Annotated in this window: 88 protein-coding genes, 2 tRNA genes and 1 pseudogene; 34 read left to right on the top strand and 57 right to left on the bottom strand. The window is 64.5% G+C overall.

Translation table 11 applies throughout. The annotated features are described in order from the left end of the window. Positions 1 to 336 precede the first annotated feature (336 nt). From LB520_RS26745 to LB520_RS26730, 4 genes are all read right to left on the bottom strand, one after another. On the bottom strand, positions 337 to 1,503 hold the full coding sequence (locus tag LB520_RS26745; protein ID WP_224639936.1) for a trans-sulfuration enzyme family protein: 1,167 nt from the start codon (positions 1,501 to 1,503) through the stop codon (positions 337 to 339). Next, positions 1,500 to 2,936 carry a pyridoxal-phosphate dependent enzyme gene (locus tag LB520_RS26740; protein ID WP_224639935.1) on the bottom strand — a complete coding sequence of 479 codons (1,437 nt, stop codon included), beginning with the start codon at positions 2,934 to 2,936 and terminating at the stop codon, positions 1,500 to 1,502. Before LB520_RS26740 ends, LB520_RS26745 begins: the two co-directional genes overlap by 4 nt. A gap of 419 nt (positions 2,937 to 3,355) precedes the next feature. Further along, positions 3,356 to 4,696: an FAD/NAD(P)-binding protein gene (locus LB520_RS26735; RefSeq protein WP_224639934.1), complete on the bottom strand. Its 1,341-nt coding sequence runs from the start codon at positions 4,694 to 4,696 to the stop codon at positions 3,356 to 3,358. 370 nt (positions 4,697 to 5,066) lie between these two features. Then, entirely contained in the window at positions 5,067 to 5,252 is a 186-nt protein-coding gene (locus LB520_RS26730; protein ID WP_224639933.1) for a hypothetical protein, read from the bottom strand. Between the two features lie 310 nt (positions 5,253 to 5,562). Here LB520_RS26730 and LB520_RS26725 point away from each other — a divergent pair, with 310 nt between their 5' ends. From LB520_RS26725 to LB520_RS26710, 4 genes are all read left to right on the top strand, one after another. Next, entirely contained in the window at positions 5,563 to 5,925 is a 363-nt protein-coding gene (locus LB520_RS26725) for a septal ring lytic transglycosylase RlpA family protein (protein ID WP_095767965.1), read from the top strand. Positions 5,926 to 6,219: 294 nt separating this feature from the next. Next, positions 6,220 to 7,497, top strand: coding sequence for a polyhydroxyalkanoate depolymerase (locus LB520_RS26720; protein ID WP_224639932.1), 1,278 nt, complete (start codon positions 6,220 to 6,222; stop codon positions 7,495 to 7,497). Between the two features lie 186 nt (positions 7,498 to 7,683). Continuing rightward, positions 7,684 to 8,301 carry a transglutaminase-like cysteine peptidase gene (locus LB520_RS26715; RefSeq protein WP_095767963.1) on the top strand — a complete coding sequence of 206 codons (618 nt, stop codon included), beginning with the start codon at positions 7,684 to 7,686 and terminating at the stop codon, positions 8,299 to 8,301. Between the two features lie 194 nt (positions 8,302 to 8,495). Beyond that, entirely contained in the window at positions 8,496 to 8,729 is a 234-nt protein-coding gene (locus LB520_RS26710; RefSeq protein ID WP_095767962.1) for a hypothetical protein, read from the top strand. 206 nt (positions 8,730 to 8,935) lie between these two features. On the opposite strand, the gene LB520_RS26705 is transcribed toward LB520_RS26710, so the two are convergent. The 4 genes from LB520_RS26705 to LB520_RS26690 are packed head-to-tail and all read right to left on the bottom strand — an operon-like array spanning position 8,936 to position 11,678. Further along, a complete protein-coding gene (locus LB520_RS26705; RefSeq protein WP_224633791.1) occupies positions 8,936 to 9,298 on the bottom strand; it encodes a helix-turn-helix domain-containing protein in 363 nt (120 codons plus the stop codon). Between the two features lie 24 nt (positions 9,299 to 9,322). Continuing rightward, positions 9,323 to 9,847 carry a Smr/MutS family protein gene (locus tag LB520_RS26700; protein ID WP_140847517.1) on the bottom strand — a complete coding sequence of 175 codons (525 nt, stop codon included), beginning with the start codon at positions 9,845 to 9,847 and terminating at the stop codon, positions 9,323 to 9,325. Beyond that, positions 9,844 to 10,947 (bottom strand): murein transglycosylase A, encoded by a 1,104-nt coding sequence (locus tag LB520_RS26695; RefSeq protein WP_224639931.1) that lies wholly within the window; start codon positions 10,945 to 10,947, stop codon positions 9,844 to 9,846. The genes LB520_RS26700 and LB520_RS26695 overlap by 4 nt, the downstream gene beginning before the upstream one ends. A 23-nt stretch (positions 10,948 to 10,970) precedes the next feature. After that, positions 10,971 to 11,678, bottom strand: a complete 708-nt coding sequence (locus LB520_RS26690; protein WP_224639930.1) for a Tim44/TimA family putative adaptor protein — start codon at positions 11,676 to 11,678, stop codon at positions 10,971 to 10,973. Between the two features lie 201 nt (positions 11,679 to 11,879). On the opposite strand from LB520_RS26690, the gene LB520_RS26685 reads away from it, so the two are divergent. After that, complete coding sequence (locus LB520_RS26685) at positions 11,880 to 12,374, top strand: FxsA family protein (RefSeq protein ID WP_140847526.1); 495 nt, start codon at positions 11,880 to 11,882, stop codon at positions 12,372 to 12,374. A gap of 351 nt (positions 12,375 to 12,725) precedes the next feature. Then, positions 12,726 to 13,229: a protein-export chaperone SecB gene (secB, locus tag LB520_RS26680; RefSeq protein WP_095767956.1), complete on the top strand. Its 504-nt coding sequence runs from the start codon at positions 12,726 to 12,728 to the stop codon at positions 13,227 to 13,229. A 198-nt stretch (positions 13,230 to 13,427) separates the two neighbouring features. On the opposite strand, the gene yidC is transcribed toward secB, so the two are convergent. The 3 genes from yidC to rpmH are packed head-to-tail and all read right to left on the bottom strand — an operon-like array spanning position 13,428 to position 15,775. Beyond that, a complete protein-coding gene (yidC, locus tag LB520_RS26675) occupies positions 13,428 to 15,257 on the bottom strand; it encodes a membrane protein insertase YidC (RefSeq protein WP_224549563.1) in 1,830 nt (609 codons plus the stop codon). A 13-nt stretch (positions 15,258 to 15,270) separates the two neighbouring features. Beyond that, entirely contained in the window at positions 15,271 to 15,624 is a 354-nt protein-coding gene (gene rnpA, locus LB520_RS26670; RefSeq protein ID WP_095767954.1) for a ribonuclease P protein component, read from the bottom strand. Positions 15,625 to 15,640: 16 nt separating this feature from the next. Beyond that, positions 15,641 to 15,775, bottom strand: a complete 135-nt coding sequence (gene rpmH / locus LB520_RS26665; protein ID WP_008833937.1) for a 50S ribosomal protein L34 — start codon at positions 15,773 to 15,775, stop codon at positions 15,641 to 15,643. Positions 15,776 to 16,029: 254 nt separating this feature from the next. Here rpmH and LB520_RS26660 point away from each other — a divergent pair, with 254 nt between their 5' ends. The 3 genes from LB520_RS26660 (at position 16,030) to LB520_RS26650 (ending at position 18,649) form a co-directional block, all read left to right on the top strand. After that, entirely contained in the window at positions 16,030 to 17,523 is a 1,494-nt protein-coding gene (locus LB520_RS26660; RefSeq protein ID WP_095767953.1) for a sensor histidine kinase, read from the top strand. Positions 17,524 to 17,804: 281 nt separating this feature from the next. Next, positions 17,805 to 17,881, top strand: a tRNA-Arg gene (locus LB520_RS26655). Between the two features lie 240 nt (positions 17,882 to 18,121). After that, positions 18,122 to 18,649, top strand: coding sequence for a dihydrofolate reductase family protein (locus LB520_RS26650; RefSeq protein ID WP_224639929.1), 528 nt, complete (start codon positions 18,122 to 18,124; stop codon positions 18,647 to 18,649). 120 nt (positions 18,650 to 18,769) lie between these two features. On the opposite strand, the gene LB520_RS26645 is transcribed toward LB520_RS26650, so the two are convergent. The 7 genes from LB520_RS26645 to LB520_RS26615 form a co-directional block, all read right to left on the bottom strand. Beyond that, on the bottom strand, positions 18,770 to 19,420 hold the full coding sequence (locus LB520_RS26645; protein WP_224639928.1) for a 4'-phosphopantetheinyl transferase: 651 nt from the start codon (positions 19,418 to 19,420) through the stop codon (positions 18,770 to 18,772). After that, positions 19,417 to 19,896: a GNAT family N-acetyltransferase gene (locus tag LB520_RS26640; protein WP_224639927.1), complete on the bottom strand. Its 480-nt coding sequence runs from the start codon at positions 19,894 to 19,896 to the stop codon at positions 19,417 to 19,419. Before LB520_RS26640 ends, LB520_RS26645 begins: the two co-directional genes overlap by 4 nt. Beyond that, entirely contained in the window at positions 19,893 to 23,906 is a 4,014-nt protein-coding gene (locus tag LB520_RS26635) for a Pls/PosA family non-ribosomal peptide synthetase (protein WP_224639926.1), read from the bottom strand. Before LB520_RS26635 ends, LB520_RS26640 begins: the two co-directional genes overlap by 4 nt. Positions 23,907 to 24,276: 370 nt before the next feature. Continuing rightward, positions 24,277 to 25,164 carry an RNA polymerase sigma factor gene (locus LB520_RS26630; protein ID WP_224639925.1) on the bottom strand — a complete coding sequence of 296 codons (888 nt, stop codon included), beginning with the start codon at positions 25,162 to 25,164 and terminating at the stop codon, positions 24,277 to 24,279. Between the two features lie 35 nt (positions 25,165 to 25,199). Beyond that, positions 25,200 to 25,520 carry a hypothetical protein gene (locus LB520_RS26625; protein ID WP_224639924.1) on the bottom strand — a complete coding sequence of 107 codons (321 nt, stop codon included), beginning with the start codon at positions 25,518 to 25,520 and terminating at the stop codon, positions 25,200 to 25,202. Between the two features lie 105 nt (positions 25,521 to 25,625). After that, positions 25,626 to 27,281: an FAD-binding dehydrogenase gene (locus LB520_RS26620; RefSeq protein ID WP_224639923.1), complete on the bottom strand. Its 1,656-nt coding sequence runs from the start codon at positions 27,279 to 27,281 to the stop codon at positions 25,626 to 25,628. Positions 27,282 to 27,321: 40 nt separating this feature from the next. Beyond that, positions 27,322 to 28,308 (bottom strand): Gfo/Idh/MocA family protein, encoded by a 987-nt coding sequence (locus LB520_RS26615; protein WP_224639922.1) that lies wholly within the window; start codon positions 28,306 to 28,308, stop codon positions 27,322 to 27,324. A 569-nt stretch (positions 28,309 to 28,877) separates the two neighbouring features. Between LB520_RS26615 and LB520_RS26610 the strand changes: the two genes are divergently transcribed. Then, entirely contained in the window at positions 28,878 to 29,057 is a 180-nt protein-coding gene (locus LB520_RS26610) for a hypothetical protein (RefSeq protein ID WP_224611264.1), read from the top strand. 33 nt (positions 29,058 to 29,090) lie between these two features. On the opposite strand, the gene LB520_RS26605 is transcribed toward LB520_RS26610, so the two are convergent. Both LB520_RS26605 and LB520_RS26600 read right to left on the bottom strand, forming a co-directional pair. After that, positions 29,091 to 29,399, bottom strand: coding sequence for a UBP-type zinc finger domain-containing protein (locus LB520_RS26605; RefSeq protein WP_224639920.1), 309 nt, complete (start codon positions 29,397 to 29,399; stop codon positions 29,091 to 29,093). A 123-nt stretch (positions 29,400 to 29,522) separates the two neighbouring features. Then, positions 29,523 to 31,190, bottom strand: coding sequence for an FAD-dependent oxidoreductase (locus tag LB520_RS26600; RefSeq protein ID WP_224639919.1), 1,668 nt, complete (start codon positions 31,188 to 31,190; stop codon positions 29,523 to 29,525). Between the two features lie 335 nt (positions 31,191 to 31,525). Here LB520_RS26600 and LB520_RS26595 point away from each other — a divergent pair, with 335 nt between their 5' ends. Then, complete coding sequence (locus LB520_RS26595) at positions 31,526 to 33,238, top strand: ATP-dependent nuclease (RefSeq protein WP_224639918.1); 1,713 nt, start codon at positions 31,526 to 31,528, stop codon at positions 33,236 to 33,238. 153 nt (positions 33,239 to 33,391) lie between these two features. On the opposite strand, the gene LB520_RS26590 is transcribed toward LB520_RS26595, so the two are convergent. The 9 genes from LB520_RS26590 to LB520_RS26550 form a co-directional block, all read right to left on the bottom strand. Continuing rightward, positions 33,392 to 33,476, bottom strand: a tRNA-Leu gene (locus LB520_RS26590). 177 nt (positions 33,477 to 33,653) lie between these two features. Next, positions 33,654 to 34,274: a 2,3-bisphosphoglycerate-dependent phosphoglycerate mutase gene (locus LB520_RS26585; protein WP_224639917.1), complete on the bottom strand. Its 621-nt coding sequence runs from the start codon at positions 34,272 to 34,274 to the stop codon at positions 33,654 to 33,656. A 36-nt stretch (positions 34,275 to 34,310) separates the two neighbouring features. Then, positions 34,311 to 35,132, bottom strand: a complete 822-nt coding sequence (gene dapB / locus LB520_RS26580; RefSeq protein WP_224639916.1) for a 4-hydroxy-tetrahydrodipicolinate reductase — start codon at positions 35,130 to 35,132, stop codon at positions 34,311 to 34,313. Further along, a complete protein-coding gene (locus tag LB520_RS26575; RefSeq protein ID WP_224639915.1) occupies positions 35,129 to 37,000 on the bottom strand; it encodes an ABC transporter ATP-binding protein in 1,872 nt (623 codons plus the stop codon). The genes dapB and LB520_RS26575 overlap by 4 nt, the downstream gene beginning before the upstream one ends. 119 nt (positions 37,001 to 37,119) lie before the next feature. Further along, the gene (locus tag LB520_RS26570; RefSeq protein WP_224639914.1) at positions 37,120 to 38,139 is read right to left on the bottom strand and encodes a glucokinase; all 1,020 of its coding nucleotides are present in this window, start codon (positions 38,137 to 38,139) and stop codon (positions 37,120 to 37,122) included. Between the two features lie 213 nt (positions 38,140 to 38,352). Beyond that, positions 38,353 to 39,435 (bottom strand): penicillin-insensitive murein endopeptidase, encoded by a 1,083-nt coding sequence (mepA, locus tag LB520_RS26565; RefSeq protein WP_224639913.1) that lies wholly within the window; start codon positions 39,433 to 39,435, stop codon positions 38,353 to 38,355. A 126-nt stretch (positions 39,436 to 39,561) separates the two neighbouring features. Then, complete coding sequence (locus LB520_RS26560; protein ID WP_224639912.1) at positions 39,562 to 40,464, bottom strand: SDR family oxidoreductase; 903 nt, start codon at positions 40,462 to 40,464, stop codon at positions 39,562 to 39,564. A gap of 12 nt (positions 40,465 to 40,476) precedes the next feature. Further along, on the bottom strand, positions 40,477 to 41,628 hold the full coding sequence (queG, locus tag LB520_RS26555) for a tRNA epoxyqueuosine(34) reductase QueG (protein ID WP_224639911.1): 1,152 nt from the start codon (positions 41,626 to 41,628) through the stop codon (positions 40,477 to 40,479). Continuing rightward, complete coding sequence (locus LB520_RS26550; protein WP_040986376.1) at positions 41,609 to 42,301, bottom strand: glutathione S-transferase family protein; 693 nt, start codon at positions 42,299 to 42,301, stop codon at positions 41,609 to 41,611. The genes queG and LB520_RS26550 overlap by 20 nt, the downstream gene beginning before the upstream one ends. 161 nt (positions 42,302 to 42,462) lie before the next feature. On the opposite strand from LB520_RS26550, the gene LB520_RS26545 reads away from it, so the two are divergent. Next, complete coding sequence (locus LB520_RS26545) at positions 42,463 to 43,263, top strand: undecaprenyl-diphosphate phosphatase (RefSeq protein WP_224639910.1); 801 nt, start codon at positions 42,463 to 42,465, stop codon at positions 43,261 to 43,263. 251 nt (positions 43,264 to 43,514) lie between these two features. Here the strand turns inward: LB520_RS26545 and LB520_RS26540 are convergent, their stop codons facing one another. The 7 genes from LB520_RS26540 to rph form a co-directional block, all read right to left on the bottom strand. Then, the gene (locus tag LB520_RS26540; protein ID WP_095767933.1) at positions 43,515 to 43,892 is read right to left on the bottom strand and encodes a YraN family protein; all 378 of its coding nucleotides are present in this window, start codon (positions 43,890 to 43,892) and stop codon (positions 43,515 to 43,517) included. Beyond that, entirely contained in the window at positions 43,885 to 44,781 is an 897-nt protein-coding gene (gene rsmI / locus LB520_RS26535) for a 16S rRNA (cytidine(1402)-2'-O)-methyltransferase (protein WP_224639909.1), read from the bottom strand. Before rsmI ends, LB520_RS26540 begins: the two co-directional genes overlap by 8 nt. 115 nt (positions 44,782 to 44,896) lie before the next feature. Further along, a complete protein-coding gene (locus tag LB520_RS26530) occupies positions 44,897 to 45,205 on the bottom strand; it encodes a hypothetical protein (protein ID WP_224639908.1) in 309 nt (102 codons plus the stop codon). Between the two features lie 635 nt (positions 45,206 to 45,840). Continuing rightward, the gene (gene hemW / locus LB520_RS26525) at positions 45,841 to 47,013 is read right to left on the bottom strand and encodes a radical SAM family heme chaperone HemW (RefSeq protein ID WP_224639907.1); all 1,173 of its coding nucleotides are present in this window, start codon (positions 47,011 to 47,013) and stop codon (positions 45,841 to 45,843) included. Further along, positions 47,010 to 47,702 (bottom strand): RdgB/HAM1 family non-canonical purine NTP pyrophosphatase, encoded by a 693-nt coding sequence (gene rdgB / locus LB520_RS26520; RefSeq protein ID WP_224607249.1) that lies wholly within the window; start codon positions 47,700 to 47,702, stop codon positions 47,010 to 47,012. Before rdgB ends, hemW begins: the two co-directional genes overlap by 4 nt. Beyond that, complete coding sequence (locus LB520_RS26515; RefSeq protein WP_095767929.1) at positions 47,702 to 48,112, bottom strand: VOC family protein; 411 nt, start codon at positions 48,110 to 48,112, stop codon at positions 47,702 to 47,704. The genes rdgB and LB520_RS26515 overlap by 1 nt, the downstream gene beginning before the upstream one ends. Before the next feature lie 184 nt (positions 48,113 to 48,296). After that, complete coding sequence (rph, locus tag LB520_RS26510) at positions 48,297 to 49,013, bottom strand: ribonuclease PH (RefSeq protein WP_027169620.1); 717 nt, start codon at positions 49,011 to 49,013, stop codon at positions 48,297 to 48,299. Between the two features lie 219 nt (positions 49,014 to 49,232). On the opposite strand from rph, the gene hrcA reads away from it, so the two are divergent. The 6 genes from hrcA (at position 49,233) to LB520_RS26480 (ending at position 54,923) form a co-directional block, all read left to right on the top strand. Then, the gene (gene hrcA, locus LB520_RS26505; protein ID WP_095767927.1) at positions 49,233 to 50,315 is read left to right on the top strand and encodes a heat-inducible transcriptional repressor HrcA; all 1,083 of its coding nucleotides are present in this window, start codon (positions 49,233 to 49,235) and stop codon (positions 50,313 to 50,315) included. A 71-nt stretch (positions 50,316 to 50,386) separates the two neighbouring features. After that, on the top strand, positions 50,387 to 50,584 hold the full coding sequence (locus tag LB520_RS26500) for a hypothetical protein (protein WP_095767926.1): 198 nt from the start codon (positions 50,387 to 50,389) through the stop codon (positions 50,582 to 50,584). 121 nt (positions 50,585 to 50,705) lie between these two features. Further along, a complete protein-coding gene (locus tag LB520_RS26495) occupies positions 50,706 to 52,046 on the top strand; it encodes a PQQ-dependent sugar dehydrogenase (RefSeq protein WP_224639906.1) in 1,341 nt (446 codons plus the stop codon). 351 nt (positions 52,047 to 52,397) lie between these two features. Further along, positions 52,398 to 53,015, top strand: coding sequence for a LysE family translocator (locus tag LB520_RS26490; RefSeq protein WP_140645935.1), 618 nt, complete (start codon positions 52,398 to 52,400; stop codon positions 53,013 to 53,015). A gap of 188 nt (positions 53,016 to 53,203) precedes the next feature. Beyond that, positions 53,204 to 54,184, top strand: coding sequence for a cysteine synthase A (cysK, locus tag LB520_RS26485; RefSeq protein WP_224639905.1), 981 nt, complete (start codon positions 53,204 to 53,206; stop codon positions 54,182 to 54,184). 109 nt (positions 54,185 to 54,293) lie between these two features. After that, positions 54,294 to 54,923, top strand: coding sequence for a glutathione S-transferase family protein (locus LB520_RS26480; protein ID WP_224639904.1), 630 nt, complete (start codon positions 54,294 to 54,296; stop codon positions 54,921 to 54,923). On the opposite strand, the gene LB520_RS26475 is transcribed toward LB520_RS26480, so the two are convergent. Together LB520_RS26475 and LB520_RS26470 are read right to left on the bottom strand one after the other, a co-directional pair. After that, the gene (locus tag LB520_RS26475) at positions 54,920 to 56,167 is read right to left on the bottom strand and encodes an RNA polymerase sigma factor (RefSeq protein WP_224611242.1); all 1,248 of its coding nucleotides are present in this window, start codon (positions 56,165 to 56,167) and stop codon (positions 54,920 to 54,922) included. The two genes, LB520_RS26480 and LB520_RS26475, sit on opposite strands and share 4 nt — an antisense overlap. A 10-nt stretch (positions 56,168 to 56,177) precedes the next feature. After that, entirely contained in the window at positions 56,178 to 56,546 is a 369-nt protein-coding gene (locus LB520_RS26470; protein WP_095770177.1) for a YciI family protein, read from the bottom strand. 262 nt (positions 56,547 to 56,808) lie between these two features. Between LB520_RS26470 and LB520_RS26465 the strand changes: the two genes are divergently transcribed. The 3 genes from LB520_RS26465 to LB520_RS26455 all read left to right on the top strand — a co-directional run bounded on the left by LB520_RS26465 (position 56,809) and on the right by LB520_RS26455 (position 60,496). Continuing rightward, complete coding sequence (locus tag LB520_RS26465) at positions 56,809 to 57,768, top strand: TAXI family TRAP transporter solute-binding subunit (protein ID WP_224639903.1); 960 nt, start codon at positions 56,809 to 56,811, stop codon at positions 57,766 to 57,768. A 227-nt stretch (positions 57,769 to 57,995) separates the two neighbouring features. Further along, positions 57,996 to 60,122, top strand: a complete 2,127-nt coding sequence (locus tag LB520_RS26460) for a TRAP transporter permease (RefSeq protein WP_224639902.1) — start codon at positions 57,996 to 57,998, stop codon at positions 60,120 to 60,122. Further along, the gene (locus LB520_RS26455; protein WP_224526172.1) at positions 60,119 to 60,496 is read left to right on the top strand and encodes a DUF1850 domain-containing protein; all 378 of its coding nucleotides are present in this window, start codon (positions 60,119 to 60,121) and stop codon (positions 60,494 to 60,496) included. The genes LB520_RS26460 and LB520_RS26455 overlap by 4 nt, the downstream gene beginning before the upstream one ends. Positions 60,497 to 60,540: 44 nt before the next feature. Here LB520_RS26455 and LB520_RS26450 read toward each other — a convergent pair. The 4 genes and pseudogenes from LB520_RS26450 to LB520_RS26440 form a co-directional block, all read right to left on the bottom strand. Further along, positions 60,541 to 62,133: pseudogene (locus tag LB520_RS26450) on the bottom strand (DUF4166 domain-containing protein); the annotation flags it as partial. Positions 62,134 to 62,162: 29 nt separating this feature from the next. Next, positions 62,163 to 62,609, bottom strand: a complete 447-nt coding sequence (locus LB520_RS26445) for a thiol-disulfide oxidoreductase DCC family protein (protein WP_224526174.1) — start codon at positions 62,607 to 62,609, stop codon at positions 62,163 to 62,165. A 68-nt stretch (positions 62,610 to 62,677) separates the two neighbouring features. Then, complete coding sequence (locus tag LB520_RS29225; protein ID WP_263483834.1) at positions 62,678 to 62,803, bottom strand: hypothetical protein; 126 nt, start codon at positions 62,801 to 62,803, stop codon at positions 62,678 to 62,680. A 2-nt stretch (positions 62,804 to 62,805) separates the two neighbouring features. Next, positions 62,806 to 62,952: a hypothetical protein gene (locus tag LB520_RS26440; protein WP_095770181.1), complete on the bottom strand. Its 147-nt coding sequence runs from the start codon at positions 62,950 to 62,952 to the stop codon at positions 62,806 to 62,808. Positions 62,953 to 63,349: 397 nt separating this feature from the next. Between LB520_RS26440 and LB520_RS26435 the strand changes: the two genes are divergently transcribed. The 3 genes from LB520_RS26435 to ligD all read left to right on the top strand — a co-directional run bounded on the left by LB520_RS26435 (position 63,350) and on the right by ligD (position 67,315). Beyond that, positions 63,350 to 63,856 (top strand): ferritin-like domain-containing protein, encoded by a 507-nt coding sequence (locus tag LB520_RS26435; protein ID WP_095770182.1) that lies wholly within the window; start codon positions 63,350 to 63,352, stop codon positions 63,854 to 63,856. Between the two features lie 81 nt (positions 63,857 to 63,937). Further along, positions 63,938 to 64,801: a Ku protein gene (locus LB520_RS26430; RefSeq protein ID WP_224526179.1), complete on the top strand. Its 864-nt coding sequence runs from the start codon at positions 63,938 to 63,940 to the stop codon at positions 64,799 to 64,801. 12 nt (positions 64,802 to 64,813) lie between these two features. Further along, positions 64,814 to 67,315, top strand: a complete 2,502-nt coding sequence (gene ligD / locus LB520_RS26425; RefSeq protein ID WP_224639901.1) for a DNA ligase D — start codon at positions 64,814 to 64,816, stop codon at positions 67,313 to 67,315. Positions 67,316 to 67,552: 237 nt separating this feature from the next. Here the strand turns inward: ligD and LB520_RS26420 are convergent, their stop codons facing one another. Further along, positions 67,553 to 68,227, bottom strand: coding sequence for an ArsR/SmtB family transcription factor (locus tag LB520_RS26420; protein ID WP_224639900.1), 675 nt, complete (start codon positions 68,225 to 68,227; stop codon positions 67,553 to 67,555). A 168-nt stretch (positions 68,228 to 68,395) separates the two neighbouring features. Between LB520_RS26420 and LB520_RS26415 the strand changes: the two genes are divergently transcribed. Continuing rightward, on the top strand, positions 68,396 to 68,764 hold the full coding sequence (locus tag LB520_RS26415) for an NIPSNAP family protein (protein WP_224526185.1): 369 nt from the start codon (positions 68,396 to 68,398) through the stop codon (positions 68,762 to 68,764). Continuing rightward, positions 68,761 to 69,105: an antibiotic biosynthesis monooxygenase family protein gene (locus LB520_RS26410; protein ID WP_140847106.1), complete on the top strand. Its 345-nt coding sequence runs from the start codon at positions 68,761 to 68,763 to the stop codon at positions 69,103 to 69,105. Before LB520_RS26415 ends, LB520_RS26410 begins: the two co-directional genes overlap by 4 nt. A gap of 174 nt (positions 69,106 to 69,279) precedes the next feature. On the opposite strand, the gene mbfA is transcribed toward LB520_RS26410, so the two are convergent. Further along, on the bottom strand, positions 69,280 to 70,263 hold the full coding sequence (mbfA, locus tag LB520_RS26405) for an iron exporter MbfA (RefSeq protein WP_224549729.1): 984 nt from the start codon (positions 70,261 to 70,263) through the stop codon (positions 69,280 to 69,282). Between the two features lie 177 nt (positions 70,264 to 70,440). On the opposite strand from mbfA, the gene LB520_RS26400 reads away from it, so the two are divergent. Both LB520_RS26400 and LB520_RS26395 read left to right on the top strand, forming a co-directional pair. Next, the gene (locus tag LB520_RS26400) at positions 70,441 to 70,764 is read left to right on the top strand and encodes a hypothetical protein (RefSeq protein ID WP_095770189.1); all 324 of its coding nucleotides are present in this window, start codon (positions 70,441 to 70,443) and stop codon (positions 70,762 to 70,764) included. A gap of 318 nt (positions 70,765 to 71,082) precedes the next feature. Beyond that, entirely contained in the window at positions 71,083 to 72,060 is a 978-nt protein-coding gene (locus tag LB520_RS26395) for a threonine/serine dehydratase (RefSeq protein ID WP_224639899.1), read from the top strand. Positions 72,061 to 72,152: 92 nt separating this feature from the next. On the opposite strand, the gene LB520_RS26390 is transcribed toward LB520_RS26395, so the two are convergent. The 4 genes from LB520_RS26390 to LB520_RS26375 are packed head-to-tail and all read right to left on the bottom strand — an operon-like array spanning position 72,153 to position 75,857. Then, the gene (locus tag LB520_RS26390) at positions 72,153 to 73,289 is read right to left on the bottom strand and encodes an ABC transporter permease (protein ID WP_224639898.1); all 1,137 of its coding nucleotides are present in this window, start codon (positions 73,287 to 73,289) and stop codon (positions 72,153 to 72,155) included. Beyond that, complete coding sequence (locus tag LB520_RS26385; RefSeq protein ID WP_095770115.1) at positions 73,286 to 74,206, bottom strand: ABC transporter ATP-binding protein; 921 nt, start codon at positions 74,204 to 74,206, stop codon at positions 73,286 to 73,288. The genes LB520_RS26390 and LB520_RS26385 overlap by 4 nt, the downstream gene beginning before the upstream one ends. Next, a complete protein-coding gene (locus tag LB520_RS26380) occupies positions 74,203 to 75,156 on the bottom strand; it encodes an HlyD family secretion protein (protein WP_224526199.1) in 954 nt (317 codons plus the stop codon). The genes LB520_RS26385 and LB520_RS26380 overlap by 4 nt, the downstream gene beginning before the upstream one ends. Beyond that, entirely contained in the window at positions 75,153 to 75,857 is a 705-nt protein-coding gene (locus tag LB520_RS26375) for a CerR family C-terminal domain-containing protein (RefSeq protein ID WP_224639897.1), read from the bottom strand. The genes LB520_RS26380 and LB520_RS26375 overlap by 4 nt, the downstream gene beginning before the upstream one ends. Positions 75,858 to 75,947: 90 nt before the next feature. Between LB520_RS26375 and LB520_RS26370 the strand changes: the two genes are divergently transcribed. Together LB520_RS26370 and LB520_RS26365 are read left to right on the top strand one after the other, a co-directional pair. Next, a complete protein-coding gene (locus LB520_RS26370; RefSeq protein ID WP_224606543.1) occupies positions 75,948 to 76,421 on the top strand; it encodes a CYTH domain-containing protein in 474 nt (157 codons plus the stop codon). After that, positions 76,418 to 77,350: a CHAD domain-containing protein gene (locus LB520_RS26365; protein ID WP_224639896.1), complete on the top strand. Its 933-nt coding sequence runs from the start codon at positions 76,418 to 76,420 to the stop codon at positions 77,348 to 77,350. Before LB520_RS26370 ends, LB520_RS26365 begins: the two co-directional genes overlap by 4 nt. Before the next feature lie 181 nt (positions 77,351 to 77,531). On the opposite strand, the gene LB520_RS26360 is transcribed toward LB520_RS26365, so the two are convergent. After that, entirely contained in the window at positions 77,532 to 78,317 is a 786-nt protein-coding gene (locus tag LB520_RS26360; RefSeq protein WP_224639895.1) for a helix-turn-helix domain-containing protein, read from the bottom strand. A gap of 113 nt (positions 78,318 to 78,430) precedes the next feature. Between LB520_RS26360 and LB520_RS26355 the strand changes: the two genes are divergently transcribed. Both LB520_RS26355 and LB520_RS26350 read left to right on the top strand, forming a co-directional pair. Further along, on the top strand, positions 78,431 to 79,288 hold the full coding sequence (locus LB520_RS26355) for an ATP/GTP-binding protein (RefSeq protein WP_224639894.1): 858 nt from the start codon (positions 78,431 to 78,433) through the stop codon (positions 79,286 to 79,288). Between the two features lie 161 nt (positions 79,289 to 79,449). Beyond that, positions 79,450 to 80,376, top strand: a complete 927-nt coding sequence (locus LB520_RS26350) for a DMT family transporter (RefSeq protein WP_224639938.1) — start codon at positions 79,450 to 79,452, stop codon at positions 80,374 to 80,376. A gap of 9 nt (positions 80,377 to 80,385) precedes the next feature. Here LB520_RS26350 and LB520_RS26345 read toward each other — a convergent pair whose 3' ends face one another. The 4 genes from LB520_RS26345 to LB520_RS26330 all read right to left on the bottom strand — a co-directional run bounded on the left by LB520_RS26345 (position 80,386) and on the right by LB520_RS26330 (position 83,659). After that, positions 80,386 to 82,107 (bottom strand): SulP family inorganic anion transporter, encoded by a 1,722-nt coding sequence (locus LB520_RS26345; RefSeq protein ID WP_224639893.1) that lies wholly within the window; start codon positions 82,105 to 82,107, stop codon positions 80,386 to 80,388. Positions 82,108 to 82,239: 132 nt separating this feature from the next. Then, positions 82,240 to 82,509 (bottom strand): helix-turn-helix domain-containing protein, encoded by a 270-nt coding sequence (locus LB520_RS26340; RefSeq protein WP_095770123.1) that lies wholly within the window; start codon positions 82,507 to 82,509, stop codon positions 82,240 to 82,242. Positions 82,510 to 82,600: 91 nt separating this feature from the next. Beyond that, entirely contained in the window at positions 82,601 to 83,302 is a 702-nt protein-coding gene (locus LB520_RS26335; RefSeq protein WP_224639892.1) for a phosphatase PAP2 family protein, read from the bottom strand. Positions 83,303 to 83,320: 18 nt separating this feature from the next. Continuing rightward, positions 83,321 to 83,659: a hypothetical protein gene (locus tag LB520_RS26330; RefSeq protein ID WP_224639891.1), complete on the bottom strand. Its 339-nt coding sequence runs from the start codon at positions 83,657 to 83,659 to the stop codon at positions 83,321 to 83,323. A 252-nt stretch (positions 83,660 to 83,911) separates the two neighbouring features. Between LB520_RS26330 and LB520_RS26325 the strand changes: the two genes are divergently transcribed. Beyond that, positions 83,912 to 85,909, top strand: a complete 1,998-nt coding sequence (locus LB520_RS26325; RefSeq protein WP_224639890.1) for a PhoX family protein — start codon at positions 83,912 to 83,914, stop codon at positions 85,907 to 85,909. A 54-nt stretch (positions 85,910 to 85,963) separates the two neighbouring features. Here LB520_RS26325 and LB520_RS26320 read toward each other — a convergent pair whose 3' ends face one another. Both LB520_RS26320 and LB520_RS26315 read right to left on the bottom strand, forming a co-directional pair. Beyond that, a complete protein-coding gene (locus LB520_RS26320; protein ID WP_224639889.1) occupies positions 85,964 to 86,644 on the bottom strand; it encodes a GNAT family N-acetyltransferase in 681 nt (226 codons plus the stop codon). Beyond that, positions 86,641 to 87,132, bottom strand: a complete 492-nt coding sequence (locus LB520_RS26315; RefSeq protein ID WP_224639937.1) for a MarR family winged helix-turn-helix transcriptional regulator — start codon at positions 87,130 to 87,132, stop codon at positions 86,641 to 86,643. The genes LB520_RS26320 and LB520_RS26315 overlap by 4 nt, the downstream gene beginning before the upstream one ends. 234 nt (positions 87,133 to 87,366) lie before the next feature. Between LB520_RS26315 and LB520_RS26310 the strand changes: the two genes are divergently transcribed. Then, positions 87,367 to 88,404, top strand: coding sequence for a phosphatidylglycerol lysyltransferase domain-containing protein (locus LB520_RS26310; RefSeq protein WP_224639888.1), 1,038 nt, complete (start codon positions 87,367 to 87,369; stop codon positions 88,402 to 88,404). Between the two features lie 355 nt (positions 88,405 to 88,759). On the opposite strand, the gene LB520_RS26305 is transcribed toward LB520_RS26310, so the two are convergent. Both LB520_RS26305 and LB520_RS26300 read right to left on the bottom strand, forming a co-directional pair. Beyond that, on the bottom strand, positions 88,760 to 89,521 hold the full coding sequence (locus LB520_RS26305; RefSeq protein WP_224611717.1) for an ABC transporter permease: 762 nt from the start codon (positions 89,519 to 89,521) through the stop codon (positions 88,760 to 88,762). Continuing rightward, the gene (locus LB520_RS26300; protein WP_095770129.1) at positions 89,518 to 90,444 is read right to left on the bottom strand and encodes an ABC transporter ATP-binding protein; all 927 of its coding nucleotides are present in this window, start codon (positions 90,442 to 90,444) and stop codon (positions 89,518 to 89,520) included. The genes LB520_RS26305 and LB520_RS26300 overlap by 4 nt, the downstream gene beginning before the upstream one ends. Positions 90,445 to 90,786: the final 342 nt, after the last annotated feature.

Raw genomic sequence — 90,786 nt, 5'->3', positions numbered from 1 at the left:
GTCCGAAAGGACGACCAGGATTCATTCGGTCTCCTTCCCACTTCAACCATACACCAGAACCAACACACAGGATTCTAGGGTCTGCGCGCGTCGCTTCGCTCCTTGCTCCGCCCTAGAATGACGAAGGACAGGTTGGCGGGACAACACCTCCCTCTGCCCTGCCGGGCATCTCCCCCGCAAGGGGGGAGATTAGCAGCTCCGCCGGCGGCGCCTTTCCTGCAACGTCGATGATTCGCGAAAGCGGTCGCGACATCCAATCTCCCCCCTTGCGGGGGAGATGGCCGGCAGGCCAGAGGGGGTGTGACGGAACTCGACGACTGCCCCCAAGACCCTCACCTACCCCAGCGCCTGCTCCAGATCCGCGATCAGATCGTCCCCATCCTCGATCCCACACGACAGCCGCACCAGCGAATCCGAGATGCCGATCGCACCGCGCTTTTCGGCCGGGATCGAGCCATGCGTCATCAGCGCCGGGTGCTCGATCAGGCTTTCGACGCCGCCGAGGCTCTCGGCCAAAGTGAAGAGCTGCGTGCGTTCGAGGAAGCGTTTTGTTCCCGCCAGGTCGCGGTCGAGATCGACCGAGATCATGCCGCCGAAGGCGTGCATCTGCTGGACGGCGATGGAATGCTGCGGGTGGCTGGCGAGGCCGGGATAGATGACCCGGCGGACGTCTTTTCGCGTTTCCAGCCATTGCGCTATTTTCAGGCCGTTGGCCGAATGACGCTCCATCCTGAGCGCCAGGGTTTTTATACCGCGCAGCGCTAGAAAACTGTCGAACGGGCCGGAAATGGCGCCGACGGCGTTCTGCAGGAATTTCAGCTGGGCGGCGAGGTCCTTGTTGTCGCCGACGACCGCCACGCCGCCGACCATGTCGGAATGGCCGTTGAGATATTTCGTCGTCGAATGGACGACGATGTCGATGCCGAGCTCCAGCGGGCGCTGGATATAGGGGCTGCAGAAGGTGTTGTCGGCGACGGTGAGCAGCCCCTTGCGTTTGGCCAGGGCGGCGACCGCTTCCAGATCGACGATGCGCAGCAGCGGGTTGGTCGGCGTCTCGACCCAGAGCAGTTTAGTCTCCGGCCGGATCGCGGCCTCGACCGCGGCGAGGTCGGTGAAGTCGGCGAAGCTCACCTGCAGCCCGGCGGAGCGCTTGCGCACCCGCTCCATCAGGCGGAACGAGCCGGCATAGATGTCGTCGGTGGCGACGATATGGGCGCCGGAATCGAGCAGCTCGAGCACCGTGCCGATCGCCGCCAGGCCGGAAGCGAAGGCGAAAGCCGCCGAGCCGCTTTCGAGGTCGGCCACGGCGCGCTCGAAGGCAAAACGCGTCGGGTTCTGGCTGCGGGCGTACTCAAAGCCCTTGTGCACGCCGGGCGACTGCTGGCCGTAGGTGGAGGTGGCGTAGATCGGCACCATCACGGCGCCGGTCAGCGGATCGTGGCTCTGGCCGCCATGGATGGCGCGGGTGGAAAAGGCCAGGCGGTTCTTGCCGTTCGAAGTCATTTGGCGCGGCGCCTCAGATGGTTGATCAGGTCGATACGAGTTATCAGGCCGATGAACTCTTCGCCATCGAAGATGATGGCGACCTCGTTGCGGTCGAAGACAGGCAGCAGCGCGTCCAGCGTCTGATTGGCCTGCAGCGTGTGCAGGTTCGACGTCATGGCCGTGCGCACCGGCGCGTTGAAACGGTCCCAGCGGCCGTCATAGGGCCCGTCGACCTTGGCTAAAATATCGCTCTCGTCGACGATGCCGACCAGCCTGCCTTGGTCCAGCACCGGCAGCTGCGAAACGTCGGAGCGGCGCATGCGGCCATAGGCGTTGAGCAAGGTTTCCTCCGGGCCAACGGTCACAATGTCGCCGGTGCGGGGCGAGCGCATGACCAGGTCGCGCAAATCGCCATGCTGTTCCTGGTCGGCAAGGCCCTGCTCGGCCAGCCAGATGTCATCGAAGACTTTCGACAAATACTTGTTGCCGCTGTCGCAGACCAAGGTGACGACGCGTTTTGGCGTCGTCTGCTCGCGGCAATAGCGAAGCGCTGCCGACAGCAGCGTGCCGGAGGACGAGCCGGCCAGGATGCCTTCCCTGGACAACAGATCGCGCACCGCCAGCATGCTCTGCTTGTCGGGAATGGAATAGGCCTTTTTCACCAGCGACAGATCGGCATTGGGCGGCACGAAATCCTCGCCGATGCCTTCGACCGTCCAGCTGCCGGCCTCCTCCATCTTGCCGGTCTTGATCAGCGGCGCCAGCACCGAGCCGACCGGGTCGGCGAGCACCATCTCGGTCTTCGGCGAGTGTTTCGTAAAAAAGCGGCCGAGGCCGGTGAGCGTGCCGCCGGAGCCGACGCCGACCACTACAGCGTCGACATCGCCTTCAAGCTGCGAAAAGATCTCCGGGCCGGTCGTCGTCTCATGCGCCAACGGGTTGGCCGGGTTGGCGAACTGGTTGGCATAGAAGGCGCCGGGCAGCTCGGCGGCGATCTTCTCGGCCATGTCCTGGTAATATTCGGGATGGCCCTTGCCGACATCGGAGCGGGTCATGCGCACCTCGGCGCCCAGCGCGCGCAGATGCTGGATCTTCTCGCGCGACATCTTGTCGGGCACGACGAGGACGATGCGGTAGCCTTTCGGGATGCCGACCTGGGCGAGGCCGAGGCCGGTGTTGCCGGCGGTGGCCTCGACAATCGTGCCGCCGCGCTTCAGGCGCCCCTCATTCTCCGCCGCCGCGATCATCGACAGCGCGATGCGGTCCTTGATCGAGCCGCCCGGATTCTGGCTTTCAAGCTTGATGAACAGGCGGCATTTGCCGGTGTCGAATTTGGTCAGCTCGACGATCGGCGTCTGGCCGATCAGGTCGAGCACCGAAGCGTAAGGCGGACGAAGTCTCGACAGGCTGATGTGCGCGCCCTTCGGCGCCGCTTTTGTCTGCTCGCTCATCTTCATTGCTCCATCGAAGCAGTTCGAGGCGGATGTCGGCAATCTCGCGCGGGAAGCCGCGGGAATCCATTCCGGTTTCGCGGATCGCGCGCCCCGTCTTTTCCAGCCCTTTTCATCAGGAAAGAAGATAGATCGTGCCAATCCGGCGGCGAGTGGAGGAATGGAATTCTAGCGGATTGCTTCGCAGTCTCTCATTGTTGAAGCCAGCGCGAGGCACCCCCCTCTGTCCTGCCGGACATCTCCCCCGCAAGGGGGGAGATTGACAGTTCCGTCGCCGGCGCTTCCCCTTCGACGTTGGCGATTGGCGAAAGCGGTGATGAAGTCCGATCTCCCCCCTTGCGGGGGAGATGCCCGGCAGGGCGGAGGGGGGTGCTGTCCCGCCAGCATGTCAGAATTCCTGTTGCCAGCGAGAAGCCCTGCTATCCCAACAACTGCTTGCCCAGCTTCGCGCATTGCACGCGGATGTCGGGAATGGCGTCGATCTCGAAGAAGGTGCCGCGCGTCAGCGGTCCGACGGCGAGCAGCTTCGACGACACCGTGCCGTCGGCCGCGATCAGCTCGCATTTCGCCGTGACATCGAGACCGAGGCGCAGCGGATCGGGACGCGCCAGCCCGCGCTCGACCAGCGAACGCACGACACCGTTCGACGTCCGCGATATGTCGCGGGCGATGCCCATGCAATCATAGAGACGGGCGACGTCCAGGGTCTCGACGTCCTGCGTGCCGCGCGGCTGGATTTTCACCACGAAGCCGCCGTTCGGTTCTATGGCCACCACCCTGCCGGCGACGAGACGGATGCGGCCTGAGGCGACCGCCTCGGTGACGCGCGCATAGACTTCCGGCGCCATGCGGTGGCGGTGGATGTCCCACCAGGCCTTGGTGTGCTCGACGAAGCGGCGCTTGGCCGAGGACGGCCAATTCTGCCAGATCGCCTGGTTGAAGGGTCTGAGACCATCGACGACGTCGCGCCAGTCGCCGCCGGCTTTCTGGGTCTCGCGGATCAGGTTGCGGAACCAGCCGACGAAATAGGAAAGCTGGGTGCCGAGCGGAATATCGGCGATATCGAGCTTGATCGGATTGCCCTTGCGGTGCGGCGACGGCAGCAGGCCGCGACGCGACACCGCGACGATGGCGCCGCGATGGCCGCGCTGCTCCAGCGACAGGAAAGCGTCGACCATGCTCAGGCCGGTACCGAGCAGCAGCACCTGGGCTTCAGCATCGAGCGCAGTGTCGGCCTCCGTCCCCATGCGGACGGCGTGACCCTGAAAGGCGCCGGGCTGCTCGTCGTGACCGGTGGCCAGGACGGCGAGATGCGCGACGACGCTGGTGCCGTTGGCGAGTGCGACTTCGACGCCCGACGAGGTCGGCGCGATCGACAGGCTCTCCTCGCGGATCAACCTGAGACGCCCGGTCTCGCGCTCGCGCTCCTCGAGGCCCTCGAGCACATCCTGCAGATAACGGGCATAGAGGCTGCGCGGCGCGTAGAACGGTCCCTGGTCCGGCCTGGCGAGGCCGCGTTCCAGCACCCAGCGCGCGAAATGCGTCGGGTCGTCGGCATAGGCGCTCATGCCGGAGGCGTTGACGTTGAGCACATGCGCCGAGAGCAGCGTCGAATAGGCCATGCCCTGGCCGAAATGCGGCCGCTTCTCGATCAGCGTGACGCGCAGGTCCGGATTGGGCGACTTCAACAGGTGCGCGGCCAGCACGACGCCGCTTGCGCCGCCGCCGACAATGATGATGGAGTTGCCGCGTCCAACCATGACTGCTAGCCGAACGTGACTCGAGCGATCAGCGCTGGGCGAGCGCCGCGGACGGCCTCAGCCGCAAGCCACGAACGATCGCCGGAACGGTTTTTTGAAGGTCGCGCATCGTTCTCTCACTCCCAATGTTGATAAGATTACTATACTAACCGTGCCAAGCACGAAATCGCAGTCCCAATGCCACCCCCTTTGAAGCATGGATTTGCCGAGAAGGGATGACAGGCGGATTTTTCGTTCGCTGGGGTGTTTTGTGGGAGGGCGGCGGCCATCTTCCTTCGTCATTCTGGGGCGGAGCGACGCGCGCAACGATGCTGCTTGCCGGCGAATGCGACCGCCTGACCGCCAGCCGTCTCCGCCCCGACCGGCAAGGTCATATGCGCGAGCGGGTCGCCCAGCGCAGGCCGACCACGCCGACCAGCATGGTGACGAGGCCGATATAGAGCCATTGCGTCTGCCCGGTCATGAAACTGTCCTTGACGAGACCGAGGCCTTGCAGCGACCAAAGCGCACCCAGCCCCAGCACAATCAGCGCCAGCACAAATCTGATCAATCGCATCGGCTGGACCCTCTCCGGAAGTCGATCCTGAACGGCAATGGGGACGCAACAAAAGACGTCGAGGAATCGAAGCAGTTCCGTCCCTCAGTACTTCAAATCTTGTGGGCCGATCTTGCCCCGAATGTCCCGTATGCAGGCCCGATATTCAGTGAGAATACGCCTTAACGGGGCTGTGAATATCATGACAAACTGTTTCGCGGCGACTCCAAACGTGTGCTGTCGCCATGGAACCGCCAGATCAATGCCGCATTTCTCGCCTCATTCGGCACATATCGGCGGGGCATATCTCTAACGGAGCCATCCCCAAAGCATGAAGAAAACTAACCAGACTGCGCTTGTCGCGGTAACGATCGCGGCTGGCCTGATGGCCGGCGCCTCATCCGCCTCCTCCGCCGCCGCGCAGTGCGGCCGCGCTTCCTGGTATGCGCTGCATTCCAGAACCGCCTCAGGGGAGCGCATGAACCCCTCGGCACTGACTGCAGCCCATCGCTCCTTGCCCTTCGGCACCAAGCTTCGGGTCACCAACAAGAACAACGGCCGCAGCGTCGTCGTGCGCATCAACGATCGCGGTCCGTTCGTGAAGGGACGCATGCTCGATCTCTCCCGCGGCGCCGCCGGCCAGCTGGGCTTCATCGGTTCGGGCCATACCGCCGTCTGCATGGCGCGCGTCTGAGCCGCCTTAGTTTTCATGCATGTCGTCATCCAAAGGGCTGCCCACTTCGGGGCGACATGCATTGGTCGTGTCCGGCATGAAGGGGCCGGACACATATCCTTCACATTTCGGCAGCGCACATTGAGCCGGCTCGCCCGCTTAAGTCCGGTTTTCAACAGGTTGAACGAAAGATGCATTCGTCAGACAAAATGACGTATTGCATCGCAACAATATCTTGCTAACCTCGCCGGGAGACATTCAAGGCTCGGCGCAGTTCGTCGTCCTTTTGGTCGTCGGACGGCAGCGGGGTTCGCGATGTTCTACCAGCTCTACGAAATGAACCATGCGGCGCTGCAGCCGGCCCGCTTCTATGCCGACGCGGTGCGGCTCTTCTACTCCAACCCGCTCAATCCGGTTTCCCACACCCCCTTCGGCCGCTCGGTCGCGGCGACCGCGGAGCTCTTCGAGCGAACCACCCGTCGCTACGGCAAGCCGCAGTTCGGCCTGGACAAGGCCGTGGTCGACTGGAAAAGCGTCGACGTCGCCGAAAAGACGGTCTGGTCGAAGCCCTTCTGCGACCTGATCCGCTTCGAGCGCGCGCTGCCCGCCGGCCGCAAGCCCGATCCGAAGCTTTTGATCGTGGCGCCGATGTCGGGCCATTACGCGACGCTGCTGCGCGGCACGGTCGAGGCGATGCTGCCTCATGCCGACGTGCACATCACCGACTGGGTCGATGCCCGCATGGTGCCGGCGGCGCTAGGAAGCTTCGATCTCGACGACTATGTCGACTACATCATCGAGATGTTCCACGCGCTCGGCCCCGACACGCATGTGATGGCCGTATGCCAGCCCTCCGTGCCGGTGCTGGCGGCGGTGGCACTGATGGAAAAGCGCGGCGATCCCTTCGTGCCCTCCACCATGACGCTGATGGGCGGACCGGTCGACACGCGCCGCAACCCGACCGCGGTCAATCTTCTGGCCAAGGAAAAGGGCATCGACTGGTTCCGCGATAATGTCATCATGCCGGCGCCGTGGCCGGTGCCGGGCTTCGGCCGCCCGGTCTATCCCGGCTTCCTGCAGCTCTCGGGTTTCATGAGCATGAACCTCGACCGCCACATCATCGCGCACAAGGACTTCTTCATGCACCTTGTGAAGCATGACGGCGACAGCGCCGAAAAGCACCGCGACTTCTATGACGAGTATCTGGCGGTGATGGACCTGACGGCGGAATTCTACCTGCAGACGGTCGACACCGTGTTCGTGCGCCACGCTCTGCCGAAGGGCGAGATGACGCATCGCGGCGAGCCGGTCGATCCGAAGGCGATCCGCAACGTTGCGCTTTTGACCATCGAGGGCGAGAACGACGATATTTCCGGCCTCGGCCAGACCCAGGCCGCGCATGATTTGTGCGTCAACATCCCGGCCGACAGGCAGGCGCACTACATGCAGCCGGCCGTCGGCCATTACGGCGTCTTCAACGGCTCGCGCTTCCGCTCCGAGATCGTGCCGCGCATCGTCGACTTCATTTCCAGCTATGGCCGCCAGCACCGCGTGGCGGCGAAGCCTAAACTGGTCCGTTCCGCCAAAAGCTGAACTCCGGAGCACATCATCAGCCTTGCCGCCACCTGGCGGCCAGCGGTTTGCACCCGCGCTTCTGTTGCGAAAGTGCCGCTACGGGATCGCGCAGGTAACCATGCCGCCAAACTGACCGTCGTCTCCAATTGACACGGACTGTAAATCGCCCTTAACGTTTCGTTAATAAAGAACAGGGCGGGGGCAATGACTTCCTCAGCGATGACGCGGATTCTGCGCTTATGTGCAGCCGCAGGACTGGCGATCTCTGCGCATTGGGCGGTGCCGGCCTGGGCGGCTGGCGCGATGGCCACGGGCGGCCTGACCTCGCAACCGATCGGCCACTATGATTTCTGCAAATCGCATCCGAGCGAATGCAACATCCGCCCGGTCAATCTCGGGCCGGCCACCATGACGGACGGCCTGTGGCGCAGGCTGGTCAGCGTCAGCGCCAAGGTCAATGCCGCCGTCAAGCCGCTGAGCGATCTCGATCACTACGGCAAGGACGAAGTCTGGGCCTATCCGGACGACGGCTATGGCGACTGCGAGGACTATGTGCTGGAAAAGCGCCGCCAGCTCTACCGCCTGGGCATGTCGCTGGCCGACCTTTTGATCACCGTCGTGCGCAAGCCGGACGGCGAAGGCCATTCGGTGCTGACGGTGCGCACCGACAAGGGCGACTATGTGCTCGACAACCTGACCGACAAGGTCAAAGCCTGGGACGCGACCGGCTACCGCTTCCTCAAGCGGCAGGCGATCGACAACACCGGGCGCTGGGTCTCGATCCGCGACGGCCAGCCTGTGCTTGTGGGCTCGGTGCAGTAGGCAGAGCTGAGGGCGCTAACCTCGGTTTCGTCATTCGAGCAAAGCAAGGAGCGCAGCGACGCAGCGCAGGCCCTAGATGACGAAGAGAGGGTTTCGCTCTCTCGGACACATTATTTCGCATCTCTCCATGAACCTTTTGCGTCCGGTCAGCGACACATAGCCGTGGACGACAAACCCAACCATGGAGAATTTCAATGACTGCTTTCCTGCGAAACACCCTGCTTGCCGCCATCGCGGTGTCGGCCTTGACCGGATCGGCCCTGGCGGACGAGACCACCAAAAGCTGCGCCAAGACCAATCTCAACGATCTGTGGAGCGGCCGTTGCTGCGGCGTCGACTCCTCGGCTTGTCTGGGCGGTGGTAATGGCGGCCGCGATCACAACAACAATGGCGGACGCGGTAGCACGAACGGCGCCGGCAAGCAGTGATTTCAGGAATAAGGGCTGTTCGCGGCCTAGCACACGGAAGCCGTGGCCCTCGCTGAACGTCACCGCGGCGCAGAACGATCTTTGTTCTGCGCCGCCTTGCCCTTCGCGCGAGTCACGGAATGATCCTCGGGCCTGCGCGTCCGCTTCGCCCGTGGATGACGAAGTTCGGGCGGCTTCGGCTAGCCGCCCCGTTTCATCAGGGCAAGCTATCCGCGCAGCGCAGCGCGGACAGCCGCCGTGATTTTCCTCAGCTCCGCCTCATCCAACTTCTCGATGCTCTCGGCCAAAAGGTTGGCCAGCTCGGTTGCCGCCGGCGACAGGCCGGATGTGTCGATCCTGACCCTCGGATGCGAGCTCTCGGCGAGGCGGGCAAGATCCTCGGCGTCGTCCCAGATGATGTTGAAGTAGCCGATGATCTTCTGGATCAGTGTCCAGGTCGGCGCGCCGCGGCGGCCGTGCTCGAGCGCCGAAAGATAGGCGGCGCTGACGCCGATGGCCTTGGCCATCGCCTTCTGGCTGACGCCGCGCTCGGCGCGCAGCGTCCTGAGCTTCTCGCCGAACGGGGTCATGTCGGCCCGCTCATTGCCGAATCCTCATGACCGTATCCGCCGCAGCCGCACATAGAGCGCGCCCGAGCCGCCATGATTGCGGGCGGCATGGTCGTGGCTGGAGACGAGGTGCCGGAAGGCGGGCGTCGACAGCCAGGCCGGCACGGCGCGGCGCAGTATGCCGTCGCCGCCCGAGGACGACCCCTTTCCGGTGATGATCAGCACGTAACGGATGCCGCCGGCATGCGCGCGGTTGAGGAAGGTGAGCAGCAGCGAATAGGCCTCGTCCTGCGTCATGCCGTGCAGGTCGACGCGGCCTTCGATCGGCAGCCGGCCTTTTTTCAGCTTGTGCAGCGTCTGGTCGTCGAGCGAATGCGCCACATGCGGCGCCTTCGGCTTGGCGGCCACGGCCGCTACGCCATTGGCGGCAGGCCGGGGCGTCTCAGGCTTGGGCTCGACGATGTCGGGGATCTCGACGGCCGTTTTGCCCTTCAGCGGCCGCGCCGAACGCGCCACCAGGTTCCACAGGATACGGTCGTCGTCGCTGAGATGATCGTCGCGGCGGCTCACCGGGTCGCTCCATGCAGAAGCGCACGCGGCACCAGCGCATAGAAATCGGCCGCGTTGCGGACCACGCCGGCGATCTCGCCGGCAGCGTCGCCCGAGCCGGCGAAGAGATCGCCGCGCGCCGGACCGGTGATAGCCGAGCCGGTGTCCTGCGCGATCATCAGCCGCCGGAACGGTTTTTCATCGAAGGCGGTAAGCGTCGGCGCATCGATGTAGAAGGGCGTGCCGAATGTGTGCAGCAGGCGGTCGACCGCGACCGAGCGGCCCGGCGTCAGCGGCACCTTGGCGGCGGCGATCGGGCCGAGCGAAGCATCGTCGACCGCGGCTTCGCGGAAGAAAATGTAGGAGCGGTTCCGCCACAGGATCTCGTCGACCCGGTCGGGATGTGCCTTGAACCAGGCTCGGATCGATTGCATCGTTACCTTTGCCAGCGGAATCTCGCCGAGATCGCTCAAGATCTTGCCGGGGCCGGTGAAGCGCTGGCCGGACTTGGCGGCGTAGGTGACGCGGCAGAGCTTGCCGTCTGTCATCTTCAGCCTGGCTGCGCCCTGCACGTGGATGAAGAAGGCGTCGACCTTTTCGGCGAGCCAGGCGATCTCGAGGTTCCGGCCGGCGAGCGCGCCGCGCTCGATTTCGCCGCGATCGAAATATTCGACCGGAACACCATCGGTCCGGCGGGCGAAGGCCAGATAGGCATCCATGCCGGCCGGCCGGTTGCCGTCGTCGATTTCGATCAGGTCGGCGGGGCGCGACAGCAGCGGCACGGTGAATCGCCCGGTCCTGACCGGCGAGGCTTCGACCTCGGGCTCGTAGAAGCCGGTGACGAGACCCGCGCCGTTTTCGGCCTTGACCAGCATCGGCACGAAATGCCGTTCGAAGAAGGATCGCGCCTCGGACCTGCTCGGCGCCGAAACGGCACGCGCCTCGGCATAGGCATCGGCAAAAGCATTGAAATCGACGCCGAGCGATCCGGTGCGGTAAGATTTTATCGGCGCGTGGAAGGCCGAGCGGCGAAACGCGGCGAAGGCCGCAGCATGGTCATCTTCGCCCCAGCCCGGAAGGTCGCTGAAGGATTTTATGCCGAATGCGGAAGAGAGCGGCACGACTGGGGCCCCGCCGCTTGATCTCAATCTTCTTCTTCGGTGGCGACAAGCTTCCAATTCGGGTCGCGCGAGCGGGTGTCGCGGGCGAAGGTCCAGACATCCTTGACCTCGGCCACCGTTTCAGGGTCGCCGTCGATGACGGCGCCGGCCTTGTCGCGGGTCGCCGAGATCAGCTCGGAGACGACGCGCAGCGTGATATGCGCTTCCGAGCCCTTCATTTCGGCGGCGACGATGTCGGCCTTGTCGATGCCGACGAAGGAGGATTGGATCTTCTCCGATTTGGCCTCGCGGTCGCCGATCGCGGCGACGAAACCATCATAGACTTCGCGCGACAAAAGGTTCTTCAGCGTCTTACGGTCGCCGTCGGCATAGGCCATGACGATCATCTCATAGGCCATCTTGGCGCCGTCGACGAAGGTCTTGGGATCGAAGGACGGATCGTTGTCCTTGATGGAGCGCAGGCCCTTGTTGAGATCGGTGTCGGGTTTGGCGAAGGCGTCGATATCGGCATAGATCTCTGGCGCGGTTTCGCCCGGCGCGCGCTTGCGCGGCAGCGACACCACATTTTCAGGCTTTTGCGCCGCGTCGGCCTCGCGCGTGCGGCTCGCCGAATAAGGATCGAAGGGCGGGCGCTCGTTTCCGGTGCGACGTCCAAGCACGTTGCGCAGCTGGAAAAAGATCACAACCGCCGCAATCAGAAAGAAAATCGTGCCGAAGTCGAAGAAACCCATATTTTCCGCCAACTCGATCCCTGTCCGTGCCGGACCGGCGTAACCCCTGGGGACCGCGGTCGCATAGCGTTCAACACCCAAAGCATATAGAACGGCAGGCGCAATCATTCAAATCAAAGGCAGCCATACCTATCTAAAGGCGCCAAGGCCAGCGGCGATTGTCCGTCAGCGCCGCAAAAGAAGAAAGCGATCGGTCAAGACTTGCGCATCTCGTTCATCCCGCTGTTCCTGCTCCTGCTGCCGCTTCTGGAGATCGCCGGCTTCGTCGTCGTCGGCCGCGAGATCGGGGCTTTGGCTACGGTCGGGCTGGTCATCCTTTCCAGCGTCGCGGGCAGCCTGCTGCTGAGGCTTCAGGGTTTTGGCGTCATGGCGCGGGTGCGGGCGGAGATGGATGCCGGGCGCGATCCCAGCCGCCAGCTCGCGCATGGGGCGATGATCGTGCTGGCGGCGATCCTTTTGATCATTCCGGGCTTCATCACCGATTTCTTCGCCATTCTTCTCTTGTTGCCGCCGGTGCGCGACTTCGCCTGGCGCCTGCTGAAGAACCGCATCGTCATGGCGACCAGCTTCAGCCGCGGCTTTTCGGCGCGCCGCCGCAACAATGTCATCGACCTCGACGACAGCGACTATTCGCGCGACGATTATCCGGACCGGCCGGACCACAATTCGCCCTGGCGGCGGCTGAAGAACGATTAAGGGCCAAAACGCCTACCGGTTCGTCCTTGGGCGGAGCGGGAAGCGAGCGTACCGCGCAGCCCACAGGATCCGGTAACTTCCGAGTGTTGCCGCGGTGCAAAATTCTGCTCCGCCGCATTGCACGGCTCGGGTCACGGAATGGATTCCAGGGTCTCCGCGACGCCGCTTCGCGGCTGCTCCGCCCTGGAATGACGAGTTTGGGAGGCTCCTGCCAATCCCCGCCGTTCGCGCTGTCCTGTTCCTTCCGCCGATGAGGGCGGCAAAACTTGTTTTGTCCGGCCGAGCATGGTAGCGAACCCGCGATTTCAATCCGGTCAGCAATGCTGCCCAGGCAAAAGGACTTAAAGACTCATGGCCAGCAACGATGACGCCGCGACCGGCGCCGCCAACGGCAACGGCACCCAAAACCAGCCCTCGCTCAATGTGCTTGCGCAATATGTGAAGGACCTATCCTTCGAAAGCCCCGGCGCCCCGAATTCGCTGCGCGGCCGCGACAAGGCTCCGGGCATCGCAATCAATGTCAATGTCAACGCCAACCCGCTCTCGGACAAGCAGTTCGACGTCAATTTGACGCTGAACGCCAAGGCCTCCTTCGACCAGGAAGTGCTGTTCAATGTTGAGCTGGTCTATGGCGGCGTCTTCGCCATCAGCGGCTTCCCGCAGGAGCACATGCTGCCGCTGCTGTTCATCGAATGCCCGCGGCTTCTGTTCCCCTTCGCCCGCCAGATCGTCGCCGACGCCACCCGCAATGGCGGCTTCCCGCCGCTGATGCTCGATCCGATCGATTTCGCGCAGATGTTCCAGCAGCGCATCGCCGAGGACCAGGCTGCAGCTGGCAAGGTCCAGGTGAGCTGAGGCTAACCGGCGCTACACCCTATCGAAAGCCCGGCTTAGCGCCGGGCTTTTTTTTCGCTGCTTGCTCCGCCCTGGAATGAAGCCGGGAACATGGCCATGCCCAATTTCGAAGGTTGACGGCTGATCGCTGGGCCTGATCAACAAAAACCCCCGACAAAACGTTGCCGGGGTTTTTTCGTCTTAGCAGTTCAGGAGCCTCTATTCCGCCGGCGATGGTTTCTTGCGGAAAATCGATGCCAGATTGTCCCACAACTCGATCTTGGCGCCCTGGCGCTTCATGATCACGCCCTGCTGCAGGATCGACAGCGTGTTGTTCCAGGCCCAGTAGATGACGAGGCCGGCCGGGAAGCTGCCCATCATGAAGGTGAAGATCACCGGCATCCAGGTGAAGATCGCCGCCTGCGTCGGGTCCGGCGGCGCCGGGTTCATGCGCATCTGCAGGAACATGGTGATGCCCATGACCACCGCCCAGGCGCCCATATGCGGCAGGAAGGCCGGCGCCGCGAACGGCAGCAGGCCGAACAGGTTGAAGATCGAGGTCGGATCCGGCGCCGCGAGGTCGTGGATCCAGCCGAAGAACGGCGCATGCCGCATCTCGATGGTGATGTAGAGCACCTTGTAGAGCGAGAAGAAGACCGGGATCTGCAGCGCCACCGGCCAGCAGCCGGCCAGCGGATTGATCTTCTCGGTCTTGTAGAGCTCCATCATCGCCTGCTGCTGCTTCATCTTGTCGTCCGCGTATTTCTCGCGGATCTCGACCATCTTCGGCTGCACCTTCTTCATGTTCGCCATCGAGGCATAGGACTTGTTGGCGAGGGGGAAGAAGATGGCCTTGACGACGACGGTGGTGGCGAGGATCGCCAGCCCGAAATTGCCGAAGAATTTGTAGAGCGTGTCGATGAGCCAGAACATCGGCTTGGTGATGAAATAGAACCAGCCCCAGTCGATCAAAAGGTCGAACTGGCGGATCTGCCGGTCCTTGGCATAGGCGTTGATGGTCGAGACTTCCTTGGCGCCGGCAAAGATCTCGGATTCGACCGTCGTCGACTGGCCGGGCGCGACGCTGATCGCGTCGGACAGATAGTCGGACTGGTAGCTGTGGCTGTGCGGCCCGTCCTTGAACTCGAAATAGGAGAATTTCGGCTGGAAGGGCTGCTTCTCCGTCGGGATGAGCGTCACGGCCCAGTATTTGTCGGTGATGCCGAGCCAGCCATTGGTCGACTTGCTGGGCGTGTATTCCTTGTCCTTCTCGATCTTGGCGTATTTGTATTCCTGCAGCCCCTCGCTGCCGGTCACGCCGATCAGGCCCTCATGCAGCACATAGGTGCTGGCGACGGCCGGCTTGTCGAAACGGGTGACGCGCCCGTAATTGTAGAGCGAGACGGCGGCCGTTCCCGAATTCTGCACCGTGTCGGAAACGGTGAACATGTATTCGTTGTCGATCGAGATGGTGCGCTTGAACGTCAGGCCCTTGTCGTTGGTGAAGGTCAGCGTCACCGGCGTCGAGGGCGTCAGCGTCGGATTGCCGTCGACGCTCCACACCGTATCCGCGCCGGGCACAGTGCCGGTGGTGTCGTTGCCGACGAAGCCGATCTCGGCGAAATAGCCATTGGGCAGCGACGACGGGTTGAGCAGCTCGATCTCGGGCGAGTTCTTGTCGACCGTCTCGGTGTAGTGCTTGAGCCTCAGGTCGTCGAGGCGCGCGCCGGTCAGGTTGATCGAGCCCTCGAGGCTGGGCGTGTCGATCTTGACGCGCTTGGTGGCGGCAATCGCCTGGTCGCGGCTGGCCGCGGTCACGCTGTCGCTGCCGGGCGCGCTGGGGATGGCGCCGGCGGTCGGGGCCGGCGTTCCGGCCGCGCCTGGATTGGTGCCCTGCGCTTCCTTCTTCTGCGCCTCGACGCGCTGTTGCTCGACGCGTGCCTGCTCGCGCTGCTGTTCCATGCGCGGGTTCATGTAGAACACCTGCCAGAGCGTCAGGATCAGCACCGACAGCGCGATGGTGATGAAGAAATTGCGGTTGTTTTCCATCGAAGCCCTTGGCCTATCGTGTTCCGCGCAGCCGGCGGGAGAGCTCGGCCTTCAACTGGCCGAAGGGAATGGCAAGCACGTCTTCACGCCCGACGATGACATAGTCATTGCCGGGCGCCATGTCATCGGCGGCATGAACGCGCACGGCTTCCCTCAGCCGCCGCCGGACGCGGTTGCGCACCACGGCGTTGCCGACCTTCTTGGTGACTGTGTAGCCGACGCGCGGCGCAAGGTCATCGCCGCGGTCGAGAACTTCAACGAGAAAAAGCCGCCCGCGGCGTTTCTCGCCGCCGCGCACAGCCAAGAAATCCGCGCGTTTCAGAAGCCGCCCGGGAGTTTTCCCCTGTGGCTTGCCGGGTGCGGGCAACGATCTCGTCTTTCGTTCAGGCGCTGAGCCGCTTGCGGCCGCGGTTGCGACGGGCGGCAACGACGCCACGGCCACCCTTGGTGGCCATGCGGGCACGGAAACCATGCCGGCGCTTACGGACGAGCTTGGACGGTTGGTAGGTACGCTTCATTTGTTTTAATACCGCGGGGTGCGGCCCTTCTTGATTCTGTCACTGTGTAACAGGAGCTTTGCCGGGCCGGCCTAGGCGCGATCGAAACCGCGCCGGGACGAATGGCCCGAGCGTGAGCGGGCTTATAGAAAGAAGGTCTTTGGAAGTCAATGCGCCCCGCCGCGAGGCATTTTTCGCGCAGCCGACGATGAAATTGGCAAAAAGACCGCAAATCGCATAATCTTGGCCGATCAAGCCTTTGTGAATGCGCGTCAATGACGAGTGAAACTCTGCCCACGAACGAGAAGGCACAGCCGGCGGCGGCGAATTCGTCGCGCCGGGTGCCGTTGTCGCGCGGTCTGTCGACCAAGCTGCTTTTACTTACCATCGCCTTCGTGCTGCTGGCTGAAATCCTGATCTTCCTGCCCTGGATCGCCAGCTACCGGGTGAACTGGCTGAAGGAGCGCCTGAGCACAGCCGCCGCGGTGTCGATCGTGCTGTTGCAGGGCGAGCCCAACTCGCTGTCGCACAACGCCCAGAACGATGTGCTGATGGCGATCGGCGCCAAGGCGATCGCCGTGCGTGACGGCGGCGTCTCACGGCTTCTGGTGGTCGCCGACATGCCGCCACAGGTCGACGCGCACATCGATATCGCCAATGTCGGCCTGATCAACGGCATGACCGGCGCGCTCGACACGCTGTTCTTCGGCGGCAAGCGCATGCTGCGCGTCTTCGGCCCGGTCGGCGACAGCGACAAGGAATTCGAGCTGATCATGCCGGACTACCGTTTGCGCGACGCTATGCTCCGATACTCGCGCAACGTCGCCGTCGTCTCGCTGCTCATCTCGCTGTTCACCGCCATGCTGGTCTATGCGGCGATCGACCTGATCATGATCGGGCCGATTCGCACCATGACGCGCTCGATCCTGGCCTTCTCCGAGGCGCCCGACGATCCAGGCCGCGTCATCCGCCCCGCCGACCGCGCCGACGAGATCGGGGTCGCCGAACGCGAGCTGTCGCAGATGCAGGACCGGCTGCAGAAGATGCTGTCGGAGCAGAAGCATCTCGCGGATCTCGGCCTGGCCGTCTCCAAGATCAACCACGACATGCGCAACATCCTGGCGTCCGCGCAGCTGATGTCGGATCGCCTGCGCCAGGTGAAGGACCCGACCGTGCAGGCCTTCGCGCCGAAGCTTCTGCGCGCCCTCGACCGCGCCGTCTCCTACTCCGAAGGTGTGCTTCACTATGGCCGTACGCAGGAGCCGGCGCCGTCGCGCCGCCGCGTGCGACTGCGCCAGTTGGTCGACGACGTGCACGGCCTGCTCGACATCGAGGAGGGCATCGAGTTCATCAACGCCATCGAGCACGCCTTCGAGGTCGATGCCGATTCCGACCAGCTGTTCCGGGTGCTCACCAATCTCTGCCGCAACTCCGTGCAGGCGATGGCCGCCGACACCGAAAGCGCGGTGGTGCGCCGGCTGGCGGTCGCGGCCGAGCGCCAGGGCAGCGTCAGCCGCATCACCGTCACCGACACCGGACCCGGCCTGCCGCCCAAGGCGCGCGAGAACCTGTTCGCCGCCTTCCGCGGCTCGGCGCGCAGCGGCGGCACGGGGCTTGGCCTAGCGATCGCGCACGAGCTGATCCGCGCTCATGGCGGCACGGTCGAGCTGGTCGAATCGATCGGCGGCCGCACCGTCTTCGCCGTCACCATTCCCGATCAGCCGGTGCGGCTCGATCAGGCGCGCAACGGCCTGCGCCGCCCGGCTTGAGGTATGCCGATATTCAGGTGAGGCCGGCCTGCAAATGGCGGCTTCCTCCGCTTCCGGTGCTCACGTACTTTAAGTACGCTCCGCTCCGGTTCTCAGAAACCACCATTTTCGACTCGGCCTGACCTGAATCTCGATACACCTCAGGCGCGGCAAAACCACCTGCGACAAAACTTTTGCCGGATCGGCTTGCTTTTCGCAAATTCAGTCGTTAGGGAACACTCCACATCGCGGCCGGCATTCTCGACCGGATCGCGGGGCCTGTTTCATGCACGGCCTGTTGCGCGCCCGTAGCTCAGCTGGATAGAGCACCAGACTACGAATCTGGGGGTCAGGAGTTCGAATCTCTTCGGGCGCGCCAACAATTTCAGATATTTAGCTGAATCCCACCGTTTTCAAATGGCCGTTTTGAAACGGCTCTGCATCGTCGGATGGATTTGCGCGGTTGGGAGAACTGCAGCAAAGGATCGGGCGATCATCCGGCCCGAGCCGTGTTGCGTTCTTATATGGGCCAAAACTAATTGCAAAATGAAATCAGTCGATCTAATCTGAACCGATTGCACAACGCAATCAGATTACGCGGATGCGTATGGGGAAGGCAATGGCCAAGCTCGTGTTCGGAATGAACCAGTCGCTGGACGGCTACGTCGATCACACGGCCTTCGGGCCGAGCCCCACGCTCTTTCGCCACTTCGTCGAGGAGGCCGAGCGCCAGGCGGGCAGCATTTACGGTCGCCGCATGTATGAGGTCATGCGCTACTGGGACGACGAGCATCCCGAATGGAATGCGGACGAGCGGGCCTTTGCCGCAGCGTGGCGGAACCAGCCGAAATGGGTCGTCTCGCGCTCGTTGAAGTCCGTCGGGCCCAATGCCAGTCTTGTCGAGGGTGATCTCGAAGGCGCTATCCGCAAGCTGAAAGCCGAGCGCGCCGGCGAGATCGAAGTCGCCGGCCCGGATTTGGCGCGAAGCCTCACTGAACTGGGCCTGATCGATGAGTATCGGATCTACCTGCACCCCGTGGTGCTTGGTCACGGCAAGCCGTATTTCGCCGGGCCCCGGCCGCCGCTGCGCCTGATGGCTCATGATCGGATCGAGAATGTGATCAGGTTAGCCTACGCTCCCGCCTGATCTCCGTCGTCCGACGCGCCCTCCGCCAGACCGCTTATTCGAGGCCCGCAGTTCGAATCTTCGGACGCTATTCGTCGTTCAAACGCCCACCCTGAAATGTCAGGGCAGGGCCCGGCGCGCCTATGCCGGGTAAGCTAGCGCCAGGATTCTGGGCGAGATGGTGAAGCGCACGGTCAACCGATTGCCGGATGAAGTGACCGCCTCGCCCGAGGCGAGATCGACGGCGATGTCCTCAAAGCCCAGCACCCGGGCGTCGAGCGGAAATGAGGCCTTGTAGACCGCCTCCTTGATCGCAAACAGAATGCGGCTGCCTATACCGGAATCAAGATCGCCCAGGCGGTCCTGCGGCGTTGCCACCATGCCTTGGAGGTCGTGCGGCAGGGGCAGGGCAGGCTCGATGTCGACGCCCACGCTTCTCATCGCGTCGGATCGCGCGGCGACCGCCACGGCAAGTTCGTCGTCATGCGCAATTGAACCGACGATACCTGCAGGCCAGATCGGGTTTCCCAATTGGCTCCGCAAGACGGCGAGATCCGCACAGCTCAGGCGCCGCAGCAATTCATGCGCGACCTGACGGCCTGCTCCAGTGGCGGCGCGCGCCCTCTGTTCGCGCGTGGCGATGGAAGCGCCTTCCGCCGGCAGGATGTATTGCTCGTCGCCGGCACGAATAAGACGGCAGCCGGTGACGAGGCCGGGCTGCGCGAGGCCGGCCAGCGCCTGCTCGACGGCGCTCTCGATGTCCGGTCGCGCGTCGTCCGGCCGTGTGATCACTTGCTGCTCAATTGGAGCACGGCAATCATCTCGCCATCCTCGTCCAGTTCCGTCTCGACGAAACCGAAGCCGGCATAGAGCCGGCGCGCCGCCTCGTTGTCCGGTTCATAACAGATCGAGACGCGGCGTATGTGGCCGAGCTGCGCGATCTCCTCCAGCGCCCGGGCAACCGCGGCACGGCCAAGGCCCTTGCCCTGTTCGCGGCGGTCGATCATGAAACGGTAGATAATCGCCTCGTCATCGTCGTCTGGAGCGCTGTACATCAGGAATCCGACGACGCGCCCGGCCGCAACGACAGCGCGGGCGAGGGCCTCGTCGTCTTCCCCGGCCTCTTCCAGCGAGTCGGCATTCGAGGCGACGAAGCCTTGCTGCTCGGGCATCAGCTCGAGCGCCAGGATCGCCGCCCGGTTGTCCTCGCCGACAGGCCGCAGGACAACCTGGCGGTCGCCCGTCCGCGCTTCGGCCGAACGCGTCACTGTTTCTGCCCGATCTCGATCGCGCTCGCGTCGATCGGCGTCACCACGCCATAGAGCTTGGCCGGGTTGCCGCGCCACACGGTGTTGGGCTCCAGCACTTCGCCCTTCATGACGAAGCAATCGAGGTCCGCCACTGATCCCTCGCCCATTACCACCGCGTAGTGGATGAAAGCGGCCGAGGCGAGCGTGCAGCCATTACCGATGCGGATATAGTCGGATTTGAACGCGCCTTCCTCCAGCGAATGCGCCTGGATGACGCAGCCCTCGTTGAGCGTCACGTCGTCGCCGATCTCCACCAGCGACCGCTCGGTGATGATGCTTCCCCCGTCATAGACGCGCCGCCCGACCTTCACGCCCACCAGACGCAGGATCAGCGGCCTGAACGGGGTGCCGGTGAACAGGCCCATGATCGGCGAATCGGACAGCTTCCAATGGCGTTCGTGGCGCCAGAAGACCGGGTCGTAGATAGTGGCCATCCTGGGCTTCAGCCGGCGGAAACCGAGGCTGGCCCGTTCGAGGAAGATGTAGAACGGAATGCCGATCGCCGTGGTCAGCACCACCGCCACGAACAGCGCCGTCTGCTCCCACTCGTTGTAGTAGTTGAGCGCCCTGTCCCAGATGGCGAGCGTCAGGAACAGGATCAGCCACTGCGCGGCCAAGAACAGCAGCGCGGTGACCAGATTGTGGAGGTTCTTCAGCGGCAGCCGGCGGTGGCGCTCCTGGTCGGAGATCAATCCGAGAAGCTCCTTGTCGCGATTGACCATGCGCGGGATTTCAAAGGGCGGCGACCCCAGCAGCCCGACATTCTCGCGCACGGGACCATCGACCGGTACATGCACCTTGGTCCCGAGCAGGCAATTGTCGCCGGTGCGGGAATCCGGCGAATAGATGATGTTGTTGCCGAAGAAGTTGCGCTCGCCGACCCGCGTATGCTCGAGACGGAAGGAGTTGGCGGACTTCTGCATGTTGACCATGAACAGGCCGTCGGAGACCATCGTTTCCGAGCCGATCTCGCTGAGCTGCGGGTTTTCATGCCGCTGGTTGGTGCCAAAATTCGACCCGGTCTGGTTCACCTTGTTCAGCCGCCAGCCGATGGCGCGCAAATAGTAGACGACGGCCGAGCTGTCGCCGAACAGCACGTTCAGCAGTCGCACGTTGCTGACCAGCTCCAGCATCGATTGCAGCCAGTAGTGGAAGCCGTAGAGCGAATAGTCTCGACCGGGCTTCAGCATGAGGTTGAACAGCCGCGGCACGATGGCCGCCAGCAGCACGCCGCCGATGATGAAGCCCGCCAGCGTCACCGTGGTGCCGATCGCCACGATGCCGATGGTCTCCTGATAGTCGTCGCCGACATTCTCCCAGTAGGTGTGGAACAGAAGCGGGAACGGCGTGACGATGGCGAAGAGGATGAAGAGCTGGATCGCCTCGTAGATGATCCGGCGCGCTCGCGACAGCGGCACGTTGGGAACCGTGCAATAGTCCGCCTCGGTCGCAATCGCCGGCGATCCGTGCCAGCGCTCGCCGGCAGGGATCGCCTGTCCGCGATGCAGCGACGAAGCGTGGCCCAGCTGGGCGCCGTCGCCGATGCGGGTGTCGATGTCCAGCGTCGAGCCGACGCCGACGAAAGCGTTGTGGCCGATGTCGAGCGGGCCGGTGTGGATGTAGCCCGCCTGGGCGCGGAAGCCCAGGATCATGGAATCCTTGCGCAGGATCGAATTGTCGCCGATGCTGATCAGGTCGGTGCAGACCGGAACGGACCGGCACTCGATAACGGTGCGGTTGCCGAGCCGGGCGCCGAGCAGGCGCAAATAGAGGCTGTATAGCGGGCTGCCGCGGAACAGCACCACCGGCGCGCTGCGAACCAACGTCTTGACGACCCAGAAGCGGTAATAACGCCAGCCCCAGATCGGGAACGTCTCGGCCTTCCAGCGGCCGACCAGCAGCCATTTGGCGACGATGGCAAAACCGCTGAGCCCGAAGAAGACGCTGGCGGACAACAGAACGCAGCGCAGATAGAGCTGCACCGGGTCGTCCAGCGCGTCATAGACCCAGTTGAGCCCGTCATTGATCGCCCAGAGCGAGCCGTAGCTGTAGAGCGCGTAGAACATGAGCTGCCCAAAGCCCGTGCTCCAATAGGCAAAGCTGGAAGCCCGATGCGTCAGCATCGGCTCGCTCGCAGCAACCGCGGCCATCTGCGGCGCGCGCAGGTGCTCGGCGAGCTTCGCGACCGTGGGATGCAGGTAGACGTCGCGCATCGAGGTCGTCGACCAGGCCTTGCGGGAGCGGATGCGCGCGCAGAACCTCGCCATCAACAGCGAGTTCGCGCCGAGGTCGTCGAAGAAGTGGTCTTCGATGGAGATGTCCTCGAATTTCAGCACATCCTGCAGCGTGTCGACCAGAAACCTCTCGACCTCGTTGCGCGGGTCGATCATCGCATGGCCGGCCGCGACGCGCGCGCTGGTCGGCTTTGGCAGCTTTCTCAGGTCGACCTTGTTGGAGACGGTCATCGGGATCGCGGGCAGCTGCTCCAGATAGGCCGGAACCATGTAGTCGGGCAGCCGCTGCTTGAGTTCCCGCACGAGCGTGGTGCGATCCACACTGTCGCCGCCGCTCCTGGGGGCGTAATAGGCGACCAGTTCCGTGCGCTCGGGCTCGATCTCCCACGTCGTGACCGCCGCCTGCGCGATACCCGGCTGTTCCAGCAGCACGGCCTCGATCTCGCCCAGCTCGATGCGGTAGCCGCGGATTTTCACCTGCGTGTCGATGCGGCCGTGATATTCGATCTCGCCCTTGCCGTTGATGCGGCCGAGATCGCCCGTCCGGTAGAGGCGGCCGCTGGGATTGTTCGGCAGGCCGATGAAATCCTTGATGAATCGCTGCTCGGTGAGTTCCGGCCGATTGAGGTAGCCTACCGCAACGCCCATGCCACCGATGCAGATCTCGCCCAGTGCGTCGTCGGTCAGCACCTTCGGCTTTTCGGGGTCGAGAATGGCTATCGAATAGGTGGGCAGCGGCCTGCCGATGGTCACCGCTTCGTCCGGCGTCAGCAAGCCCATGGTGGCGGTGACCGTCGCCTCGGTCGGGCCATAGGTGTTCAGGATCTGGCGGCCGGGCTTCGCCCAGCGCACCACGAGCTTTTGCGAGCAGGCTTCGCCGCCGACCAGGATCGTGCGCAGGCTGGGCGCGTCGCTCTCGATCGACGACAAAAGCGTCGGGCTGCAGGCCATGCAGGTGATGTGATGCTCGCGCAGGAAGCTGGCAAGCTCCTCGCCAACGAGGGGCTGCTGGCCAGGGGCCGGCACGACCGTGGCGCCGGCGGCAAAGGGCACCCAGATCTCCTCCGAGGAGAAGTCGAAGGCGATGGTCATACCCTGGTACACGCGGTCGCCCGGCTGGTAACCGTAGGATGCTGCGGCGACGCGGATGAAGTTGCAGAAGCTCTGATGCGTGATGACCACGCCTTTCGGCTTGCCCGTGGTGCCGGAGGTGTAGAGAATGTAGCAGGTCTGGTCGTGGCTGCCCTCCGGCAGGGGCGCCGTTTCCGGCTTGAGGGCGATTTCGGATTCCGCCGAGTCGATCGAGATATGCGGAACCGGCAGGCGCGCCACGCGCGCGGCATAACCGGAGACGCTGATTACCATCGTGACATTGGCGTCCTCGATGATCATCACCATGCGATCTTCGGGGAAGGCGGTGGCTAAAGGGACGAAGGCCGCCCCTGCCTTCATCACGGCAAGGATAGCGATATAGGTTTCGGCCGAGCGATCCAGCAAAAGGCCTATCCTGTCGCCCGGCTTCACGCCGCGCTCGATCAGCAGATGCGCGAACTGGTTGGCGCGGCTGTTCAGCTCGCGATATGACCAGGGCCGGCCGCCGGAAATCACCGCCGGTGCTGCGTCGAAGCGGCTCGCCAGATCGCCGAAGAAGCGGTCAAGCCTCTCATGCGGCTCGCCCTTATGGATGAAATCGGGGCCGATCAGGATCTGATCGCGCGGTGGCGATTCCGTCACTAGTTTGGCTTTGGGCGCGTTTTTCTTGGCGGGCTTGCTTGCTTCATTCAGAGACATTGGAGGACCCGCGAGCTCGTGATGGCTCGCACTATGCCGTGATTGGCGAAAAGACAATTGGCTGGCGATGACGGGCCAGTTGATTTGCCTTTGCGGCGGATTTGAGATGGCGTTCCGATCGGCAATTCATGCCACGTGACGTTCACGATGATGTGACGGAGCGCCGTCCCAGCGACGACACCTGATCGCCTCTATTCAGCCCTTGCCGGCATTGGCCTTTCCGTTCGCTCCGTCGAGCAGGGCGATCAAGGCGGTGGCTAACGCCAGCAAAGAAACGCGCTCGGTTCTATTCGAACCGTGATCGCTTCGCAGCTCAATTGGTAAGCAAGCAGATATCCGCCTCGGCGACGCAGTACGGCACGTAGCGGAAATCGCGGATGCGCACGACCTCATCGCCGCGCCAGTCGATCAGCATGAAGCCGCGCACCGCATCGTGCGCCTGCGGGTTGCGGATCAGGATCGCCGGCCGGCCATCGACGAAGCCGAGCGACAGCGCCCAGTCGCCGAGGCGGTCGTAATTGCCGAAATAAGTCGAGGCTTCCTTCTTGCCGTTGAGGCGGGCGCGATTGAGGACGTCGACCTGGACGTCCTCGGCGATCAGCGTCCTGACCCCGTCGAAGTCGCGCGCGTTGAACAGGTCGACATAGCGGCGCAGCCGGCGCTCCTCCTCCCGGTCGAGCTTCGGCATGGCCACTTGGTCCGTTCGGGCGGCCAGCGCCTTCAGCTCTGCCCGGCCGCGATGCAGCGCCGCCTTGGTTGCAGCCAAAGTCGCTCCCGTCACCTCGCAGGTTTCGGAAAGGCTGAGACCGAGCACGTCGATCAGGACCACGGCGCTGCGCTGCGCCGGCGTGAGTTGCATGAACGTGCGCAGGCTTGCTGCCGCCGCAAGCCTCGCCTCGGCGCTGGCCGAGAGATCCTCAATCGTCGTCATGTCGGTTTCGGTGATACGTGAGCGCTCCCGCTGGCGGCGGCGCAGATGATCCTGCGCCGCATTGTGGGCGATGCGGAACAGCCACTGCTCGAGGCGCTCGACGCGGGCGCCGCCATCATACGCGGCAAGCGCCTTTACAACCGTCTCCTGCACGATGTCCTCGCCCTCGATCGACGAGCCGGCCATGCGGGCGGCGTAGCGGTGAAGTTTCGGCCGCAGGCCGACGAGCATGGCGTCAAGTTCCGCACGGCCGAACCCTGCTGAGCTCATCGTCCTCTTTCTCGCCTTGCCGAGGCCGTGCCGGATCAGGCGGGCACGGCTTCATAGGCCTTGGCCAGCATACGATAATTCCCGACGATCTTCGCCGGCGCCCTCACAAGAGGCGTCGCACGCCGCGCGGCATGATCGGCGCCGAACGCCTTGAAAGCGTCGAGTTCGGTCAACGCCGAGCTGTCCTTGTCGTAGCCGACGAGGTGGACGAATTCGCCATTCTCCAGTTCGAGCACCAGATAGCGCACCGATTGCGGCTGCGTTTCATCCAGCGCCTCGAACACTTTAGCCACCAGCGCCCGGTTCTCGGCGATGCTGGTGTCCTTCACGCCGTAGCGGATCAGATTGTAGGTCATTGTCGTCTCCTTCGGTTGGTATGAGGAAGACGTTTCGTGCGGGTCAAAGGATTCGCGTGGACACAAAAAATTTCCCCCTAAACCGCCTCAAGGGGGGATAACCGCTCAGGCGACCGCCTTCGCCGCCGCCCGCCCGGCGCTGCGCCCCGAAAAAATGCAGCCGCCGAGGAAGGTGCCTTCCAGCGCCGCATAGCCATGCACGCCGCCGCCGCCGAAGCCGGCGACCTCGCCCACCGCATAAAGCCCCGGCACCGGCTGGCCGGCGGCATTGAGCACGCGGCTATCGAGGTCGGTCTGCAGCCCGCCCAGCGTCTTGCGGGTCAGGATGTTGAGGCGCACCGCGATCAGCGGGCCGTTCGCCGGATCGAGCATCTTGTGCGGCTTGGCGGTGCGGATCAGCCTGTCACCGAGATAGGCGCGCGCACCGCGCAGCGCGGTGATCTGCGCATCCTTGGAGAACGGATTGTCGAGCTGCATGTCGCGGGCGCGGATCTCGCGCTCGATTTGGGCGACCTCCAGCAGCGGCTCGCCGCCGGCCAGCGCGTTCATCCGCGCCACCAGTTTCGCAAGATCGGCCTCGACGATGAAATCCTCGCCCTTTTCCATGAACGCCTTCACCGGGGCGGGAATTCCCGATGTCGCGCGGCCCAGCACCTGCCGCCAGCTTTTGCCGGTGAGGTCCGGGTTCTGCTCGGAGCCCGACAGCGCGAACTCCTTCTGGATGATCTTCCTGGTCAGGATGAACCAGGAATAGTCGAAGCCGGTGCTCATGATGTGGCTGAGCGTGCCCAGCGTGTCGAAGCCCGGATAGAGCGGCGCCGGCAGCCTTTTGCCGCGCGCGTCGAGCCAGAGCGAGGACGGGCCGGGCAGGATGCGGATCGCATGCTCGGTCCAGATCGGCGCCCAGTTCCTGATGCCCTCGACATAGTGCCACATGCGGTCGCGGTTGATGAGCCTGCCGCCGGCCGCTTCGGTGATCGCCAGCATGCGGCCGTCGACATGATCCGGCACGCCGGTGATCATCCGCTTCGGCGGCGCGCCAAGGCGTTGCGGCCAGTTCTGGCGCACCAGCTCGTGATTGCCGCCGATGCCGCCGGAGGCGACGATCACCGCTTGCGCATGGAGCTCGAAATCGCCGGTCGCGGCGCGCGCGCTCTTGCGGCCGCGCTCGACGCTGCTCGGTTCCAGCACATCGCCGCGCACGCCCGTCACTGTATCGCCGGTGCGGATGATCTCGTTGACCCGGTGGCGGAACTTGAACTGGACGAGCCCGCGCTTCTGCGCTTCGCGCACGCGCAGCACGAAAGGTTCGAGCACGCCGGGCCCGGTGCCCCAGGTGATGTGGAAGCGCGGCACCGAATTGCCGTGGCCGGTCGCATTGCCGCCGCCGCGCTCGGCCCAGCCGACCACGGGGAAGAATTTCAAGCCGCGCTCGATCAGCCAGGAGCGCTTCTCGCCTGCGGCGAAGCCGACATAGGCCTCCGCCCATTTGCGCGGCCAGAAATCCTCCGGCCTGTCGAAGGCGGCCGTGCCCATCCAGTCCTCGAGCGCGAGGTCGTGCGAATCGCGGATGCGCATGCGCCGCTGCTCCGGCGAATCGACCAGGAACAACCCGCCGAACGACCAGAAGGCCTGGCCGCCGAGCGACTGTTCCGGCTCCTGGTCGACGATGATGATTTTCTTGCCGGCCTCCGCCAACTCCGTCGCGGCGACGAGGCCGGCCAGCCCCGCGCCGACAATGATCACGTCCGCGTCAGCCATTTTTCCTCCCAGAACTAGCCGGCAAACTTATCGCGACGTCTCAGACGGGCTCCCAGCCGTCTTTGTCGCCGGCGCGGAAGATGGCGTCGATGACTTTCTGGTTGAGCACCGATTCCTCCAGCGTGAAGACGCGGTCCTTGCCGCCCTGCGCGGCGCGCACGAAGGCTTCGCATTCCAGCCGGTATTGCTGCGTGCCCGGAAAGCGGAATACCTGCGCCTCGCTGTGGTTCTGGTTGTGCAGCTCGATGCGGTGGTGGTCGTAAAGGCCAGCGTTAAACGGGGCGAAAACCTCGATGAAGCCCTTCTCGCCGTGGAACACCATCACCTGCCGCGCCGCCATCTGCGTCGACAGGTAGAAGGACAGCTCAAAATCGCCGAAGTCGGCTCGGATCGAGGAATAGATGTCGGTGCCGAAAGTCTTGTCGCGCTCGATCGTCGCCTGCACCCGCAGCGGCTCCTTGCCGGTCGAAAAGCGCGTCGACACGGTCGGATAGACGCCGATGTCGGGCAGCGCGCCGCCGCCGAGATCGAGCTGGTTGCGCATGTTCTTGGGGTCGACATTGTAATAGGAGAACGCGCCCTGCACATGGCGCAGCCGGCCGATGGCGCCGCTTGCGATCAGGTCGCGCACCTTGATCCATTGCGGGTGATAGACGACCATGAAGGCCTCGCAGACCAGCACCTTCTTCTCGTCGCGCAGCCTGATCAGCGGCGGAATGTCCTTGGCGTCGAGCGCCAGCGGCTTCTCGACCAGCACATGTTTTCCGGCCTCGATCGCTTTCGCCGTCCATTCGACATGCTGGGAGGTGGGCAGCGGGATGTAGACGCCGTCGACCTCCTCGGAGGCGAGCAGTTCCTCATAGGAGCCGAAGGCATGACGGGCGCCGAAACGCTCGCCCAGTGCCTTGGCTTTCGACAAGTCGCGGCTGGCGATCGCCGAGAGGACGCCGTTCTCCGACTCCACGATTGCCGGCAAAAGCTGCTCGCGGCCGATCTTCGCCGTCGACAGAACACCCCATCGGAACATCACGCTTCTCCGTGTCGGTTTACAGGCGACGAGGTTTGCCTGAAATCGGCGGAAAAGCCAATGCGTGAGGCGGCGCGCCCTTCCTCGCCCCGCGCAGTGGGCTACGGCATGCATCAATTTCCAAGCGGCTGGTCTTGGCGACGGCGTGCATGGCAGCTTGGCGCATGTATTGTCTTATGCTGCGCTGGTCGACCCCCACTCCGTCTCGGCTTCGCCGAGCCACCTCTCCCCCGATCGACTGGGTAGAGGAAAGGCGCCAAGCTTTTTGCCGTCAACGCCCGTCCAGCAAGGCTCCCTTCCTTTCCCTCCGGAGGGGGGAAAGGTGGCGCTGCGAAGCAGCGACGGATTGGGGGAACCACATGGCAATCAAGCCTCGGCCTCACCAGTCACTCACAGAAGATGTGTGCATAGCGTAGACGAAGTGGGGAGAGTTGACCGCACAGCGGACGAGAGGGGCAGCGCTGCCCTTTGCGATGCAGCAGATCGTCGTCCGTTAACCGAATCGGAAGGAGATGTTTAACGCTTCGTCTCTATGTCCCCTCCCCGGGAGGCACAACAGAGCGAGCATGATGAACGATAGCCCCGAAAAGCGAAACGAATGGCGCGCCATCTTCTATGTGCAGGCGCGCGTCGCCATCCTGTTTGTGCCGGTTGTGCTCAGCCTTCTCCTCATCGGCATCTTCGCCGGCAATGAGCGCAAATCCGTGCCCGATGCCGTTGATCCGACCGTGACGGGTTCGGTGCGCTGAACAAGGCGTCGCCCGGCCGGCTGCCGTGCACCGTCAAACAAATTTCGGGATCGGGCCATTCTGCGGCGTCGTATCGCCTTCGAGATCGATGAACACCTCGTCGACGAAGCACCAGCCCCAGCCTTCCGGCGGGTCGTAGCCCTCGATGATCGGATGCTGCGTGGCATGAAAATGCTTCGTCGCGTGGCGGTTGGGCGAGTCGTCGCAGCAGCCGACATGGCCGCAGGTCCGGCAGAGCCTCAGATGCACCCACCAGGAGCCGCTCTTCAGGCATTCCTCGCAGCCGAGCGCGCTCGGCGTGACCTTTTTGATGTCCTTCGTATGCCTGCATTCATCCATCATGGTCTCCTGGCCGGTTTGGCCTATTGGTTCTAGAGCATCATCCCGAAAAGTGGGACCGGTTTTCGGAGAAAGATCTTGCTCCAACAAAGAGTTGGACCGTGATGGCGATTCAACGAACCGCCATCACGGTCTAGCGGCGCCGTCCCGCGCCAGATAGGCATGCAGCGCCGCAACCACCTGCGCGCCTTCGCCGACGGCGGCAGCGACGCGCTTGGTCGAGCCGCAGCGCACGTCGCCGATGGCGAACACGCCGCTGCGGCTGGTCTCCATCAGCCCGTGCCCCGGTGTCGTGTCCGGCCCGGTGCGCACAAAACCCTTGGCATCCAGCGCCACGTTGCAGTTCGCAAGCCAATCGGTGTTCGGGTCGGCGCCGATGAACAGGAAGAGGTGGCGGATGGCGCGCGTCGTCTTTTCGCCGGTCGCCCGGTTGCGCCAGTGCAGCCGCTCGAGATTGCCGTCGTGCCCCTCCAGCGCCGCGACCTCGGTCTCGGTCAGCACCTCGATGTTGGGCTGTGCCTTGATGCGCTCGACCAGATAGCGAGACATGGTAGCGTCGAGGCTGTCGCGACGCGCCAGCAGCGTCACCTTGCGCACCTGGCTCGCCAGATAGACGGCCGCCTGGCCGGCCGAATTGCCGGCGCCCACCAGCGCCACCTCCTGGTCCAGGCAAAGCCTGGCCTCGATTGGCGAGGCCCAGTAATGCACCGAGGTGCCCTCGAACTGCGCGAGGTTGGCAATATCGAGGCGGCGGTAGCGCGCGCCGCTGGCGATCACCACCGCGCGCGAGCGCACCGTTTCGCCATCGCCGAGGGCAAGCTGGTAGCGGGCGCCGTCGCCAGCGTCGTCCAGCAGCTTCGCCTCGTCGGGGATAACCATCTCGACGCCGAATTTCTGCGCCTGGTTATAGGCGCGCGCCATCAGCGCCATGCCGGTGATTCCGGTCGGGAAGCCGAGATAGTTTTCGATGCGCGCCGAGGCGCCTGCCTGTCCGCCGAAGGCGCGGCAATCGAGCACGATGGTCGACAGCCCTTCCGAGGCGGCATAGACCGCGGCCGCCAGCCCCGCCGGCCCGGCGCCGACGATCGCCACGTCGTAGATTTTTTCGGCATCGATCGGCCGCAGCAGGCCGACGCAGCGGGCAAGCTCGGTCTCGCCCGGATTGTGCATCAGCTTGCCGTTCGGACACAGCACGATCGGCAGGTGGTGCGGGTCGACATGAAACCGCTCGATCAGCGTTTTGGCGCAAGGGTCGGTGTCGGAATCGAGAGCGCGATGGGGAAGTCCGCTGCGGCGCAGAAAGCCCTGCAGCCGCAGCACGTCGCCATTGCCGGGCGGACCGATGACGACCGGCCCGCTGGCGCCGCTTTCGAGCAGGCCGACCCGGCGCAGGATCAGCGCCCGCATGACGCGCTCACCGAGATTGGCCTCCTGCACCATCAGGTCGCGCAGGCGCTGCGAGGGGATGACGATCGCCTCGACCGGCTCGACCGCCTCGGCATTGACCAGCGACGGCCGGTTCGACAATTGCGCCAGCTCACCGACGAAATTGCCGGCACCGTAGCTGATGATCGCCTCGCGCGGGCCAAGCCCCCCGGCCTGGGTGATGTCGACCTTGCCCGACAGGATGAGGATCAGCCCAGGCGAGACCGTGCCGGCCGTCACGATGTGGTCGCCGGCGGCATAGGCGCGTGCCTCGCCGAAACGGCGCATGCGTCCGATGTCCTCGTCAGTGAGCACGGGAAACATCTGGTCGCGGCGGGCGGCGATGGTCGGGCTGACGGAAGGGGCCATGCGGCTGACCGTAGCGCCCGGCGCGGCGGGTTTGAAGCGGTTTGTTCGGGGACTGGCCGGAAGGGGAGGTTGGCCCAGAATGAAAGCCGGTACGAACGGCGACGCAGCAGTTATCCCGCCCATCAGCCCATGGGGTTGACGAGTGACCATCACTTTGGGCGATGCCACAGTAACAGCACCAGTGCCAAGAGCCTGGACCTTGGCCCAGAGTGCAACATGGACACGACTATGAGTTTGGCGAAGGGAGCGAATTTCTAGGCCGCGAAATTGCTAAGTAGTTAGATTGTCGTTACTGATCGCGAAAATAGGACACCAAAAACATCCGGAGAAGCAAATTGGAACACCCGTTACACGGTATTGCGTTCTCCATTAGGAACTTTAAGAGTTTTGGCCGGGACGCGTTCGACCCGATAAGCTTTCGCCCGATCAACGTAATCATCGGTAGAAACAACAGCGGAAAGTCCTCTCTTGTCGACGCCATGAACCTGTGTATTTCCCGGGGTGAAAAGTACGTTGGCGCTGACCACGATGTGTCCGGAAAACCCTTCTCCATCCTTATTGAGCGGGAAGTTACAGAGTTGGCGCTTAGGCAAGTTTTTCATGAATCCACAAGTGGAGGTAGCTTACCGGGGAACCATTGGCATTACGGAAAGCGGCTCCTGTCGAAACGGGGAGTGATTTGGTATGGGCCCGACTGGAAAGCAGATTTTGCAGAGATACCGCGTACCGATCAAGAATTGACAGCGATCCCGAGGCCCTTTCGGCAAAATCTAGCACAGGCGTTGGGATTTCCGTTCGAAAATCTTCGATTGGTGCAGGTCGCTGCGGAGCGTGACGTTAGGCCTGAGCCGAGGGGAAGCGAAAGGACGATATCTCCGAATGGTGGGGGCGTTACTAATCTCGTCAGAGCGTTCATAAATAGCGACGATCTCCCTCGGAATGAGGTTGAGATCGAACTCCTTCGTGAGCTGAACGAGATATACCTCGGAGATTGCTCCTTTACCGCGATCACGTGCCGTGAAAACAAAGAAGGGGTGTGGGAGATCTTTCTGCGGGAAGACTCAAAGGGCGATATCAGGTTGTCTCAATCGGGAAGTAGTCTTAAGTCGATCTTTATTATCCTAGCCACTCTGCGCTTGGTTCCGAAGATAAATAACATCGATTGGACAAAAGTAGTTCTCTCACTAGAGGAGCCAGAAAATAACCTGCATCCAGCCTTGCTTCGGAGGCTTCTAAATTTTCTCGCAAGGCGAAGGGAGGAGAAGAAGTTCTCATTGATCGTTTCCACTCATTCACCAATAGGAATTGATTGGTCTACGAAGCGTAGTGATACGCAAATAGTTCATATAAAGCACGACGGAGTTGCTGCTTCCGCAAAAGTAGCAATTGGCTACGGGCGCGGGCGAGAAATATTGGATGACTTAGATATTCGTGCTTCTGACATATTGCAGGCTAATGGCGTGATATGGGTTGAGGGCCCATCCGATCGAATTTACATGAACAACTGGATTACTCTAAACGCAAGCGGCCAACTTAAAGAGGGTGTTCATTACTCGATAATGTTTTATGGAGGCAAGCTCCTCTCCCATTTGCACGGCCTGGCCCCGGGTGAGGGTGATAAACTGATTTCGCTTCTCGCGTTGAATCGAAATGCAGCGTTGTTGATCGATAGTGATCGCCATCGGGGAAAGCCAGCTTCCGAAGGCAAGAAGGCCCGAAAGCCTCGAATGCACCTGAACGACACGAAGCTTCGCCTAAAGCAGGAGTTTGAGACTTTGGGGGGATACGTTTGGATCACTGAAGGGCGAGAGGTTGAAAACTATATTCCTCCAAGAGTTTTGGACAAATTGGCCGGTGGGACGCTGAAGGCCGATTGTTACGACGATATCGTGGCGCTGCCGGCGCTTAAAACCTTTGGCGGCGACAAGATCGCCATTGCTCACAGCGCCGTTGAAGCACTCGAGGTCGGCGACATCGTCGGGCACTTGGACCTAAAGTCACGATTGGACCAGCTTTGTGAAGTGATAGCCCAATGGAACAGCAAGTAGCCCGTGCAGGCAGCACCTGGTGCGCTACTCTTCCATGTAACGGCGAGGTTTCCCAGGATCTCCCGACGGAGCTACGCTCCTGCTTCAGAGGCTACGGCTAATCGCGGATGTCGTATCTAGAAAGCGATATCCCCGTTGGCAGTCGGGATGAGATGGTGCCCAGAAGAGGACTCGAACCTCCACTCCTTGCGGAACACGGACCTGAACCGTGCGCGTCTACCAATTCCGCCATCTGGGCTGGTGGGCGCTCTAGTAAGCGGGCAAACGGTATGTGTCAACGCGGTTTTTTCGTCGGCGTTGGCCCTCTTTCTTCCCAGCGTAGGCGCTGCCCCTCATTGCCCTGCCGGGCATTTCTCCCCGTATAGTGACGGGGAGAAAGGGCTGGCGTCGGCGCCAGCGCCCTTCTTGCAACGCCTCACCCCTCCAGCACGTCCTTCTTCGCCACGGTGGAATCGGCGTTGAGCTTGTAGATCACCGGCACACCGGTGCCGAGCTCGAGCTTGACGATCTCCTCGCCCGACTTGCCGTCCAGCGCCATGATCAGCGCGCGCAGCGAATTGCCGTGCGCGGCGACCAGCACGGTCTCGCCGCGCAGCACATGCGGCTGCACCTCGTGCAGGTAATAGGGCCATACGCGCGCGCCGGTATCCTTCAGGCTTTCGCCGCCGGGCGGCGCGATGTCGTAGGAGCGGCGCCAGATATGCACCTGCTCCTCGCCCCATTTCTTGCGCGCGTCGTCCTTGTTGAGGCCGGAGAGGTCGCCATAGTCGCGCTCGTTGAGCGCCTGGTCGCGGATCGTCTTCAGCTCGCTCTGGCCGACGATGTCGAGAATGTGCTGGCAGGTCTTCTGCGCCCGCTTCAAGGCAGACGTGTAGGCGATGTCGAATTTCAGGCCGCGCACCTTGAGCTTCTCGCCGGCCGCGAGCGCTTCCGCCGTGCCCTGGTCGGTCAGATCGACGTCGCGCCAGCCGGTGAACAGGTTCTTCAGGTTCCATTCGCTCTGGCCGTGGCGCACGAGCACGAGAGTTCCCGACATGTTTGCTCCTTCGAGATTTTGCAGAAGAGAGACGCCTCAGCTCAAGCCGAGCACGTCCCGCATGGAATAAAGCCCCGGCTTCTTCGCGCGGGCCCAAAGCGCGGCTTTCACCGCGCCGCGCGCGAAGATCGCCCGGTCCTCGGCATGGTGGGAAAGCGTGATGCGCTCGCCGGTGCCGGCCAAGATCACGCTGTGGTCGCCGACGACGGAGCCGCCGCGCAGCGTTGCGAAGCCGATGGAGCCGGTCTTGCGCACGCCGGTATGGCCGTCGCGCACCCGCACGCTGTTGCCTGCAAGATCAATGCCGCGCCCTTTCGCAGCAGCCTCGCCGAGCAGCAGCGCCGTGCCGGACGGCGCGTCGACCTTGTGACGGTGATGCATCTCCAGGATCTCGATATCGAAATCGTCGGAATCGAGCGCCTTCGCAGCCTGCTCGACCAGCACCGCCAGCAGATTGACGCCGAGGCTCATATTGCCGGATTTGACGATCGTGGCATGGCGCGCGGCGGCGGCGATCTTCGCGTTGTCGTCGGCCGAGCAGCCAGTGGTGCCGATGACATGGACGATGCGCGCCTGCGCGGCATAGCCGGCGAATTCGACGCTTGCCGCGGGCGCCGTGAAATCGAGCACGCCGTCGGCCTTGGCGAAGGCCGGCAGCGGGTCGTCGACGATCGGCACGTTGATGATGCCGATGCCGGCGAGCTCGCCCGCATCCTTGCCGAGATGGGCCGAGTCCGGCCGCTCGACCGCGGCGGCGACGCGCGCGCCGGGCATGGTATGGATGGCGCGGATCAGCGTCTGGCCCATGCGGCCGGCGGCGCCCACCACCACCAGGCCCATATCGCCGGCTTCACTCATGCGCTTCTCCTGACGGTCTTCTTGGCGCGGCTGCGCGATGCGGGAGTTTGGGCCGAAGTCTGGCTTGCCTTGACGTCGTCGACAAGCCCCAGCCCCTTCTTGCCCTGTATCCGATGGAAGCGGGCATAGATGCTGTGCGGGTCGGCCATCAGCGTCGCGTGCGTGCCTTCCTCGACCAGCCGCCCCTCTTCCAGCACGATGATGCGGTCGGCATTGACCACGGTCGACAGCCGGTGAGCGATCACGATGGTGGTGCGGCCTTCCATGACATGGGTCAGCGCTTCCTGCACGCGCGCTTCCGCCTCGTTGTCGAGCGCCGAGGTCGCTTCGTCGAGCAGAAGGATGGGCGCCTGGCGCACGATGGCGCGCGCGATCGAGACGCGCTGGCGCTGGCCGCCCGACAGCGTCACGCCGTTCTCGCCGACCGGCGTGTCGTAGCCTTGCGGCTGCTGGCGGATGAAATCGTCGGCGGCCGCCTGTTTCGCCGCCTGCTCGATCTCGGCGTCGGTGGCCGACAGCCGGCCGTAGCGGATGTTGTCGCGGATCGTGCCTTCGAACAGATAAGGCGCCTGCGAGACATAGGCGATCGATTGGCGCAACGACCGCTTCGTCACCTTCGAGATGTCCTGGCCGTCGACTTCGATCGAGCCCTGGTCGACGTCGTAGAAGCGCTGCAGCAGCGCCACCAACGTCGACTTGCCGGCGCCCGAGGCGCCGACGATCGCCGTCACCTTGCCGGCGGCGGCGGTGAAGCTCAGGTTTCGCAGCACCGGCATGTCGGCGCTGTAGCCGAACGTCACATTGTTGAAGCGCACCTCGCCGGTGGTGATCTTCGCCTCAACCGCGTCGGGCGCGTCGCCCTGCTTCGGCTCGAGATCGAGCAGCTCGTAGATCATGCGCGCATTGACCAGCGCGCGTTCCATCGTGACCTGCATGCGCGCCAGGCGCCGCGCCGGATCATAGGCAAGAATCAGCGCGGTGATGAAGGAAAACACCGCGCCCGGCGGTTGGCCGAGATATAATGCCCGATAGCCGGAATAGGCGATGACGGCGGTAACGGCGAGACCGGCCAGCATGTCGGAAATCGGCGACAGCCGCTCGGAGACGCGGGCGATCTTGTTGCTGCGCTGCTCGGCCGTATCGGCCATGATGCCGATGCGGCGGGCCAGCTCGTCCTCCATGGTGAAGGCCTTGACGATGGCGATGCCTTGAACTGCCTCCTGCACCGAGCCGCTCAGCCGCGAGTTGATCAGCACGGATTCGCGGTTGATCTTGCGCACCCGGCGGGTGATGTAGACGACCGCCCAGATCAGCGGCGGTCCGATCAGCAGCGAGCTGAGCGACAGCACCGGATCCTGGTAGACCATCAGGCCGACGAGGCCGATCAGCGTCACCGCGTCGCGGGTGATGGAAATCAGCGTCAGCGACAAGAGATCGCGAATGCCGCCGACATTCTCGTCCAGCTGCGCCGCCAGGCGCCCGGAACGCGTATCGTTGAAGAAATTGACGCCGAGCTTCATCAGTTGGTCGAAACAGCGTTTCTGGTACCGGGCGACGAGATTGTTGCCGATCGTGGCTAACATCACCGCCTGGCCGTAACCGGCAAAGCCGCGCACCAGGAATGCGCCCATGAAGCCGGCGCAAATCCATAAGACGGCGTCGCTGCTCCGTTCGTAGAAGATTTGATTGACCATCGGCGCCATGACCCAGGCCGAGAAGGCGGTCGCGCCCGAAACCAGCAGCGAGCAGACGATGACGACCGCATAGGACCAGCGATGGTCATAGCCGTTTTCAGCGACGATACGGCGCAGTACCGCCGTGACCTCGGCGGGCCGGCTTTTTGCCTTGTTTGGATTTTGAAGTGTCAAATCGAAGCGCTTCGTGGGTTCTCGTAAACGTCAGGACGCCTTTTTCGCACCCTCTTAGCTCCCCGGCTACGGCTTGCCTATGGCGAAACTTCGTCGCGCCGTCCCGAGCGCCGGAGCGATCACGCCCGCCAGTGCCGCCCCGCCGTCCGCACGCCAAACAGCGAAGGCGTCCTGGCATAGGCGGCAAGCCCGAGCAGCGCCGCCAGCGGATGGGTGATGACGTAGACCGGCATTTCGCGCATCAGCGCGCGGTGCGGCGCCTTGTCCTCGAAGGCGGCGCGGAAATTGCCCGCTTTGAGCGCCGGCACGATCTTTTGCGCGATGCCGCCGGTCAGGAACACGCCGCCGCGACCCATGAACACCAGCGCCAGGTCGCCCGCGGTGCGGCCAAGACAGGTGACGAACAGCGCCAACGCCTCCTCAGCCACCGGATCGGACTTCGAAAGCGCCGCCGCGGTCACCTCGGCCGGCGTGGTCAAGGGCGTCGGCCTGCCGTCCGTGCTGGCCACGGCACGGTAGACGTTGACGAGCCCACGTCCGCACAGGATCTGTTCGCCGGATATGCGGCCCTCAAGCTTGTCGATATGCGGGAACACTTCGAAGTCGCGCGGCGTGCGCGGGCCGATATCCATATGCCCGCCCTCGCCCGGCACCGGTATCCAATGGTCGAGCGCATAGATCAGTCCGGCGACGCCGAGACCCGTTCCGGGACCGAGCACGACCCGGCTCGCATTGGGTTCCGGCGTGCCGCCGCCGATCTTTTCCATATGCTCTTCGCCGAGCGCCACCACGGCCAGCGCCTGCGCCTCGAAATCGTTGAGCACGACGACCTCGCCCAGACCCAGATTGGCAAGCATCTGCCGGGGCCTCACGACCCAGGGGCAGTTAGTGAGCGGGATCTCGTCGCCGTCAACCGGCCCGGCGACCGCCAGCACCGCCGAGTTCGGCTGGATGGACGAGCGGTCGAGCACCGCCGCCTGGATCGCCTCGTCGATGGTCTTGAAATTCGCCGTCTGGACGATCTGCGGCTCGGTCGCTTCCGAATTGGCATCGAGCACGATCGAGAAGCGCGCATTGGTGCCGCCAATATCGCCGATCAGGACCGGAAACCGCAGTCCCTTCTCGTGTTCGCCTGCCATGCTCTTGATCGTCCTCGCTGCGGCGCCGCTGCGCCGTTTCAATCGATTGACTAGCGCATGACCCCGCAAAGGGGAAGCCCGCTTGCGCCTCAGGGCAATTCCAGGAAAAGTGAGAGCGGTTGGGCTCGGCGCCCGCGCCGTAGCTTTCCGTCCGGAATTGCGTCAAAGCGAAGAGATAGGGCGTTTCGCCGCTTCGTGAAACGGTGAAACGCACTAGTTCCCGGGCCTTGGCCTTGGCAGCGGGATACCGATCTTTGGCGTCGGCGCGAAAGCGCTTGCCGCCGCCGGGATCGCGGCGTTGCCGCTGGCGATCGTTTCCGCCGGCTCGGTCGGCTGCGGTTCGGCCACGGCCACCGCGGCATCGCCGCCGCCATGATAGGTCACGGCCTCCAGCGAGGGCGCGTCCGGGGCATTGACCACGTCCTGGCATTGCTTGGGCAGGTTGGCCATCGTCATCAGGTCGCGCGCCTTGGGCGCATCCGGATTCTTGTTCGGCCGCCACGGCTCCTGGGTGAACCACCAGGCCAGCGGCTTGCCGCAGCCATCGTCGTCCGGCGTCGTCTCTTGCCCCTTGCAGAAGGGCGAGCCCGGCTGACAGCCGATGCGCATATGGAAATGATAGTCGTGGCCCCAGAACGGCCGGATCTTGCGCAGCCAGGAGCGGTCGCCGGTGACGGTGTCGCAGAGTTTCTTCTTGATGCCGGGATTGACCAGGATGCGCTCGACCTCAGGATAGCTCGCCGCGCGCTTCAAAAGCCGCGTATGCGCCGGCGTCCACAGCGCGTCCTTCACCAGATGCGTTTTTTCGTCGACCATCAGCGTCGCGCTCATGGTCTCGCGCTGCGCGACGGTCAGCGGCCGCTTCGGCATCGGCGTCAGCCAGATATCGGCGTCGAGCCCGATCTGGTGCGAGGCATGGCCGGTCATCATCGGTCCGCCGCGCGGCTGCGAGACATCGCCGACCAGAAGCCCCGGCCAGCCATCCGCCTGGGCATCGCGCGAAAGCTTCTCGATCAGCGCGATCATCGCCGGATGGCCCCAGCGCCGGTTACGCGACGGGCGCATCACTTCCCAGGTCGGGCCGTCCATCGGCAGCGCAACGCCACCGGTGAAGCAGCCTTTCGAATAGAAGCCGAAGGATTGCGCAGGCGCTACGGCCGGCAGCTTTCGGGCGCCGAACAACTCCTTGGCACGAGGTTCGGCCGAAATAGCGACAGCCGCCAGCGCGGCGAGCGCCACCAGCGCCAGGGCGGCGGTCAGGAACGGCTTGCGGTCAGGCAGCGATCGCAAATTCATCAGGCTGGGTCCCTCTCCAGTCTATCCGTTTGCCGCGCGTCAAGCGATCTGATCAGGAACGAATCATACCACGCCGCGCGTCCCACAGCGATCAAAGCAGTAGAAGATGATCGTCCTTCACCGGCATCATCCTCGCATCGGGCTGCGCGGCGCTCCGTCCCGCCAGTTGCCCTCAGCCCACATCCGCTCCAGCGCCACCCGGTAGTTGGGAAACCGGAAGCGGTAGCCGGCCGCCTTGATCGCCTGATTCTCAACGCGCTTGTTCTCGCCATAGAAAGACCGCGCCATGGGCGAAAGTTGGGCAGTCTCGAAAGGAATTTCGGGCGGCGGCTCGATCCCCATCAGCCCGGCGGCGTAAGCCACGACGTCCTGCGGCGGCGCCGGCTCGTCATCGGTGACGTTGAAGATGCCGCCGAGATTGTTTTCCGCCAGAAGCCAGAGCGCCCCGGCAATGTCGTCGCAGTGAATGCGGTTGAACACCTGTCCCGGCTTGACCAGCCGCCTTGCGGTGCCGTCCTCGAGATTGGCCAGCGCGTTGCGGCCGGGTCCATAAATCCCGGAAAGCCGCAGGATCGCCACCGGCTTGCCGATCGCCCGGCCAAGCTTCAGCCATTCCTGTTCGGCAGCCACCCGCATCACCGAACGCTTCGACACCGGCCGGCACGCGCTGGTCTCGTCCACCCAGGCGCCGCCATGATCGCCATAGACGCCGACGGTCGAGAGATAGCCGATCCACTCCAGCGCCGGCATCTTTGCCCGGATCGTCTCGCTGGCGGCGTTGAGCACCGGGTCGCCGGCCTCGTCCGGAGCGATCGAGATGATGAGATGCGTGGTCCTTGCGAGCGCCTCACCCAGTTCAGTCGATAGTGCGCCGTCGAATCGCAAGGACTCGATGCCGGCCGACCGTAGCGCCTCGAACTTCTCCGGCGTCCGAGTCGTGCCGGCGACCGGCGCGTGTTGCGCGTTGGCCCGCGCGAAAGCTTTGGCCGAATAGCCGGCGCCGAAGATGAAGAAGCGTCTTTCGCCCATCGATGAACCCCTTCAATCGGCCTTCGCCGGATATGCCGGCACCGCCAGCCATTCCTCGCGGACCGTCGCATCCGTCTCGGCTTTCGCAGCTGTGGCGGCAAGATCGCCAAATTCGCGGTCGGAGAGCAGTCGCGACAGGGCCCAGATTGCCGCACCCCGCACCAGCGGCGAAGCGTCGCCCAGCAGGCGACGCACAATGGGCGTTAGCGAAGCGTCGCCCGAATTGCCGGCGGCGATCAGCACGTTGCGGACAAAGCGGTCGCGGCCGATGCGCTTGATCGGCGAGCCAGAGAAGAAAGCGCGGAACGCCGCGTCGTCGAGCGCGAGCAGCTCCGAAAGCGGCGGCTCGCGAAGATCGGCGCGCGCGGCCAGCTTTGCCTCGGATGCCGCGCTGGCGAACTTGTTCCACGGGCAGGCGGCCAGGCAATCGTCGCAGCCATAGATGCGGTTGCCGATCTTGTCGCGGAACTCGCGCGGGATCGGCCCCTTGTTCTCGATGGTCAGGTAGGAAATGCAGCGCCGCGCATCGAGCCGGTAGGGCGCGGGGAACGCGCCGGTCGGGCAGACGTCGAGGCAGGCTCGACAGGAGCCGCAATGGTCGATTTCGGCCTGGTCCGGCTCCAGCTCGGCCGTGGTGAAGATAGTGCCGAGGAACAGCCACGAGCCATGCGCGCGGCTGACCAGGTTGGTGTGCTTGCCTTGCCAGCCGAGTCCGGCCGCTTCGGCAAGAGGCTTTTCCATCACCGGTGCCGTATCGACAAACACCTTCACGTCGCCGCCTGCCTTCGCCACGATCTTGCCGGCGATCTCCTTCAGCCGGCCCTTCATCACGTCGTGGTAGTCGCGGTTCTGCGCATAGACCGAGATCGCGCCGCGGTCGCGCTTCTCGAGGATGGCGCGCGGATCATGGTCCGGGCCGTAATTCATGGCGAGAACGATGATCGAGCGGACCTCCGGCCATAGTGTCGAAGGTTCGGCGCGGCGCTGAATCGTCTCGGCGATCCACTCCATCGAGCCGTGGAAGCCGTCGGAGACGAATTCGGCGAGCCTTGCCGGCGCCAGCGGGATCGCGTCCGGCCGGGTCATCGCGACAGCCTCGAAGCCGGCGCGGCGCGCCTCCGCCTCGATCAGCGCGCGCAAGGTTTCAGAAGTCGAGGTCCGCATAATGCGATACCGGCGAAAGGCCGCGCACCCGGTCTGAAAGCAGCGGCCGGAACGACGGCCGCGATTTCACCCGCGTGTACCATTCGCGCGCGGCGCCATGTTCGCGCCAGTCGATCTCGCCGAGATAATCGAGCACCGAAAGCGTCGCCGCCGCCGCGAGATCGGCGTAGGTTACCTTGTTGCCGGCCAGCCAATGGCGCGTGCCGGCGAGCCAATTGGTGTATTTCATGTGCTGGCGGATGTTGGCGCGCGCGGCGCGGATGGCGGCCGAGTCCGGCGAACCGCCGCCGGCGGTTTCCGGCATGACCGGCTTCAGCACGCGCTCGCGCACCAGATGCCGCGTCACTTCGCTTTCGGCCTTCGCCAGATACCAGTCGGTCAGCCGGCGGATTTCGGCGCGCTGCATCGGGTCCTCAGCGAACAGCCGCTTGTCGCGCTTGAGCACACCGCGCGTCTCGTCGAGATATTCGGCGATCACCATGGCGCCGACGATTGGCACGTCGCCTTCGGCGAGCAGGATCGGCAGCGTGCCGGCCGGGTTCAGCGCCAGGAACTCCTTGCGCCGCGTCCACGGCTTTTCCTCGATCAGCGCCAACTCCTCGCCATACTCGCCGAAAGCGAGGCGCACGAAGCGGCAGGTGGCAAACATGGGATGATGGAAAAGCGTCAGCATGGTTCCGCGATGAAAAGGCGCACTGGCGAATCGGTGTCAGCGCCGATAAGTCTTGGCCGCCCGATTCCAGGGACTGTCATGGTGTTGCGACCTATAGGGGGACTTCCGCCCCATGACAAGCAAGCCCTTCCCTTAGCCGTCATTCAAAAGCAGAGGTTGCCATGGAAAGCCAGACCATCGTCGAAGCGCTGCTGCTTGGGTTGCTGGAGGGCCTGACCGAGTTCATCCCGGTGTCCTCGACCGGCCACATCCTGCTTGCCGGGCATTTCCTCGGCTTCCACTCCACCGGCAAGGCCTTCGAGATCCTGATCCAGCTCGGCGCGATCCTGGCGATCCTCAGCGTCTATTTCGGCAAGCTGTGGCAGATGCTGATCAAGCTGCCCAGCGATCCGCAGACCCGGCATTTCGTCGTCGGCATCCTGATCGCCTTCCTGCCGGCCGCCGTCATCGGCGCGCTGGGGCATGATTTCATCAAGACCATATTGTTCGAATCGCCCCGGCTGATCTGCATCATGCTGATCATCGGCGGCGTGGTGCTGCTCATCGTCGACCGCATCAACCTCAAGCCGGTCCACCATGATGTCGAGGACTTCCCGTTGAGCGTTTATCTCAAGATCGGCCTGTTCCAGTGCCTGTCGCTGATCCCCGGCACCTCGCGCTCCGGCTCGACCATCGTCGGCGCGCTGCTGATGGGCGTCGACAAGCGCGCGGCGGCCGAATTCTCCTTCTTCCTCGCCATGCCGACCATGGTCGGCGCCTTCGCCTTCGATCTTTTCAAGAACCGCAACGTGCTGACCTCGGCCGATTTGCCGATCATCGCCGTCGGCTTCATCGCCGCCTTCGTCACCGCGCTCATCGTGGTGCGCTTCCTGCTCGATTACGTCTCGCGCAACGGTTATTCGCTGTTCGGCTGGTGGCGGCTGGTGGTTGGAGGACTCGGGTTGGCGGCGCTGATGGTCTAGGGGTGAACTGAGGTCGCTCTCTTATACTGCTTCGTCGAGTTCCTTCGCGCCCCCCCTCTGCCCTGCCGGGCATCTCCCCCACGAGGGGGAAGATTAGCAGTTCCGCCAGCGGCACCACCTCTTGCAACGTTGGCGATTGGCGAAGTGAGAGCGACATCTGATCTCCCCCCTCGTGGGGCCTCGTGGGGGGAGATGGCCGGCAGGCCAGAGGGGGGCGCTGTCCCGCCAGCCCATCGCCGTTGGGCAGACCCTCAACTCTTCCCGTAAAACGCGTTCTCGACATGCACCGGCCAGCGCCAGGGCAGCACCGCCACCATGTCGAAGCGCATCGACAGCCGGCCGTAATCCGGCTGGCGCGACAGCCACAAATCCGCGGCGCCCTCGATGCGGCGCTCCGATTCGCGGCCGATCGCTTCCATAGCCTCGATCAATGTCCGCCGCGCCTTGACCTCGACGAACAGCACGAGGTCGCCGCGCCGGGCGATGAGGTCGATCTCGCCGAGCCTGGTGCGGTGGCGGCGGGCAAGGATGCGATAGCCTTTCAGCATCAGGGCCAGCGCCGCCAGCCACTCGCCGCGATGACCGCGCCGATAGGCCTTTCGGCGATGGCCGACCGTGCGTTCAGCCATCCCCGTCCGCCTTGAGCTCGATCAGCCGGCGGTAAAGCGCCTGCTTCTGGCCGCCGGTCATTTTCGCCGCTTCCGCCGCTGCCTTGGATGCCGGCATTTCGGCGGCTAAGGACAAAAGCAGCCGGTCGATGTCTGCTGGCTGATCCTCCGCCGCTTCCGGCGGGCCGACACAGATGACGATCTCGCCTTTCGGCGTGTCTGCCGCGGTATAGTGGTCGGCCAGTTCGGCCAGCGTGCCAGTGCGCATCTCCTCGAACGTCTTGGTCAGTTCGCGGCCGATCGCGGCCTTCCGGGCGCCGCCCAGCGCCTCGACCATCGCGCCAAGCGTCTCCGCCAGACGGCGCGGCGATTCGAAGAAGATCAGTGTCGCCGGCACCGCCTTGAACGTTTCGAGCTTGGTCAGCCGCTGCCCTGTCTTCACGGGCAGGAAGCCGGCGAACAGGAAGGCATCGGACGGCAGGCCCGACGCAGTCAGCGCGGCGAGCGCGGCGGATGGCCCCGGGATCGGCACGACGCGAATGCCATGCTCCAGCGCCTCGCCGACCAGCCGGTAGCCGGGATCGGAGACCAAAGGCGTGCCGGCGTCCGAGATCAGCGCCACACTCTGCCCGGCAGCCATCGCCTCAATCAGCTTCGGCCCGGCCTCACTCGCATTGTGCTCGTGATAAGCAGTCGTGCGGCGGCGGATCCCGTAGCGTTCGAGCAGCACGCGCGAGACGCGCGTGTCCTCGCAGGCGACGATATCGGCGGCGGCAAGAGTCTCCAGCGCGCGCAGCGTGATGTCGGCCAGGTTGCCGATCGGCGTCGCCACCAGATAGAGCGCCGGCTGAAGCGGCCGCGCCGCGATCTCGCTCTGTCCGATCAGATAGCTGCGTTTGTCGCCGGTCACCGAATGCCCCTCATTCCGAGCAATTCCAGGAAAAGTGTGTCGCGGTTTTCCGTCCGGAATTGCGTAAGAACCAAGGCTGTTTCGCATGGCTGACGCCCCGTTGCAAAACGTGAGGTCAACGCAACGAAATCGCCTTGCCTTTGCCACAGTGCGGAACGAAACCCACATCGGCGAATTTAACCCCTGATTCCCCGGGAGGAGGCAGGACCGAACGATGCCCAATCGCTTCGATATTTTTATCAGCCGACTTGAAAGCAAGACCGCCCGCGAGGGCATCCCTCCACACCCCATCGCCGCCGAGTCCGGCGCGCGCCGCGACAAGGCCGACCAGAAGCCTGTCCGTCACGGCGAGGCGCATGGCGAGAAGCACCGCGGCAAGCACCGCCAGAAGCACGACGCTTAAGGCGTCGCGTCCAATCGTCATTGGCCGCGAGCGGCCCCACTTCGTCATTCCAGGGCGAAGCAAGGAGCGAAGCGACGCGCGCAGACCCTGGAGTCCAGGCCGTTACATTGAAGCGTCGCTGACGGTGCAGAATTCTGCTCCGCAGCGTCCTGCGCGTTGGTCACGGAATGGATTCTCGGGTCAAGCCCGAGAATGACGAACGCGCGGGAAACGCCACATCTCAGAGAGGGGAAACCAGCGCTACTCGTCCATAATCTCGCGTATTGATTTCGTAAGCGGTATGTACTGATCCAGAGTAAGTCCGTTCAAGTCGAATTCTATCGAATCGTCTTTTGCGATTGTCCTTAAATTTATCCCGACATAAGTCATGAAGCTGCGCACGAAGTCAAACTCGCTCAAGCCCGATGTTTTGTGTTTCTTCGATTTCCGGTTTCTGCTGAATACGGTCACTGCTTCATAGAAGTCGGGATGCGCACGGGATTTCGAAATCTCGGTCAATCCAAACTCAAAAACGTCATCCGTGTTTAAAGTTCGCAGCGTCTCATGAATCAGGAACTTCATTGCAGGTCCCATTGGATGCGTGGAAATGGCATTCGGCTAGGGCAGGCCGATATCTAACATCATCGGGCAGACTGACAAACCAGTCGGCTGCCGCGCTACCTGGCCAAATCCGCCACCACCGCATCCAGCACGATCATCCCCGCCGTCGTGGCGCGCAGGCCGGCGTTGCCGACAGGCGCCACCAGGCCTTCTTCCTGCAGCACCGAGAGCCGCGCGCTTGAAAGGCCGCGACCCGAGAGCGCCTCGTAGCGCTGCAGGTCGATGCCTTCGGCCAGCCGCAGTCCCATCAGCAGGAACTCGTCCGCCTCCTCGGAACGCGTCAGGATCTCGCCGCCGGTGACGCCGTGGCCTTTGGCCTCGACCAGATTGGCCCAGGTCTCCGGCATTCTTTCCGCGATCGTCACCGTGCGGCGGCCGTTCTCGACGAAGCGGCCATGCGCGCCGGGGCCGACGCCGACATATTCGCCATAGCGCCAATAGGTGAGGTTGTGCCGGCTCTCGGCGCCCGGCCGCGCGTGGTTGGAAATCTCATAGGCCGGCAGGCCTTGCGCCGCCGTTGCCTCCTGCGTCAGCGCGTAGAGGTCGGCGGCATGATCGTTGTCGGGCAGCGTGAATTTGCGTGCCGCGTAAAGCGCGTGGAAGGGCGTGCCCTCCTCGATGGTCAGCTGATAGAGCGACAGGTGGTCGACGGCATAGCCAATCGCCTGCTCCAGCTCCGCCCCCCACGCCTCCGGTGTCTGGCCGGGCCGTGCGTAGATCAGGTCGAAGGAGAGGCGCGGAAATATTTCGCGCGCGAGGCCAATGGCGTGCAGCGCCTCCTCGACATTATGCAGCCGGCCAAGGAAGCGCAGATCCTTGTCGTTCAGCGCCTGCACGCCGAGCGAGACGCGGTTGACGCCGGCGGCGCGATAGCCGCGGAAACGCTCGGCTTCGACCGAGGACGGGTTGGCTTCCAGCGTCACTTCGATGCCGGCCGGCACCGTCCAGTTCTTCGCCACGGCCTCCAGGACGGCGGCCACCGTTTCCGGCTTCATCAGCGACGGCGTGCCGCCGCCGAGAAAGATGCTGGTCACCTCGCGTGGCCCGGTGCGGGCCCGCATGGTCTTTAGCTCCGTCTCGAAGGCGCGGGCAAAACGCTCCTGGTCGACCGGCTGGTGGCGGACATGGCTGTTGAAGTCGCAATAAGGGCACTTGGCCGCGCAGAACGGCCAGTGGATATAGACGCCGAAGCCGGGGCTGCGGTCGAGCGGTAGGGGCACTGCGCTCATGCGGATCCTGATCGCGCCAAATCCAATCTGGCCAAATTCAATCGCACTTCGGCGAATTTCTGAAAGGCGCGGGCGCGGTGCGAAAGCGCCGTCGCCTGGCCGGGCCTCCAGCCATGCTTTTCTTGCGCGCTCATCTCGCCAAAAGTCTTGTCGAAACCGTTGGGCAGGAACACCGGATCGTAGCCGAAGCCGAGCGTGCCGCGCGGCGGCCACACCAGCCTGCCTTCGGCCTCGCCGCGATAATATTCGGCCTCGCCGTCGGGAAATGCCAGGCAGATGACGGCGACGAAGCGGCCGGTGCGCTGCGCGGGCTCCGTAGCGCCAACCTCCTGCAGCGCCACCTCGGTGCGCTGCATGGCCATGCCGAAATCCCTGCTGCCGTCCGGCGTCTCGGCCCAGTTGGCGGTGTAGACACCGGGCGCGCCGTCGAGCGCGTCGACGCAGAGCCCGGAATCGTCCGACAGCGCCGGCAGGCCGGTCGCCTTGGCGGCGGCATATGCCTTGATATAGGCGTTCTCCTCGAAGGTGGTGCCGGTCTCGTCGGGTTCGGGCAGGCCGTATTCCTTGGCCGATTTCGCCTCGAATCCGAACGGCGCCATCAGGTCGGCGAATTCGCGCAGCTTGCCTTCATTGTGGCTGGCGACGACGATCTTTTTTTCCCCAAGGGAATGAAAAGGTTGCGAGTGCATCAGAAACCCCAGATCCTTGGCTCGGCGAACTCGATCGAATTGCCCGACGGGTCGCGGATATAGATCGAGTGCCCGCCCTGCGGCCATTCAAAATCGCTTTCGATGGCGATGTTGTTGGCGGACAGATGCTTGCGCCATGCAGCGATTTCATCGGCGGTTGCCGCAAAGCAGAGGTGCCCTTCGCCGGCCGTGCCGTGCGGCGGCACCTTCAGCCGAGCGTCCGGCGCCGGCGGGATTTTCGTAGCGTCGGCATTGAAGAGAAGCAATACGCCGTCGCCGCAGCGGAAGAAGACGTGGCGCCCTTCGACCTTGCCCAAGGCTTCGAGGCCGATGATGTCGCGGTAGAAGGCTTCGGCGGCGTGTAGGTCTGTGACGTAGAGGGCGGATTCGAGAATTGCGGAGGGTATCACGAGGCCCCCCTCTCTGCCCTGCCGGCCATCTCCCCCTCAAGGGGGGAGATTAGCTGTGGCCGCGCCGGCACCTCTTCTGCAGCATTGGTGATTGGCGAAAGCCGGCGTGACATACAATCTCCCCCCTTGAGGGGGAGATGGCCGGCAGGCCAGAGAGGGGGGCCTAGGCTCGGCATTGGAAACCCTAAGCCACCGCCATCTGCTGCAGGCTCACCAGCCGCGAAATACCCTTCTTCGCCAAGCCCATCAGCGCCGCGAACTGCTCCTCGGAGAAAGGCTCGCCCTCGGCCGTGCCTTGGATCTCGACGATGCCGCCCTTGCCGGTCATGACGAAATTGGCATCGGTGCCGGCCGAGGAATCCTCGAGGTAATCGAGGTCGATGACCGGCTGACCGTCATGGATGCCGCAGGAAATTGCCGCGACATGGTCCTTCAGCACTTTGGCGACGCTCACCATCTGGCGCGCTTCCATCCAGCGCAGGCAATCGTAGAGCGCCACCCAGCCGCCGGTGATCGAGGCGGTGCGGGTGCCGCCATCGGCCTGGATCACGTCGCAGTCGACGGTGATCTGCTGCTCGCCCAGCGCCTGCAGGTCGACCACGGCGCGCAGCGAGCGGCCGATCAGCCGCTGGATCTCCAGCGTGCGGCCGCCCTGCTTGCCGGCGGAGGCTTCGCGCCGCATGCGCTCGCCGGTCGAGCGCGGCAGCATGCCGTATTCGGCCGTCACCCAGCCCTTGCCGGAATTGCGCATCCAGGCCGGCACCTTTTCCTCCAGGCTCGCCGTGCACAGGACATGCGTGTCGCCGAACTTCACCAGGCACGAGCCTTCGGCGTGCTTGGAGACGCCGCGTTCGAAGGAGATGGCGCGCATTTCGTCGGCTTGGCGTTTGGAGGGGCGCATTCGACCTTCTTTCTTGTCGTTTCCGGAATCGTGGCCGGCTTGTAGACGCATGCGGGGCAAGTCGCAAAGGAAAAGGACGCCGCGCAGGAAAACGGGCCGCGTGACCGCAAACGCGCCACCGGTGACCGCAAACGCGGCGCTAGGTGACCGCGAGCGCGGCACCGGGTTGCGCCGCCGTAGCTTAAGTCTATATCTTTCGGAAGGAGGTTTCTCGCCGGAATGAACAAACCAGTCGATCCGACGTCGCAGTCGCCGGTACTTCAGTCACTCGACATGCGCTCGCGCGATATCTTCCGGCGGATTGTCGATTCCTATCTGCGCGACGGCGAGCCGGTCGGCTCGCGCAGCCTGTCGCGCATCCTGCCCTCTTCGCTGTCGCCCGCCACCATCCGCAACGTGATGAGCGACCTCGAGCATCTGGGGCTGATCTACGCGCCGCATGTTTCCGCCGGGCGGCTGCCGACCCAGACCGGCCTGCGCTTTTTCGTCGACGCCTTCATGGAGCTGGGCGACCTTTCCGACGACGAGCGCCGCACCATCGAGGCGCAGGTGCGCGCCTCCGGCTCGGGCGCGACGCTGGAGCATATGCTGACCGAGGCCAGCCAGATGCTGTCGGGCATGTCGCGCGGCGCCGGCCTCGTGCTCGCCTCCAAGCACGAGGTGGCGCTGAAGCACATCGAATTCATCCAGCTCGAGCCCGCAAAGGCACTCGCCGTGCTGGTGTCGCAGAACGGCGATGTCGAGAACCGCGTCGTCGACCTGCCGGCCGGCACCACCGTGTCCCAGCTGCACGAAGCGTCCAATTTCCTCAATGCGCATATCCGTGGCCGGACGCTGGCCGAGGCGCGGGCGGAAATCGCCCGCATCAAGGACGAGACAAGGGCGGCCCTCGACACGCTGTCGCAGGATCTGGTCGAGAAAGGCCTCGCGGTCTGGGCCGGCGCCGAAAGCGGCCTGCCGGCGCGCCTTATCGTGCGCGGCCGCGCCAATCTCCTGGAAAACGTCACCGCCCAAGCGGACATCGAATTGCTTCGCCATCTGTTCGAGGATTTGGAAACCCAGGACGGACTGCTGCAGCTGCTCGATCTCGCCGAAGAGGGGCCGGGCGTGCGCATCTTCATCGGCTCGGAGAACAAGCTGTTTTCGCTGTCCGGCTCCTCGCTGGTCGTCGCCCCCTATCGCGACAAGGACGCCCGCGTCGTCGGCGCGCTTGGCGTCATCGGGCCGACCCGCCTGAACTACGCCCGCATCGTGCCGATGGTCGATTACACTGCACAACTGATTTCCCGCATGCTTCGTTAGGTGTATCGATATTCAGGTGAGGCCGGCCTGACCTGAACCTCGACACAGCTGAGGGAGCAAAGGAGAAGAACATGGCGCTGGAATCGCTCAAGGCCCAGATCAGCCTGCTGCTCGAGGAAATGGTGAACCAGCCCGAGGACGAGCACGAGATCCAGGAGCAGCTGCGCGAGAAATTGAGGGAGATGCGCGCCATGGGCCTGCCCCTGCCGGCTGATCTCGTCGAGTTGGAAAAGCGCCTCGACGACGATCTGGATGCCGAAGAGGCCTGAGGCCGGCAAGTCACGTGCGCGAGCTTCTCTTTTCGATCGTTAGCCCAATATGTTCTATCTCCGGGGCCTTATCGACTGAGGCACCCGAAGGCGGGACATAGTGGCAGAGACGGAGGACAGCATGATGCGGATCGCCGGCCTTGCGGGCCTCGCACTGGTTTTTGCCACGGCTGCCTTTGCGCAGCAGACCGATCAGCCCTTGCTCAGCGGCGAAAAAGCTTTCGGCGACTGGAAAGCCGACCGTCCGGGCGTGCGCCGGCTGCTGAAACCTGAGGATTTGCCGAAACCCGATATGACGGAATCCGCCTCCAACGGCGGCGGCGTCACCGATCGTCCCGAGGATGCCAAGCCAAAGCTTCCGCCCGGCTTTTCCGCCGAGCTGATCGCGTCGGGCGTCGACAGTCCGCGCGTCGTGCGGGTGGCGCCGAACGGCGACCTCTTCGTTGCCGACAGCCGGGCGAGCCAGGTGCGCGTCTATCGCCTCGCAGAAGGCAGCGCCAAGCCTGCACAGGAGTCGATCTTCGCCAAGGGCCTGACCCGGCCCTACGGCATCGCCTTTTATCCGCCGGGCGACAAGCCGCAATGGGTCTATGTCGCCAACAGCAACAGCGTCGTCCGCTTCCCCTATCGCGAGGGTGACCTGGAAGCGTCTGGCAAGCCGGAAACCATCGTCGCCAAAGTCCCCGCCAGCCACCACTGGACGCGCGACATCGCCTTCTCGCCCGACGGCAAGACGCTCTATCTGTCGGTCGGCTCCGGCTCCAATATCGCCGAGGACATGGGCGCGAAGCCGAAGGGCGGTGTCGAGGCGTGGACGAAATCGCAGCCGCTGGGCGAGGCCTGGGGTCCGGAACAGGGCCGCGCCGACGTGCTGGCCTTCGACCCCGACGGCAACAACCGCAGGACGGTCGCCACCGGCCTGCGCAACTGTTCCGGCATGACCATGCAGCCCGAGACAGGCGCGCTCTGGTGCGTCGTCAACGAGCGCGACGAGCTTGGCGACAACACCCCCTTCGAATATGCCACCGCCGTGAAGGAAGGCGCCTTCTATGGCTGGCCCTGGTATTATATCGGCGACAATGAGGACCCGCGCCACGAGGGCGCCCGCCCCGATCTCGCCGGCAAGGTCACGGTTCCGGACGTGCTGATGCAGGCGCATTCGGCGCCGCTCAACATCGCCTTCTATGATGGCGCCAACTTCCCGGCCGATTTTAAGGGCGACGCCTTCCTCACGCTGCACGGCTCGTGGAACCGCAATGTCCGCACCGGCTACAAGGTGGTGCGGCTGAGGTTCAAGGACGGCAAGCCGACCGGCGAATACGAGGACTTCGCCACCGGCTTCGTCATATCCGACGACGCGGTCTGGGGCCGGCCGGTCGGCGTCGCCGTGGCCAGCGACGGCGCGCTGATCCTGACCGAGGACGGCAACGGGACGATCTGGCGTATTACATATGGTGGGTAGCTCCCCCAACCTCGTCATTCCAGGGCGGAGCAGCCGCGAAGCGGCGTCGCGGAGACCCTGGAATCCATTCCGTGACCCTGATCAAAGAGTGCAGCGGCGCAGAATTCTGCACCGTTGTGGCGCTCGGAGGTCACGGAATGGATCCTCGGGTCTGCGCGCGTCGCTTCGCTCCTTGCTCCGCCCGTGGATGACGAGGTTGGGACGCTCCAGCCAATCTCCAAGGCGCCCGCCGGGCGACCGGCCAAATGCCCGTGCCAGTCGCGCTGGCGTAACGAATTCCAGTGCGAGGGAATTACCGTCGATCCGGCATCGTGATAAAAACCCAGCCCCACATACGCCAGGCCAGAACCAATGACACTCACCGGATTCCTTGCCTACAGCGCCGCGCTCGGCGTCGCCGCCGCCATTCCGGGCCCCGGCGTCACGGCGCTTGTCGCCCGCGCGCTCGGCTCCGGCTTCCGGTCCTCGCTCGCCATGTCGTTCGGCCTGATGCTCGGCGACCTCACCTATCTCACCGCCGTCGTGCTCGGGCTCGCCTTCGTCGCGCAGACCTTCGGCATGGTCTTCCTCGCCATCAAATGGGCCGGCGTCGCCTATCTCGCCTTCCTCGCCTGGCGCTTCTGGACCAGCGGCATCACGCCCGAGACCGTCGAGGCGCGGAAGGCCAAAGGCGGGCTGGTGTCGAGCTTCATCGCCGGGCTGACGGTGACGCTCGGCAATCCCAAGACGATGATCTTCTATCTCGCCATCACGCCGACCATCGTCGACCTGAAGACGATCACGCTCGCCGACTACGCGATTCTTGCGATGCTCACCGTGGCGGTTCTGTTCGTGGTGCTGGTGCCTTATCTGGCGCTCGCGGCCAAGGCGCGCTGGTTCCTGAAATCGCCGCGCGCGCTGAAGGTGCTGAACCGCACCGCCGCCGGCTTCATGATGGGCGCGGCTGCCGCCATAGCGGCGCGTCAATAGGTTCCAATCTCAACCGATCCCGGATTCGGCCAAACTATTCCTGAAACCCGGCTTGGCGGAAAATGCATTTCCGGCCGCGGGCGCTTTTGAGCAACCGCCCCACTCGGATATTTTCCAGCCTCAGCCTATCTTGCGCGGCTGAAAGCCTTATTCTGTCTGCCTGTGCCATTGCCTTGGGAGCGAAACCAATGAACAAGCCCGTCACCTCCGCGCGCGTGCCCGGCCGCGGCCGCGTCTTCAACTCGATCACGGAGACGATTGGCGACACGCCGCTGGTCAGGCTGGGCAAGTTCGCGAAGGAAAAGGGCATCGTCGCCAACCTTCTGGCCAAGCTCGAATTCTTCAACCCGATCGCCTCCGTCAAGGACCGCATCGGCGTCGCCATGATCGAGGCGCTGGAGGAGGCCGGCAAAATTTCGCCCGGCAAGACCACGCTGATCGAGCCGACTTCCGGCAACACCGGCATCGCGCTCGCCTTCGCCGCCGCCGCCAAGGGCTACAAGCTGATCCTCACCATGCCGGAGACGATGTCGGTCGAGCGCCGCAAGATGCTGGCGCTGCTCGGAGCCGAGCTGGTGCTGACCGAGGGCCCGAAAGGCATGAAGGGCGCCATCGCCAAGGCCGACGAGCTCGCAGCCACGCTACCCAACGCCATCATCCCGCAGCAGTTCGAGAACCCGGCCAATCCCGAAATCCACCGCCGCACCACGGCCGAGGAAATCTGGAACGACACCAATGGCGAAGTCGACATCTTCGTCGCCGGCATCGGCACAGGCGGCACTATCACCGGCGTCGGCCAGGTGCTGAAGAAGCGCAAGCCTTCGCTGCACGTCGTGGCGGTCGAGCCGGAAGCCTCGCCGGTTCTGTCGGGAGGCCAGCCCGGCCCACACAAGATCCAGGGCATCGGCGCAGGCTTTGCGCCCAAAATCCTCGACACCTCGATCTATGACGAGGTCGTCAGGGTCTCGAACGAGGATTCGGTCGCCAATGCGCGTCTCGTCGCCCGGCTCGAAGGCGTTCCGGTCGGCATCTCGTCGGGCGCGGCACTCCAGGCGGCAATCGTCGTCGGCTCGCGGCCGGAGAACAAGGGCAAGACCCTCGTCGTCGTCATCCCCTCCTTCGCCGAGCGCTATCTCTCGACCATCCTGTTCGACGGGCTGGGGGCCTGAACGGACTGGACCGCTGAAAAGGCGCCGGTGGCATTCGTCGGCGGCTTGAGGCAGGCGCCGCTTCCGGCTCATATCGCCGCCGGCCCAATCGGCCGGTGGGAGGATTTTCATGTACAAGCTCTATACGCGCCCAAACAGCGGCGGCTTCGTCGCCGAGGCCGCGCTTGCCATGGCCGGCGTGCCCTTCGAGCAGATCGACGTGCCCAAGAAGGATCCGCCGGATCCGGCCTTCCTCGCCATCAGCCCTTTGAACCAGGTGCCCGTGCTGACACTGCCGGACGGTCATTCGCTGACCGAATCTGCGGCGATCTGCATCCTGCTTGCCGAGCGCCACCCTGAAGCTCGTCTCGCGCCGCAAGCGGGCTCGCCCGCCCGCGCCGATTTCCTGCGCTGGCTGGCTTTCATGTCGTCGGTGCTCTACCCGGCGGTGCTGCGGCTCTATTATGCCCATCGCTACACCGCCGATGGCGACGGCCTGCAGCCGGTTAAGCAGGCGGCGGTCGCCGAGATGGATCGCGGCTTTGCCATTCTCGATCAGGCTTTGGCCGGCCGCGACTGGCTGGCCGGCAAGACGCTGTCGCTGGCGGACATCTACCTCGTCATGCTGGTGGCCTGGCATCCCGAGGTCCAGAAGGCGCGCGGCGCCTGGCCGAACATCGAACGCCTGTGGGCGAGGCTGCGCGAGAATGAGCTGATGCGCAAGCTGAACGCATCGCACGAGATGTGGCCCGAAAGCTAGTTCCTGACGAGCTTCGCCTTCTCGCCCTGCAGGAAACGCCGCAGCGCGGCGTCGCGCTCGAGGCCGATCGCCCGGTCGTAGGATTCTGCCGCCTGCTTGGTGTTGCCGAGCCTGGCCAACAGCCCGGCGCGGGCCGCCCAATAGGGCTGGTAGTCCTGCAGCCGCTTGTCGTCGCCCAGCACGTAAAGCGCCGCTAGGCCGGCCGTAGCGCCCTCGGTTTCGGCGATCGCCACCGCGCGGTTGATCGCCACCACGGGCGAGCCGGCCACGGCCTGCAGCGCGTCATACAGCTGGCGGATCGCCGCCCAGTCGGTGCCGCTGCCGCGCCGGCGCGCCGTATGGGCGGACTGCACAGCGGCCTCCAGCTGGTAGCGGCCGATGATGCCCCTTTGCGCGGCGCGCACCAGCAAGACCTCCGCCTCGTCGATCAGGCGGTCGTCCCAGAGCGCGATGTCCTGCTCGGCTAAAGGCACGAAATCCCCCTCCGGGCCGCGTCTCGCCGAGCGGCGCGCCTCGGCGAACAGCATCAGCGCCAGCAGCCCGAGCGCCTCCGGCTCGTCGGGCATCAACGAGGCGACCAGCCGTCCAAGCCAGATGCCTTCGGCGGCGAGATTGCGCCGGCGGCTGTCCGTGCCGGTCGGATCCGACCAGCCCTCGGCGAAGGTGGCGTAGATCGCTTCGAGCACCGCGCCCAGCCGCTCGCCCAGTTCCGCCTGCTCCGGCACGCGAAACGGAATTCCTGTCTCGCGGATGCGGGCTTTGGCCCGCACCAGCCGCTGGCCCATAGTCGCCGGCGAAACCAGGAAGGCCGAGGCGATCGTCGCGGCGTCGAAACCGAGGATCGTCTGCAGGATCAGCGGCGCGCGCACGCTGGCCTCGATCGCCGGATGGGCGCAGGCGAACATCAGCCGCAATCGATCGTCGGGCAGGTCTTCGCCGCGCACGCGCTCCTCCATCTCCTCGGCGATCAGCTGCAGATGATCGCGCGCCGCCTCGCCGGTCAGGCGACGCCGCACGGCGTCCACGTCGCGCCGCCGCGCCACGGCGAGCAGCCAGGCTTCGGGCTGCGCCGGCACGCCGGTTCGCGGCCAGCGTTCGAGCGCGGCGGCGAAGGCATCGGCCAGCGCGTCCTCGGCGCCGGCGACATCGCGCGTGCGCGCCGCCAGCCAGGCGACCAGCTTGCCGTAGCTGCGCCGGGCGGCCGCTTCGGCGGCCGCCCGCGCGATCTGCGAGCGATCATGCATCGTAGGATCGCTATGCGGCTGCTACGTATTCAGCCATTTCCCAGATCGGCCGCAGCTCGACCGTGCCGGTGCTGGACGCGGGGCAGCGCGCGGCCCATTCGATCGCCGTGTCGATGTCGGCCGCCTCGATCATATAGAAGCCGGCCAGTTGCTCCTTGGTGTCGGCATAGGGGCCGTCGAGCACGTTGGTCTTGCCGTTCGCCATCCGTACCGCGGTGGCCGCCTGCGTCGGGCGCAGCCGCTCGCCGGCGATGTACGCGCCGGATTTCTTCAGCGCCTCGGTATAGGCGCCATAGGCCGCGAGCACCTGCTGGGTCTGCTCCTTCGACACGTTCGCCATCGCGGCCTCGTCATTGTAGATCAAAAGCATGTATCGCATGGTCTTCTCCCGTTTCTTGAGGGCCGCATCGTCGCGTGCCGGCCTATGTCGTGCGGCCTCGGCCGATTTCGACAGGCCGCCGCGAGAATCTTTTTTTGCCGCGCCGCTGATGTGCCGGTCGATCGGCTCCTTTTGCCACTCTCAACCATTGGTCTAACGCACGCAATTGCGGGTTGGCATTTGCTTTCCGCCGTCTAAACTCGTCGCGGGCTCGCCGGGAGGGGGCGGATTGCGGGCCGACATTTTCAGGGAGGAAATCGCGATGTTCAATTTCAGGACCAAATCTATTGCCGCCGGCGCGCTGGCCTTGTCGCTCGGCCTTGGCGCCGTGTCGGCCGGGGCGCAGGAATTCATCAATGTGCTCACCGGCGGCACGTCCGGCGTCTACTATCCGCTCGGCGTCGCCCTGTCGGAGATTTACGGCAAGGGCATCGAAGGCGCCCGCACGCAGGTTCAGGCGACCAAAGCGTCGGTCGAGAACCTGAACCTGCTGCAGCAGGGCAAGGGCGAGATCGCCTTTGCGCTCGGCGATTCGGTCAAGATGGCTGCCGAAGGCAACACGGAGGCCGGCTTCCCGGGCAAGCTCGACAAGCTGCGCGGGATTGCCGCGATCTATCCCAATTACATCCAGATCGTCGCCAGCCAGGACTCCGGCATCAAGACGCTCGCCGACCTCAAGGGCAAGAGCCTGTCGGTCGGCGCGCCTGCCTCCGGCACCGAGCTCAACGCGCGCGCCATCTTCGCCGCCGCCGGTCTCAAATACGAGGATCTCGGACGGGTCGAATACCTGCCCTTCGCCGAGTCGGTCGAGCTGATCAAGAACCGCCAGCTCGACGCCACCTTGCAGTCGGCCGGCCTCGGCGTCGCTTCCATCCGCGATCTCGCCACCTCGGTTCCCATCAACGTCGTCGCCGTGCCGGCCGAGGACGTCGCCAAGATCGGCGCGCCCTATCTTTCCGTGGTTATCCCGAAAGGCACCTATGAAGGCCAGACGCAGGATGTCGCGACCGCCGCGGTCGGCAATTTCCTGATTACCCGGGCCGACGTCTCCGACGAGACCGCCTACCAGATGACCAAGCTGCTGTTCGAGCATCTCGACCAGCTGGTAGCCGCCCATGCCGCCGCCAAGGCGATCGATCCGGCCAAGGCGCTGGACGGCATGCCCGTGGCGCTGCATCCCGGCGCGGAGAAATATTACAGGGAAAAAGGGCTGCTGAAGTAGGGGACGCGGCAGTCTGAGATGTCTTCGCCAGACAACCCCCTCTGGCCTGCCGGCCATCTCCCCCGCAAGGGGGGAGATTGGCTGTCGCCGCGCGCTTCGCCAATCGCCGATGTAGCAGGAAGAGCGCCGTCATTGACGCTTCCGATCTCCCCCCTTGCGGGGGAGATGCCCGGCAGGGCAGAGGGGGGTGGCTCGCACTGTCATTCGTTCGTCTTGGAGCCCGCCGGATGAGCGAAGCCAAGCCCGCAACAACAAGCGACGGCAACCCGCCCACGTTCCATCTTCCCGTCGCCGAGGAACAAGTCGAAGGTCTGCCGCCCGGTTTTGGTGAAGGCCTCGCCGGCAAGGCGGCGTTCCTGGTTGCGGTCGCCTTTTCCGTCTTCGAGATCTACATCGCCGCCTATGGCAGCCTGCCCAGCCAGGTAGTGCGGGCCATGCATGTCGGCTTCCTGCTGCTGCTCGGTTTCGGCCTGATCGCCAATCTGCGCGCCAGGAGCGCCGCGGCGAAAGCAGTGTTCTGGACGCTCGGCGTGCTGGGATTCGCCACCGGCCTCTACAATTGGGTCTTCTATGCCGACCTCATCCGCCGCTCCGGCTTCCTCACCACGCCGGACCTGATCGTCGGCGCACTGCTGGTGGTGCTGGTCTTCGAAGCCGCCAGACGGCTGATGGGCCTGCCGCTGGCGGTCATCGCCTTCATCTTCCTCGCCTATTGCTTCGTCGGCAATCATTTGCCGCCGCCCTTCATCCATCGCGGCTATGATTTCGCGCAGCTTGTCGACACCTTCGCCTATGGCACCGAAGGCATATACGGCACGCCGGTCTATGTTTCGGCGGCCTATATCTTCATCTTCGTCGTCTTTGCCGCCTTCCTCGAACGGGCCGGCATGATCGCGCTGTTCAACGATTTCGCGCTCGGTCTCGTCGGTTCGTGGCGCGGCGGCCCGGCCCAGGTCTGCGTGCTGTCCTCGGCGTTGATGGGCACCATCTCCGGTTCGGGCGTCGCGAATGTCGTCGCCAGCGGCCAGTTCACCATCCCGCTGATGAAGCGCTTCGGCTTCCGCTCCGCCTTCGCCGGCGCGGTCGAGGCGACCTCATCGATGGGCGGCCAGATCATGCCGCCGGTGATGGGAGCCGTCGCCTTCATCATGGCCGAGACGCTGAACATCCCATACGCCGAGGTGGTCAAGGCGGCGATCATTCCGGCGCTGCTCTATTTCGGCGCCTGCTTCTGGCAGGTGCATCTGGAAGCCGGCAAGGCCGGCCTGCACGGCATGGCCAAGGCGGAGCTGCCCAATCCGTGGGAGGCGGTCAGGAAGCACTGGCCACTCGTGCTGCCGCTCGCGGTGCTGGTCTATCTGCTCTTTGCCGGCTACACGCCGATCTTCGCCGGCACGATGGGCCTTGCGCTGACCGTCGTGCTCATCCTCGGCACGCCGCTGGCAGCGTTGATCGGACCGCTTGCCTTTCGCTTCGTCTTCTGGCTGGCGCTCGGGCTTGCCGCGGCGTCCTTCATGCGCTTCGGCGTCAATGTGCTGAGCCTCGTCATCGCGGCGCTCGTCATCGCCTGCCTCGCCTTCAAGGGCGGGCGCGAGACGCTGCGCATTTGCGTCGACTCGCTTGCCGAAGGAGCCAAGAACGCCCTGCCCGTCGGCATCGCCTGCGCCATCGTCGGCATCGTCATCGGCACGCTGACGCTCACCGGCATCGCCTCCACCTTCATCGGTTGGATCATCTCCATCGGCGAGAACAATTTGTTCCTGTCGCTGGTGTTGACCATGCTCACCTGCCTGGTTCTCGGCATGGGTATTCCGACCATCCCGAATTACATCATCACCTCCTCGCTTGCCGGCCCGGCGCTGCTGTCGCTCGGCGTGCCGCTGGTGGTCAGCCACATGTTCGTCTTCTATTTCGGCATCATGGCGGACCTGACCCCGCCGGTGGCGCTTGCCGCCTTTGCCGCAGCACCCATGGCCAAGGAAAGCGGCCTCAAGATCGGCATTCAGGCGACCAAGCTCGCCATTGCCGGCTTCGTCGTGCCGTTCATGGCCGTCTACACGCCGGCGCTGATGCTGCAGGACGCCGGTCCCATCGCGGCGTCGTTCGGCTATCCCGTCGAGGTCGGCTATATCCTCATCAAGGCCTGCATGGGCATCGTGCTCTGGGGCGCCGCCGCCGTCGGCTTCCTCGCCCGCCGCATGGCCTGGTGGGAGCGTCTCGTCGCGTTCTGCGCCGGCCTGCTGCTGGTGGCCGCATTGCCGCTCACCGACGAGACCGGCTGGGCGCTGGCGTTTGTCTGGATCGGCTGGCACTGGTGGCGCGCCCGCCGGCTATCCACGGCCGGGACCGCATGAGCCTGTGCATCCTCGCCGCCGGCAAGACGGTGACGCTTGCCGTCGCCGCCTTCACGCTGTCTTGGACGCATTCGGTGGAACGGACGCGCTGGCAGGAGGATTGGAAAGTGTTGCCGGCCGGGCTGCAGGTCGTTGAGGCGCGGGTCAAGGGCTCCGGCGCCGGCATGGAGCCGCCGGAGGGCTCGATGCTGCGCAGCGGCTGGTGGGTCTATGCGCCGCGGATAGGGCCCCAGCCGCGCCTGGTGCTCGCGGCGTCCGGCGCCACCGGGAAGGGTTGGACGCTGTGCACGGCCGCCGGCTGCCGCGAATTGGGCGAGACGGCCGGCGAACCCACCGTGCTCGAACCGTGCGACGGCTCGAGCCAGCCGCGGTAGCGCACGATCAGCCCGGCGACCGGGTGCGATATCTCGACATGGAAGCGGAAGCGGCCGTCCTCGACGGTTTCGTACGCGGTCGAGCGCGGACAAAGCCACATCGGCAGCGGCAGGCCGAGAAAGCTCCAGCGGCGCAGCACGAGCGACAGGCGGTTCTTGCCCGCCACCAACGCCATGGCGAAGGTGAGCGGGCCGAAGCGCTCGCAAAGCAGCCGCTCCGATCGGCCACGCCCGGCAAACTGCCGGCTCGAAAAACCGTGCGTTGCGAAAGTCCGCGTCCAGGTCTCACCGTGCCCGTCGGCAGCGAAACGCACCTTGACGGGGACATCGGCCGCGCCAGGTGGGAAGCTGGCCATGCGGGCGGCAAGCCGGCTAAGAATACCGCTACCGCGCTCCACGCTGGCGCGTCCGTCCGCCATCGCCGCTCCCTCATGCATGGCGCGGATTTCAGCCGGAAGGCTTTTCCACCCATCGCCGAGCAGATCGGGATAGAGCGCCTTCCCCTTGCCGGTCTCGTCCCTGAAGCCGGTGCAAATCGTCTTGCCGGCAAACAGCGTTTCATACTCCGTGAGCTCGACGTCGCGCACTGCCGCCCGGGCGCCCGGCGCGGGCATGCGGCCGTCGAGCGCCTTGCGGATGATCGCCGCGACCGCCATGGACGGGATCAGCGGCCCGTCATCGCCCTCGGCCAACAGGTGCCAGGACCGTTTGATCGGCCTGCCGGCCTCGTCCACGCCGTTGACCTCGACGAACATGCCGCCGCGATGCTCGCCCCATGACAGCCTGTTGGTCGCCCAATGCATCAGCGGCGCCAGCGGCGACAGCGACCGCACCAGGCCAGCGCGGACCAGCCAAGCCAGGCCGATCAGAGCCCGGTGCAGCAGCTCGGGCACCGGGCCGGCGCCCATCCAGATCATCTTCGTTTCCGGCCACAATGCCTGCAGCGCGCGCAAATCCGGCACGTCGACCAGCGAGAACAGCGTGTTTCTCAACGGCACGCGCCCGGGCGGCGCGATCGTATAGCGCATCTGCTCGGTGAGCGGATAACCTTCGGCCGGTCTGCCGCCCCGCAGCATCTGCACCGGCCGGCCGGCATAGCTTGCAATGGCGCGGATGACGTTCTCGCCGACGCCGGCGAAGGGCGATGGCGCAATGCCGCCGCGGATGCCGTCGACACGCACCATGCCGGCCGAAAGGCGCCGCACGACCGCCGCCGTCAGCACAGGAAAGCTCGACACGCCGGAGAGCACCATTACGCCCGCCGCCTTGGCCGCCGCGTCGAAGGCTGATACCCCGGCGACGAAGTCCGAACCGTCGGCAAGGTCGAGATAGTGGATGCGCGCACCGATACAGGCTTGGACCAGCCGGTAGCGCCCCTCGCCATAGGCCTGGAACGGACCGCTGGCGTCGACCACGATGTCGGGCAGCATGCCGGCGAGTTGCGCGGCAAGGTCGCCGTCGCGGTCGAATGCCGCCGGCACGAGCCTGGCCTCGGTCGCGCCCCGTCCTTTGCAGTAAGCCTCGGCCCTGGCGAGCGACCGGCCGGCGATGATGAGCTCGAGGCGTGGCTCGTTCTCCAGCAATCGGACGATGCGTCCCCCGAAGGTGCCGTAGCCGCCGACGATGAGAAGCTTCATGCCTTGCCCCAAGCCTGCCGTAACCGCCGTCAGCCGATCAATCGCTCCCGCAACTCGGCCGAGGGTATCTCGCAAGTGTCTTTCCGGCCGAACAGCGCGTAGCGGTTCTTGGCGACGCGGTCATAAAGCCAGTCGCGCAGCGGCCGCGGCAGGATGAGCAGCGCCTTCGCGGAGCGCCATGGCCAGCCGAGCGCGTCCATGACGGCGACGAAGCTGTCGAGCTTGGTGAAGGCCGCGCCGTCGATGATGGCGAGGTTGCTGTCGTAGTCGTCGGTCGGCAGGCCGTGCTCGCGAAACAGCGCCTCACCGAGCGGCGACTGCGCGGTGGCGAAGCGGAAACGTCTTTTCCGGTCGAGCTTGAGGATGAGCTGAACGAAGCCCGAGCAAAACACGCAGACGCCGTCGAACACGATCAGCGGCTGGCGGGCGTCATAGGCCCGGCGCGGCAAGATGGGACGTTCGGGCAGGTCGGTCATGGCGGCCCCGGCTGCTTGTGACCCTAGGCACTAAGCTAGGGGAGACACTAAGGCAGCCGGCGGCGGCGTCAAAGTCGCGGCGTTGTCGCACGCCAGTTGCCGGCGAGCGTCAACCGCTCGGCGCGATAGGTGGTGGCGCGCTGGTCGGCGGCCGGCCGGCAGATGCGGTCATGGTGGGCTCGTTCGCGGGTCATGATCAGTTCACGCCGACGCCCAGCGAGTTGCCGCGGCGCGCGCAGGCCGGCCCTGGGCCGCGCATGTAATAGCGCTCCGGCCGATAGGTCGGTGCGACGAATTCGCGAATGGCTGCGGCATAGCCGGCGATGTGATTCCAGAAGTTCATTTTACCTGGTCCCTGTCCCGCTTTCGGATGTCCCGTCCGAATTGTTCGAGAGCATAGCGTCGAGGCGTGAATAGTCGGTGAACGTGATGTTAATTTCTGGTCCGAAACACGTTGCTTCGTGGCGGGATTGCGGCTGATTCGGGGTCTTTCGGCGCCTTTCGTCGCGATTCCGCTCCGTGTGACTTTTGCATCACATATGTTTCGTTCCGATGTCGCTTGCGCGCGCATCTGTTTCACGTCCGGCCGGTGACAGGGAATTCCTTTCGTGCGCCTGGTCGGGCAGGAACCTGTCCCGGAACACGACGTTGACCCCTCAAGGCCGGGGGCGAACCGGCCGTGTTGGCGGCCCTCTGCCGCGCAACTTCCCGACAATGCGAAACATGGAAAGGCAACCGCCATGGGCTTCTTTTCGAAAGACATCAAGACTCTCGACGACCTCTTCATCCACACGCTGCGCGACATCTATTATGCCGAGAAGCAGATCGAGAAATCGCTGCCGAAAATGATCGACAAGGCGACCGATCCGCAATTGAAGGGCGGCTTCGAGAAGCATCTCGCGCAGACCAAGGGTCACATCGAGCGGGTCGAGCAGGTGTTCGAGCTGCACGGCGTCAAGGCCAAGACCGTCAATTGCCCGGCCATCGACGGCATCCTCGCGGAGGCTGACGAAGTTAGCGGCGATGTCGACGACAAGGAGGTCCTCGACGCTGCGCTGATCGCCTCCGCCCAGGCCGTCGAGCACTATGAGATAACGCGCTACGGCACGCTGATCGCCTGGGCCAAGCAGCTCGGCCGCAGCGACTGCGCCAACGTGCTGGCCAAGAACCTCAAGGAAGAAGAGGCGACGGACCGCAAGCTCACCGAGATCGCGGAAAGCAAGGTCAACCTGCAGGCCGCCGAATAGCAGGCTGCGTGGCCAGCCCGCCCGGAACCCAAGCGAACCCCTGTCCGTTGCGATTGAAACCGCATCGCGCAGGAGTTCGCAATGGCACCACGCCCGGCTTGGAAGGGCTATCTCAAACTGTCGCTGGTCACATGCGCCATCGAGCTCACCAACGTCGTGACCCAGGCCGAGAAGGTCTCTTTCCGCATCCTCAACCGCAAGACCGGCAACACCGTCAAGCGCATCTATGTCGATGCGGGCACCGGCAAGCCGCTTGAAGAGGGCGACGAGGTCAAGGGCTATGAGGTGAGCGACGGCGACTTCGTCCATATCGAGGAGGACGAGATCGAGGCGGTGCAGATCGAATCCTCGCACACGATGAGCCTCGACGGCTTCGTCGAGAAATCCTCGATCGAGCAGATCTACCTCGACACGCCCTACTATGTTTCCCCGGCGGACGAGGTGTCGCAAGAAGCCTTCGCCGTCATCCGCGACGCGATGGCGGCCAGGAAGATGGCGGGGCTTGCGCGCATCGTGCTTTATCGGCGCGAGCGGCCGGTGGCGATCGAGCCGCTCGGCAAGGGCATGGTGCTGACCACCTTGCGCTACGACGACACGGTGCGCCGGCCGGCGACGGTGTTCGAGGACATCGCAGCGGCGAAGACCGACAAGGAGATGATCGACCTGGCCCAGCACATCATCGACGGCAAGAAGACGAAGTTCGACCCGTCGAAATTCGACGACCGCTACGAGGAGGCGCTGCTCGAGCTGATCCGCGCCAAGAAGGCGGGCAAGAAGGCGCCCAAGGCCAAGGCGCAGCCAAAGCCGTCCAATGTGGTCAACCTGTTCGATGCGTTGAAGAAGAGCCTGAACGCGGAAGGCGGCGGCAAAGCCGGCAAGGCCACATCGAAAGCGGCGGCCGGGAAAAGCAAGAGCAAGGCCGCGCCAAAACGCAAATCCGCATAGGAGGATGGCGGCATGGCCGGCCTCGAGCAGTATCACGCCAAGCGCGACTTCAAGAAGACCGCCGAGCCGGCCGGCAAGGTCGGCAGGCAAAAGCAAGGCGGCGGCATCTTCGTCGTCCAGAAGCATGCCGCCACGCGGCTCCATTATGATTTCCGGCTTGAGCATGACGGCGTCTTGTGGAGCTGGGCGGTGACGCGCGGCCCGAGCCTCGATCCGCATGAGAAGCGGCTGGCCGTGCATGTCGAGGATCACCCGATCGACTACGCGTCCTTCGAAGGCACCATTCCGAAAGGCCAATATGGCGGCGGCTCGGTGATCGTCTGGGACGAAGGCAAGTGGACGCCGGATGGCGATCCGGCCAAGGGCATGAAGAAGGGCCATATCGACTTCGAGCTCGAGGGCCACAAGCTCAACGGCCGCTGGCATCTGGTCAGGCTGCGGCCCCGCCCGGGCGAGAAGCGCGACAACTGGCTGCTGATCAAATCCGACGATGCCGCCGCCCGGCCCGGCGAGGATGTTCTCGAGGAGGAACCGAAATCGGTGAAGTCGGGCCTGACCATCGAGGAGGTGGGCGAAGGCAAGACCGCCAGGGGGCAGACACCGAAAGTCTGGCAATCCAACAGGCCGGCTGCCGCCAAGACCAAGGCCGGGCCTGGCAAGCGTCTCGAATTCATCGAGCCGCAGCTGGCGACGCTGGAAAAGGATGCGCCCGCCGGCGAGGACTGGCTGCATGAAGTCAAATTCGACGGCTACCGCATGCAGGCGCAGATCGCCGGCAGCGAGGTCCGGCTGCTCACTCGCGCCGGTCTCGACTGGACGGACAAATTCGATGGTCCTGTCACCGCTGCGCTTGCCAGGCTGAAATGCCGCGACGCCATCATCGACGGCGAGATCGTGGTTTTGGCCGACAGCGGCATCTCGTCCTTCCCCTTGCTGCAGGCGGACCTGTCGGCCCGACGCGCCGACCGCTTCGTCTACTATGTCTTCGACCTGATGCGGCTCGACGGCAAGGACCTGCGCCGCGAACCGTTGGTCGAACGCAAGCAGGCGCTGGCAGAGCTGCTGGGCCAGCAGCCCGAACATTCGGCGCTGCGCTTCAGCGACCATTTCCACGAGCCGGGCAAGGTCATGCTGCAGCATGTCTGCCGGATGGGCCTGGAAGGCGTGGTATCGAAACGCGCCGACGCGCCCTACCGCAGTGGGCGGGGGCTCTCCTGGATCAAATCCAAATGCACGCTGCGCCAGGAATTCGTCATCGGCGGCTATCTGCCCTCGGACAAGACCGGGCGCGGCCTGCGCTCGCTGCTGGTCGGCTTCAACGAAGGCGGCAAGCTGCACTATGCCGGCCGTGTCGGCACCGGCTTTTCCGGCAAGGTGATGACGGATTTGAAGAAGAAGCTCGACGGCCTCAAGGCGACGGCCTCGCCGTTCTCGGCCGCCGTGCCCAAGGGCAAGGGCCTCACCTTCGTCAAGCCGGAACTTGTCGGCGAGGTGGAGTTCCGCAGCTGGACTTCCGACCGTATAATCCGGCACGCCTCGTTCCAGGGGTTGCGCGAGGACAAGCCGGCGGAGGAAGTCGTGCAGGAACAGCCGAAGAAGGCCGAAACCGGGGCGAAGCCGGGTGCAAAGACCGCACCGAAACCCTCGGCCGGAACGGCGAAGACCTCGATCAAGCTCTCGCATCCCGACAAGCTGCTATGGCCCGACGAAAAGGTTTCCAAGCGGGACCTGCTCGATCATTACGCGCTGGTCTGGCCGCGCATGGCAGAATTCGTCGTCAACCGGCCGCTGAGCCTGGTGCGGGCACCGGACGGCATCCACGGCCAGCGCTTCTTCCAGAAACACGCCTCGCCCGGCATGAGCGACAAGATCGCCAGGATGAAGGATCCGACCGATGGCGAGGAGATACTGTTCATCAAGGATTTCGACGGGCTGGCGGCGCTTGTCCAGTACGGCGTGGTCGAGGTGCACATCTGGGGCTCGACGATCGATAAGTTGGAAAAGCCGGACCAGATCATCTTCGATCTCGATCCTGACGAAGGCGTCGATGTCGGCCGCGTGCGCGAGGCCGCGCTCGACATCCACGAGCAGCTCAACGAGCTGTCGCTGCCGAACCTGGTCAAGACCTCAGGCGGCAAGGGCTATCACGTGCTGGTGCCGCTGAAGCCGTCGGCGGGGTGGGATGAGGTCAAGGATTTCGCCCATGATTTCGCCCGCGCGCTCGAGCAGGCCGCGCCCGACCGCTACACGGCGACGCTGTCGAAGAAGGCGCGCACCGGCAAGATCTTCGTCGACTATCTGCGCAACGGCAGGGGCTCGACCACCGTCGCGCCCTATTCCTCGCGCGCCAAGAAGGGCGCGACGATATCGATGCCGGCGACTTGGCCGGAGATAAAGAAAGGCCTGGCGCCGAATGCGTTCCCGCTTGGGGATGCTTCCACGCTGGCACAGCTGAAGAAGGCCGATCCGTGGAAGGAGTTCTTCAAGCAAGGGAAGCCACTGAAGCGGGGGTAGGTTTGCGTGGACGGCAGAGCCGGCAAAGCCGCGATCCTTCGCGCCCCCCTCTGGCCTGCCGGCCATCTCCCCCTCTAGGGGGGAGATTAATCGCTCAGCCGGTTTCGCCAATCTCCAACGTTGCAAGAATGGCGGAGAGCCAGAACTGCCAATCTCCCCCCTTGAGGGGGAGATGGCCGGCAGGCCAGAGGGGGGCGCCTCGCGCCGACATTGCGAAGGTATCGCTTGCGCGTGACCCTACGCCAGAAACACCCGCTCAAACTCCTGCCTGCCCGTCGGCGAGAACACCACGGCGCGGCTGTCCTTCTCGCGCCGTGCCCATCTCTCGGCGATGATCTTGTCGAGGATGGCCGCACCAAGCGTGCCGGCCAGATGCGAGCGCCGCACGCTCCAGTCGAGGCAGGCGCGGCACACCGGCCGCCGCGCCTTGGCGTGGGTCTCGATGCCGAGCGCGGAAAAATGCGCGGCCCCGGACGGCGAGAGCCTGATCTGGTTGTCGTCGCGCAGCAAAAGCTTCCTGTCGAGCAGCCGGTCGAGCATCGCCACCGCCTGCTCGCCGGCCAGGTGATCGTAGCAGACCCGCGCCACGCGCATGGCAGCGTCGCGCGGTCCCGGCCGCACGCGCTTCGGGCCGACCGCTTCGGCGACGCCGATGATCGCCTCGATCATGCCGGCCACCTGCGCGCCGGCGAGACCGTAATAGCGGTGTCGGCCCTGGCTGGCCAAAGTCAGCAAGCCGCCATCCATCAGCTTCGACAGATGCGAGGAAGCGGTGGGCAGCGACACGCCGGCTTCCAGCGCCAGTTCCGACGCCGTCAGCGCCGTACCGCCCATCAGGGCGTTCAGCATGTTGGCGCGGGCCGGGTCGCCGACCAGGCTGGCGATGCGGGCGATGTCGGGTCCTTCACGCATGGTTCGATCCTCATCGAAGCATTCCTGTCAGGGAAGCACTATTCTGCGGTCGGCTCAAGCAGCGCGGCAAACTCTCCTGACAGGAGAATGCCTAGCACAAAGGCACAAGCGATGTTTCGACCGCGGTCTAACCATCGTCGTCAAAACTCAACGGACGAGGAGACCGACATGACCATCACCTGCTTCATCCGCTACGAGATCGACCCGTTCGGCAAGGCGGCCTTTGAGCAATATGCGCGGGCCTGGGGCCAGGCCATTCCGCGCTGCGGCGCCGACCTGATCGGCTATTACGCCCCGCATGAAGGCTCGGCCACCACGGCCTATGCCGCCTACAACATCGAGAGCCTCGCGGCCTATGAAGGCTATCGCGCCCGGCTTGCCGCCGACCCGGCGGGCAAGGCAAATTATGAATTCGCGCGGCGCGAGAAATTCATCTTGAAGGAAGACCGCGTCTTCCTGAAGCTGGTGTCCGGGCCGCACGGGCCGAGACAGGTCTTTCGCACCGACGTGGTTGTCAAGGAAGGGGTCGAGACATGATCGCTGTCATCTTCGAGGTGGAGCCGGCGGAAGGCAAGCGCGATGCCTATCTCGGCATCGCCGCCGAGCTTAAGCCGCTGCTAGAGAGCATCGACGGCTTCATCTCGGTCGAGCGCTTCCAGAGCCTGACCGACCCCAGGCGGGTGCTGTCGCTGTCCTTCTGGCGCGACGAGGAAGCGGTGAAGGCCTGGCGCAACACCGAGGAGCACCGGCAGGCGCAGAAAGCCGGGCGCGGCGGCATCTTTGCCGGCTACCGTCTGCGCATCGCCCATGTCATGCGCGACTACGGGATGGAGGAAAGGGCCGAGGCGCCGCAGGATAGCCGCGAGGTGAATGGGTAGGCTCCCCCTTCTCCCCTTGTGGGAGAAGGTGTCGCCGAAGGCGACGGATGAGGGGTGTTCCAGCTTGGCGACGCCGGAGGAGACGGCACGTTTGCCGGCGTCTCACTCCGCTGGAGCACCCCTCATCCGGCCGCTTCGCGGCCACCTTCTCCCACAAGGGGAGAAGGTAAAGAGCTACGCATTCCCGATCAGCACGCCCGCCCCGAACACCAGCGCGCCGCCCAGCACCACCTGGAAGGCGGCGCGCCAGAAGGGGGTCTGCATGTAACGGTTCTGCACGAAAGCGATCGCCCAGAGTTCGAAGAACACCACCACCGCCGCCACGGCAGTGGCCGTCCAGAAATGCGGGATCAGATAGGGCAGCGCGTGACCGAGGCCGCCCAGCGAAGTCATCAGGCCGACCGTCAGCCCGCGCTTGATCGGCGAGCCGCGCCCCGACAGCTTGCCGTCGTCAGAGGCGACCTCGGTGAAACCCATCGAGATGCCGGCGCCGATCGAGGCGGCGAGGCCGACCAGAAGCGTCTGCCAGGTGTCGTGCGTGGCGAACGCCGCGGCGAAGATCGGCGCCAGCGTCGACACAGAGCCGTCCATCAGCCCAGCCAGCCCGGGCTGCACATAGGTGAGGATGAACTGGCGCTGCTCGGCCGTCGCCTCCTCCACCTTGACGGTTCCCGGCACATGCTGCTGCTCCAATTCATGCGCCGAGCTTTCATGACCCTGCTCGGCCGCGGCGAGGTCATTGAGCAGCTTGCGCGTCGAGGCGTCGGTGGTGCGCTTGGCCGCCTCGACATAGAAGCGATAGGCCTGCCGCTCCATTTCCTCGGCCTGCCGCCGCACATGCTCGATGCCGAGCGGCCTCACCAGCCAGTCCGGCTTGCGCTCGAAATAGCCTTTCACATGCTCGCGCCGGATCAGCGGGATGCGCTCGCCGAAGCGCTTGCGGTGAAGCTCGATGAGCGAATCGCGATGGCCGTCCTCTTCCTCGGCCATCGCCTCGAACACTTTTGCCGATTGCGGAAAGTCCTGCGCCAGGCCATCGGCATAAGCGCGGTAGATGCGTCCGTCATCCTCCTCGGAGGAGATCGCCAGCGCCAGGATCTCCTGCTCCGAAAGCGAATCGAAGGAACGGCGGCCGAAGCCGAAAACACGGGAAAGCATGATGGGATCACTCTAGTTTAGAATTGTTCTAAACTATGATTTTGGCAGTTGAAGGTCAATTGCCAACGGCGCGGGCTGCGGGCGCGCGAATGCTGATCCCGCGGAGATCAAACCCTTCATTATTGCCGAATGTTTGCCTATATAACTGACCGCCACCGAAATTGAAGGACGCCCGGCATGACGGACAAGAAGCCCCCGCACGCATTTGACGCCAAGCCGGTTCTCGATCTCATCGCCAGCATCGAGGCCGACCTGCAGCGCCTGAAAGGTCTTGTCGAGGAACAGCTCGATAAATTCGACCCGGCCAACCCGCACAACAAGACGCCGGACGGCAAGCTGACCGAGGAAGGCGCCGAGTGCTGCTACCGCATGTTCGACGAAGGCAAGTCGCGCTACACGGTTTCGCAGCAGATGAAGATATCCTTCGCCGCCGCCACCCACCGCTTCAACTCCTGGCGCAAGCTGGGCGGCAGCAAAAGGACGAAGACGCTGTTGGGGTGAACCTGCGCTTTCGTCATCCTCGGGCTTGACCCGAGGATCCATGCCATGACTTCTGCCGTAGAATGCGGCGGTGCAGAACAATCGTTCCAAATTCGCTGTGAAAGGCGACCCAATTCTGGTCCGCTTTCGCGCGTCACGGACGTCACGGCATGGATTCCAGGGTCTGCGCGCGTCGCTCCGCTCCTTGCTCCGCCCTGGAATGACGAAGGTGACAGCCGCTGGCGCATCTTCCAAAACCTTGTCTCCATCACATTTTTTCGTTGGCGCGACGCCTCGGTTTGCGTGCACCATGACGGTGCTCATCCCGCGAGGCCCATCATGCTCACCCTGCCCGGCATCTCCGACATCCGCGCCGCCGCCGAGCGGCTTTCCGGCCTGATCGTCGAAACGCCGCTCATCGAATCGCCAGAGCTAAACGAGCGCTATGGCGGCCGCATTCTGTTCAAGCCCGAGACGCTGCAGCGCACCGGCTCCTTCAAGATCCGCGGCGCCTACAACAAGTTGTCGAGCCTGAGCGAGGAAGAGCGCGGCCGCGGCGTCGTCGCCTTCTCGTCCGGCAACCACGCGCAAGGCGTGGCGGCCTCGGCCGCCATGTTCGGTGCCAAGGCGGTGATCGCCATGCCGGCCGATGCGCCGGCGCTCAAGATCGGCAATGTCCGCAAGATGGGCGCCGAAGTGGTGCCGTTCGATCGCTACAAGGACGACCGCATGGCGGTCGTTCGCCCCTATATCGAAAAGGGCATGGCGCTGGTGCCACCCTTCGACGATCCGGCGATCATCGCCGGCCAGGGCACGATCGGCCTGGAACTGATCAAGCAGGCGAAAGCGCTTGGCGTGGCCCTCGACGCCGTCGTCGTTCCTTGCGGCGGCGGCGGCCTGTCGAGCGGCATTTCCGTCGCGGTCAAGGACGCTTCGCCGAGCACGCAAGTTTGGGCGGTCGAGCCCGAGCATTTCGACGACACGCGCCGCTCGCTGGCCAAGGGCGAGCGGGTCGCGAACGAGCCCGGCCACAGCTCGATCTGCGATGCGCTGCTCACCGCCGAGCCGGGCGCCATCACCTTCGAGATCAACCGCCGGAATCTCGCCGGCGCCATCGCCGTCTCTGACAAGGCGGCCGCCCAGGCGATGCGCGACGCCATGGCCCATCTCAAGCTGGTGGTCGAGCCCGGCGGCTGCGTCGCGTTTGCCGCGCTGTCATCCGGCGAGATCGACCTTGCCGGCAAATGCGTTGCCGTGGTGCTCTCCGGCGGCAATGTCGATTTCGGCACCTATGCGGAGATCATGGCGGCGGCTTAGAGGCGCGGCCTGCACGCGAGAATCGTTGTGATCCTTCGCGCCCCCGCTGTCCCGCCAGCCTTAGGCTTTTGTGCGCAAGATTTTCCGTGATCTCAATCCAGCGTGCGCCTGAACCGCACCAGCGCTACGCCGGCAAACAATGCCACGAACACCACCAGCCAGCCGACTTCCGTCGCCACCGCCGGAAGCTCCGCCCCTTTCAGCATGACGGCGCGGGTGATGCGCAGAAAATGGGTCAGCGGGAAGATCTCGCCAAAGGTCTGCGCCCAGCCCGGCATGCCGCGATAGGGGAACATGAAGCCCGACAGCATGATCGAGGGCAGGAAGAAGAAGAAGGTGAGCTGCAGCGCCTGCATCTGCGTGCGCGCAATCGTCGAGATCGTGTAGCCGAGCAGCACCAGCGACAGCACGAACACCAGCACTGTGGACAGCAGCAGCGACAGCGACCCCATGAAGGGAATGGCAAACAGAAGCTTCGCTGCGGCCAGCACCACCACCACCTGCACCGCGCCCACCACCAGGTAGGGCAGCACCTTGCCCATCATGATCTCGAGCGGGCTCGACGGCATGGCCAACAGGTTTTCCATCGTGCCGCGCTCGGTCTCGCGCGTCAGCGCGATCGAAGTCATCATCACCATCGTCATCTGCAGGATGACGCCGAGCAGGCCGGGCACGATGTTGTATTGCGAGATGCCCTCGGGATTGTAGCGCCGGTGCACGACGACATCGAGCTGGCCGCGCGCCGCCTCCTTGGCCGTTTCCTCAGTGCCCTGCGCCCTGAGCAGCGCCTGGCCGGCCACGGTGCTCAGCGTCGAGATCGCGCCGCTGGCCACCGCCGGGTCGGTGGCGTCGGCCTCGATCAGGATCTGCGGATTGTCGCCGCGCTCGACGCGGCGGGCGAAATCGGCGGGGATGGTGACGACGAAGGAGACGTCGCCGCGCGCCATCAAGAATTCGGCTTCCTCGGCACTTTGCGCGACATGGTCGAAGCGGTAGTAGCCCGTTGTCTGCAGCGCCGAGACCATCGCCCGCGTGTAGGGATCGCTGCTGGTCGCCACGAGCGCGGCCGGCAGGCTCTTCGGGTCGTTGTTGATCGCATAGCCGAACAGTACCAGCTGAATCAGCGGCACGCCCAGCATCATGGCGAAGGTGATGCGGTCGCGCCGCATCTGGATGAATTCCTTGATGAGCAGCGCGCCCAGCCTGGCGAAGGAGAAGACCGCTTTCATGCCATATTGTCCTTCGAGCCGGCCATGAACTGGATGAACACATCCTCGAGGCTGGTCTCGCCTGGCTTCACGGTGACGCCCTTGTGTTCCTTCTCGACGTCGGCCAGCGCCTTTTCGAGCGCCGCCTTGTCGGAGCCGACGACATGCAGCGTCGCGCCGAACGGCGCCACCTGGTCGACGCCGGGCCTGCCTTGCAGCGCCTCGGCCACCTGGTCGAGCCGCGGCCCCTGCAAGACGAAAGTGGTCAGCCCGGCATTCTTCACCACCTCGTCCACGGTGCCGGTGGCGAGCATCTTGCCGTAGGAGATGTAGCTGATGCGGTGGCAGCGCTCGGCCTCATCCATATAGTGGGTGGAGACGAGCACGGTCAGCCCGCCGCCGGCAAGGCGATGGATCTCGTCCCAGAACTCGCGCCGGGCCTTCGGATCGACGCCGGCCGTCGGCTCGTCGAGCAGCAGCAGCTTCGGCTCGTGCATGATGCAGGCGGCCAAAGCCAGCCGCTGCTTCCAGCCGCCGGAAAGCGTGCCGGCCAGCTGGTTGCGGCGGCTGGCCAGGCCGAGATCCTGAAGCGTGCGCGAGACATACTCCTCGACCGGCCTCAGCCGGTAGAGCCGCGCCACGAATTCGAGGTTCTCGCCGATCGTCAAATCCTCGTAGAATGAGAATTTCTGCGTCATGTAGCCGACTTCGCGCTTGATCTTGAGCGCGTCGGTGCGGATGTCGAAGCCCAGCACCGTGCCGTCGCCTTCGTCCGGCGTCAAAAGTCCGCACATGATACGGATGGTCGTCGTCTTGCCCGAGCCGTTCGGCCCGAGGAAGCCGACGATCTCGCCTTCGGCGACCGTCATCGTCACATGGTCGACGACGGTCTTGTCGCCGAAGCGCTTGACCAGGCCGCGAACGTCGATGGCGTTCATTGCCCGAGATCCGCAAGATCGACATCGACGATCTGACCGGGCTGCAGTGGTCCCGCATCGCCCTCCGGCCGCGCCTCGACGAGATAGACCAGCTTCTGCCGGTTCTCCAGCGAGTAGATCACCGGCGGCGTGAATTCGGGGTCGGGCGAGACATAGCTGACGCGCGCCTTCAGTCCCGTCCCGCAGCCGTCGCAACGGACGTTGAGCTCGGTGCCGACCTTGACCGCCGAGAACGCGCTTTCGGGCACATAGACGCTGAGCTTCACGGCGCCGTCCGGCAGCATCGAGATCACCGGCGCGGTCGGCCCGGCTGTGTCGCCTGGATTGCGGATGACGTCGTTGACGCGGCCAGGCGAGGGCGCCGCCAGCACCCGCTTCGACAGCCGCCACTCGGCCTGCTCAAGGGTCGACCGCGCCTGCTTGACCTGGTTGTCGGCGGCCTTGATGGTCTCGGCCCGCGCCGGCAGATTGCCGACGGCGAGATTGGCTTCCGCCTGGCCGACCTGGGCATTGGCGGTCTCCAGCGAAGCCGAGGCGGTGTCGTAGTCAGCCTGGGTGCCGGTGCCGCGCTTGTAGAGGTCGCTGGCGCGGTCGTATTTGCGCTTGGCGTCGGCCGCCTGGGCCTTGGCCATGTCGACCTCGGCCTTGAGCACGGCGATTTCCTCGGGGCGCTTGCCGACCTGCAGATCGGCAAGCTGCGCCTGCGCCTGCGCAAGTGCTGCTTTAGCCTGCGCAACCTCGATCTTGGCGTCGGCGTCTTCCAGCGTCGCCACCGCCATGCCGTTCTCAACGCGGTCGCCGCGCCGAACCGACACCGTCGCCACCTGGGCCACTTCGATCGGCGCCATCAGCACATATTCGCCTTCGACATAGCCGACGGCCAAAGGTGCGGCCGGCGCGCAGGCGCCGAACAATTGGGCCGCGAGCGGCAGCGAACAGAGAAAGCTCATGATTTGCCCTTCTTGCCGGCGGCGGCCCCCCGCGCGGCCAGCATTGCCCGGAGATTGTCGGTTGCGACCGCCACCACCTTGGCGGCCTCTTCATTGCCGATGTCGCGCCAGCCCATCCGGCGCATCACCGCCTCGCGGCCGATGCGGAAATAGATGACCTGGCCGATCATGGTGAAGACGGTAAGCTTGGTCGCTTCGCTCTCGGCCGGCTCGCCGGTTGCCTGTTCCCAGACCTGGCACAGCCGCCGGTGCGTCGGCTCGAACACGCCGTCATAGATGCGGTCGAGCGCGGCGGTCGGATGCGAGAGCTCGCGAAGTACGAATTGTACGATCTCGCCGGCCTGCGGACTGGCCACGACGAAACCCACCATCCGCTCGAGCGCCGCGAAAAGCTGCGCTCGGGCTGCTTCCGGGTCCAGGGGAGCCGTTGCTTGCACGCCGCCCAGCGCCTGGCCGGCAATTCCCTGGATGGTGTCGACGATGAAGTCGGCGGCGGCGGCGCGCAGGCCCTCCTTGCCGCCGAAATGATAGGCGATGGAGCCGATATTGGCCTTGGCCTCGGCCGCGATCTCCCGCGTCGAGGTGCCGTCGAAACCTTGCCGCCCGAACAGCCTGAGCGCCGCGTGGACAAGCGCCGCGCGCGTTTGATCGGCGGTGCCGACCTCGCGCTGTGGCCTTCTTGCGATTGATCGTTTGTTCATGCCGACACTTTAATCAATCGATTGATTAAAGTCAAATTTGGGCTCGACTCGGCTTGCCTTCCTGGCCCTCACAGGCTTTAGTGCCCGGCCATGAGCAAGGAAGTCGAGCGCAAATTCCTGGTCTCCAGTCCCGCCTGGCGCGGTGAGGTCGAGGCGGAAATCCGCATTCGTCAATTCTATGTCGCCGCGCAGCCCGGCCGCACGGTGCGGGTGCGCATCAGCGACGGGCGCTCCGCCAAGCTGACGCTGAAGTTCGGCGACAGGGCGCGCGAGCGCGACGAATTCGAATATTCGATCCCGCTTGCCGAGGCCGAGGAATTGATGGCGTTCGCCGTCGGACGTGTCATCGAGAAGACACGCCACCATGTTAGACACCGCGGCTATCTCTATGAAGTCGATGTTTTCGGCGGCAAGCTCGCGGGGCTGGTGATCGCGGAGCTGGAGACGCCGGAGGACGTATCTGACGAAATGCTGCCCGACTGGCTCGGTCGCGAGGTCACCGGCGAGTCGAGGTTTTACAACGCGTCGCTGGCCCTCGGGGGGATTCCGGAGATCGCCGCATGAGCTTCCGCATCGATCCGCGCTTGCCTCTGACCGGCGAGGTCAGGCGCATATTGGCCGACGAGATCGGCAAGGCAGTCGCTCATCTCGAGATGGCGCGCGAGAAACCGGAGCAGGGACTGCACAAATGTCGCAAACGGCTGAAAAGCGTGCGCGCCTTGCTACGCCTGGTTCGTTCCGGGGACGAACCGTTCTGCCAGACCGAGAATGAATGTTATAAGCAGGTGTCGGCGCTGCTGGCCGGCCCGCGCGAGGCGACCGCCTTGATCGAGACCGTCGACCGCTTGGCCGATGCCTTTCCGGAACAATCGGCAGGCGGCGGTCTCGACCCCGTGCGCGAGCGGCTGGTGCTGCGCCAGCACGAGCTCCACGCCGGTCCGAGCCTCGACGCGGCCATCAATGCGGCGATCGCCGCATGCCGGGGAGGCTTGGAACGCATCGACAGGCTGGCCTTGCCCGATCAGCCCGAGCAGGCGGCCGACATATTGGCCGACGGCGCCCGCGCCACCTTGCGGCGAGCGAAGAAGGCGCTGGACAAGGCGGAATCACGCGGCGCAGCCGACGATTTTCACGACCTGCGCAAGGCGGCAAAGACCCACGCCATGCATCTGTCGCTGCTCGGCCGCCTGTGGCCGACGCCGATCAAGGCGCGCCGCAAGGCGGTCGACAGGCTCGGCGAGCAGCTCGGCGAATTGCACGACGTCTTCGTCATCTGCGCCCTGCTCGACGCCGAAGGCGAGCCGCTCGGCCCCGCCGACGAGACGAAGCTTCTGCGCAAGCTGCTGAAACGTGCCGAAAAGAGCCTGGCCAAGGCCTGCCTTGCGGATGCCGCCGAGCTGTTCGGCGACAGCCCCAAGCGCTCGGCCAGGAGATTGGCCCGCAAGGCGCGCGATGATCTCGCCGGACCGCAGGAAGAAGCAAAGGCGGCTTAGCGCGGCGTGTCTCCTTCTCCCCTTGTGGGAGAAGGTGGATCGGCGCGGAGCGCCGAGACGGATGAGGGGTGGTCCAGCTTGGCCAACACGCTCGTTAGTCGCTGATGTCTCATTCCCTGGAACACCCCTCATCCGTCGCCTTCGGCGACACCTTCTCCCACAAGGGGAGAAGGAGAAGGCGCTACGCCGGCAGCGCTCGTTTCTCCTTCGCCGCCCTGGCGCCCGCATCCCTCGGATGCGGCCCGATCGGCATGATCGCCGGAAACGGCGTCGCGCCGAAGGCGAAGGTCCATTTGTAGCCGGTGAGCTGGTCTTCGGGCGTGGTGTGCTGGTCGTGGTGAGCGAGCAGCCTGGCGCGTTCGGCGAGCTCCTCGGCCTCGCGGCGCAGCATTTCCGCCGTTTGCGGCCGCATGCGCCTGGAAAAGCTGATGAAGGTCGCGGCCTGCTCCATATGGCCGATCGCCCAGCCGATGAAGTTCTTGTTGGTCATCTCGAAATGCGGCTTCAGCGGCCCCTCGAAATCCCACTGGATCGGCGCGTCGACCAGTAGCCTTGCCGACAGGCCGCGCCCCAGCGCCACCAACCCGAGCTCCTCGAGGTCGCGCAGGTAGAGGAACATCGAGGCTTCGCTCAGGCCTTGCGAGCGCATGATGCCTTCGGGCGTGAACTTCTCCGACAGCATGACGAAGACGAAGAGCAGGGCCGGCCGCGCCGCCAGCCGGCGCTCGATCTCCGGCGCGATGCGGTTGGCCGGACCCGGCCCGCGGTTCATCGCGCCGAGCACGTTCTCCAGCTCGACATCCGCCGCGGCGCAGATCTCCATCAGCCGGTCGAGCTTGCAGTTCTTCTCATGGAAGATGCGCTTCACCGTCGGCTCGGAAACGCCCATGCGCTCGGCCAGCGTCCGATAGGTCAGGCCCTTGGCCTTCAACGTCCGTTTCAGCGCCTCGAAGATCGGACCGTTCATGGAATGCACCTCGTTCGCGCGAATTCGTATTGAACTGCGATACTAGTCCCGTTCCGGCTTCCCGGAAAGTATCGAGAAGCATAGCTCTCCGCCATCATCACAGGAGAGCATCCATGAAATATCTCATTGCTTCGGCCGCCTTCGCCGCTGTCTCCGTCATATCTGCCGCGCAGGCCGGCGAGCTCTGGCGCGCCACCGGCTTCGAGCAGCCGGAATCCGCGCTTGTCGATGCCGCCCACAACCGCATCGTCGTCTCCAACATCGTCGGCAATCCCGGCGCGGTGGACGGCAATGGCTACCTGTCGCTCTTGTCGATGGACGGCAAGGTCATCTCTCGCCGCTGGGTGGACGGCATGGACGCGCCCAAGGGCATGGCGATCGCCGACGGCAGGCTCTACGCCGCCGATATCACCAAGGTGCGCGTCGTCGATCTCGCCAGCGGCAGACTGGTCGAGACCATCGATGTGCCTGGCGCCGTTTTTCTCAACGACATGACCGCCGACAGTGCCGGCAAGGTCTATGTCAGCGACATGCTGGCCGACACGATCTACCGCATCGACGGCGACAGGCCGGAACTGTTCGTCAAGGATGCGCTGCTCGCTTCGCCGAACGGCGTGTTCGCCAATGGCGGCAGGTTGATCGTCGCGTCCTGGGGCAAAGGCATCGACAAGACCGATTTCAGCACCGCCGAGCCCGGCGGCCTGCTGTCCGTCGACCTTGCCACAAAGAAGGTCACGCCGCTGCCCGCCGCCCAAAAATTCGCCGATCTCGACGGCGTCATCGCCATTGGCGACACCATGTACGCCACCGCCTACATGACCGGCACGCTCTACAGCTACAAGCCCGGTGGCGTGCCGACAGTGGTTGCGACCTTCAAGCCGGGCAGCGCCGATATCGGTACGGACGGCAAGGCGACCATCTATGTGCCGCTGATGGGCGAGGGCGAGGTCGTGGCGCTGTCACTGGATTGAGCATGTCGCGGCGGAGAAGCATTGCGGACAGCGTTTCGCATCTCGGCACTGCAGCGGAGGCGAATTTTTCACCTCGCCAATCGCGATTGGACCGCAATGTCGGTGGCGGCTGCCATCTGGTTTCGCCGGCCGCTCCGGACTATTCGGCGGCAATCCGTCATGTGAGCGAAGCCGTGAAGACATCCAGCCTGAACGGCGCCGTTTCCCCGACGATCCCGGTGCTCGTCTGCGCGCTGGCGATCTTCCTGCTGTCGGGCATGGATGCGGCGATGAAGTCGCTGGTCATCGCGGTCGGCGTCTACAATACGGTGCTATGGCGCAGCATGGTCGCGACCGTGGTCGCGGGCGCGGCCTGGTCGACGGGGCCACGCTCGAAACCGACCCTCCCGGTGCTCGGTCTGCATGCGTTGCGTGCCGTCATTGTCGGCATCGTCCTAGTCTCGTTCTTCTGGGGTCTCGCCAGGCTGCCGCTCGCCGAGGCCATAGGCCTGAGCTTCGTCGCGCCATTGTTTGCACTTTTCCTCGCCGCATTGCTACTGGGCGAGCGCATAAGGCGGCAGGCGGTGTGGGCGTCGCTCGCCGGCATCGCGGGCGTCTTGATCATACTGGCTGGCCAGTTCGGGCAGGCAGGCCATTCCCAGGATGCGCTTTGGGGCACGGTCGCCGTGCTCGTATCGACGGTCTTCTACGGCTACAATCTGATCCTCGCCCGACGACAGGCACTTCTGGCCAAGCCGGTCGAGATCATGCTGTTCCAGAATATCTTCGTCGGGATCATCCTTGGTTGCGCAGCGCCCTGGCTTGCCGTCGCTCTGCCGAGAGAACTTTGGCTCCCCTTGGCAGGCGTTGCGATGCTGTCGCTTGCCGGCCAGTTCCTGATGAGTTGGTCCTACGCCCGCGCCGAAGCGCAATATCTCATCCCGACAGAATACTCGGCCTTCATCTGGGCGATCGCGCTCGGCTGGTTCTTCTTCGGCGAGAAGGTGGCCTGGACCACGCTGGCGGGCGCATGTCTCATCGTCGCCGGCTGCCTGATCGCCGCACGGGCCAGCCCCAAGCTTGCCGAGCCGATCGAAGCGACCGTTTGAGCAGGGCGCCTACGCCGTCTCCGCTTTTCCGCCCAGCTGCGCCCGCGCGTCACGGATCGAGGCTGCATAGGTCACCAGCGGCCGCTTGACGCCATGGCTTATCAGGGTGCGCCTGACTTGCGACGAGGCGCCCGCGATGATGAAGCGTCCTCCGGCGCGCCTTGCGTTGTTCGCCGTGCTTTCGATGACGTTTGCCGCGGTCGAATCGAGGAAGGGCACAGCCGAGCAATCGAGGATGAAGTTCCTGTGCTGGTCGGCGATACGGTCCAGCACGGTCGCGATCGTTGCCGCAGCGCCGAAGAAGAACGCCCCCGATATGCGATAGATGACGGTATCCGGATCGGTGGCGGCGGCGAGGTCATAGGCAACGCGCCCGCCATTTGCGGCGTCGGCGCGGTCCTCCGTCACCGGCGGGACATGTGCCTCCACCTCGACCGAACGCGCCATCCGCCCGATGAACAGCAGAGCGCCCAGCGCAAAGCCGACCACGATGCCGGTGGTGAGGTCGCGGAAGATGACAAGTCCGAAGGTGACCAGAAGCACCAGGGCGTCGCCCCAGGACGATCGGATCAGCGCCAGGAAGGCGGGCTTCTCCACCATGTTCCAGGCCACCGTGGCCAGCACCCCGGCAAGCGCCGCCAGCGGGATGTAGCTGGCAAGCGGCGCAGCCACCAGCATGAACAGCAGCAGGAAGGCGGAATGGAATATTCCCGACAACGGTCCATGCGCGCCCGCGCGGATGTTGGTCGCCGTGCGCGCGATCAGTCCAGTCACGCAGATCCCGCCGAACAGCGCCGAGCCGATATTGGCGATGCCCTGTGCCACCAGTTCGCAGTTGGAGCGGTGCCGTCGTCCGGTCATACCGTCCGCGACCACGGCGGAAAGCAGCGATTCGATTGCTCCGAGCAGAGCGAAGGAAATTGCGTCGGGCACCACGGAGACGAGCTTCTGCGCATCCAGCGCCGGAAGAGCCGGATCCGGTAACATCCGCGGAATGCCGCCGAATTGCGTTCCGATCGTCTCTACGGGAAGACCGAGAAGCGTCGTCGCCAGCGAGGCCGCAGTCACCGCGATCAGGAGGCCCGGCCACGAAGGGCGCCAGCGCTTCATGGCCACGATGATCCCTATCGTCAGCGCGGCGAGCGCAATGGCCGCCGGATTTGCCGTCCGGGCCGCCTTGCCGAGCGCGATAAGCCGCGGCAGCAGGTCGCCCGGCTCCTTGCCCGGCAGCGTCAGGCCGAACAGGTCGTGCAACTGGCTGGACAGGATGATGACGGCGATGCCGGCTGTGAAGCCGACCGTTACCGGATAGGGAATGAACTTCACATAGGCGCCGAGCCTGAGATAGCCGGCCGCGAGCAGGAAGACGCCGGCCATGAGCATTGCCAGGATCAGCCCGTCGACACCGTGCCGGTCGACCGTCGAGGCCACGACCACGATGAAGGCGCCAGCGGGCCCGCCGATCTGGAAACGGCTGCCGCCAAGCGCGCCGACTATGAAACCGCCGATGATCGCCGTAAACAGTCCGCGCTCGGGCTCCACATGCGAGGCGATCGCGATCGCCATCGACAGCGGCAACGCCACGATGGCGACCGTCAGGCCGGCGATCACATCGGCCCTCAGCTGCTTGAGGTGGTAGCCCTCGCGCAGCACCGTCACCAGCTTTGGTGTAAATAGCTCGGCAAAGGTCGGCCGTGCTTGGTGGTGAATTGCCCGCCCCGCCTGATCCATGAACTGCTCCCGCTCCACAGGGCGGCGGGATCGTCGGCTGGATGTCGGCGGTCGCCGTCGCGATAAACCGTTACGACGCCGCATCGCTGCCCGAAAACCGGTAACGGTTCCCGAGGCGAATGCGGTTGCGGCTCAGCCCTGCGGGTTCTGCGCCACGGTGGCCTTGAGGCGCACGCCCCTGCCGCCGCGTTCGCTGGTCTGGTTCTCGCCGATCAATTCCACCCCGACCTCATCGAGGGCATGGATGACCTTCATCAGCGTGTCGACGACGCCTCGCACGACGCCCTCGCTCGCTTCCATACGCTGTATCGTCGGAAGCGAAACGCCGGCGCGCTCGGCAAGCGTTCGCTGGTCGATACCGGCCAACGCCCTTGCGGCGCGCATCTGCGCAGCAGTGATCATCGGCCAGAACCTTTGTCTGAGTCTGCGATATCAATGGATAATACAAGGATAATGATGTTTCAAGCGTCATTTAATGTAGATGAGACATCGGTTATTCGCTATCCTTAACGACCTTGCGTCGCTGCAGCAGCCGCGCCGCAAGCCAGCACAGCATGGCCCAGGCAAAACCTGCGCACCAGCCGGCAAGCACATCGGACGGCCAATGCACGCCGAGATAGACGCGGCTGGCGCCGACCAGCACGGTGGTGAGCACGGCGAGGCAAAGCACGAAGACCTTGGTCGTCCGGTCCGGCAGGAAGCGGGCCGCCAGCGAGCCAAGCGTCAGATAGGTCACGGCCGACAGCATGGCATGCCCGCTGGGGAATGAGAGCGAGGTCTCGGTGACGAGATGCGAGACGAGATCGGGCCGCGGCCGGTCGACCTCGAGCTTGAGCAGGCTGGAGAGCGCTTGCCCGCCGGCGACGGCCGCGAACATGAACAGGGCTGTCGAGGGTCTGCGGATCAGGAGCAGATAGAGGATGGTCGCCGTCGTGATCAGCACCAGCACAGCGGTGCTGCCCAGCGCGGTGATGTCGCGCACCGCGCCCTCCAGCCAAAGCGGGCCGATCGGGCTGTCCGGCTGGCCGGCGCGGCGGAAGGCGAGCAGGATCTCCGTATCGAAGGTATGCGGCGTCGTGGCGCGCGCCACCTCCATGAGTTCCACCAGGCCCCATAGCCCGCCGGCAATCACCAGCCCGGCCAGCAGCACCGGGAATTCCAACTTGTTGAGGAGCGCGTTGGCGGTCGATTTCATTCGGGCCCTCGGGTCCAGCTACAGCCGCTGGATATAGGGCCCGAGCGTGATCAGCGCGACCGCGGCGATCGCCAGCACCATGCCGATCGCCTGCAAGGCATTGAGCCGTTCGCCGAAGAAGGCGATCGCCACGACATTGACCGCGACAAGCTGGATCACCGCCGACAGGCTGAACGATACCGACATGCCGAACTCGCGCACCAGTCTCAGCATGATCAGATTGCCGGCCGAGTAGAGCGCCAGCGTCAAAAGGAGCTTGGCCAAGCTCGGCGCCATCCCCCATTGCTTGGCCGCCGTCGCCGCCAGCAGGAATATCACGGTCGAAATGCCGAGCTGCGCCAGTCCCCAGAAACTCACCTTGCCGTCCCTTTTTTGAAGCGCCGTCGCCACGCCGGCCAGCCCTTGTTTCCGAAGCGGGCGATGCCGTCAAGCTGACCGCAGCGAAGCGCGGGCGCTCAAGGGACTGAAGCCGGGTGTCGCAAAAGCCGCCGCGAGCCGGCAAACAACTATTGCGGTTCTATCACGGCAGTGTCACGAAAATGTGATCGGCGCGCTTTAGGGGTCGAAAGGTCAAAATCCCCAGCCACTCAGAAGCCAGAGGACAAACTCATGACCGTGACCCCTGAGACCCGTTTCCGGACCAGCCAGCTCGAGGAAAATGACGGCCCGCCGGTCAACCCGACCGACAACAGCACCATGGGCGAGATCATCGCCGCGCGTTTCTCGCGCCGCGGCTTTCTCATGGGTTCGCTGGCCGTGTCGGCCATCGCCGCCACCGTCAGCCCGCTGGCGCTGATTGCGGCCGACGAGGCGCGCGCCGCTGAGGCTTCGGCCTTCAAGTTCGACGAGCTCGAAGCCGGCATCGACGACAAGCACCATGTCGCGCCCGGCTATGACGCCGACGTGCTGTTGCGCTGGGGCGATCCGCTGTTTGCCGATTCCCCCGACTTCGATCCGCTGAAGCAGTCGGCCGAAGCCCAGGCAAGACAGTTCGGCTACAACAACGACTATGTCGGCTATATTCCGATCGACGGCTCGGCCGAGCACGGCCTTCTGGTCGTCAACCACGAATACACCAATCCGCATCTGATGTTCCCCGGCATCGTCTCGGTCGTCGAGAAGGACGGCAAGAAGAAGGCCGAGGTGGCGCCGCTCTCGAAGGAGCAGGTCGATGTCGAGATGGCCGCGCATGGCGGCACCATCGTCGAGATCCGCAAGCAGGACGGGAAGTGGCAGGTGGTGCGCGACGGCAAGCTCAACCGCCGCATCATGTCGACCACCGAGATGGCGCTGTCCGGCCCGGTCGCCGGCCATGACCGCGTCAAGACCAATGCCGATCCGTCCGGCACCAAGGTCTTCGGCACGCTCAACAACTGCGCCGGCGGCGTCACGCCCTGGGGCACCTATGTGATGGCCGAGGAGAACATCCACGGCTATTTCTCGGGCGAATTGCCGGAAGGCCACAGGGAAGCCGCTAATTACAAGCGCCTCGGCATTCCGGAAGGCGCTTATGAGTGGGGCGCGCATTACGATCGCTTCAATCTTGCCAAGGAGCCGAACGAGCCCAATCGCTTCGGCTGGATCGTCGAGGTCGACGTCAACGATCCGAACTCGACCCCGAAGAAGCGCACCGCCATGGGGCGCTTCAAGCATGAGGGCGCCGAATCGATCGTCGCCAAGGACGGCCGCGTCGTCTTCTATCTCGGCGACGACGAGCGCTTCGACTATGTCTACAAATTCGTCACCAAGGGCATTTTCAACCCGAACGACCGCGCCGCCAACTTGGACCTGCTCGATGACGGCACGTTGCATGTGGCCAAATTCGCCGAGGACGGCTCGGTCGAATGGATGCCGATCGTGTTCGGTCAAGGCCCGCTGACGGCGGAGAACGGTTTTGCTTCCCAGGCCGACGTTCTCATCGAGACGCGCCGCGCCGCCGACCTGCTCGGCGCCACCAAGATGGACCGGCCGGAGGACATCCAGCCCAACGCCGGCAACGGCAAGGTCTATGTCATGCTGACCAACAATTCCAAGCGCAAGGCCGAGCAGGTCGACGCCGCCAATCCGCGCGCCGAGAACGCTTTCGGCCACATCATCGAGATCGTCGAGGATGGCGGCGACTTCGCCGCCCCCAAGGGCAAATGGGAAGTGCTGTTGAAATGCGGCGATCCGTCCGTTGCCGATGTCGGCGCCACTTTCTCGACCGCGACCACCGCCCATGGCTGGTTCGGCATGCCGGACAATTGCGCCGTCGATTCCTCCGGGCGCCTGTGGGTCGCCACCGACGGCCAGGGCCCGAAGGCCACCGGCCGCACCGACGGTCTCTGGGCGGTCGATACCGAGGGTGCCGCGCGGGCAACGTCGAAACTGTTCTTCCGCGTGCCGATCGGCGCCGAAATGTGCGGCCCGCTATTCGCGCCGGATGACCAGACAGCTTTCGTCGCCGTTCAGCATCCAGGCGACGGCGGCGAGGACTGGGAAGGATTCGGCCGCCCGTCCTACTACGAGGATCCGTCGACCCGCTGGCCGGACTTCAAGCCGGACATTCCGGTGCGGCCGTCGGTCGTTGCGATCACGAAACAGGGCGGCGGCAAGATCGCGGTGTGACCTCTTGTAGCTGAGACGTCGAGAGGGAGGATTTCGATCAAATCCTCCCTTTCGTCACTCCGCGCGTTGGACCATGGCCATGTTCATCTTGCTTCTCAAGCGGAAGCCGATGGACTCGTAAAGCCTGATCGCCGCAGCGTTGCTCTCATAGGCGTGCAGGTATGGAACCTCGCCGCGTGCCGCGATCCGGCCGGCGACGAACACCGACAGCAGGCGGGCAAGGCCGCCGCCGCGGAAATCCGGATGCGTGCACACGCCGCTGAGTTCCGAGTATCCGGGCTGCTTCATGCGCTCGCCGGCCATTGCCGCCAGCCTGCCGTCGATCCTGATGCCCCAGAAATCGCCGAGGCTCAGTGCCTCCAGCGTGAAGGGGCCGGGCTTGGTGAGCGAGGCGAGCGCCAGCATTTCCGCCGCATCGTCCTTGGTCAGCTGCCGGATACGCCCGTCTGATGCAGTCGGCATCGGCGCTTCGGCGATCATCTGCACCAGCGGCGCTGCCGATATCGCGGAAATTTCCGGCGGCAGGGCGATCTCATCCGCCTGGACCAGGATGGCTGTTTCGCCCGGCGGGAGAAGCCCGGCCAGCGCCCGCAAGCTGTCCGCATCGTTGGCGGCAGTGGCAGCGAAGGGCACGATCGACGGACGATATCGCCTGGCAAGGTCGCCGCCTTCGGCGAAGGTCTGGTGCCGCGTTGCAAGCGCGCTCCAGATGGGGCGGTCGAGAACATGTTTCACGGCGCGGCCACCTTGGCGTTCTCGGCGCGGCGATGGAGCGGCGTTGCGGCCAGACGATCCTCGATTGCCGCAAGTTGGCCGAGCAGCGGCCCGGAAAGATCGGCGCACACATCCGCCACGGCATTCTCGATTCTGGGCCAGATCTCCCGCTTCGCCTGGTCGACCAGCCGCCGGCCGTTGCGGCTCAGCGAAACGATCCTGCGCCGCTGGTCGTCTTGCGAAGGGTTGACCTCGACCAGCCCCAATTCGGCAAGCAGCGCCACACTGCGCGTCACGCCGGGCTGGGCGATGCCCAAGGATTGGGCCAGTTCGCCGACCGGCAACGGGCCCAGCCTGTCGAGCGCGGCGAGCAGCGGGTACTGGCTCGACTGGATGCGCATGTCCAGGCGGTCGAGCACGCGCTGCGTGTCGGCCTGCAACTGCTCACCTATACGCTTCATCCGGCTGCCGAGGCACAGAAAGCCGAGGGATCGGAGAACGTCTTCCATAGCAGCCTCGTCGCATATCGATAATTTGATATATAACAATGTATGGAAAATATCAAGCCGATCTTTCGCATGTCCGTTGCGGCAGCCGATGAGCGACAGCACCGCCTTCGGACGTTTGCCCTTCATTCGCGGTCAATTGCATCCTATATCGCGTTGACGCACGCGGCCCGCAGCGGTCGCCAGCGATTCGCGACCTGAGGGCGGCAGGTCATCCATTCTTGGCACGCGGAGCTCATGGCGCCCCTGCGCATCTATTTCGACAGGCTTCTCGATGCCGTGGCACCCAAGGTCCCGCGACGCGACCTGACGGACGACGAACGCTTGGCGCTGGTGCGCCGTTACGGCGATTTCTCGCTCGCCTATTCGACGGCGGCGCAGCAGAAACTGTCCTATTTCAGCGATGGCGACGGCTACATCGCCTTCGGCACCAAGATGAGCCGTCATTTCGCGCTTGGCGATCCGGTGGCGGACCCGGCCGACCGTCCGGCCTATATCAAGCGCTTCGTCGAGGCCGCAGGCAGCCCCTGGTTCGTCCAGGTCGGCGCCGACACGGCCAAGGTGCTCGCCGGCCTCGGCTACCAGGTCAATCGCCTCGGCATCGACACCAGGCTGCCGCTGCCTGCGCATGATTTTTCCGGCAAGCGCAACGAGACCGTGCGCTATTCCGAGCGCTGGCTGACGAAGAAGGGTTTTACCCTCGCCGAGGACAAGGGCGACGGGCTGCAGGACGAGATCAAGCAGCTTTCCGCCGACTGGCGCAAGGAGCGCATCATCAAGCGCTGGGAAATGGGGTTCCTCAACCGCCGTTTTTCCGAAGAGATCGGCGCCGACATGCGGCGCTTCCTCCTGCACGGACCTGAAGGCCGGCTTCTAGCCATCCTCGATTTCGACCCGTTGTTTCGCGACGGCAAGGTCATCGGCTACACCACCTCCTTCAAGCGCAAACAGGTCGATGCGACGCCACATGCCGAGATCGGCCTGACCAAATTCGCCGTCGACCGCTTTCGCGATGAGGGCGTCTCACAGGTGACGCTCGGCCTCTCGCCGCTGCTCGACATCGAGCCGAGCGGCTTCGCCGAATCGAGCTTCTGGCGCGGCACCTTCCAGCGCGCCTACAACTCGCCCTGGGTCAACCGCTCGCGCTTCAACCTGCAGGGCCAGGCGGCCTTCAAGCGCCGCTTCCATGGTATCGAGGAGCCGACCTATATCGCGTTCCGCAAAGGGACTTTCGTGGAAATGCTGGGCCTGCTGCGGCTTATCAAGGCGGTTTAGAGCAGGCTCTTTCCTCGCCCCGCTTGGTCTACGCTATGCACATATCTTCTGTGAGTGACTGGTGAGGCCGAAACTTGATTGCCACGTGGTTCCCCCAATCCGTCGCTGCTTCGCAGCGCCACCTTTCCCCCCTCCGGAGGGAAAGGAAGGGAGCCTTGCTGGACGAGCGTTGAAAGCTTGGCGCCTTTCCTCTACCCCGTCGATCGGGGGAGAGGTGGCTCGGCGAAGCCGAGACGGAGTGGGGGTCGACCCGCGCTACATTGGACAATGCATGCGCCAAGCTGCGATGCAGCTATCGCCAAAGACCAGTCGCTTGGAAATGTGCGCCACTTCGTGGGGCAAGGAACAAGTTCCGTCAGTTCCTCAACCGGTATCCCGTCTTGAATATCCACGCGACGATCGCGATGCAGATGGCCAGGAACATCACCGTCATGCCGAGGCTGACGCCGACCGAGACGTCGGCCTTGCCGTAAAAACTCCAGCGGAACCCGCTGATCAGGTAGACGACCGGGTTGAACAGCGTGATCGTCTTCCAGATGCCGGGCAGCATGTGGATCGAATAGAAGCTGCCGCCGAGGAAGGTGAGCGGCGTGACGATCAAGAGCGGCACCAGCTGCAGCTGCTCGAAGGTCTTTGCCCAGATGCCGATGATGAAGCCGAACAGGCTGAAGGTCACCGCCGTCAGCACCAGGAAGGCAACCATCCAGAAGGGATGCTCGATCCTGAGCGGCACGAACAGCGCCGCGGTGGCCAGGATGATCAGGCCGAGCATGACGGACTTGGTCGCGGCACCCCCGACATAGGCGATGATGATTTCCAGGTAGGAGACCGGCGCCGACAGGAGCTCATAGATCGAGCCGACGAATTTCGGGAAATAGATGGCGAAGGAGGCGTTGGAGATCGACTGCGTCAACAGCGACAGCATCATCAGCCCCGGCACGATGAAGGCGCCATAGGCGATGCCGTCGATCTCGGTGATGCGTGAGCCGATGGCCGAGCCGAAGACGACGAAATAGAGCGATGTCGAGATGACCGGCGAGATGATGCTCTGCAGCACCGTGCGGAAGGCGCGCGCCATCTCCACCCGGTAGATCGCCCATACCGCACGCAGGTTCATGGCTCTTGCCTCAGAAGATTGACGAAGATCTCTTCGAGCGAGCTGTTCTTGGTGTCGAGGTCGCGGAACTGGACGCCGGCCGCCTCGAGGTCGCGGATCAGCGAAGCGACGCCCGGACGGTCGCTCTGGTTGTCATAGGTGTAGGTGAGCTGATTGCCGTCGTCCGACAGCTCCAATGAATAGTGCGACAGGCCGTCCGGAACGGCGGCAAGCGGCGCGCGCAGCTCCAGATTCATCTGCTTGCGGCCGAGCTTGCGCATCAGCTCGGCCTTGCCCTCGACCAGGATGATCTCGCCCTTGTTGATGACGCCGACGCGGTCGGCCATCGCCTCGGCCTCTTCGATGTAATGCGTGGTGAGGATGATGGTGACGCCGTCCTCGCGCAGGCGCCGCACCATCGCCCACATGTCCTGGCGCAATTCGACATCGACACCGGCCGTCGGCTCGTCGAGGAACAGCACGCGCGGCTCGTGCGACAGCGCCTTGGCGATCATCAGCCGGCGCTTCATGCCGCCGGACAGCGTGATCGCTTTGGAATCCTTCTTGTCCCACAGCGAGAGGTCGCGCAGCACTTTCTCGACGAAGGCTGCGTTGGGCGCCTTGCCGAACAGGCCGCGGCTGTAGTTCACCGTCGCCCAGACCGTCTCGAAGGCGTCGATGGTGAGCTCCTGCGGCACCAGCCCGATCAGGCTGCGCGCAGCGCGGTAGTCGCGACCGATGTCGTGGCCGTCCACCGTAACAGTGCCCGACGAGCGGTTGACGATGCCGCAGACGATCGAGATCAGCGTCGTCTTGCCGGCGCCGTTCGGCCCCAGCAGCGCGAAGATCTCGCCGCGCTCGATGTCGAGATTGATTTCCTTCAGCGCCTTGAAGCCGGTGGCATAGGTTTTCGTGACACCGGAGATCGAGATGATGGATGACATGCTGAAATACGGCCGGCTGGAAAAGGTGATCTCATATAGGTCGGATGCCGCCGGGTGCAACTGTCAATCGCCGCTGCTGCTGACAGTTCTGGACAGGGAACGCCCAATTGGCGGCCCTTGCCAGACCAGGTATACCGGCCGCGGCGACTGGAGCGCCGCCGCCCACGACAGATTCTTTCTCCCCGGTTACGCCACGGCATGCACACAAGCGGCAGGTCTTTGGCGATAGCGTGCATGGCAGCTTGGCGCATGCATTGTCTTATGCAGCGCTGGTCGACCCCCACTCCGTCTCGGCTTCGCCGAGCCACCTCTCCCCCGATCGACGGGGTAGAGGAAAGGCGC

Source organism: Mesorhizobium sp. CA12 (genome assembly GCF_020165255.1).
Taxonomy (GTDB): Bacteria; Pseudomonadota; Alphaproteobacteria; order Rhizobiales; family Rhizobiaceae; genus Mesorhizobium.
This window is presented reverse-complemented; position numbering and strand designations above follow the sequence as displayed.

Coding starts and splice junctions, on each gene's coding strand:
- LB520_RS26470 (WP_095770177.1), bottom strand. CDS start 56,546: ATGCGATACATGCTTTTGATCTACAATGACGAGGCCGCGATGGCGAAC.
- LB520_RS26415 (WP_224526185.1), top strand. CDS start 68,396: ATGACCATCACCTGCTTCATCCGCTACGAGATCGACCCGTTCGGCAAG.
- rpmH (WP_008833937.1), bottom strand. CDS start 15,775: ATGAAGCGTACCTACCAACCGTCCAAGCTCGTCCGTAAGCGCCGGCAT.
- LB520_RS26650 (WP_224639929.1), top strand. CDS start 18,122: ATGGCCAAGCTCGTGTTCGGAATGAACCAGTCGCTGGACGGCTACGTC.
- LB520_RS26360 (WP_224639895.1), bottom strand. CDS start 78,317: ATGAACGGTCCGATCTTCGAGGCGCTGAAACGGACGTTGAAGGCCAAG.
- LB520_RS26310 (WP_224639888.1), top strand. CDS start 87,367: ATGGCGCCCCTGCGCATCTATTTCGACAGGCTTCTCGATGCCGTGGCA.
- LB520_RS26690 (WP_224639930.1), bottom strand. CDS start 11,678: ATGGGTTTCTTCGACTTCGGCACGATTTTCTTTCTGATTGCGGCGGTT.
- LB520_RS26730 (WP_224639933.1), bottom strand. CDS start 5,252: ATGCGATTGATCAGATTTGTGCTGGCGCTGATTGTGCTGGGGCTGGGT.
- LB520_RS26715 (WP_095767963.1), top strand. CDS start 7,684: ATGACTTCCTCAGCGATGACGCGGATTCTGCGCTTATGTGCAGCCGCA.
- LB520_RS26455 (WP_224526172.1), top strand. CDS start 60,119: ATGAGCCTGTGCATCCTCGCCGCCGGCAAGACGGTGACGCTTGCCGTC.
- LB520_RS26315 (WP_224639937.1), bottom strand. CDS start 87,132: ATGGAAGACGTTCTCCGATCCCTCGGCTTTCTGTGCCTCGGCAGCCGG.
- LB520_RS26370 (WP_224606543.1), top strand. CDS start 75,948: ATGAGCAAGGAAGTCGAGCGCAAATTCCTGGTCTCCAGTCCCGCCTGG.
- hemW (WP_224639907.1), bottom strand. CDS start 47,013: ATGAGCGCAGTGCCCCTACCGCTCGACCGCAGCCCCGGCTTCGGCGTC.
- secB (WP_095767956.1), top strand. CDS start 12,726: ATGGCCAGCAACGATGACGCCGCGACCGGCGCCGCCAACGGCAACGGC.
- LB520_RS26530 (WP_224639908.1), bottom strand. CDS start 45,205: ATGACGATTGGACGCGACGCCTTAAGCGTCGTGCTTCTGGCGGTGCTT.
- LB520_RS26375 (WP_224639897.1), bottom strand. CDS start 75,857: ATGAACAAACGATCAATCGCAAGAAGGCCACAGCGCGAGGTCGGCACC.
- LB520_RS29225 (WP_263483834.1), bottom strand. CDS start 62,803: ATGACCCGCGAACGAGCCCACCATGACCGCATCTGCCGGCCGGCCGCC.
- LB520_RS26495 (WP_224639906.1), top strand. CDS start 50,706: ATGATGCGGATCGCCGGCCTTGCGGGCCTCGCACTGGTTTTTGCCACG.
- LB520_RS26605 (WP_224639920.1), bottom strand. CDS start 29,399: ATGATGGATGAATGCAGGCATACGAAGGACATCAAAAAGGTCACGCCG.
- LB520_RS26610 (WP_224611264.1), top strand. CDS start 28,878: ATGAACGATAGCCCCGAAAAGCGAAACGAATGGCGCGCCATCTTCTAT.
- cysK (WP_224639905.1), top strand. CDS start 53,204: ATGAACAAGCCCGTCACCTCCGCGCGCGTGCCCGGCCGCGGCCGCGTC.
- yidC (WP_224549563.1), bottom strand. CDS start 15,257: ATGGAAAACAACCGCAATTTCTTCATCACCATCGCGCTGTCGGTGCTG.
- LB520_RS26325 (WP_224639890.1), top strand. CDS start 83,912: ATGACCGTGACCCCTGAGACCCGTTTCCGGACCAGCCAGCTCGAGGAA.
- LB520_RS26540 (WP_095767933.1), bottom strand. CDS start 43,892: ATGGCTGAACGCACGGTCGGCCATCGCCGAAAGGCCTATCGGCGCGGT.
- dapB (WP_224639916.1), bottom strand. CDS start 35,132: ATGAGTGAAGCCGGCGATATGGGCCTGGTGGTGGTGGGCGCCGCCGGC.
- LB520_RS26440 (WP_095770181.1), bottom strand. CDS start 62,952: ATGAACTTCTGGAATCACATCGCCGGCTATGCCGCAGCCATTCGCGAA.
- LB520_RS26480 (WP_224639904.1), top strand. CDS start 54,294: ATGTACAAGCTCTATACGCGCCCAAACAGCGGCGGCTTCGTCGCCGAG.
- LB520_RS26585 (WP_224639917.1), bottom strand. CDS start 34,274: ATGTCGGGAACTCTCGTGCTCGTGCGCCACGGCCAGAGCGAATGGAAC.
- LB520_RS26600 (WP_224639919.1), bottom strand. CDS start 31,190: ATGGCCCCTTCCGTCAGCCCGACCATCGCCGCCCGCCGCGACCAGATG.
- LB520_RS26705 (WP_224633791.1), bottom strand. CDS start 9,298: ATGACCCCGTTCGGCGAGAAGCTCAGGACGCTGCGCGCCGAGCGCGGC.
- LB520_RS26710 (WP_095767962.1), top strand. CDS start 8,496: ATGACTGCTTTCCTGCGAAACACCCTGCTTGCCGCCATCGCGGTGTCG.
- LB520_RS26625 (WP_224639924.1), bottom strand. CDS start 25,520: ATGACCTACAATCTGATCCGCTACGGCGTGAAGGACACCAGCATCGCC.
- LB520_RS26725 (WP_095767965.1), top strand. CDS start 5,563: ATGAAGAAAACTAACCAGACTGCGCTTGTCGCGGTAACGATCGCGGCT.
- LB520_RS26475 (WP_224611242.1), bottom strand. CDS start 56,167: ATGCATGATCGCTCGCAGATCGCGCGGGCGGCCGCCGAAGCGGCCGCC.
- LB520_RS26420 (WP_224639900.1), bottom strand. CDS start 68,227: ATGCGTGAAGGACCCGACATCGCCCGCATCGCCAGCCTGGTCGGCGAC.
- LB520_RS26630 (WP_224639925.1), bottom strand. CDS start 25,164: ATGAGCTCAGCAGGGTTCGGCCGTGCGGAACTTGACGCCATGCTCGTC.
- LB520_RS26355 (WP_224639894.1), top strand. CDS start 78,431: ATGAAATATCTCATTGCTTCGGCCGCCTTCGCCGCTGTCTCCGTCATA.
- LB520_RS26300 (WP_095770129.1), bottom strand. CDS start 90,444: ATGTCATCCATCATCTCGATCTCCGGTGTCACGAAAACCTATGCCACC.
- rph (WP_027169620.1), bottom strand. CDS start 49,013: ATGCGCCCCTCCAAACGCCAAGCCGACGAAATGCGCGCCATCTCCTTC.
- LB520_RS26385 (WP_095770115.1), bottom strand. CDS start 74,206: ATGAACGCCATCGACGTTCGCGGCCTGGTCAAGCGCTTCGGCGACAAG.
- LB520_RS26365 (WP_224639896.1), top strand. CDS start 76,418: ATGAGCTTCCGCATCGATCCGCGCTTGCCTCTGACCGGCGAGGTCAGG.
- LB520_RS26395 (WP_224639899.1), top strand. CDS start 71,083: ATGCTCACCCTGCCCGGCATCTCCGACATCCGCGCCGCCGCCGAGCGG.
- LB520_RS26500 (WP_095767926.1), top strand. CDS start 50,387: ATGGCGCTGGAATCGCTCAAGGCCCAGATCAGCCTGCTGCTCGAGGAA.
- LB520_RS26740 (WP_224639935.1), bottom strand. CDS start 2,936: ATGAGCGAGCAGACAAAAGCGGCGCCGAAGGGCGCGCACATCAGCCTG.
- LB520_RS26305 (WP_224611717.1), bottom strand. CDS start 89,521: ATGAACCTGCGTGCGGTATGGGCGATCTACCGGGTGGAGATGGCGCGC.
- LB520_RS26615 (WP_224639922.1), bottom strand. CDS start 28,308: ATGTTCCGATGGGGTGTTCTGTCGACGGCGAAGATCGGCCGCGAGCAG.
- LB520_RS26545 (WP_224639910.1), top strand. CDS start 42,463: ATGGAAAGCCAGACCATCGTCGAAGCGCTGCTGCTTGGGTTGCTGGAG.
- LB520_RS26390 (WP_224639898.1), bottom strand. CDS start 73,289: ATGAAAGCGGTCTTCTCCTTCGCCAGGCTGGGCGCGCTGCTCATCAAG.
- LB520_RS26560 (WP_224639912.1), bottom strand. CDS start 40,464: ATGGGCGAAAGACGCTTCTTCATCTTCGGCGCCGGCTATTCGGCCAAA.
- LB520_RS26430 (WP_224526179.1), top strand. CDS start 63,938: ATGGCACCACGCCCGGCTTGGAAGGGCTATCTCAAACTGTCGCTGGTC.
- LB520_RS26490 (WP_140645935.1), top strand. CDS start 52,398: ATGACACTCACCGGATTCCTTGCCTACAGCGCCGCGCTCGGCGTCGCC.
- LB520_RS26340 (WP_095770123.1), bottom strand. CDS start 82,509: ATGATCACTGCTGCGCAGATGCGCGCCGCAAGGGCGTTGGCCGGTATC.
- LB520_RS26465 (WP_224639903.1), top strand. CDS start 56,809: ATGTTCAATTTCAGGACCAAATCTATTGCCGCCGGCGCGCTGGCCTTG.
- LB520_RS26445 (WP_224526174.1), bottom strand. CDS start 62,609: ATGACCGACCTGCCCGAACGTCCCATCTTGCCGCGCCGGGCCTATGAC.
- LB520_RS26435 (WP_095770182.1), top strand. CDS start 63,350: ATGGGCTTCTTTTCGAAAGACATCAAGACTCTCGACGACCTCTTCATC.
- LB520_RS26570 (WP_224639914.1), bottom strand. CDS start 38,139: ATGGCAGGCGAACACGAGAAGGGACTGCGGTTTCCGGTCCTGATCGGC.
- LB520_RS26335 (WP_224639892.1), bottom strand. CDS start 83,302: ATGAAATCGACCGCCAACGCGCTCCTCAACAAGTTGGAATTCCCGGTG.
- hrcA (WP_095767927.1), top strand. CDS start 49,233: ATGAACAAACCAGTCGATCCGACGTCGCAGTCGCCGGTACTTCAGTCA.
- LB520_RS26745 (WP_224639936.1), bottom strand. CDS start 1,503: ATGACTTCGAACGGCAAGAACCGCCTGGCCTTTTCCACCCGCGCCATC.
- LB520_RS26460 (WP_224639902.1), top strand. CDS start 57,996: ATGAGCGAAGCCAAGCCCGCAACAACAAGCGACGGCAACCCGCCCACG.
- LB520_RS26550 (WP_040986376.1), bottom strand. CDS start 42,301: ATGCTGACGCTTTTCCATCATCCCATGTTTGCCACCTGCCGCTTCGTG.
- LB520_RS26380 (WP_224526199.1), bottom strand. CDS start 75,156: ATGAGCTTTCTCTGTTCGCTGCCGCTCGCGGCCCAATTGTTCGGCGCC.
- LB520_RS26410 (WP_140847106.1), top strand. CDS start 68,761: ATGATCGCTGTCATCTTCGAGGTGGAGCCGGCGGAAGGCAAGCGCGAT.
- mbfA (WP_224549729.1), bottom strand. CDS start 70,263: ATGCTTTCCCGTGTTTTCGGCTTCGGCCGCCGTTCCTTCGATTCGCTT.
- LB520_RS26660 (WP_095767953.1), top strand. CDS start 16,030: ATGACGAGTGAAACTCTGCCCACGAACGAGAAGGCACAGCCGGCGGCG.
- ligD (WP_224639901.1), top strand. CDS start 64,814: ATGGCCGGCCTCGAGCAGTATCACGCCAAGCGCGACTTCAAGAAGACC.
- LB520_RS26620 (WP_224639923.1), bottom strand. CDS start 27,281: ATGGCTGACGCGGACGTGATCATTGTCGGCGCGGGGCTGGCCGGCCTC.
- LB520_RS26735 (WP_224639934.1), bottom strand. CDS start 4,696: ATGGTTGGACGCGGCAACTCCATCATCATTGTCGGCGGCGGCGCAAGC.
- LB520_RS26720 (WP_224639932.1), top strand. CDS start 6,220: ATGTTCTACCAGCTCTACGAAATGAACCATGCGGCGCTGCAGCCGGCC.
- mepA (WP_224639913.1), bottom strand. CDS start 39,435: ATGAATTTGCGATCGCTGCCTGACCGCAAGCCGTTCCTGACCGCCGCC.
- LB520_RS26345 (WP_224639893.1), bottom strand. CDS start 82,107: ATGGATCAGGCGGGGCGGGCAATTCACCACCAAGCACGGCCGACCTTT.
- LB520_RS26400 (WP_095770189.1), top strand. CDS start 70,441: ATGACGGACAAGAAGCCCCCGCACGCATTTGACGCCAAGCCGGTTCTC.
- rdgB (WP_224607249.1), bottom strand. CDS start 47,702: ATGCACTCGCAACCTTTTCATTCCCTTGGGGAAAAAAAGATCGTCGTC.
- queG (WP_224639911.1), bottom strand. CDS start 41,628: ATGCGGACCTCGACTTCTGAAACCTTGCGCGCGCTGATCGAGGCGGAG.